This is a genomic window from Pseudomonas entomophila (genome assembly GCF_018417595.1).
GTDB lineage: Bacteria > Pseudomonadota > Gammaproteobacteria > Pseudomonadales > Pseudomonadaceae > Aquipseudomonas > Aquipseudomonas entomophila_C.
On record NZ_CP070982.1, the window covers coordinates 880,515 to 993,406 of the forward strand.

Here is a 112,892-nt window from a genome sequence, read left to right on the forward strand (position 1 = left end):
GCGTTGCAGCGCCTGCCAGCTGTCCTGGTAGTCGTTGAGCAGCGGCAGCAGGTTGTCCATGGAGTCGTCGATCGCCTCCATGAATGGCGTGCCGAACGGCAGGTCGGCCGGCAGCAACTGGCGACGGCGCAGGGCGTCCTCGAGGGTGCGTTGCTTGGCTTCGAGGTCGGCGATCTGCCGGCCCACCAGCTGCAGCTTGGCCGACAGTTGCTGGACGCGTTCGGTGAAGGCGTCGCTGGAGCGCTTGAGCTCGTCCTGGGCGGCTTCCAACTGGCCCAGTTGCTCCATCTTCTCCGGCTCTTCGGCAGCCAGGGTCTCGGTGCGGCGGAAGTCTTCCAGGGCCTTCTGCGCATCCAGCACCTGCTGGTACAGGGCCTCGGTCTGCGCCTTGCTGGCTGCGCGGTCGAGGGCCACGGCCTGCTGGGTCTTGAGCTGCTTGAGCTCTTTTTCCAGGCGCTCCTTCTGGTCGCGCAGGGCGGCGCGGTCGGCCAGGGCCTGCAGCGCGGGCGGGTCGATGTGCGAGATGTCGATGGACAGGCCCGGCACTTCGAAGCGTTCGCCCTTGAAACGGTCGAGCACGTTTTCGAGGGTCTTCACCCACACGTCGCTTTCGTCCAGCTCGATGCCGCGCTCACCCAGCGGCAGGCTGAACAGCGCGCCGTTGAACAGGCGCATCAGGCGGTCGACGTCCTGCTGCGAGAACTCCTCGCGCAGGCGGGCGTAGCTGTTGTTGTCGGCGTGGTCGAGCTGCTGCTTGACCGCCTTGACGCGTTTTTCCAGGTCGCGCACGCGCTCGTCGAGGTCCTCGGCGGAGAACTGCCGCGACTGGGCCAGGGCGCCGGCCAGTTCGTCGTGGGCGTCCTTGGCGGCCAGCAGTTGCTGCTCCAGCACCTTGACGTCGGTGACCAGGGCGAAGCGGTGCTTGAGCACCGACAGCTCACCCAGCCAGCGCTGGATGCCGGTGATCTCGCGCTCCAGGCGCATCAGCTCCTGGGTGCCGCCGCGCTGGTCGTTCTGCAGGCGGTCCTGCTCGCCACGGTAGTGCTCGGCCTGGATGGTCAGCTCTTCCTTGCGCGCCATGGCGTATTCCTGCCAGGTGCCCAGCAGGTTGTCGAGCAAGGGCGAGATGCGGTGCAGCTTGCCGCGCAGGATGTCGCGCTGGGCCACGCCGCCGGCCAGGGCTTCGACCAGGGGGCCGGCGGCCACCAGGGCGTTGTAGTCGCCTTCCATGCGACGCACGTCGCGGAAGGCCTCTTCACAGGCGGCGATGTAGTCGACGCTGCCCGAGCGCAGGCTGTGCTCGAAGGCGTCGAGGAACAGCTGCTTGAGCTTGGCGGCGGTGATTTCGCGCATGTGCAGTAGGTTGATGAACAGGGCGCGGAAGGTCTTCAGGCTTTGCTCGCTGGTCGAGCGCAGCGGGATCAGGGTGAGGTCCAGCGGCACCGAGGTGTGGCCGCCGACCAGCAGCCGGCGCAGTTCGTCCGGCTTGAGCTCGTAGGCCTTCAGGCCGTTGCGCTCGAGGTTGGTGAACAGCTCTTTCTGGCGCAGGCAGGTGTCGTCTTTCTGGTAGTGGGCCAGGTCCAGCTCGCCCTGGTAGGCGAAGAACTGGTGGCCGAAGCCGCCACCCGGGCCGCGGCCGACCACGCCGATCACGTGCGGGCCGTGGGGCAGGTTCAGTTCGCAGAGGATGTAGCTGGTGTCGGTGGCGAAGTAGAAGCGGCGCGACTGCTCCAGGCTGTACTTGCCGAAGCTCATGTCGGACATGCGCGCCAGGATCGGGAACTGCAGCGCGTTGATCGACGCCGATTTACCCAGGTTGTTGGCGCCATAGACCGACAGCGGGTGTTCCAGGGGGAACAGGCCGAGGCTGTAGCCGGCGGTGTTGAGCAGTGCGAAGCGGCGGATGCCGTAGCGTTCCTGGCTCATGCGTCAATCTCCTGTTGCTCTTCGCGGATCGCCCGGGCCAGGGCGTCCTCCTCGCTCTCATCACCATCGAACGGGGTGAGGTCGAGCGGGTCGTCGGTGCGGTTGAGTTCTTCGGGCGTTTCTTCGACCACCAGCACGGGCACCGGCAGCGGCAGGTCGCTGTGCAGGGTGGCGGCCAGGTCGCGGTCCTGCTGGACCGCCAGGCACACGTCGAGGAAACGGTGCATCGGCGGCATGAAGCGGTAGATGCCGCCTTCCTCGAAGGCGAAGCCCAGCTGGGTCATGCGGCGCATGATCTTTTCTTCGAGCTCGTCGACCGTCTGCACTTCTGCCTGCAGGAACAGGTCGCGGTACTTGTCCAGCAGCGACGGTAGTTCGTCACGGCCGATGCTGCCGCCGTCGAGCACGGCCATCGGGTCGCGGCCCTGGTCGGCCAGGTGCTCGACCAGGATGAAGGTGAACAGCGACAGGCGCTGGGCGGTCTTGTTGACCTGCGCGGCGGCTTGTTCAGGGACGAAGTAGTAGAAACCACGGGTGTCGCAGACCAACTCGAAACCGAGGGCCTTGAACAGGGTGCGGTACTGGTCCTGGAAGTTCGACAGCTGGGCGTACAGCTCCGGGTCGCGGCGGCTGATGTGGAAGCCCTTGAACAGCTCGCGGAAGATCGGCGCGAGCTGGGACAGTTCGGAGAGATCAAGATGCATGGGTGGGGCTCGCGGTGGATTCGGTCGTGGTCGCCGGCTTGTTGTCGCGGCTGGAAGTCAGGGCGAAGGAGCGCAGGCTGACCAGGTGTTCGCGGGTGAGGTATTGCTGGCGGTCGAGGCGTTCGCGGCTGAAGCGCTTCTCGCGCGACAGGCGCGAGAACCAGTACAGCAGTTCGTCGGTGGCGCCTTCGGGCTCCTGCTCCAGCAGCCAGACCATCAGGTCCGGCAGCGGCAGGGCGTCTTCGCAACGCTCGAGCATCTCTTTGACCGTGCGCGGGGCGCGGGGCAGCGGGCCCTTTTGCGTCTTGTGCGCCTTGGGGAAGCGCGCAGGCTTGGGCTCGAAGCGGGCCAGGGCGTAGACGTAGGCCTCGACCTGGCTGGCACTGCCGAGGAAGGTGCTCTGCGGGCGGGTGAACAGCGGCATGGCCGCCTGCGGCACGGCGTCGATGCCCTTCTTGCGGATCACCGACAAGGCCAGCGCCGCGCCACGGGTCACGGCGTTGTGCCGGCGCGCCTCTTCACGCAGCGGCAGCAGCAGTTCGCGGGCATGGCGCAAGGTAAGCTGGGCGCTGGTCTGCATCTCGAGGATGCGCGCGTGGGTACGCAGCAGCATGTCGTCGTCGACCAGGTGGCCCAGGCGCGCCTGCTCGCCCAGCAGGCGCAGCAGCACGGTCTCGACCTTGCGCACGCCCTGCTCGAAGGCGCCGTCGGCGTTGACCAGCTGGATCATGGGTTCGACGTATTCGTCCCAGGTCGCCAGTACTTCGGCGTAGCGCTGGCGCAGGGGGATCTGGCGGTTGCTGGTCTTGGCCCGTTCGGCCACGGCCACCAACGCCTGTTCGTCGTTGTCGAGCTTCTTCAATACATCGCGCACGCGCATGTCGAGCAGGCGCAACTGGCGCGCCAGGTCGTCGCTGTCGCGGTTGTCGAAGGCGTCCTGGATATGCCCGGCCAGGCGTTCCAGGTGGCGTAGATACGCCTCGATCTCCAGGCACAGGCCCAGCCGGTGCTCGCGGCGCAGGTAGGCGAGGAAGTCGTGGATCTGCGCGTTGAGCTCGAAGCGGTTCGGGCTCTTGGCCACCGGGACCAGGATGTCCAGGCGGATCCACACGTCGAGCAGCTGGGTGATGTCCTGCGGGGTGCTTTCCACCTGCTGGCGGGCCAGCTGCTGGCGCAGCTCGACCAGGCTCAGGGTGCCCTGGTCGAAGCGCTCGCACAGCGGCTCGATCAGGGCCCAGTGTTCGGCTAGGGCGCGCAGGACGCGCTTGGGTTCGATCATTGGCGGGTCGACTCGTTGCCAAATAAAAGGGGCGATTGTACTGCATCCGGGGGGGAGGAATTCACCCCTTGGTCTGCAATAGGGGATCACCCGATATTCAGTGGGGGTTTTACCGGCCCTTTCGCGGGCAAGCCCGCTCCCACAGGGGCCGCATCGAGCCTGTGGGGGCGGGTTTGCCCGCGAAACGGCCGGTGCGGCCAGTAAAAATCCGTAGGCCTGTTGCGCCACGATGCCGCCAACGGCGTTAGAATGCCCGATTGATTTTTCCCGGATACCCGCGCCTTGCTCATCGAGTCCCGCCGCCGCGCCTACCTTTCCGCCATGCAAGTGGTGCACTGGCTGCCGCGCGCCGAACTGCCGTTCGCCGCCCCGTCGCGGCCCGAACTGCTGTTGCCGGTAGCAGCGGTCGAGGATGTCGAGTTCGATGTGCGCCCAGCGGCGCCTGCGCCGGCTTCAAGGGAAGCGCCTGCGGCACCCCAGGCCCGTGCGGAGCGGCCGAAGATCGAGATTCCGCGCCCAGGCAGCGCGCCCAAACCGGTCGTCAAGCCGGTCGAAACCGAGCAGGCGGCCCCGGCGCCGCGTCCAGCCCCCGTTCCGCCGCCACGCTTCGCCCTGCAACTGCTGCGTGCCGGCAGTTGCCTGCTGCTGGTGGAGCTCGCCACCGGCCAGCCCTTCCAGAGCCGCGACCCATCCTACCTGCTGCTCAAGGACATGTTGCGCGCAGCCGGCTTGCCGGACGCCCCGCAGATCATCGGCGAGCCGGTGCGCTGGCCGTTCCTGGTGCGCGGCAACATGGACCAGGGCCCTGACGCTGCCCGGGACTTCGTCCAGGGCTTCATTGCCGCGCGCCTGGAAGAGGCGCCGTGCAGCTGCCTGTGGCTGGTCGGCCTGCCGGCCGTGCGCTTTGCCGGGCAGGCGGATGCCGAGGCCTACTACCAAGAACTCAAGGTCGACCTGCTCGGCGACGCCTGGGCCTTGCCCGGCCTTGAACTGTTGATGGACGAGCCGCAGCGCAAGGCGGACGTCTGGAAAGCCATGCGCCAGCTGATGGCGCGCTGGAAGAGCGTTGAATGAGTGAATCGATCAGTTTCCGCCCGGCGACCGAGGCGGATCTGGATGCCCTGCTGAAGATCGAATATGCCGCGTTCAGCCACCCCTGGACCCGTGGCATCTTCCAGGATGCGCTGAAGTCGTACGAAGTGTGGCTGATGTTCGACGGTCAGCAGCAGGTGGGGCATGGGGTGATCAACGTGATCATCGACGAGGCGCACCTGCTCAATATCACCGTCAAGCCGGAGAACCAGGGTTGCGGGCTGGGCCTGCGGCTGCTTGAGCACCTGATGGCGCGGGCCTACCAGCTCAATGGGCGTGAGTGCTTCCTCGAAGTGCGTGCCAGCAACCAGTCGGCCTATCGCTTGTACGAGCGTTACGGGTTCAACGAGGTTGGGCGGCGCCGGGACTACTACCCGGTGGCGGGCGGGCGTGAGGACGCGCTGGTGATGGCCTGCACGCTGCTGGAAGACTGACCGAGCCTGAATTCATGCAGATTCTGTGGGGGCGGGTTTGGCGCTGAGAAGGCCGGGCTTGCCGGCGAATGGGCCGCATGGCGGCCCCTCGCACTGGCAACCTCAGATCTCCGGATGTTCCACTTCCAGCGGCTTGCGCAGATCGCGCAGGCTGCGCGTCACCGGCCCGGTATTGCACTTGGCCGCTGCCTGCTCAGGCGTCATATCGCGAATGGTCCGATAGAACAGTTCACAGGTCTGCTTCTTTTGGGTTACCTGCCACTTGGTGGTACAGGCATCCAGCGTCAGCTTGGCATCCGCCTGCGGATTGCGCCCCATGCCCGCCTGCCAGCAAGCGACGGAGAGGTCCTGGCCCATCATCTTCAGGCCGGCCGCGTCGGCCTTGTCCTGGTCGCCGTCGTAGCCTTTCGGGTCGGCGGCGTACCAGATGGCGCTCGGGTGGTTGGCACCAAGCACCGGCACCTTGGCGCTGCCGGCCTCGGGGCTGATGCTGGCCAGCCCCAGCACGTTCACCTTCGGCCCATACTGCTGCTGGATCCAGCTGCGCACGGGGGCGCCGAAGGCAACCATCGGCAAGGCGGCCTTGCCATCGTGAGTAAGGGCGACTTCCTTGACCATGCGCACCTGATAGTCGTTGAAGTAGCTGTAGACCCCTTCCAGGTCCTTGCCGGCAGTGGCCGGGGCGGCGATCGGGGCGATGTCGACAATGGTCTGGTAGGCCGGGGTCTGGGTGGCGTCGACGCCGTTGAAAGTCAGCAGTTCGGCCCAGCGGTCGGTGGTGTTGGACTTCAGGTAGTCCTGGTAGTGGGTCAGCGAGTAATCCGGCGGGAAGTGCAGCAGTTCGACGCTGCGACGATTCTCCAGCGCCATCCCCAGCGGCAGGAACAGGTACCAGCTGAAGTCCCAGCCGCCTTTCTGGTTGAGCTGGGTGGCGCCCTGGTAGGCCAGCTCGCCACTGTCGAGCAGCTTGCGCAGGGGCTCGGTATAGCCGGCGGGCACCTCCGTGATCTGGGCATGCAGCTTGTCGTTGTCGCGGTTCACGGTGACCTTGGCGTTGGCGTAGCCATCGCGGCGCACGCTCTGCGTAAGGTAGTGCTCGACGGTCTGCTCCAGCGTCCAGTCGCGGTAGCAGATCACGTTGCAGTTGTTGGGGTAGGCGAACAGGCGGGTGACGCGCTTGGCGTCGCCCAGGTCGATCTGCGCGTCGGCCAGGGCCAGGCCGCTGAAGGCGATGGCGGCCAGGCCCGATAGGGCAATCTTGTGCATGCTTAACTCCTTGTCAGTGGCCGCCAAGGTCGGCGGGCGCGCCCATGGTGGAGGAAGAGGAGGGGGGATGAAAAGCAGCAGATTGTGGCTAGTGGCTATTAGCCTGTTGGGCATGGGTGCCGTCCAGGCCGATGAGCGTGATGTGTGGATGTTCGCCCAATGGGCGGGGGACCATGAAAACCGCGCCTTTCGCAACATGCTGGTGGATGCGCGGCTGTATGGCGTGGTGCCGATCCACCAGTTGCTGCGTTCGGCCTCGGATTGGCGCCAGTGCCGTGCCTCGCCGTTTGCAGTGCCGCCAGCGAGTCACTGGCCGGCGGTGCGCTCGACGCTTTCACTGATCAAGACGCTGGATGATCAGGGCGTGCTGCGTCAGTTCGAAGTGGTTTCGGCCTATCGTGACCCACAGCTCAATGCTTGCGCGGGCGGCGCACCCAGCAGCGCGCACATGCGTGCCTTCGCCGTCGATTTGCTGCTGCCGCGCTGGGCCGATCCCAACCCGCTGTGCCGTTTCTGGCAGCAGCACGGCGAGGCCTGGAACATGGGGCTGGGTCGCTACCCGTCAGGGCGCATTCACATCGACACGGCCGGTTACCGCACGTGGGGCGGCGATGGCGGCGCCGGTTCGTCGTTCTGCGCCAAACCCAGGTGAGCCAGGCAGGCCTGGCATTCACCGCTCACCCACTGCGCGAAGCGCTGGCGCTTGCTGCCGTCATCCAGTGGCTGTGGGCTGAGCAGGTGGTAGCTGGAGCCGTCGCGCAGGAAGCCGAACGGTGCCTGTAGCTGAGCATTGTCCAGTTCGTCGCGCACCATCAGCGCCGAGGCGATGGCCAGCCCCAGGCCCGCGCCGGCGGCCTGGAGCGACAGGTAGAAATGTTCGAAATCGCTGCGTTCTCCTCGCTTCAGGCCCTGGCCGCTCAGGCGCAGCCAGGTCGCCCAGGCGTCGGGGCGGGTGGCGCTGTGGAGCAGGCGCTGGCCCTTGAGGCCTGGCTTTTTGACCGGGCCGATCCATTCATCACAGATCTTCAGGCTGTGCAGCTGGCGGTCCCAGTGGAAGTCATCGCGGCGCAGGGCCAGGTCCACGCCGGCGCGGGCGAAGTCCACCGGCCCTCCGGCCGCCACCAGGTGCAGGTGCAGGTCGGGGTGCGCGGCGTGGAAGCGCGGCAGGCGAGGGATCAGCCAGCGCATGGCGATGGTCGGCTCGCACGAGAGCACCAGCACGTTGTCATGGGTTGGCGGGTGCAGGCGCTGCACGGTCTGCTCAAGCTGTTCGAAAATGGCCCGGGTGGTGGCCTGTAGTTCGCGACCTGCGCGGGTCAGGAACAGGGCGCGGTTGCGCCGATCGAACAGTTCCACGCCGAGGCTTTCCTCGAGCAGGCGCACCTGGCGGCTGACGGCGCCGTGGGTGACGTGCAGGTGTTCGGCGGCGCGCACGAAGCTTTCGGTTTCGGCGGCGATGTCGAAGTAGCGCAGGGCGTTGAGTGGGGGCAGTTTCATGGGGGTGTCCTTTCTGGCCTCTTCGCCGGCAAGGCCGGCTCCTACGGGGTGGCGTGAGGTCCATATCCGTGAGGAAAACTAGCGTATTTGTCTCACTATAAATCGATTTTTACTGATTAAAAGTGCCTCGATAATCACGACTCAAGTGAATTTTCATCGCCTATCGAGGACGCTTTCGTGAATGAACTCATCGCCGTCGCCCTGTTCACCGTGCTGGCTGTCATCAGCCCGGGCGCCGACTTCGCCATGGTCACCCGCAGCAGTTACGCCCAGGGCCGCAAGGCCGGGCTGGCGGCCGCCATGGGGATCGCCCTGGGCGTGCAGGTGCATGTGCTGTACACCGTGCTCGGCATCGCCGTGGTCATCAGCCAGAGCCCGGCGCTGTTCCTGGCGATGAAGGTGGTGGGGGCGGGCTACCTGGTCTATCTGGGCTACAAATCGCTGACCAATACCACGCGCATCAGCCTCGACGGACAGGTGTCTGGCGGTCAGGCCAGTATGTTGGCCGCGTTGCGTACTGGTTTCATGACCAATGCCCTGAACCCCAAGACCATGCTCTTCGTGGTCAGCGCCTATACCCAGGTGGTGCAGCCGGGCAGCCCGCTGGCCGTGGATTTCGCCTATGGCGCGTTCATGTCATTTGCCCACTGGGCCTGGTTCAGCCTGGTGGCCGTGTTTTTCTCCAGTGCAGGGTTGCGCAAGGCGATGATCGAGCGGCAGGTGATCGTGGACCGCTTGATCGGGGTGGCGTTGATTGGCCTGGGATTGGCGGTGGCAGTGGCGGGGGTGAAGTAGCCGAAAGTGGCTGCTTTTTCGCGGGCAAAGAAAAAGGGCTTATCTTTCGATAAGCCCTTTTAGAAGGTGGTGGCTACACAGGGACTTGAACCCCGGACCCCAGCATTATGAATGCTATGCTCTAACCAACTGAGCTATGTAGCCAACTTGGCGCGCATTATTAGCTCGAAACACGATCCTGTCAACACTGATTTCAAAAAAATTTCCAACCTTTCAAACGCTTAGCCGGAAAGCCCGGTTCAGCGCACGATCAGCCAGTGGCCCAGCACGCTATACAGCCGCAGTTGCTGCCCGGCAGCCAGCGTGTCCAGGCTCTGGCCCGCGTGATCCAGGTCGAACTCACCGCTCACGCGACGATACGCGGCCTGTTCGTCCTGCCACCAGACGCGCATCCCTTGATAGCCGGCCAGGCGCTCCACCACGTCCCCCAGTGGCATGTTGCTGGCCAGCAGTCGGCCGTCGCGCCAGGCATCGGCGGGCTTGATGGCGATCTTTTCGATCGGGTTGATCCGCTGCTCGCTGAAGGTGACCCGCTCGCCGGCGCTGACCATGCGCTGGTCGCTGCCTTGCACGACAGTGGCCTTGCCGCTGAGCACTTGCAGTTCATCGTGGTTGCTGTGGCGGGCGATCTGCAGGCGGGTGCCGAACACTTGGATCCGCGTGTCGCCGACCTGCACCTCCATGGCTCGGCCATCGAGCATCACTTCCAGGTAGACCTGGCCCTGCACCAGCTGCAGCAGGCGGGTGCGCCCGCGCAGGTCGATATTCATCGCGCTGGCGCTGTCCAGGTGCAAGGTCGAGCCATCGGCCAGGCGCACGCTGCGGCGCTCGCCGACGTCGGTACTCAGTTCGCTGGCCAGGCGTTGCATCAATGGCCAGTAGAGCACCGCCAGCACACTCAGCAGCGCCAGGAACAAGCCCGCCAGCCACAGGCCAGCACGGCTGCGGCGAACTTCGACGACCCGCGGGCGGGGTGGCGTCGCCGGGGCCTGCAGCTGCTGCCAGTAGGCTTCCAGTTGCGCATAGGCGCGCGCGTTGAGCGGGTCCTGGCACCATTGGCCGAATGCCTGGCGCAGCACCTCGTCGCAGTTGGCCTGGCGCAGGCGGGAGAACCAGTCCAGTGCTTCCTGCTCGGGATCGGGCGTGGGGGGCAAGGCGGGCATCGGGGTCATGGGATCGGACTGCTCGCAAGGGCAGGGCAGTTTTGCCCAGCGTTTACGGGTAAGGAGGCGAAAGATGCTAATTATATTGAGAATTATTTACAAGTACGCACTAGATGGACGGCAGGGGGAAATAAAAAGGTAGCTTCGTATCTATTTGTTTCACGATAATCGGATCCCAACCTGCGGACGGAAATCCAGCCCATGGCCATCAGCAATACCCAGAGTTCCAGCGCGAGCAGCCCGGCAAGCCAGGCGAGCCCGCTGGTGATGCGCATCATCGGTTTCTGCGCCCTGGCGCACCTGATCAACGACCTGATCCAGTCGGTGCTGCCGGCGATCTACCCGATGCTCAAGGCCAACTATGGGCTGAGCTTCGCCCAGATCGGCCTGATCACGTTGACCTTCCAGGTCACGGCTTCGTTGTTGCAGCCGTGGGTCGGTTTCTTCACCGACAAGCGGCCGACGCCCAACCTGCTGCCCCTGGGCACCCTGTGCACCTTGGTGGGGATCGTGATGCTGGCCTTCGTCGGTAGCTTCCCGATGATCCTGCTGGCCTCGGCGTTGGTGGGCATCGGTTCGTCGACCTTCCACCCGGAGACCTCGCGCATCGCCCGCCTGGCCTCGGGCGGGCGTTTCGGCCTGGCCCAGTCGAGCTTCCAGGTCGGCGGCAACGCCGGTTCTGCGTTCGGCCCGCTGCTGGCGGCGGCCATCGTCATTCCCTTCGGGCAGACTCACGTGGCCTGGTTTGGGGTGGCCGGGTTGTTCTTCTTTGCCGTCACCCTGATGCTGCGCCGCTGGTACAAGGACCACCTCAACCAGTTCAAGGCGCGCAAGGCGGCGCAGGCCACCCATGGCATCTCGCGCCAGCGGGTGATGCTGGCGCTGGTGGTGCTTGGGTTGCTGGTGTTCTCCAAGTACTTCTACATGGCCAGTTTCACCAGCTACTTCACTTTCTACCTGATCGAGAAGTTCCAGCTGTCGGTGGCCAGTTCGCAGTTGCACCTGTTCCTGTTCCTCGGCGCGGTGGCGGCCGGCACCTTCTTCGGTGGGCCGATCGGTGACCGTATCGGGCGCAAGGCGGTGATCTGGTTCTCCATCCTCGGGGTGGCGCCGTTCACCCTGGCGCTGCCTTACGCCGACCTGTTCTGGACCACCGTGCTCAGCGTGGTGATCGGCTTCATCCTGGCCTCGGCGTTCTCGGCCATCGTGGTGTATGCCCAGGAGCTGGTGCCGGGCAACGTGGGGATGATCGCCGGGATCTTCTTCGGGCTGATGTTCGGCTTCGGCGGGATCGGCGCGGCGTTGCTGGGCTACCTGGCCGACCTGCGCGGGATCGAATATGTATATGGCGTGTGCTCGTTCCTGCCGTTGTTCGGGTTGCTGGCGGTGTTCCTGCCGTCCACCGGCAAGCGTTGATCGCCGGTCCGCCGATTGCTCCGATGCGATCTTTGCAGGAGCGGCTTCAGCCGCGATCACCCGCACAGCGGGTGCCAGGCACCGCGATACCCGCATCGCGGCTGAAGCCGCTCCTACGATGATCTCGGTAGGCGCCGGCTTGCCGGCGAACGATTGACGTGCCGTTCATCGATGGCCTAGAGTGCCGCCTCCTCTTTACCTGCGTAATCGATGCAAATGAACCGTAGTACTCATCCACGCCGCCAGCCTGTCGCCCCGACAGCGCGCCGCGCGTGGCCGAGCGACACGGTGCTCAAGCGTCGGCGCAGCGTGCTGTTCGCTTTCACTTTCTCGCCACACCTTGCCCTGAACTGATCCGCGCCCCTGCATCCAGCGCCTCCCCGGCGTGACTGCGGGCGCCTGCGTTCGAACATCTTTCAGCGGATTTTCCAGCCGGCCAGGGCCAGAGCCCCTGCGCGCCGGCTTGCAAGGAGTGGTACATGAACATGCGTTTGCTGGCGGGCCTGTTGTTCGCCGTGTCGGTGGTCGGTTTCAGCCTCGGGGCGAGCCTGCCGCTGGTGTCGTTGCGCCTGCACGAGGCGGGGGCGGGGACACTGGAGATCGGCATCATATCGGCGATCCCGGCGGCGGGCATGATGCTCTCGGCCTTCATGGTCGACGCCTGCTGCAAGCACCTGACCCGACGCGTCATCTATCTGCTGAGCTTCAGCCTGTGCACCCTGAGCATCGCCTTGCTCGAGTGGGCGTTCGATTCGATGCTGTGGCTGGCGCTGCTGCGCCTGGGGCTGGGGATAGGCATGGGTATCGCGATCATCCTCGGCGAGTCGTGGGTCAACGAACTGTGCCCGGACCATAACCGCGGCAAGATCATGGCCCTGTACGCCACCAGCTTCACCGGCTTCCAGGTACTCGGCCCGGCGTTGCTGGCGCTGCTCGGCGCCGACAGCCCGTGGCTGACTGCCGTGGTCACCGCGTGTTATGGGCTGGCCCTGATCTGCATCCTGTTCACCGTGCCCAACGACCATGTCGAACACGGCGATGAAGGCGAGAAGAGCTTCGGTTTGGCCGGTTTCTTCCGTGTCGCTCCTGCGCTGTGCGTGGCGGTGTTGTTCTTCTCGTTCTTCGATGCCGTGGTGCTGTCGCTGCTGCCGGTATACGCCACCAGCCATGGCTTTGCCGTGGGCATTGCCGCCTTGATGGTGACCGTGGTGTTTGCCGGCGACATGGTTTTCCAGCTGCCGCTGGGCTGGCTGGCCGACCGGGTCGAGCGCACCGGCCTGCACCTGGTATGCGGGCTGGTCGCGATGAGCATCGGTATCGCCCTGCCGTGGCTGCTGCAAATGACCTGGCTGTTGTGGCCGTTGCTGGTGGTGCTCGGGGCGGTGGCGGGGGGGATCTACACCCTGGCGCTGGTGCTGATCGGGCAGCGTTTCAAGGGGCAGGACCTGGTCACGGCCAATGCCAGTGTCGGGTTGCTCTGGGGCGTGGGCAGCCTGGTCGGGCCGCTGGTCAGCGGCGCGGCGATGGATGTGGCGCCCCATGGGTTGCCCATGGCGCTGGCGTTGATGGCGGGGTTGTTCGTGTGTTTTGCGCGGCAGGCGTATCGGCGGGCGGGCAAGTTGCAGGCGGTGGCGGACTGAGCGCTTTGTGTTGACTGAGCTGGTGCATTCGCCGGCAAAGCCGGCTCCTACGGGTACGGTGTTGGGCGCAAGAAGGGGCGTTTCATCGTAGAGCGGTTGGACTAGGATGGAGGTTCCACCGTTGTCGAGCCGTGCCGATGATCCTTGCCGACCTTTCGCCCCAGGCCTTTGATGCAGCCAGCGAGCACCTGGCTGGCCAGGACCCGGACTGGGCGCGCCATATCGCCGTTACCGGCCCTTGCCTGCACCAGGCCACGCCCGGTCGCGAGCCCTACGAGACGCTGGTGAGGGCGATCGCCTACCAGCAATTGCATGCACGGGCGGCGGAGGCGATCCTCGGGCGCTTGCTGGCGCTGTTTCCCGAAACCGCATTCCCGACGCCGGAACAGTTGCTGGCGGTCAGCCCCGAGATGATGCGGGCCTGCGGGTTTTCCGCGAGCAAGACCGCGACGCTCCATGGCATCGCCCAGGCGCATCTGGAGGGCGTTGTACCCAGTCGGGCAGAGGCCTTGCTGCTGCCGGACGATGCCCTGGTCGAACGCCTGGTGAGCCTGCGAGGGGTCGGGCGTTGGACGGTGGAAATGCTGCTGATCTACAGCCTGGAGCGTTCGGACATCCTGCCAGTGGATGATTTTGGCGTGCGCGAGGGTTATCGCCGGATGAAAGGGTTGGCAAAGGCACCGACACCGGCGCGGATGCGCGCACTGGGGCAAGCCTGGAGTCCGTATCGCACCGTGGCGGCCTGGTATCTGTGGCGGGCGTGATGGCGCTATCGCGGGGCCGGTGAAGACAGCGCAAGAATCGGGGTGTTTCATCTTCTGTGCCCTGCAAAGCTCATCGTATCGAACGAGAGGAGAGGCGCCATGAGGTCTGCCCCGACGAGCTACATCACGGATGCTGAACGCTGGCACGCCGTACAGTCCCGCGACACTGCCGCCACCGGCCATTTCGTCTATGCCGTGCGCACCACCGGGGTGTATTGCCAGCCAGCGTGCAAGTCGCGCCTGGCCAAGCGCGAGAATGTCGAGTTCTTCACCGATGCCGCCCAGGCCGAAGCCGCCGGCTACCGGGCTTGCAAGCGCTGTGCGGGCGGCACTCAGGCCGTACGCCGCAGCGACCTGGTGGCCCGCGCCTGCCGCCTGATCGAAGCCGGCGATCCCGCGCCCAGCCTTGACCAGCTGGGTGCGGCGCTGAACCTCAGCCCCTTCCATCTGCACCGTCTGTTCAAGGCCGAAACCGGCCTGACGCCCAAGGCCTACGCCTCGGCATTCCGCGCCCGGCGCCTGCGCGAGCGCCTGGACAATGCCCCCAGTGTCACCGAAGCCATCTACGATGCCGGCTACAACTCCAACAGCCGCTTCTACGAAAGTGCCGGTGAGCGCCTGGGCATGCGCCCGCGCGAGTACCGTGCGGGCGGAGAGGGCGCGACCATTCACTTTGCCTTGGGCCAGTGCTCGTTGGGCGCCATCCTGGTTGCCCAGAGCCAGCGAGGCATCTGCGCGATCCTGCTGGGCGACGAGCCCGAGCCATTGCTCGACGAGCTGCAGGACCAGTTCCCCAAGGCGCGATTGATCGGCGGCGATGCCGGGTTCGAGCGGCTGGTCGCCGAAGTGGTGGGCTTCGTCGAAGCCCCGGCGTTGGGCCTGGCACTGCCGCTGGACGTGCAGGGCACGGCTTTTCAGGAGCGTGTCTGGCAGGCGTTGCGCGAGGTGCCGGTGGGCACCCGGGTGAGCTACACCGACATCGCCGAGCGCATCGGCGCGCCCAAGGCGTTCAGGGCGGTGGCCCAGGCCTGCGCGGCCAACCACATCGCCGTGGCCATTCCCTGCCACCGGGTGGTGCGCCGCGACGGCGACCTCAGCGGCTACCGTTGGGGCGTTGAACGCAAACGGCAGTTGCTGGACCGAGAGACGGCACTCTCCTGAGCCTCTGGAACGCGTAGAATTCACGCCCTGTCGAGTTGTATAGAGGAATATTCGATGAGGCGTGTCAGCCTTGACCGATTTTATGCAGGGCTTCTGGCCTTGCTGTTGTGCGTGGCCGTGCCCGCCTGGGCCCAACCGGCCACGCCGGTGTCGCGCCTGGCCGTGGCCGAACAGCAGGTACTGGACGAGAACGCTGGCCTGGAGGAGTTGAGCGAACGGCTCGACCAGATCCGCCAGGGCGTCACCAGCAATGCCAACGACGACCTGCTCGCGCAGTTGCGCCAGTCGGCCCTGCAGGTGCAGCGCCAGGCCGATGTGCTGGTCACCCAGCACACCGCCGATGTGCAACGCCTGGACGACCAGCTCAACGTGCTCGGCCCGCAGATGCCGGAAGAGGCCCAGAGTCTGACCCGCCAGCGCAAGCAGCTCACCGACGAGAAAAACGGGGTACTCGCCGAGCAGAAGGACGCCACCACGCTGGCCCAGTCGGCCCGTGACCTGTCCACCCAGATCGTCAACCTGCGCCGCAGCCTGTTCAACTCGCAGATCACCAGCCGCGCCGCCAGCCCACTGAGCCCGGCGTTCTGGTCGAGCCTGATCCGCCCCACCGACGACGACGTGGCCCGCCTGCGCGACCTGCGCGGCGAGGCCTCGGACGCCATGGCCAGCGCCTTCAGCGCCGAGCACCGCTGGTGGTTCATCACCGCCCTGGTCGCCGCCGTGCTGGTCTGGACCCTGGTGCGCCGGGTACTCGAACGGTTGCTGGCCGATGCGATGATCCGCTGGCTGCCCGAAGGCCGGCTGCGCCGCAGCGCCCTGGCGCTGAGTGTCAGCCTGGCGACCCTGGGCACCATCTCCGGCTCGGTGTCGCTGCTGCGCTGGGGCCTGGAAAGCAGCGCCGACCTCGGCCCCGACCTCGCCAGCCTGACCAACCACATCCTCGCGTTGGTGGTGTTCAGTGCCTTCATTTCCGGCCTGGGCCGCGCCATGCTGATGCTGCAACGCCCGTCCTGGCGCCTGCCGCCGATCGCCGACGAAGTGGCCAGCGCCCTGGGCTGGTTCCCCAAGGTACTGGCCCTGGCGCTGATGGTGCTGCTCACCCAGGAGCGCATCAACAGTGTGATCGGCACCAGCCTGGCCCTGACCCTGGCCACCAACGGCGTGACCACGCTGGTGGTGTCGTTGCTGTTCGTCGTGGCCCTGCTGCGCTATCGCCGTGCCCATCGCCTGCATGACCTGGAGCGTCCGAAAGGGCTGGCCGGGCTGATCCCGTTCGTGATCGTGGTGTGGGTGGTGGCGATCCTGTTGACGCTGCTGGCCGGCTACCTGACGCTGGCGTACTTCCTCACCGGCAAGTTGCTGTGGATCAGCGTTGTGGTGACCTGCGCCTACCTGCTGGTCACGGTGTTCGGCGACCTGTGCGAAACGTTGCTGTCCCCTCGCCAACCGGGTGGCCTGGCACTGGCATCGGCCCTGGGCCTGCAGCAACGCCACCAGGCCCAGGCCAGCACGGTGCTGGCGGGTATCGGCCGCACGCTGCTGCTGTTCGCCGCCGCATTGCTGGTGTTCATGCCTTCGGGCACCAGCCCGGGCGAGCTGCTGCAGAGCCTGGCGGACTGGGACGGCACCGGCGGCAAGGTGCTGGGTAACCTGAACATCGTGCCCCAGGACATCTTCCTGGCGGTGGCGATCTTCCTCGGTGGCTGGTTCGCCATCCGCGTGGTCAAGCGCTGGCTGAGCGAGCGCCTGCTGCCGGAAACCGACATGGACGCCGGCATGCGCGCCTCGCTGGTGACCCTGGTGGGCTACCTCGGCTTCCTGTTCCTGGCCATGCTGGTGATGTCCACCCTGCACATCAACCTGACCAGCCTGACCTGGGTGGTCAGTGCGCTGTCGGTGGGTATCGGTTTCGGTCTGCAGCAGATCGTGCAGAACTTCATTTCCGGCCTGATCCTGCTCACCGAGCGCCCGGTGAAGGTGGGCGACTGGGTCAGCCTGGCCGGTGTCGAGGGTGATATTCGCCGGATCAACGTGCGCGCCACGGAAATCCAGATGTCCGACCGCTCGACGGTGATCGTGCCCAACTCGCAGTTCATCTCGCAGAACGTGCGCAACGTGACCATGGCCAACGCCCTCGGGGTGGTCAGTGTCACCCTGACGCTGCCGCTGGAGACCGACCCGGGGAAAGTGCGCGAGGTGCTGCTGGCGGCATACAAGGAGCACGAGTCGATCCTCGATGCGCCGGCCACGTCGGTGACCTTCAAGGACCTGACCAGCAGTGGCATGGTGATCGGGGTGAGCGGCTACGTGGCGTCGCCTCGGCAGGTGTCGAGCACGCGCAGCGACCTGCTGTTCACCATTCTCGGGCGCTTGCGCGACGAGGGCATTGCCCTGTCTTCGCCGCAGAGCATGGTGTTGGTGCAGGAGAACGGGCGGGCGGCCGACGAGTCCGCTTGATGCCCCGTGGGGCTGCTTTGCAGCCCATCGCGGGTAAACCCGCTCCCACAGGCTCAACTCTGCCCCTGTAGGAGCGGGTTTACCCGCGATGGGCGCCACGCGCCCCATTGGTACTCAATGCTGCTTGGCCCTTCGAATCCTCAGCAGGATCACCAGCAGCAACAGCCCTGCCACTGGTGCCATCCCTAGCAGGGCCTCCCGCGCCGTCAACCCCGCTCCCAGCACATTCAACCCGCCATACAGCAGCTTGAACAGGTTCAGCAGGTAATAGGTGATCGCAATGATCGACAAGCCTTCCACTGCCCGCTGGATCTTCACCTGGGCATCGGCCCGGGCATTGAGGCTGCGCAGGATCTCGGCGTTCTGCTCTTCCATCTCCACCTGCACCCGCGCCTGCAGCAGGTCGCCCAGGTTGGCGACGTTCTTCGCCAGCTGTTCCAGCCGTTGCTCGGTGGCCACGCAGTAGCGCAGCGTCGGCTTGAAGCGCCGCTCGATGAACACCCCCAGGCGCTGGCAGTCGGCGACATGGCTTTCGCGCAGCTCGCCCAGGCGCTCGAACACCAGCTGCGCATAGGCCTGGCTGGCGCCGAAGCGGTGGCGGGTCTGCACCGTGCGATCCACCACCTGGCGCGACAGGTGGGCGATGGCTTCGAGCAAGGCTTTGGAGTCGTTGGGCGCGACGCTGGTGCTGCGTTCGGAGAGGCTGACCAGGGTCTTGTCGAAACCGTCCAGCTCCTGGCCCAGGGCCTTGGCCGTGTCCAGGGTCAGCGAGGCCATCATGCGGTAGGTCTCGATCTCCAGCAGGCGGCGGATCATGCGGCCCTGGCGGTAGGCGTTGAGCCGGCGGTTGATGAACAGCAGGCGGTTGGTGCCGTCCTCGGTCAGACGGAAATCGCTCCACACCACCGCGTCGCCACCGCCGACGCTGGAGCCGCAGGGGTCCTTGAAACCGTAGCGGGCGAGGTCCAGATCCTGCTCGCCGCGTACCAGCACCTGCACGGCGTTGATCACCTGCGCCGCTTGCGGGGCGATGGCCTCGGCGAGCGCGGCGGGCAGGGGCTGCCAGTCGCTGTCATGGCTGGCGCAGGGCACCACCAGGGTCAGGGTGAAGAACTCGGCGTGACGCTCCCATTTGAACGGGTGGCCGTCGAGCCGGGTGATGCCCTGGGCGGCCAGGGTGTCGATGGCCTCGGGGCAGCAGCGTTGCAGCAGGGCCCGGCACTCGGTCTCGCCACCGAGCAGGGCGAGGTGGTGGACGTGGGCCGGGTCGTCGAAGTACAGCGACGGGCGGGCGTGCAGTTCGTTGTGCAGGGCGGTGCGAAGAGGGTGCATGGGGCTGGCCTGGTGTTGTGATTGTGGGGCTACCAGGAGGTGGGACTTCGCGGCGGGGAGGAAAAGTCACGGCCCATTCGCCGGCAAGGCCGGCTCCTACAATAAACGTGGCAACTGTAGGAGCTGGCCTTGCCGGTGAATGGGCCGGAACGGGCGAAGACAGGATTACGTCGTCAGCCCAGGCACCGCGTCACATGCTTTACCGACTGATACCCCGAAAGCCCCCAAGGTCCGAGCTCGCGGCCAATGCCGCTGCCTTTGGTGCCGCCCCACGAGGTCTCGACGAACACCGCCTGCACCGAGTTGATCCACACATGCCCGACCTCCAGCGCATCGGCCACGCGCTCGGCGCGTTCCAGGTCGGCGGAGCAGACGGTGGCCACCAGTCCGAAACGGCTGTCGTTGGCTTGGGTAATGGCCTCGGCTTCACTGTTGAAGCGCCGTGCGCACAGCACCGGCCCGAAGATCTCCTCGCCCCACAGGCGGCTGCTCTCGGGCACATCCACATACAGTGTCGGGCTGACGAACCAGCCGTCACGGTCCAGCGCCTTGCCGCCGGCCAGGCACTTCAGGCCCTCCTCGCGGGCGGTGGCGAAGTAGCCGGCCACCTTGAGCCACTGCGCCTGGCTGGTCAGCGGCCCCATGTCGACTTCTTCAGTGAGCGGGTTGCCCACGCGCAACGCCTCCAGCGCCGCCTGCAAGCGTGGCAGCAGCGCGCTGGCAATGCCGTCCTGCACCAGCAGCCGCGAGGTGGCCGAGCACATCTGCCCGGCGTTCCAGGTGATGCCGGCGACGATCCATTCCACGGCCTGGTCGACATCGCAATCGTCGAACACCACGATGGCCGACTTGCCGCCCAGCTCCAGCGTCACCGGCCGGCATTGAGCCGCCGCGGCGCGCATCACCTGGCTGCCGACGCCGTTGCTGCCGGTGAACGACAGCTTGTCCAGGCCGTTGTGGCCGCTCAGGGCGGCGCCGGTCTCGGCCTTGCCGTTGACGATGTTCAGCACGCCGGCGGGCAGGCCCAACTGCTCGGCGATCTGGCCGTAGGCCTGCTCGACCAGCGGGGTGACCTCGGAGGGTTTGAGCACCACGGTGCAACCTGCCGCGAGGGCCGGGGCGAGCTTCCAGGCGCTGGTCACCAGCGGGAAGTTCCACGGCACGATCAGGCCGACCACGCCCACCGGCTCCAGGCGGGTGCGGGCGGTAAAGCCTGGCACGGCCAGGGCTACGTCACGGTTTTTCGCCGGCAGCTGCTCGGCCAGGTCGGCGTAGTAGGCGAAGGTGGCGATGGCGTCGTCCAGGTCGATCTCGGCCTCGTGGCACGGTTTGCCGTTGTTGCGCATCTGCAGGGCGATCAGCTCGTCGCGGCGTTGGCCCAGCTGCTCGGCGAAGCCGCGCAGGTAGGTGGCACGCTCGGCGGCGCTGACCGTCTTCCAGGAGGCCAGGGCGCGGCGCGCAGCGGCCACGGCCTGGTCGACCTGGCTGGCGCTGGCGGCCATCAGTTCGGCGAACGGCTGGCCGTCGGACGGGTTGTGGACAACGAGGCAGTCGCTGCCCTGGCCTTCGACCCAGTGGCCGTCGATGTAGTGAGGTGTGGTCATGGTCGGATTCCAGTCAGGCCATTTCGGCGGTGGTCACGGGCTTTACGGGCGTGCTTTTGCAGCGCACCCAGCGCGGGCCTCGGGGGCCATACACGCCAGCGGGTTCGGGGAACAGGTTGAGCAGGATCAGGTACAGCACGGCGGCGATACCCAAGGTCACCGGCAGGCTCAGGTCGATGCCGCCGGCCAGCTCGCCCAGCGGGCCGACGAACTGCCCCGGCAGGTTGACGAAGCACAGGCCGACCGCCGCGCTGGGGATCCACGCGCCCATGCCGCGCCAGTTCCAGCCGTGGTCGAACCAGTAATGGCCGCCTTGCTGGCCACGGGTGAACACCTGCAGGTCGTCGGCATGGTAGAAGCCGCGGCGGGTGATCAGACCGAGGATCATGATCACCATCCAGGGGCTCGTGCAGGTGATGATCAGCACGGCGAAGGTCGACACGCTCTGCACCAGGTTGAAGGTGAAGCGGCCGACGAAGATGAAGCCGATGGCCAGCACGCCGATCAGCAGGGTGGCGGCGGCGCGGCTGAGCAGGCGCGGGAACACGCTGGACATGTCCAGGCCGGTGCCGTACAGCGCGGTGGTGCCGGTGGACATGCCGCCGATCACCGCGATCAGGCACACCGGCAGGAAGAACCAGCCCGGCGAGATCGCCAGCAGCCCGCCGACATAGTTGTTGGCGGCGATATAGTCCGGCGCCTGGCTGGCCACCAGGGTGGCGGTGCACAGGCCGAACAGGAACGGGATCAGCGTGGCCGCCTGGGCGAGGATCACCGCCAGCATGATGCGCGACTTGGGCGTTTCGCGCGGGATGTAGCGCGACCAGTCGCCGAGGAAGGCGCCGAACGACACCGGGTTGCTCATGGCCAGGATCGCCGCGCCGACGAACGCTGCCCAGAAACCGGCCTGGCCGAGGTTGACGCTGCCGGCGTAGCCCGCGTCGAAGGGCCCGGCGAAGGCGAAGATGCCCAGCAGGAACAGCAGGCTCGAAGCCCACACCGCGATCTTGTTGACCCACAGCATGAAGCGGAAACCGAAGATGCACACCACCAGCACCAGCACCGCGAACAGGCCATAAGCCAGGCCCAGGGTGAGGTCGGTTTCCGGCAGGCCGACCAGGCGCTTGGCGCCGCCGACCAGGGCATCGCCCGAGCTCCACACCGACAGCGAGAAGAACGCCACGGCGGTGAGCAACGACAGGAACGAACCGACGATACGCCCGTGCACGCCGAAGTGCGCGCCGGACGACACCGCATTGTTGGTGCCGTTGAGCGCGCCGAACAGGCCCATGGGCGCGAGGATCAGCGCACCGATGCCGACACCGAGCAGGATCGCCCAGACCCCGGCCTGGAACGACAGCCCGAACAGTACCGGGAAGCTGCCCAGCACAGCGGTGGCGAAGGTATTGGCGCCGCCGAAGATCAGGCGGAACAGGTCAAGCGGGGAGGCGTCGCGTTGATCATCGGGGATCTGTTCGACGCCATTGGTCTCGATACCGGTCGAGTGGCTCATGGTGAGGCTCCAGCGCGAATGTTGTCGGCCGTCGGGCGGCCTTGTTGTGGGTGCGATGGCAGTGCGGCAGGGCCGCTTGAAAAATGATCAGTTCGGCGAGACGACCGACAGGTGCTCGTGGCAGGCCAGCCAGCGTTCGCCGTGCAGGCGGAAGACGATGGTCTCGCGCTCGTTCAGGTCGAGTACTTCACCGGCGAGGTGCAGGCGCGTGGCCACGTCGTGCATGAAGATCGCCACGTCGCCTTGCAGGCTTACCTGCGCGTTGCTGGATTCACAGCCGAGCACGGCGAAGCCATCGGCCTGCCAGCTGGCCCAGAGGTCTTCATAGGCGCGACGCGACAGCAGCGGTTGCGGCACGGTGTGGAAGAGGAAGGTGGCGTCTTCGCTGAAGCAGGCGAAATAGCGGGCGGTGTCGTTGCTGGCGAAGGCGGCGACGAGGTCGGCGGCGGCCTGCCGTACCTGGAGTGTCTGGTCCACGGGAGTGGCCTCACGGTTTATTGTGATTGTTGGTGAAGCGATTCTGGTGGGGGCGGGCGAGGGGAAAAATCGCTGCGGGCAAATAATCAGTTCAGGAAATCCTGAACCAATGGCTGGCGAGAATCCTCTGTAGGAGCGGCTTCAGCCGCGATGCGGACACCACGGAGCCTGGCATCCGCTTCGCGGATGATCGCGGCTGAAGCCGCTCCTACAGCGGTCGTGCCAGCTCCATGGGGCACGTTTTGTTCCATGAAGGTCTACCGACTGACGGTCGGCCGTGCACGCCATGTTTGCCTACGCTGAAACTCCCAACCTTTGAAGCAAGGAGTTCAGCCATGGCTTTCCACTACAACCGCCTGGACAAGAACAACGCCGCGGTACTGCTGGTCGACCACCAGACCGGCCTGCTGTCGCTGGTGCGCGATATCGACCCCGACCGCTTCAAGAACAACGTGCTGGCGCTTTCCGACCTGGCCAGGTATTTCAAGCTGCCCACCATCCTCACCACCAGCTTCGAAACCGGCCCCAACGGCCCGCTAGTGCCCGAGCTCAAGGAACAATTCCCCGATGCGCCCTACATTGCCCGCCCCGGCAACATCAATGCCTGGGACAACGAAGACTTCGTCAAGGCGGTGAAGGCCACCGGCAAGAAGCAACTGATCATCGCCGGGGTGGTCACCGAGGTTTGCGTGGCCTTCCCGGCGCTGTCGGCGCTGGAGGAGGGCTTCGATGTGTTCGTCGTCACCGACGCCTCCGGCACCTTCAACGAGTTGACCCGCGACTCGGCCTGGCGGCGCATGGAGGCTGCGGGCGCGCAACTGATGACCTGGTTCGGCGTGGCCTGCGAGCTGCACCGCGACTGGCGCAATGACATCGAGGGGCTGGGCACGCTGTTCTCCAACCACATCCCTGACTATCGCAACCTGATGACCAGCTACAGCAAGTTGGCCAAGTAGCGGTTTCACTGGTGCGGTGAGCGATCACCGCGCCAGTTTCAATACGCCATTCGCAGGTGTCGCGGACCAGATCGCCAACCCCGCCGCCAGTGCGGTCAACAATGCCCCGGCCCAAGGCGTGGCTTCCAGTGCGGAGCCTGTGATCACCACGCCACCGATGGCCGAGCCCAATCCGACGCCCAGGTGCATGGCCGACATGTTCAGGCTCATGCCCGCCGGGAAGGTATCCTCGCCGCGCCTGGCCAGGTAGCTCTGCACCACTGGCGAGGTGGTCCAGCTCAGCCCGCCCCAGAGCATCATCGCCGGCAGGAACAGCCACGGCGTGCCTGCACTCAGCGGCAGCACCAGCAGGCTGGCGAGGTACAGCAAGGGCGCCAGCAGGATGGCCCTGGCCACACCCAGCCGATCGGCCATCCAGCCACCGACATAGCCGCCCGAGACACCGGCGATGCCGAATGCCGCGAACACCGCTGCCAGCCATTGTGGTGGTACTTGGGCGACCTGTTGGGCGTAGGGTGCAAGGTAGGCGAACACGGTGAAGTGCCCGGCGATCATCAGCAGCGACACCCCCTGCGCGGCCGTCAGGCGGCTGTCGCGCAGGTGGCGTATGTAGCTGGCCAGGGCGATGCGTTCGTTGCTCTGCAGCGTCGGCAGCCCGCGCCAGGCCATCAGCAGCACCGCCACCGTCAAGGCACTAAGGCCGACGAACACGCCGCGCCAGCCCAGGGCATCGCACAGCAGCATGCCGGCCGGCACACCCAGTATCAGCGAGCTGCAGATACCCATGAAGATCACCCCGATGGCGCGCCCGCGCAGGGCTTCGGGCGCCATGCGCGTGGCCATCAGTGTGCACGTCAGGCAGGTCAGTGCGCTGGTTGCGGCCATGCCGATACGGGCGATCAACAGCGCGGTGTAACCGGGCGCCCAGGCCGCGAGCAGGTTGCACAGGGCGAACAAAGCCAGCGTGGCGCACAGCAGGCCACGCAACGGCAAGCGTGTGGTGAGCAGGGGAGAGAAGGGCGCGGCGAGGGCGAAGCTCAGGGAGAAGACGGTGGTCAGCTGCCCGGCCACGCCGAGCGGAACGTCCAGCCCATCGGCCAGTGCCGGCAGGATGCCGACCGTGATGTTTTCCGCCATGCCCGTGACGAATGTCGCCAGGGCCAGCAGCCAGATACGCGGGCTCATGTGTTGCCTCCGATAAACGGGCCGGCCAAGGTCCGGACCCATTTGTCCCGACGGTTGACCGGCAGTGGTCAGGTCCATCGGGTTTCGAGGCAGTGCTTCGGTTATCCCGGTTCAAGCAGGGAAAATTGTAGACGGTTGCGCAAGGTGGGTGAAGCACGTCGACATAAAGACACGGCGCCGACCCTGTAGAAGCCGGCCCCCACAGGTGAACTACTTCAACTCGGTCTCGATGAACACGATCTCGTGGTCACTGGCATTGATCACATTGTGCTCGACCCCCGCCTTGCGAAAATAACTCTGCCCCGCTACCAGCGCCGCCTGCTTCTCACCTTCCGGGGTCTCCAGCAGCAAGGTGCCATCGGTCATCGGTACCACCACATAATCATGGCCATGCAGATGACGCCCGGTTTCGGCGCCAGGGGCGAAGCGCCATTCGGTGACGATCACTTCGTCGGTGTCCACCTGCACGGTGGGGATAGCCTGGGGGCGAGCGTGCTTCATGAGCGAGTCCTGTCTGCGCGAAAGTGTCTAGCCTGGACCGGGCCGTGGAGGGCGATAAATGCAAATCTGCTGGCAGTCAGTCAGCGAAAAGCTCACCTAAACCGCAGAAAAAAGAAAACCCCTTGAGCGCAAACGCTCAAGGGGTTTCTCTCATCGACGCCCGATGACTCAGACGTTGAAGCGGAAGTGCATCACGTCACCGTCCTTGACGATGTAGTCCTTGCCTTCCAGGCGCCATTTGCCGGCTTCCTTGGCACCGCCTTCACCCTTGAACTGGATGAAGTCGTCATAGGCCACCACTTCGGCGCGGATGAAGCCTTTCTCGAAGTCGGTGTGGATCACGCCAGCGGCTTGCGGCGCGGTGGCGCCGACACGGACGGTCCAGGCACGCACTTCCTGCACGCCAGCAGTGAAGTACGTCTGCAGGTTCAGCAGCTCGTAGCCGGCGCGGATCACGCGGTTCAGGCCGGGCTCTTCCAGGCCCAGGGCCTCGAGGAACATGTCCTTCTCTTCGCCTTCGTCCAGCTCGGCGATCTCGGCTTCGATCTTGTTGCACACCGGCACCACGACCGCGCCTTCTTCCTCGGCGATGGCCTTGACCACGTCCAGGTGCGGGTTGTTGTCGAAACCGTCTTCGGCAACGTTGGCGATGTACATCACCGGCTTGCTGGTCAGCAGGTGGAAGCCACGAATCACGGCCTTCTCGTCGTCAGCCATGTTTTTCATCAGGCTGCGTGCCGGCTTGCCTTCGGTGAAGTGCGGAATCAGTTTTTCCAGGATGGCCTTCTGTGCCAGGGCATCCTTGTCACCGCCCTTGGCGTTGCGCGCGACCTTCTGCAGTTGCTTCTCGCAGCTGTCGAGGTCGGCGAAGATCAGCTCGAGGTCGATGATCTCGATGTCGCGCTTGGGGTCGACGCTGTTGGAGACGTGGATCACGTTCTCGTCTTCGAAGCAGCGCACCACGTGGGCGATGGCGTCGGTTTCGCGGATGTTGGCGAGGAACTTGTTGCCCAGGCCTTCACCCTTCGAGGCACCGGCGACCAGGCCGGCGATGTCGACGAACTCCATGGTGGTGGGGAGGATGCGGTTCGGCTTGACGATCTCGGCCAGGGCGTTGAGGCGCGCGTCGGGCATCGGCACGATGCCGCTGTTCGGCTCGATGGTGCAGAAGGGGAAGTTCTCCGCCGCGATGCCAGACTTGGTCAGGGCGTTGAACAGGGTGGACTTGCCGACGTTGGGCAGGCCGACGATGCCGCAATTGAAACCCATGGGTATTCCCCTTTCTAAAGTGTCAGGCCTTCTGGCTGTGCAGTTCGCGCATCGCCTTGGCGAAGTCGCCGGCAAGCACGTCGGGCATCACGCCGAGGGCAAAATCGATGCTGGCGTCGAGCTTCTCCTGCTCGGCGCGCGGCGCGCGACCCAGGACGAAGTTGGAGACCAGTTTGGCGTCGCCCGGGTGGCCGATGCCAAGCCGCAGGCGGTGGAAGTCGTTCTGGTTGCCGAGCTGCGCGATGATGTCGCGCAGGCCGTTGTGCCCGCCATGGCCGCCGCCTCTCTTGAGCTTGGCGACGCCGGGGGGCAGGTCGAGTTCGTCGTGGGCCACCAGGATCGCTTCCGGCTTGATGCGGAAGAAATTGGCCAGAGCCGCCACGGACTGGCCGCTACGGTTCATGTAGGTGGTGGGGATCAGCAAACGAACATCGTTGCCTTGATGGCTGAACTTAGCCGTCAGGCCGAAATACTTCTTGTCAGCGGTCAGCGACACGCGCTGGGCACTGGCAAGGCGTTCAACGAAAAGAGCCCCTGCGTTATGCCGGGTCTGTTCGTATTCGGGGCCGGGGTTACCCAGGCCGACGATCAACTGGATGGCGGTCACGTCAGGGGCTCTTCCTTGGAGTTGGTGGGTTACGGTGCGCGCGGCACTGTAACCCGATCAACGCCGGCGTGCGAGTGGATTACTCGGCAGCGCCTTCAGCAGCTTCAGCGGCAACGCGCGGGGCGTGGACGTTGGCAACAGCTTTGTCATCACCGTGGGCCAGAGCGACGAACTCTACGCCTTTCGGAGCTTTCAGGTCCGACAGGTGGATGATGGTGCCGACTTCGGCCTTGGACAGGTCGACTTCGATGAACTCAGGCAGGTCCTTGGCTTCGCAGGACACTTCGATCTCGGAAACGACGTGCGAGATCTCGCCGCCTTTCTTGATCGGGGCTTCTTCGCCGACGAAGTGAACTGGAACCTTGGCGGTCAGCTTCTGGCCAGCAACGACGCGAACGAAGTCGGCGTGCATGATGAAGCCTTTGGCCGGGTGACGCTGCATGGCCTTGACCACGACGTTTTGTTTAGCGCCATCGACGTTCAGTTCGATCACGTGGCTGAAGGCAGCTTCGTTTTCGAACAGCTTGGCGATTTCCTTGGCCACGATGGTCAGGGATTGGGCTTCTTTATCGCCACCGTAGACAACGGCAGGGATGTTGGCGGAGTGACGCAGGCGGCGGCTCGCACCTTTCCCCAGGTCAGTACGCGCTTGGGCGTTCAGGATGAAGTCAGTCATTTTGTTTCTCCAAAATAGCCTCCCGCAAGGCGTTTGCGACCAGCGCCAGACGGGGATGGCAAAAAAGCCCCGCCCCAACAACCAGTGTTGGGGCGGGGCGCTTTTCGTCAGCGAGTGTTCCGCTTAGCGGAACATCGCGCTGATCGATTCTTCGTTGCTGATGCGGCGTACCGCTTCAGCGACAACCGGTGCGATATCCAGCTGGCGGATACGGTCACAGGCTTGAGCAGCGGCGGACAGCGGCACGGTGTTGGTCACCACCAGCTCGTCCAGTACCGACTTCTCGATGTTCTCGATCGCGCGGCCCGACAGGACAGGGTGCGTGCAGTAGGCGTAGACCTTGGCGGCACCGTGTTCTTTCAGGGCCTTGGCCGCGTGGCACAGGGTGCCGGCGGTGTCGACCATGTCGTCTACCAGGATGCAGGTGCGTCCTTCGACGTCGCCGATGATGTGCATCACCTCGGAGTGGTTAGCCTTCTCGCGGCGCTTGTCGATGATACCGAGATCGACACCCAGGGACTTGGCGACGGCACGAGCACGCACCACACCACCGATGTCCGGGGAAACGATCATCAGGTTCTCAAAACGCTGGTCTTCGATGTCGTCGACCAGTACGGGCGAGCCGTAGATGTTGTCGACGGGGATATCGAAGAAACCCTGGATCTGGTCAGCGTGCAGGTCGACGGTGAGTACACGGTCGATACCCACGACAGTGAGCATGTCAGCGACGACTTTGGCGCTGATGGCTACACGTGCCGAACGCGGACGGCGGTCCTGGCGGGCGTATCCGAAGTAGGGAATCACGGCGGTGATTCGCGACGCTGAGGAGCGGCGGAAGGCATCGGCCATCACTACCAGTTCCATCAGATTGTCGTTGGTTGGGGCACAGGTGGGCTGAATGATGAAGACGTCTTTACCGCGGACATTTTCGTTGATTTCAGCACTGATTTCGCCGTCGGAGAATTTACCGACAGAAACGTCACCCAGTGGAATATGCAGCTGACGTACGACACGCCGAGCCAGATCGGGGTTTGCATTCCCCGTGAAGACCATCATCTTGGACACGCGCAGTACCTGAAGGCTGAGGGTAACCTGGATGAGTATAAGAAATGGCAGGGGCGGCTGGATTCGAACCAACGCATGGCAGGATCAAAACCTGCTGCCTTACCGCTTGGCGACGCCCCTGTATCTGTTGCTGCGAATTCTTATGAACTCGACTTCTTGATCAGACTTTGCAGCTTGCGATGCAACATCGAAACATTGCTTCCTTTCGCCACAAACCCTGTTTGGGTCTCTGAAAGAAGGGCCAGAACTCTATCAGCTTCGGCTTTGCTTGGGAAGGCCCCAAACACACAACTTCCAGTGCCGGTCATTCGAGCTTCCGTGAATTTACCCAGTGAAATCAGCGCATTGCGAACTTCGGGGTAACGTTGCTCTACTACCGGTTGGCAGTCATTTCGACTGTTTCCCTCGGGAACGGGGCGCATCTTAAGGGGGAGAGAATCACGTGTCAACTCCGGATGCGAAAAAATTTCCGCTGTGCTGACAGACACTTGCGGCACCAGCACGACGTACCAGGGTTCGGCGGGGTCGACCGGGGTCAGTTGCTCGCCGACACCCTGGGCGAACGCGGCGTGGCCACGCACGAACACCGGCACGTCGGCACCGAGGGTGAGGCCCAGCGCGGCCAGGCGATCCGCGTCCCAGTCCAGTTGCCACAGGTGGGCGAGCGCCAGCAGCGTGGTCGCCGCGTCGGAGCTGCCACCACCGATGCCGCCGCCCATGGGCAGTACCTTGTGCAGCCAGATGTCAGCGCCGAGTTTGGTGCCGGACTGCTCCTGGAGCTTGCGTGCGGCGCGCACGATCAGGTTGCTGTCGTGGGGCACGTCGGCGATTTCGCTGTGGAGATGGATCACGCCATCCTCGCGAAGCGAGAAGCTCAGTTCATCGCCGTGGTCGAGAAACTGGAACACGGTTTCCAGCTCGTGATAGCCATCGGCGCGGCGGCCGGTGATATGCAGCCACAGGTTGAGCTTGGCCGGGGCCGGCAGGGTGAGCTTTTCCATCGCCTCAGTGCCCCAGCTGGCGTGGTTGCCAGTCCTTGACCACCAGGGTGACGTCGATGTTCTCGCCGTGCAGCTTCAGGCGCTCGGGCAGCCAGTAGCCGTTCTGCTCTATATAGCTGAGGTACTCGACCTGCCAGCCATCCTGTGTCAGGCGGGCCAGGCGGCTGTCGCCGTCGAGGGTGAGCTGGCTCTTGCTGTCCGGGGCGGGCAGGCCGCGCACCCACCAGACCAGGTGCGAGACCGGCAGGCGCCAGCCGAGCTGTTCTTCCAGCAAGGCCTCGGGGCTGTCGGCTTCGAAGCGGCCCTGGTTGGCCACCTCCAGCATCACCCCGCCGGGGCGGCCGGTCAGGCGTGCGGCGCCACGGCCGAGCGGGCCGGCCAGGCGGATGTCGTAGTAGTCCTGGCGCTGCAGCCAGAACAGCGTGCCGCTGCCCGAGTCGCGGGGCGCGCGGATGCCGACCTTGCCGTTGATCTGCCAGCCGTCGAGGCTGCTCAGCTGTTGCTTGTGCTGGCGCCACAGTTGCGGGTTGCCCTGGCCTTGCACGGCTTCCTTGCTGCCGAAGCCGGCGCAGCCGGCGAGCAGGGCGATGAGGGTGAAGGTGATGCAATGACGCAGGAACATGGCTTACAGGCTCTCGGATCCGGTCAGGCGCAGGAGGGTCTTGCGCAGGATGGGGCTGTCGGGTTGGGCCTCGAAGCCCTTGCCCCAGACCTGGCGGGCTTCGCGGCGCTTGCCGTTGGCCCACAGCACTTCGCCCAGGTGGGCGGCGACTTCATGGTCGGGGAAGCGTTCGAAGGCCTGGCGCAGTTGGCGTTCGGCTTCGTCGAGGTTGCCCATGCGGTAGGCGACCCAGCCCAGGCTGTCGAGCACCGCCGGGTCGTCCGGGGTCAGCTGGTGGGCCTTGTCGATCAGGGCTTTGGCCTCGGTGTAGCGGGTGGTGCGGTCGGCCAGGGTGTAGCCCAGGGCGTTGAGGGCCATGGCGTTTTCCGGCTCGCGGGCGATGATGGCGCGCAGGTCTTTTTCCATCTGCCCCAGGTCGTTGCGCTTCTCGGCGAGCATGGCGCGGGTGTAGAGCAGGTTGAGGTCGTCCGGGTAGCGCTTGATCGCCTGCTCCAGCACCTGCGCTGCCTGGGCCTCCTTGCCGTTGTTGCCCAGGCTTTCGGCTTCGATCAGGTACAGCTGGATCGCGTAGTCGGGCTGCGCCTCGCGAGCTTCGGCGAGCAGGCGCGAGGCCTCCGCGCTGCGGCCATTGGCGATGAGGATGTCGGCCTGGCGCAGTTGCGCCGGCAGGTAGTCCGGGCCCGCGCCGACCAGGGCGTACTCGCGCAGGGCGGCAGCCGGCTGGTGGCGTTCCTCGCGGATGCGACCGAGGTTCAGGTGGGCGGCATCGGGGTTGGCGTCGCGCTCGACCATTTCCTGCAGGTAGCCTTCGGCTTCATCCCACTGCTTGGTTTCCAGGCACACCAGGGCCAGGGAGTAGCGGATCTCGTCGTCTTCCGGGTATTGCTGCAGCAGGCTTTCGAATTCGGCCTTGGCATCGTTGATGCGGTCCTGCTCGACCAGGGTGCGCGCATACGTGAGGTGCAGGCGCTTGTCGTCAGGGTTGTCGCGGATCGCCCCGCGCAGCAGCGGCAGCGCTTCCGGGCCACGGTCCAGCCCTTGCAGCAGGCGGGCGCGCAACAGAATCGGGGCGATTTCGCCGTTCTGCGCCGGGTGGCTTTCCAGCAGTTCAAGGGCCTGTTCGGGCTTGTCGTCCTGGTTCAGCAGCAGTGCCTTGCCGAACACCAGCTGGCCGTTGTCGGGATACTTCACCAGCAGGCGGTCGAAGCTCTGCATCAGGCCGTCACGGGTGGCCTGGTCGGTTTCGGCGGCGGACAGCGCGAGGAAGTCGAAGTGGGTGTCGCCCTTGCCCTGCAGCACTTTCTCCATGTACGCCATGGAGTCGTCGTAGCGCCCGGCGCGGGCCAGCTGGATGGCTGCGGCGCGCTGGGCGTCGAGGTTCTGCGGGTCGTTGCGCGCCCAGATCAGCGCGCTGTCCAGGGCCGGCTCGTCGGCACCGAGGTATTCGGCGATGCGGTAGGCGCGCTCGGAGACGCCTGGGTCTTGAGTCTTCTGCGCCTGGTCGGCGTAGTTGGCCAGGGCGATGTCGAAGCGGTTGCGCTGGCCGGCCAGCTCGGCCACCAGCAGGCTGTACAGCGTGTCTTGGGTGAACGACCCATACACCACGGGCTTTTCCGCGCTCTTGCCGGCGTTGGCGGCGGGCGGTTGGTCGTCCGTCTTCTGCGGGGCCAGGCTCTGGCAGCCCTGGAGCAGGGCGAAGGCAAGCAGCAATGCGTAGGGTCTGTTCATAGAAGGCTTAAGAAGGGCTAACCGGCGGTCGGAGCATGATGACACAAGCGCGATGGCAAACCCACCTGCGAAGGTCGTGGTGTGAAGCGTGGCTTCGGTCATAGGGACAATGCCTGGCATGGGAGGTTCGCCGGCCAGTCGGACAGCACCATCGATACAACGCTATCGTGTCCACTGTTTTTGGGTTTTGACTTTTTGGTCAACTGCGCAAGAAGTTGCGCACTTAAATGTGGATAAGTGTGTGGGTAGTTTGATGCAGGCCTTGGTACTCGTCATGTACAGACGACTGCGCAACTTTTTGCCACCACTGCGCAAGAAGTTGCGCAACTTTTGAATGGTTCAAGTTGAAAAGAACACTCAAATGGATGTTCGTTATTTGTAACTATATGATTTTAATTGATAAATAAAAACTGGCACGCCATTTGTATTAACTAGTCGCCCCGAGGTGGCAAATTCCTGCCACCCGGCGACTATTTTCCAAGCAAGGAGAGCGACACATGGCAACTCCCGCCTACATGGCCGTCACCGGCGAAAAACAAGGTCTGATCACCGCTGGCGCCTTCACCGCCGACTCGGTGGGCAACACCTACCAGGAAGGCCACGAAGACCAGGTCATGGTCCAGGGCTTCGAGCACGAAGTGATCATCCCGCGTGACCCGCAGTCCGGCCAGCCGACCGGCCAGCGCGTGCACAAGCCGGTGAAGATCACCAAGGTCTTCGACAAGGCCTCGCCGCTGCTGCTGGCCGCCCTGACCTCGGGCGAGCGCATGACCAAGGTCGAGATCAAGTGGTACCGCACCTCGGCCCAGGGCACTCAAGAGCACTACTACACCACCGTCCTGGAAGACGCGATCATCGTCGACATCAAGGACTACATGCACAACTGCCAGGACCCGGCCAACGCCCACTTCACCCACCTGGAAGACGTGTACTTCACCTACCGCAAGATCACCTGGACCCACGAAGTGTCCGGTACTTCCGGTTCCGACGACTGGCGCGCGCCGGTCGCGGGCTAAGGCTCGGGGTCTCTGGGTGATCGACGCTAGCGTTGCATCGCCCATGAGATCGAGCGCCGCCCGCGCGGCGCATCGCGGATGAATCCGCTCCTACAGCGGTTGGTTGCCCGACACGGCACTGCCTGCCTGTAGGAGCGGATTTATCCGCGATGCGCCGCGTGAGCGGCGCTCGATCCCGAGGACGTTCCACCACCCAGTAAAGAGGAACAAGGATGTTTGCCGCCGCCGACCAGACCCATTTCAGCTTGCACATCGACGGCCTGGAGCACGACTTCCAGGTACTCGCCTTCGACGGCAGCGAAGCCATCAGCCAGGTGTACGCCATCGACCTGGAACTGGTCAGCGAGCACCCCTCGCGGGACCTGGAAAGCCTGCTGCACAAGCCCGCGTTCCTCCAGCTCGGTGACGACGGCCGCGGCCTGCACGGCCTGATCTATCGCGCCGCGCAAGGCGAGGCGGGCAAGCGCCTGACCCGTTACCAGGTCACCCTGCGCCCGCAACTGGCCTACCTGGCCCACCGCATCAACCAACGCATGTTCCAGCAGCTGAGCGTGCCGAAGATCATCGCCCAGGTACTGGAAGAGCACGGCATCCTCGCCAATGCCTACCAGTTCCAGCTGGGCGCCGTGTACCCGGAGCGTGAGTACTGCGTGCAGTACGACGAGTCCAACCTGCAGTTCGTCCAGCGCCTGTGCGAAGAAGAGGGCATCCACTACCACTTCCGTCACAGCGCCGAGGGCCACCAACTGGTGTTCGGCGACGACCAGACGGTGTTCCGCAAGCTGGCCCCGGTGGCCTACCAGCAGGACGCCGGGCTGGTGGCCGACACGCCGATGATCAAGCGCTTCGGCCTGCGCGTGGAAACCCGCACCAGCAGCGTCACCCGCCGCGACTACGACTTCAAGAAACCGCTGATCCAGCTCGAAGGCGAGTCAGTCAGCCACGCCGAGCCGGAGCTCGAAGACTACGACTACCCCGGGCGCTTCCTCGACCGCGCCCGCGGCAAGCACCTGGCCACCCGCGCCCTGGAGCGCCACCGCAGCGACTTCCGCCTGGCCGAAGGGCGCAGCGACCAGCCGTTGCTGGCCAGCGGGCACTTCCTGACCCTGAGCGCGCACCCCAACGCCGCCTGGAACGACCTCTGGCTGCTCACCGAGGTGCACCACCAGGGCCGCCAGCCCCAGGTGCTGGAAGAAGCCATCACCAGCGACGTCGACGCCAAGTACGACGGCTTCCAGCAGGGCTACCGCAATTTCTTCAGCGCCACCCCGTGGGACGCCACCTACCGCCCGCCGCTCGAACACCCCAAGCCGCGCATCCTCGGCACCCAGCGCGCGGTGGTCAGCGGCCCGGCCGGCGAGGAGATCTACTGCGACGAATACGGCCGTATCAAGGTGCAGTTCTTCTGGGACCGCGAAGGCCGCTCGGACGACAAGTCCAGCGTGTGGATGCGCGTGGCCTCCGGCTGGGCCGGGCAGGGCATCGCCAGCCTGCAGCTGCCCCGGGTCGGTATGGAAGTGCTGGTCAGCTTCCTCGAAGGCGACCCCGACCAGCCCCTGGTGACCGGCTGCCTGTACCACGGCGTGAACATGCCGCACTACAAGCTGCCCGACCTGAAAACCCTCGCTACGATCAAGAGCAAGGAATACAAGGGCAGCCGCAACAACGAACTGCGCATCGACGACACCACCAGCGAAATCAGCATCGCCCTGCGCAGCGACCACGGCGCCAGTGCGCTGAACCTCGGCTACCTGACGCACCCACGCCCGAGCGGCGGCGCCCCCCGTGGCGAAGGCTTCGAGCTGCGCACCGATCGCCACGGCGCCGTGCGCGCAGCCGGTGGCCTGCTGATCACCACCGAACCCCGCGCCAACGAAGCCAAGCACCACAAGGACCTGCCCGAAACCGCCGAACGCCTGGCCACCGCCAGCGAGCAGCAGGACAGCCTGGCGGAACTGGCCAAGCAGATGCAGGCCCAGGAGCCCGGCGACCAGGACGCCGTGGCCAAGCGCCTGCACGAACAGCACCAGGGCATCCTCGGCAGCGGCCCGGTCAACCAGAGCGCCAACGAGTTCCCCGAATTCGCCCAGCCGCACCTGGTGCTGTCGAGCCCGGCCGGCATCGCCCTGACCACCCCCGGCCCCAACCACATCACCACCGGCGAGCACCTGGCGCTGAGCAGCACCGGCCACACCAGCATGTCCGTCGGCAAGCGCCTGCTGGCCAGCGCCAGCCAGGGCATGCGCCTGTTCGTGCAGAGCCTGGGCTGGAAACTGGTGTCGGCCTCCGGCGACATCGACATCCGCGCCCTGAAGGACAACATCAACCTGCTGGCCAAGCTGGACATCACCGCCAACGCCGACCGCATCGTGCTCACCGCCAAGACCGAGCTGGTGATCCAGGGCGGCGGCAGCGCCACCACCTACAACGCCGGTGGCATCACCCACGTCACCAGCGCCAACTACACCGCCCACGCCGCGCAGTTCGCCCATATCGGCGCCGCCAGCAAGGCCGGCACCTTCCCCGAACCGCCGAAACCCGGCAAGGGCGACCTGGAGCTGCTGTACCAGTACGCCAACAGCAAGGGCGTGAAGACCGGCGACTACGACGTGATCGACGCCCTGGGCAAGTCGATCAAGGGCAAGCTCGACGGCAACGGTTTCAACCAGGCCAGCGGCGCCGCCGCCGGCCCGCTGTGGGTCGACTTCGGCCTGGACCCGGCCGACACCTGGGCCGAGGGCAGCCACTTCGGTGCTGGCGACTGGCCACCGAAGGCCAGCTTCGCCGACATCGCCCCCGGCCAGCAGGCCGTGGTCGGCGAGGTACTCAGCGGCGGCAAGGGCGCAGAGGGGGTGCTGGGCAAGGGCCTGGCACTGGCACAGCAAGGCATGGACAAGGGCAAGGGACTGATGCAGAACGCGATGGCACAAGGAAAATCGATGGCCCAGGGCCTGATGGGCCCCGGCGGCAACGGCCTGCTGGAACAGGGCAAGGCCCTGGCCGGCACGGGCCTGCAACTGGCGAAAAGCGGCCAGGCCGCGCTGCAGAAGGCGCAACAGGTCAAGGCCGCCGTCGGTGGCGACACCGGCGCCATGGCCCAGCTGGCCAGCAACGTGGTGCCCGGTGCGGCGCCCACGCTCAAGGCCGCCAGCGCGCTCAAGCAACTGCCGAGCCTGCCCAAGCTCAGCGCCCCGGTGAACCCGGCCAAGCTGAACCATGAGGTGCTGGCATGACCGACGCCAAGAAACGCGAAGCCCAGGTCGCCGTTGCTCCGCTGAACACCATCGACGCCAAGGACGTCGGCCGTGGCGCCGCCGCCTTCGACGCCTGGCTGCAATCGGTCAGCGGCGGCTACGTCACCCTCGAACGGATCAAGACCGTGGCCGGCGCGCTGCCGGTGGTGGGCAACATCATGGCCCTGGTCGACGCCCTGGGCGACGTGGTCACCCTGGTCAAGAGCAAGAACCGCCAACTGCTCGACTGGGTGAGCCTGGGCATCAACCTGATCGGCGTGCTGCCAGCGCCGCCAACCATGGCCGCGGCACGCATGAGCCTGCGCCCGACCCTGTTCCTGGTGCGCCAGGAGCTGCGCAACAGCGCCAAGATGCTGCTGGGCGATTCGCTGATCCAGGTGCTGATCGGTCACCTCAACGCGACCATCGCCGGGACCATCGACGATTTCGTGGCCAAGGCCCAACCGAAGATCGCCAGCATCCTGGCCGACGCTGGCGCGCTGGGCACCAAGATGACCAGCGAGATCGCCACCGGGCTGGAGAAAGTCACCCTCGGGCAACTGGACGCCAAGGGTGACCGCGACAAGGCGGGCAAGCAGATGTCCGCCGCCGCCGACAAGCTGATGAACGACCCCAAGGCGGCCTTCAGCAACTTCTTCGGTGCCGTGCACAGCGCTTACAAGGCCGCTGGCAAGGGGTTGGCCAACAGCGCGACGAGCAAGCTGCTGCCGGACGAGATCAAGAGCAAGGTGCTGGCCAACACCGGGCAACTGCGCGCCTTGGGGCCGGAGATGGCCCGGCAGTTGAACAAGCTGGCGGACCCGGCGACGCAGATGAGCATCGGCTGGATGCTGACGGTGCTGGGCGGGGCGGTGAAGGGCTTCCGTAAGCGCAACAAGAACGGGCAGCCGGGGGTGAGCAAGCCGGGGACGACCACACAAGTGGAGCGGGAGAAGGGCAAAGGCGAGTTGGCGGTCAGTGGTTCGCAGGCCAATGCCACCCAGACGCCGAGCCCGATCGAACCCAGTTGCCCGATCCCGAGGCCGACACCGAAGTCCACGACGGGGCGCAGCATCAGCTTTGCCCTGGGCTCGGAATTCATCATTCACACGGATTTCAGCCTGCCCGGTGCATTTCCAATTGATTGGCAACGGATCTACCACTCGCGCTTGGCCCAGTACGACAAGGGCTGTCTAGGCGCGCGTTGGATCACCGAATTCACCACGCGTATCGATGTGGTCGACAAGGGTTTGTTGTTTCATGACTTCGATGGTCGCAGCCATGAATTTGAACTGCCCAAGGTCGGCAAATCGTTGTTCAACGCCATCGAGGACTTGCTGCTGGTACGCAGCAGCGACGATGAGCTGGTGATCTGCCGTGGCTTCGTGCGCAAGGAGTATTACCTGCGCGTGGGCGACCGTTACTACCTGCGCAAGATCCTGCTGCAGAACGACGCGGGCTGCATGCTGCACTACGAGCATCACCACGAAGGGCGTCCGGTGCTGTCGGACATCATCACCTTCCAGGGCGATGTGAAGGACGTCCTGCGCCACCTGGGCACGCTAATCGATGAACAGGGCCATATCACCGGCCTGTGGGAAATGCGCGATGGCCAGCCACTGCGTCAGTTGTGCGCCTACCACTACGATGATCAGGGGGATCTGGTCGCCGCCCAGGATGAACAGGGTGCCGCCTGGCACTACCAGTACCAGAATCACTTGGTCACCCGTTACACCGACCGCACCGGCCGAGGTATGAACCTGCAGTGGGACGGCAGCGCTTTCGACGCCAAGGCCACTCGTGAATGGGCCGACGACGGCAGTTACGACACGCGCCTGGAATGGGACGAGAACATTCGGCTGACCTACGTCACCGACGCCCACGGCCAGGAGACCTGGTACTACTACGACATCCTTGGCCACCTGTACCGTGTGCGCTATCCGGATGAAAGCTCGGAGTGGATTTTCAGGGATGAGCGCAAGAACGTGGTACGCCACGTTCATACCGATGGCACTGAAGACCGCTACGACTATGACGAACAAGGCAGTGTCATTCGCCATATCCGCGCCGATCACAGCCAGGTCCATATTGCTTATGACGACCGTCGTCATCCGATCAAGATCCGCGACGCCGAAGGCGGCTTGTGGCTGCGGGACTACGACCAGAAGGGCAACCTCGTCGAGACCGTCGACCCATTGGGCAACAAGACTGAGTTCGCCTATACGCCCTCCGGTCTGGTCAAGGCGATCAAGGACGCCAACGGCAACGAGAAGAAGCTGGCGTACAACGCGGCGGATCAGTTGGTCGAATTCACTGACTGCTCGGGCAAGACCAGCCAGTGGGCGTACGACGACTTCGGTCAATTGGTGTTGTTCACCGATGCAGTCGGCAGCACGACCACCTATGAGTACAAGGCTGGTCAACTGACGAAAGTCACCCACCCGGACAACTCCGAAGAGCGCTTCGAGCGCGATGCTGAAGGTCGTCTGCTGGCTCACGTCGATGCACTAGACCGTTGCACTACTTGGGCCTACAACGCCGTGGGCCTGCTGGCCGAGCGGGTGGATGCCAACGAGCACACTCTACGTTATCGCTGGGACAAGCTGGGCCGCCTGATCGGCCTGGAAAACGAGAACGAGAGCAAGGCCAACTTCCTTTACGACCCGGTCGGGCGCTTGCTGCAAGAGCAAGGCTTCGATGGCTTGGTGACGCGTTACCAGTACGATCCTGAAACGGGCCGGCTGGCCAGCACCCAGGTCGGTCAGCGCCGTATCGACATCACCTTCGATCCGGTGGGCCGGCTCGCTTCTCGCGTGGCCAGCCTGGGGGACCAGCGCCAGGAAGAATCCTTCGCCTACGACGGCAACGGCAACCTGATCCAGGCGACCAACGCGGCCAGCAAGCTGCAATGGTTCCATGACGAGGCGGGCAACCTGACCCGCGAGCACCAGTACTACCTCGGCACCGAGGTGCCGATGGTCGCGGTGTGGCAGCATGAATACGACGCGCTGAACCTGCGCACGGCGACCATTCGCCCGGATGGCCACAAAGTCAGCACGCTCACCTACGGCAGCGGTCACGTGCTGGGCATAACCCTCGACCAGCATGAGTTGCTGGCTTACGAGCGCGATGACCTGCACCGTGAAGTGGTGCGGCATCAGGGCAACCAGTTGATGCAAACCCAGGCGTGGGATCCGGCGGGGCGGCTTCAGGAGCAACTGTTGGGCAGCCACGATGGCCAGTCGACCCTGCTCAAACGCCAGTATCAATACGATGCCGTCGGCCAGCTGACCGATATCCACGACACCCGCCGTGGCCACCTGGCCTATCAGTACGATCCCGTTGGCCGCTTGCTGCAAGCCACCAGCCGCCTTGGCGTGGAGACCTTTGCTTTCGACCCGGCCGGCAACCTGCTGGACGACAAGACCCAGGAACTCAATCGTCCGCTGGAAAGCGATCCGCGGCGTAACAAGCTGATGGACAACCTGCTGCGTGAATACGCCGGGACCCACTGCCAATACGACGAACGCGGCAACCTGATCCATCGCCTGCACAATGGCGAGCAGGCTCGCCTGAGCTGGGACCTGTTCGACCGCCTGACGTGTTTTGACGATGACAAGCTCACGGTGGTGTACAGCTACGATGCCTTGGGCCGCCGTCTGCACAAGCACTCCACCGCGCACCATCAGGATGATCCGCGGGCCGGCAGTGGCTGGAACCAGATGCAGCGGGCCAAGCGCCAGCGTGAACTGGGTTGCGGTTACACCTTGTATGGTTGGGATGGCGACAACCTGGCCTGGGAAAGCTCGCCGCCGCAGGACGAAGGTGAAACCGGGCGCACCGTGCATTACCTGTACGAGCCGGGCAGTTTCGTGCCTGTTGCCCAGGCTATACGCAAGAACCCGATCCGCTTGCTACGCCAGCCGGACTGGAGCGACCGGGAGTACGATTTCGATCAGGACCCGCTGTGGCAGCACGAGGTCAAACCGCAGCCAATCGACGCAATTGCCTGGTACCAGTGCGACCACCTCGGTACGCCGATGGAACTCACCGACCACCACGGTGACGTGGCGTGGACGGCGCAGTACAAGGCATGGGGTGAGGTCAAGGAGGCCCGCTCGGAATGGGCGAAGCAGAATGGCCTGAACAACCCTATCCGCTTCCAGGGGCAGTACCACGACCATGAGACCGGGCTGCATTACAACCGCTATCGGTACTATGATCCTAGGGCTGGGCGCTTTATCAGTCAGGATCCAATAAGCTACCTGGGTGGGGTCAACCTCTATCAGTATGTGCCGAGCCCGATTGATTGGGTGGATCCGTGGGGGCTGAAGCGGATCAAGAATGCGGTTGAAGGAGATCGTCGTCACCAGGAATTTAATGCTGAGATTAAAACGAAGCATCCGAATGCGACGATACAAAGTGAGTGTTACCTGCGAGATGCAAGCGGGAAGTCAGTCAAAGACCCTCGTACTGGAGAACGCCGTCGGGTAGACACGGCTGTGATTGAGAACGGACAGGCGAAAACCTACGAGGTTACGAGTATGACGGCTGATAAAACGGACCAAATTCTCAAAGAACGTCGAATATTAGCGACGGGTGGTACATTTGTTAAAGATCGCTCTACTGGGAAGCTAGTACCTGTGGTGGGCGTTTCAGAGGTGGTTAGGAGAGATTGAATGAGCGACTATCCGGTATGGGATATAGATGGTGTGCTTGAAGCATATATTGACATTCCAGAGTGGCATGCAAGTATTGGTAGAGCCCTTGAAAATCTATTTCTGTTCATGGAGAGTAATGGTCTGTTGACTTGTCGAGTAAGTGATGAAAATGGAAGAATAGTAAAGCGTGTGATTATGAGTAGCGAAATTACTGCGGAGGGCGATCTGCTATCAAGTGGCCGTAATAATGCAGTCGATAAGTGGTTGCGCTCAAAGGCAAGATTCAAAGACCCAGATGACTTAAGGTCTCTTGAGAAGGCCTTGGCGGATGTTCGCACTAAGAAGTACTAGTTGCGCTACTTTCTGAACTGGCTAACCAATAGGTGTTAAAGCCTAGGTTGGCTGGTTCGGACAAAGGGGCGCGGCTAAAAGAGGACGATTTTATTCCCCGCTCGAAAACCTGCTCGCATTGGGATCAAGGTGGACGTAAGACTAAGGTTGTTTCGGCTGAAAAGCTAACATTGACAAGATGGGGCTTCCAACGGAGGGAGCTGATGGGCAACTGTCGCTCATGGCGAGTCGCTGGAAAATTAATCGTGCAGGCGAAGTAGGGTGAAAAAGTTTAAGTAGGCAAATAAATCTGCCCCGTTTTCTTGGTCCGCTATATAGGATGTTGCCGCGATCATGGAGCGGGGAGACGTGCTGGATTTTATTTCTCTTGCGATGGCTGATGCCGTGTCGATCGTTTTTGGTACGTTGGATGGTACTCACTTCCCTGACGGACTTTCCGGAGATTTTGCTGTCAGTTGTGATGGCGAGAAAATTAGTGGGGACTTACAGGGCTATTTTTTGGAGAGAGCTGAAGAAAAGGGGATCTACTAAACCTCAGGTGGAAACTCCAAGATTGTGTGACGGCCATACAATTGGCTCTGCCCGCTATTGGCGCTAGGCTCGGTAGGCCTGCGCCGTGTCGGCTGAGTTTGATTGGTTGGAGCCTCGGGCTCGACATGCGGCTAATTTTGACGAGTGGAACTCAATAACGAGCGGTCATGAACAGTACAGCCCAGATCTTCGAGCACGGTGCCTGAACGCTGAACCTTCGCTATCACAAGCCCCCTAGACCGTCCTGCGGCGCCAGTGTGATGATGGCGACCGCCACGACTGACGACCTGCTGATCATCACCGAACTGTGCTCGAACGAAGCCAAGCACCACAAAGTCCTGCCCAAAACTACCTCTGACCGTCGCTAGCTACTAACAGGATTACCTAGGCTCTGTACGAAAAGAGATGTCGTTAACACCGCATGGAATAGTCGCGTTGGCATGACGCAATGCTGACTGCGTCCAGGCAGAGGCTGGGCACAGAGGATGTCACTGGCTTGACCGCCAGAAAGGAGGACGCGCAAGCGTGTCCCGTTGGCATCGAAAGGTAGACAAGGACACGAGATTCTGGCGATTGGCCAGCTTTTTCAGTTATCCTGCGCGCCCAAATTATTTCAAATTGTAAGGGACTACGATGAAACACCTGCGCCAGCTGTTGGCGGCAGTGTTGCTCTGCGCAACTATTTTGCCCGCCATTGCCGCCAGCACTCCCGCGTCTGCGCCAACCGCCAGCGAACAACCGCACCAGACCGCCGAACAGTGGCTGGCCACGCTCAAGCAACAGCACGGCAACATCACCCTGCCCGGCGGTATCGCCAGCCTCCAACTCAACAACGAGTTCTACTACCTGTCGCCGGGCGACACCGAGCGCCTGCTGACCGAAGGCTGGGGCAACCCACCGGGCTTCAAGACCCTTGGCATGATCATCCCGACCGCCGTCAATCCACTGGCGGACAACGGCTGGGGCGTGATCATCAGCTACAAGAACGACGGCCACATTTCCGACGATGACGCAGCCAAGATCGACTACGCCGACCTGCTCGAGCAGATGAAGGCCGATGACGAGGAAGACAACAAGGAGCGTCGCAAGCAAGGCTATGCCGGCCTGACACTGTTGGGCTGGGCCGAACCACCGAGCTACGATCAGGCTACCCACAAGATGTACTGGGCGCGAGAGTTGAAGGCCGAAGACGCCGACCAGACCACCCTGAACTACAGCATCCGCGTGCTGGGCCGCGAAGGCGTGCTGGAGCTCAATGCCGTGGCGGCGATGGCCGACCTGCAGACCATCAAGCAGGAAACGCCAAAGATTCTCGCCTTCACCAACTTCACCGACGGTAACCGCTACGCCGATTACGACGCCAAGACCGACAAGCTGGCGCCATACGGACTGGCCGCCCTGGTCGCCGGTGGCATCGCCGCCAAGGCGGGCCTGTTCGCCAAGATCGGTGTTGCCTTGCTGGCGTTCAAGAAGTTCATCATCCTGGGCTTGGTGGCCATCGCCGGCTTCTTCGGCAAGCTGTTCAAGCGCAAGCGATCCTGATTCAGGCCTGGCTCACCCTTGCTGGGTGAGCCACCTCCTTAAAACGAACGTGCCTGCTGAATGCTTCCAGGCATTAATGCCGTTCAGGGCACAATGTGGTGGGGCTATCATCCATGACCGTCCGCCATCGACCCAACGCAGCCCTCGGACCTTTCGATTTATAGTCAGCCTTGCTGCTTTCAGGACGAACCCTAGAGAAAATAACCTGGGTTTGCCGAACTTTGCGAAGCTTCGAGGTGTACGACGGGAGAGGTGCAGCGCCTATCAGATCGAGCGCCGCCCGCGCGGCGCTCGATCTTGAGCGCGCTGCAAGGCGGACGGCGAGCACCTAGTCGCCAGCACGCGGTCAAAAGTCCTGCACCCAAAGACCTCGAATGGGGGAAAAGGGGACAGATTCGAATGGCACTTACTTTGGACTGCCCCCGGTAGGAGCCGGCCAGACCCCGTGATAGCGCTTGACCATCACGACAATAGCGAACGGTGGTTGTTCAAAAACCTGCGAAGTAGGACAATTATCGGCTTCACGTCCCAACCAGCGATCTTGCATGGCCTTTCTTGCACTTGGTATCAACCATAAGACTGCCTCGGTAGACGTACGCGAGCGCGTGGCGTTTACCCCGGAGCAGCTGGTGGACGCCCTGCAGCAGCTGTGCCGACTGACCGCCAGCCGCGAGGCGGCGATCCTGTCGACCTGCAACCGCAGCGAGCTCTACATCGAGCAGGACCACCTGGCCGCCGACGCCGTGCTGCAGTGGCTGGCCGACTATCACCAGCTGAGCCTCGACGAGCTGCGCGCCAGCGCCTACATCCACGAAGAGCACGACGCGGTCCGGCACATGATGCGCGTGGCCTCGGGCCTCGACTCGCTGGTGCTCGGCGAGCCGCAGATCCTCGGCCAGATGAAGTCGGCCTACGCCGTGGCCCGCGAGGCCGGCACCGTCGGCCCGCTGCTGGGGCGCCTGTTCCAGGCCACCTTCAGCGCCGCCAAGCAGGTGCGCACCGACACCGCCATCGGCGAGAACCCGGTGTCGGTGGCGTTCGCCGCGGTGAGCCTGGCCAAGCAGATCTTCTCCGACCTGGGCCGCAGCCAGGCGCTGCTGATCGGCGCCGGCGAGACCATCACCCTGGTCGCCCGCCACCTGCACGAGCAGGGCGTGCGCCGTATCGTGGTCGCCAACCGCACGTTGGAGCGCGCGAGCATCCTGGCTGAGCAGTTCGGCGCCCATGCGGTGCTGCTGGCGGACATTCCGCAAGAGCTGGCCAACAGCGACATCGTCATCAGTTCCACCGCCAGCCAGCTGCCGATCCTCGGCAAGGGCGCGGTGGAAAGCGCGCTGAAGCAGCGCCGGCACAAGCCGATCTTCATGGTCGACATCGCCGTGCCACGGGATATCGAGCCGCAGGTCGGCGAGCTGGACGACGTCTACCTCTATACCGTCGACGACCTCCACGAAGTGGTGGCGGAAAACCTCAAGAGCCGCCAGGGCGCGGCCCAGGCCGCCGAAGAGCTGGTCTCGGCCGGCGCCGACGACTTCATGGTGCGCCTGCGCGAGCTGGCGGCGGTGGATGTGCTCAAGGCCTATCGCCAGCAAAGCGAGCGCCTGCGCGACGAAGAACTGCAAAAGGCCCTGCGCCTGCTGGGCAACGGCGGCAACCCCGAGGACGTGCTGATGCAGCTGGCCCGGGGCCTGACCAACAAACTCCTGCACGCCCCCAGCGTGCAACTGAAAAAGCTCTCTGCCGAAGGCCGCCTAGATGCGCTGGCCATGGCCCAGGAACTCTTCGCCCTTCACGAGGGCTCGACGGACAAAACCCCGCAATGAAAGCGTCGCTGCTGAACAAACTGGACACGCTCCAGGACCGTTTCGAGGAACTCACCGCGCTGCTGGGTGATGCCGAAGTCATTTCCGACCAGACGCGCTTTCGCGCCTACTCCCGCGAGTACGCCGAAGTCGAGCCGGTGATCGCCTGCTATGTAGGCTGGCGCAAGGTCCAGGACGACCTCGAGGGCGCCCAGGCGCTGCTCAAGGACGCCGACCCCGACCTGCGCGAGATGGCCGTGGAGGAAGTGCGCGAAGCCAAGGAGCAGCTGGTGGGCCTGGAGTCGCAGCTGCAGCGCATGCTGCTGCCCAAGGACCCCAACGACGGGCGCAACGTGTTCCTGGAAATCCGCGCCGGCACCGGCGGCGACGAGGCGGCGATCTTCTCCGGCGACCTGTTCCGCATGTACTCGCGCTATGCCGAGAAACGCGGCTGGCGCCTGGAGATCCTCTCTGAAAACGAGGGTGAGCACGGCGGCTACAAGGAGATCATCGCCCGGGTCGAGGGTGACAGCGTCTACGGCAAGCTGAAATTCGAGTCCGGCGCCCACCGCGTGCAGCGCGTGCCCGAGACCGAATCCCAGGGCCGTATCCACACCTCGGCGTGCACCGTGGCGGTACTGCCCGAGCCCGACGAGCAGGTGGCCATCGAGATCAACCCCGCCGACCTGCGGGTGGACACCTACCGCGCCTCCGGCGCCGGTGGCCAGCACGTCAACAAGACCGATTCGGCCATCCGCATCACCCACTTGCCCACCGGCATTGTGGTCGAGTGCCAGGAAGAACGTTCGCAGCACAAGAACCGCGCCCGGGCCATGTCCTGGCTGTCGGCCAAGCTCAACGACATGCAGACCAGCGCCGCGCAGAACGCCATCGCCAGCGAGCGCAAGCTGCTGGTGGGGTCGGGCGACCGCTCCGAGCGCATCCGCACCTACAACTATCCACAGGGCCGGGTCACCGACCACCGCATCAACCTGACGCTCTACTCGCTCGACGATATCCTCGCCGGTGGCGTGGACGCCGTGATCGAGCCGTTGCTGGCCGAATACCAGGCCGATCAACTGGCCGCCCTGGGGGACTGAATGACCATCATCGCCAGCCTGCTGCGCAACGCGCAGCTGCCGGATTCGCCGACCGAGCGGCTGGACGCCGAGCTGCTCCTGGCCGCCGCCCTGGGCAAGTCGCGCAGCTACCTGCACACCTGGCCCGAGCGCATCGTCAGCAGCGAGGCGGCCGAGCTGTTCGCCGGCTATCTCGAGCGCCGTCGTGCCGGTGAGCCGGTGGCCTACATCCTGGGCCAGCAGGGCTTCTGGAAGCTCGACCTGGAAGTGGCGCCGCATACGCTGATCCCGCGTCCGGACACCGAGCTGCTGGTGGAAACCGCGCTGGAGTTGGTGCCGGCCAAGCCGGCCCGTGTGCTGGACCTTGGCACCGGCACCGGGGCCATCGCCCTGGCGCTGGCCAGCGAGTGCCCGGCCTGGCAGGTGACCGCGGTGGACCGCATCGAAGAAGCCGTGGCCCTGGCTGAGCGCAACCGCCAGCGTCTTGGCCTGGGCAACGTCCAGGTGCGTGCCAGCCACTGGTACGACGCCCTCGAAGGCGAGCGCTTCGACCTGATTCTCAGCAACCCCCCTTACATTCGCTCCGCCGACCCACACCTGGTGGCCGGTGACGTGCGCTTCGAACCCAGCAGCGCCCTGGTGGCCGGTGAAGACGGGCTGGACGACCTGCGTGTGATCGTCGCCCAGGCGCCGCAATACCTGCTGCCGGGCGGCTGGTTGCTGCTCGAGCATGGTTACGACCAGGCGCCCGCAGTGCGCGAGCTGCTGACCACCGGCGGCTTCGTCGACGTGGCCAGCCGCGTCGACCTGGGCGGCCATGAGCGCATCAGCCTGGGGCGCCTGCCATGCTGAGCGACCAGGAGCTGCTGCGCTACAGCCGCCAGATCCTGCTGCCGCAGGTGGACATCGACGGCCAGCTGCGCCTGAAGCTCGGCAAGGCCCTGGTGATCGGCCTGGGCGGCCTGGGCTCGCCGGTGGCGCTGTACCTGGCCGCGGCCGGTGTCGGCGAGCTGCACCTGGCCGACTTCGACACGGTCGACCTGACCAACCTGCAGCGCCAGGTCATCCATGACAGCGACAGCGTCGGCATGAGCAAGGTCGACTCGGCGATCAAGCGCTTGCAAGCGATCAACCCAGAGATTGCGCTGGTCGCCCATCGCCAGGCGCTGGACGAGGATTCGTTGTCCGCCGCAGTGGCTGCCGTCGACGTGGTGCTGGACTGCTCCGACAACTTCGCCACCCGCGAGGCGGTCAACGCCGCCTGCGTGGCATCCGGCAAGCCCCTGGTCAGCGGCGCGGCGATCCGCCTCGAAGGCCAGCTGTCGGTGTTCGACACCCGTCGCGACAACAGCCCTTGCTACCACTGCCTGTACGGCCATGGCAGCGAGGCCGAGCTGACCTGCAGCGAAGCCGGCGTGCTTGGCCCGCTGGTTGGCCTGGTGGGCAGCCTGCAGGCGCTCGAAGCGCTGAAGCTGCTGGTGGGCTTCGGCGAGCCGTTGGTGGGGCGGCTGTTGCTGATCGACGCGCTGGGCACGCGCATGCGCGAGCTGCGGGTCAAGCGCGACCCGGCCTGCGCCGTGTGTGGCAACCGTCATGAGTGAGCGTTCGGCGCCGATCGGCGTAATGGATTCGGGCGTCGGCGGCCTTTCCGTGTTGGCCGAGATCCAGCGCCTGCTGCCCAACGAGACGTTGCTGTATGTGGCCGATAGTGGGCATGTGCCGTATGGCGAGAAGACGCCGGACTATATTCGCCAGCGCTTGCGGCACATCGCCAACTTCCTGCGCGAGCAGGGCGCCAAGGCCATGGTGCTGGCCTGCAACACGGCCACCGTGGCCACCGTCGCCGACCTGCGGGCGCTGTATCCGGACTGGCCGTTGGTGGGCATGGAGCCGGCGGTCAAGCCAGCGGCGGCGGCGACCCGTTCCGGGGTGGTAGGGGTGCTGGCCACCACGGGTACCTTGCAGAGCGCCAAGTTCGCCGCCTTGCTCGACCGTTTCGCCAGTGATGTGCGGGTGATCACCCAGCCGTGCCCCGGCCTGGTCGAGTGCATCGAGGCCGGCGATCTCACCAGTCCGGCGCTGCGCCAGCTGCTGGCGGGCTATGTGCAGCCTTTGTTGGCGCAGGGGTGCGACACCTTGATCCTCGGCTGCACCCACTACCCCTTCTTGCGCCCGATGCTTGCGGACATGGTCCCGGCGGATGTGGCGATCATCGATACCGGCGCCGCTGTGGCGCGGCAGTTGCAACGCTTGCTGGGCGAGCGTGGCCTGCTGGCCGAGGGGGCGGCGCGGGAAACCGCGTTCTGGACCAGCGCCGATCCGGACAGCCTGATAAAAATCCTGCCTATGCTGTGGAAGCAGTCCGATCGCGTGCAAAGCCTCCCGCTCTGAAAGCTTGCGTTGATGCCCTGGCCCGTGCGGCCCCTGTAGGCGCGGCTTCAGCCGCGATCAACCAGGCACCGCGTCGCTTGCATCGCGGCTGAAGCCGCTCCTACAGAGGGCTCCTCGCCGCCCACAGGTTAGCGTGGCAGCGGCCACAGATGGCTCACGCTCATGGCTTCGAGCACCAGTTCCGGTTGGCGTTGCTCCAGGCGGGCCACCAGTTCCAACGCCGCACTCTGTGCTGTCCATTCCTCCGGCACCACCTGGGCGAGGGTCGCGGATTGCGGTGCCACCACGGTCAGGTCGATACCCAGGGCTTTCAAGGGGGCGCGTTGGTCACGCAACCATTGCGGCAGGCTGTTGCGTCCATCCGGAGGCTGTCGGGGGTCGAACAGTTGCTGGGCCGAGTAACGGCTGAGGATTGCCATCACTTGGGGTTTGTCACCCTTGGCCAGCAATGGCCGGGCACCGGCAAGGGCATGCTCGGTGGCGCGCAGGTTGCTGCTGACGATCATCTCGAACAGCTCGGTGTCCGGCGTGTCGTCGGCGAGGTAGTCACTGACCCCGGCGTTGACGATCAAGCCGTCGAGCGTACCCCATTGGCGCTGTAGCTGCTGGCTGGCGGTTTCAGCCTGAGCCCAGTCCTGAATCTGGCCAGGCACGCGCAGCAGGAGATCGCCATGGCGCTGCGCAAGTGCGTCGAGTTCCTGGCTATCCCTGCCACTGGCGGCTACCCGGTGCCCCTGTTCGATCAATCGTTCCACCAGCGCCAGCCCGAGTCCTTGGCTGGCCCCTGTCACCCAGAAACTGCGGGTAATGCTCAAGATGTTTCCCTCTGGTTCTGCCAGGTGGACAGCCCTTTGAAGGCCTCCAGTGCACGCTGGCGACTGCGGTCGAGATCGACGATCGGAATTGTGTAGTTGTTTGAGCAATTATTAGTAGCAAATATATCAGCAGATTTCACGGGTCGATGAATCGTTTTATCGTCCATTTGCTGTAGTTCGGGCAGCCATCGGCGAATGAAGGTTCCCTTCGGATCGAAGCGTTGTGACTGGGTGGTCGGATTGAAGATCCGGAAATAGGGCACCGCGTCCGTTCCGGTGGAGGCGCTCCACTGCCAGCCGCCGTTGTTGGCGGCCAGGTCGCCGTCGATCAGGTGGCGCATGAAGTGGCGCTCGCCCTCGCGCCAGTCGATCAGCAGGTTCTTGCTGAGGAACATGGCGACGATCATGCGCAGGCGGTTGTGCATCCAGCCGGTCTCCAGCAACTGACGCATGGCGGCGTCGATGATCGGAAAGCCGGTACGCCCCTGTTTCCAGGCCTCCAGGTCGTCAGGCGCATTGCGCCAGGGCAGGGCCTCGGTGTGCAAACGGAATGCACGGTGCCGCGAGACGTGTGGATAACCTACCAGGATGTGTTTGTAGAACTCTCGCCACAGCAGTTCGTTCACCCAGGTCTGCACGCCGGCGTTGCCGCTGTCGAACTCGCCAAGGTTGCTGGCCAGTGCCGCGTGCAGGCACTGGCGCGGCGAGATGACGCCGGCCGCCAGGTAGGGCGAGAGCTGGCTGGTGCCTGCCTTGGCGGGCAGGTCGCGCAGTTGCGGGTAGTCTTCGACGGTTTCGTCGATAAAGCGCGAAAGCCGCCGCTGGGCTTCTTCTTCGCCGGCCGGCCAATGGTCGCGCAGGGACTGTGGGGGGACGGCGAAGCCATCGATCTGTTCCGGGATGGGATCGCTGGCGATGTCGAGAGGGGCCTGGCGTCCCGGTCGTTGTGCCCGCGCGGGCAGGCTGCGGTGCAGGTGTTCGAGGCAGACGCGCTTGAACTGGCTGAACACCTGGAAGTACTGGCCGCCACGGGTCAGCACGCTGCCCGGCTTGAACAGCAACTGGTCGAGATGCCTGTGGGTGGCGATTGCGGACTGCTCCAGCAGGGCGCGAGCCGCGCTGTCGCGCAGGGTTTCATTGACGCCGTACTCTTCGTTCCAGTGCACGGTGTCGACCTGGTGCTGGCGGCAGACTTCGAGCAGTACCTGGGGTACCTCGCGCCAGGTGTCGGTGGTGCGCACCAGCAGGGGTATGTTCAAGGCTGCCAGGGCCTGGCTCAGCAGGCGCAGATTGCGCAGCCAGAAGTCCACCTTGCAGGCGGCGTCGTCATGGCATTGCCATTGGCCAGGGCTGGCAATCCACAGCGCCACGGTCGGGCCGCCCTGGCTGGCGGCCGAGAGTGCGGTGTTGTCGTCGATGCGCAGGTCGCTGCGCAGCCAGATCAGTTGCATGGTCATTCGGGCCTGTGGTGGTCGATCAGGGTTGCTGAAGCAGGCGCAGGGCTGCCTGAGGGCTGTCGAACAGTTGCAGGTGGGGCAATGCCAGCGCCTGCAATTGCGTCTCGAACAGGCCGATGGTGCTGCCGCCTGCCAGTGTGTTCACACTGATTTCCCGCAAGGCTCGCGACAGCGCGGGCAATTCCGGGCGGCACCCAAGGTGCAGCAGCAAGGCGCGGGGTTGCAGCAGCTCCACGGCCTGGCGCAGTTGCCGAGGTTCGACCGGCCATTCGAGAATCTCCAACGGCTGGCCACTGCTGCTCAGCAGCCAGGCACAGAGCCAGAATTCGGCGTCGAAGGGGGTGTCGTCGGTGCGGGCCAGCAGCACGCAGGGGCCGGCCAGCGAGTGGCTGTCGTGGTAGACCCGCGCGCCCAGTTTGCTGCGCAGCCAGGTGTGAAAGAACACCTGCTCCAGGCGCGCGTCGAAATGCGCTTGCCAGCGCAGGGCGAGGGCGTCCAGCAGGGGCAGGAGCAGGCGTTCGCAGACGGTCACGGCGGGGTACAGCGCCATTGCCTGGTTCAGTAACTGGTCCAGCTGGCGCTGGGCGAGGCGGGAGATGGCGCCGATCATCTGTTCGATGCGCTCGCCCCATTCGCCCTGCACAGTGGTCGTGGGATCGGCGGCCTTGTCCAGCAGCTCGCGTACCTGGCTCACCGCCGCGCCTCGTTCGAGCCAGCGCAGCACGGCTTGCACCCGTTGCACCTGGTCCTGTGGATAAAGCCGATGCCCCTTGGGCGTGCGCTGGGGTTTGATCAGGCCGTAGCGACGCTCCCAGGCGCGCAGGGTGACCGGGTTGACGCCGGTCAGCCGCGCCACTTCGCCGATGGGCAGCAGGTCTTCAGATAGCATTGCGTAGTCCGAGGGTTTCCGGGTGGGGCTGCAGGTAGGCCTGCTGCATCAGGTAAGGGGTCGGGTGGTTGCGCAGGTGGTGCTTGAGCAGGGTCAGGGGCACCACCAGCGGCACCACGCCCTTCTGGTACTGGCCGATGACCTGCTGCAACTCGAGCTTGTCCGCTTGCTTGAGGTCATCGCGCAGGTAGCCGCTCAGGTGCTGCAATACGTTGCCGTGGGTGCCGCGGCTGGCGCAACGGCGCAGGGCCTGCATCAATTGGCTGAAGTAATGTGGGCCGAGCTGTTCGGGCGTATCGTCGCGGGTCATGCTACCCAGCAAGCGGCCCAGGCTGCGATAGGCCTGGGGGTTGTGGGCCATCAGCAGGTACTTGTAGCGCGCGTGGAAGCGGATCAGTGCGCCACGGCTCAGGCCCTCACGCAGCAGGGCCTGCCAGTCGGCGTAGGCGTAGACGCGAGTAATGAAGTTTTCCCGCAGCACCGGGTCGTGCAGGCGCCCTTCTTCTTCGACGGGCAGGTCGGGGCGCCGGGCACAGAACGCCGACGCAAAGGCACCGCGCCCGCCCAGGTGGGGAGGACGGCCATTGTCCTGGTACACCTTGACCCGCTCCAGGCCGCATGAAGGCGATTTTTGCATGAACACGTATCCGCAGATGTCATCGAGTTCGCCTGCCATCTGTTCGCCGTATGCACGCAGCGGCCCGGCAAGATCAGTGGTGTTGTCGCGGCTGCCGGTGACGGCGGGATGATCCGGGTCGCCCACCAGGCGAATGGGTTCGCGGGGCACACCGAGCCCGATGGCGACTTCCGGGCATACCGGCACCCACTCGAAATGCTCGTCGAGCAGGTCGCGACACAGCTCGGAACGCTTGTGCCCGGCGTTGTAGCGCACGTTCTGCCCGATCAGGCAGGCGCTGATGGCCAGGCGTGGTTTTTGGCTGGGAGCGGAAGGGTTCATTACGGACTCCGGAATAACCTGTACAGGAAGATCGTTTTGTACAGGTTTATTCCAGCACATTTGCAAACTTATACAAGTACTACTTTTTGTATAAGTTTGCCGTTCCCGCTAATCCAGGTGTTCCAGCAAGCGCCTTGCGGCTTCCTGGCCACTGAGCCAGGCACCTTCGACACGGCCGGACAGGCACCAGTCACCACAGGCGTAGAGGCCTTGGTCGGCATCGGCCAGGGCGCCCCATTCGTGGTTGCCGGCAGGGCGGGCATACAGCCAGCGGTGGGCGACGGCGAAGGAGGGAGGTGGTACCGCGCAGCCGACCAGTTCGGCGAACTCACCGTGCAGTTGCTCGATCACCTCTTCCTTCGACAGGTCGATATGCTGCTTGCTCCAGTTAGACGTGGCGTGCAGTACCCAGGTATCCAACTGTTCCTCACGGCCAGGCTTGCTGCGATTGCGTGCCAGCCAGTCGAGCGGGTTGTCCTGCACGAAGCAACCTTGCATCGGGGTTTCAAGTGGCGTTTCGAAGCCTAGCGCGATGGCCCAGGTCGGCTCCATCTGCACCCCGGCGGCCACCGCCGCGAGTTTGGGCGTGGCGGCCAGCAGGGGCGTGGCCTGGGGCGCCGGCACGGCGATCACCACGCGGCTGAACGGGCCATGGCTGCAGCCTTCGGTGTCCTGCAGATGCCAGTACTGCTTGCCGCGGAACACCTCGGCGATGCGGCAACCGAAGTTCACCGTGACGTCCTTGAGCAGGCCTCGGGTGATCGCGCTCATGCGCGGCACGCCGACCCAGCGGATCTGCTCGTCGGGGGAAGGGGTGAGTTCGCCATCGCGGTAGTTGTAGAGCTGGGGCTTCCATTGTGCGGCCCACCCCGCCGCGACCCACTGCTGCACCTGCTCGACGAAGCGCCGGTCACGGGCGGTGAAGTACTGGGCGCCCAGGTCGAGCGCGCCAACCTCGCTGCGCTTGCTGGCCATGCGCCCGCCGCTGCCATGGCCCTTGTCGAACAGGTGGACGGTCTGCCCGGCCTTTTGCAGGGCCTGGGCGGCAGACAGGCCGGCGATACCGGCACCAATGATGGCAATTGGAACAGTCATGATGGCCTCTTCGAACCGTGCTGTGTGCAGCCTACGCTGCTCGGCAAACCTGTACAATGCACAATGTTTGTATAAGGTTATTCCGCTCGATAGGACAGGTTCGCCTATGTTTATCCGAGAGCGTATGGTCAAAAAAGTGCCTTGATCTTAAAAATAGACCACGGCCGCCAACTGTGAGGACACAGCCATGCATATATTGCTGACCGGCGGTACTGGCCTGATCGGCCAGCACCTGTGCCAGCTCTGGCGCGGCCAGGGCCATCGCCTGACCGTGTGGAGCCGAAACCCCGAACAGGTACCGAAACGCTGTGGCACGGGTGTACGAGGTGTCGCCCGCCTGGACGATATCGCCCAGGACGATCCGGTGGATGCGGTGATCAACCTGGCAGGTGCCCCGATCGCCGATCGCCCCTGGACGGCGGCACGTAGAACCTTGCTGTGGGCCAGCCGCGTGACCCTCACCGAACAGTTGCTGGCCTGGCTGGAAAGCCGCGAGCAGCGCCCTGGCGTGCTGATCTCGGGCTCCGCAGTGGGCTGGTACGGCGATGGCGGCGAGCGTGAGCTGACCGAGGCCTCGCCACCTGTGAAGGAAGACTTCGCCAGCCAGCTGTGCATTGCCTGGGAAGAGACCGCTTCCCGCGCGCAGGCGCTCGGGATTCGCGTGGTGCTGGTGCGCACCGGGCTGGTGCTGGCCAGTGACGGCGGCTTTTTGTCGCGCCTGCGCCTGCCGTTCAAACTGGGGCTGGGCGGGCCGTTGGGCGATGGCCGGCAATGGATGCCCTGGGTCCATATAGAAGACCAGATCGCCCTGATTGATTTTCTCTTGCGGCACAACGAGGCGAGCGGTCCTTATAATGCCTGCGCGCCAGAGCCTGTGCGCAATCGCGAGTTCGCCAGGCGCCTGGGCCGTGCCCTGCACCGCCCGGCGTTCATGCCGATGCCGGCGTTGCTGCTCAAGGCCGGGCTGGGCGAACTGTCGACGCTGCTGCTCGGTGGCCAGCGCGCGCGCCCCGTGCGCCTGCTGGCGGCAGGCTTCACGTTCCGCTTCAACGATCTGCAATCGGCCCTGGACGACCTGTCCAGGCGCCTCTGACATAGGACGCTGCATGACCGATCACGCCCTGCTGCTGGTCAACCTGGGTTCGCCGGCCTCCACCTCGGTGGCTGATGTGCGCCGTTACCTCAACCAGTTCCTCATGGACCCGTACGTGATCGACCTGCCCTGGCCGGTGCGGCGGTTGCTGGTGTCGCTGATCCTGATCAAGCGCCCGGAACAGTCGGCCCATGCCTACGCCTCGATCTGGTGGGACGAAGGCTCGCCACTGGTGGTGCTGACCCGCCGTCTGCAAGCGGCGATGGTCGAGCACTGGCCCCATGGGCCGGTGGAAATCGCCATGCGCTACGGTGAGCCGGCCCTGCCGGACGTGCTCGAGCGCCTGGCGGCCCAGGGCGTACGCAAGGTGACGCTGGCGCCACTGTATCCACAGTTCGCCGACAGCACGGTGACCACGGTGGTGGAACTGGCGAAGCAGACCATCGCCGAGCGCAAACTGCCGCTGCAGACGCGCATCCTGCAACCGTTCTACGACCACCCCGATTACATCGAGGCGTTGGCCGCCAGCGCCCGGCCGTACCTGGCGCAAGACTACGATCACTTGCTGCTCAGTTTCCACGGCTTGCCTGAGCGCCATCTCAAGAAGCTCGACCCTACCGGCAACCACGACTTCCAGGCCGCCGATTGCTGCAAGGATGCCAGCGCCGAGATGCGTGCGGTGTGCTATCGCGGCCAGTGCCTGGCCACGGCCAAGGCGTTCGCGCAGAAGATGGGCATCCCCGACGGCAAGTGGTCGGTGTCGTTCCAGTCGCGGCTGGGGCGCGCCAAATGGATTGAGCCCTACACCGAGACGCGCCTGGACGAACTGGGCAAGGCAGGGGTGAAGAAGTTGCTGGTGATGTGCCCGGCGTTCGTCGCCGATTGCATCGAGACGCTGGAGGAGATCGGCGATCGGGGCAAGGAGCAGTTCATCGAGGCGGGCGGGAAAGAGCTGGTGCTGGTGCCGTGCCTGAATGATCACCCGGAGTGGGTGAGGGTGTTGGCGGGGATGTGCGAGAGGGCCTGAGAAACGCGCCTGGCTTGAATCGAGGGGCCGCAAGGCGGCCCCAGGATTTCAATGAAGGCTCAAGGCAGCTGATCATCCAGCTTCTTGTTCTTCCAGCCATCGTTGCCCGGCAGGATCAGGTTCAGGGCAATGGCGACGATGGCGCACAGGGCGATACCCTTCAGGCCCCAGTCGTCCGGGCCGTCGCCACTGCCGATCAGCACGCCGCCGATACCGAACACCAGGGTCACCGAGACGATCACCAGGTTGCGCGCTTCGGCCAGGTCGATCTTGTGGCGGATCATGGTGTTCATGCCCACCGCCGCGATCGAGCCGAACAGCAGGCAGAGAATGCCGCCCATCACCGGTACCGGAATGCTCTGCAGCAGCGCGCCGAACTTGCCGATGAAGGCCAGGGTGATGGCGAACACCGCCGCCCAGGTCATGATCTTCGGGTTGTAGTTCTTGGTCAGCATCACCGCGCCGGTCACTTCGGCGTAGGTGGTGTTGGGCGGGCCACCGAACAGGCCGGCCGCGGTGGTGGCCAGGCCATCACCCAGCAGGGTGCGGTGCAGGCCGGGTTTCTTCAGGTAGTCGCGGCCGGTCACGCTGCCGACCGCGATCACGCCGCCGATATGTTCGATCGCCGGAGCCAGGGCCACCGGAACGATGAACAGGATCGCCTGCCAGTTGAACTCCGGTGCGGTGAACTTGGGCAGTTCCAGCCACGGTGCGGCGGCGATCCTGGCGGTGTCGACCACGCCAAAGGCGAACGACAGGGCAAAGCCCACCAGCACGCCCGAAATGATCGGCACCAGGCGGAAGATGCCCTTGCCGAATACCGCCACAACCAGCGTGGTCAGCAGCGCCGGCATCGAGATCATCATCGCGGTCTTGTACGGCATCAGCACGCTGCCGTCTCCCGCCTTGCCCATGGCCATGTTGGCGGCGATCGGCGCCATGGCCAGGCCGATCGAGATGATCACCGGGCCGATCACGACAGGCGGCAGCATGCGGTCGATGAAACCGGTGCCCTTGATCTTCACCATCAGGCCCATGAAGGTGTAGACGAAGCCGGCGGCCATCACCCCGCCCATGGTCGCGGCCAGGCCGAACTGGCCCTTGGCGAGGATGATCGGGGTGATGAAGGCGAAGCTCGAAGCGAGGAACACCGGGACCTGGCGGCCGGTCACCAGCTGGAACAGCAAGGTGCCGAGGCCGGCGGTGAACAGCGCCACGTTGGGGTCGAGGCCGGTGATCAGCGGCATCAGCACCAGCGCGCCAAATGCCACGAAGAGCATCTGCGCGCCCGAGACGACCTGGCGCCAAAGCGGGTCGTTGAAGCCGTCCTGCATGATCAGGCGTCCTTCTGCTTGGTGCCGAAGATCTTGTCGCCGGCATCGCCCAGGCCGGGGACGATGTAGCCGTGCTCATTCAGGCGCTGGTCGATCGACGCGGTGTAGATCTGCACGTCCGGGTGGGCTTTTTCCACCACTTCGATGCCTTCGGGGGCGGCTACCAGCACCATGGCGCGGATTTCCTTGCAGCCGGCCTTTTTCAGCAGGTCGATGGTGGCGACCATCGAGCCGCCGGTGGCCAGCATCGGGTCGATGATCAGGGCCAGGCGCTGGTTGATGTCCGGCGCGAGCTTTTCCAGGTAGGTGTGGGCTTCCAGGGTTTCTTCGTTGCGGGCAACGCCCACGGCGCTGACCTTGGCGCCTGGGATCAGGCTGAGCACGCCGTCGAGCATGCCGATGCCGGCACGCAGGATCGGTACCACGGTGATCTTCTTGCCGGCGATTTTCTCGACCTGTACCTTGCCGCACCAGCCGTCGATCTCGTAGGTTTCGAGGGGCAGGTCCTGGGTGGCTTCGTAGGTCAGGAGGGCGCCGACTTCCTGGGCGAGTTCGCGAAAATTCTTGGTGCTGATATCGGCACGGCGCATCAGGCCGAGCTTATGGCGGATCAGCGGATGGCGGATCTCACGAGTAGGCATGGGGGGAGGGCTCCGGGAGGCGGGCAAAAAAACCGCGCTAGGTTAATCTATTCAGTCCCTGATGTCGTGCAGTCATTGTGCACGTTAGTCCATAAAGGCTTGATCTGGGACGAGCGGATGCGTACCTTTGCCCGCTTTTCCAAAACGCACCCCCTGGAGAGCGCCATGTCCGCCGATCTCGAGCATATCCGTCAAGTGATGCGCGAGGCTGATTGCCTGTACAACGAAGCCGAGGTCGAGGCCGCCATCGCCGAGGTCGGCAAACAGATCTGCAAGGACCTGCACGACAAGAACCCGGTGGTCTTCTGCGTGATGAACGGCGGCCTGATCTTCTCCGGCAAGCTGCTCACCCACCTGCAGTTCCCGCTGGAAGCCTCCTACCTGCACGCCACCCGCTACCGCAACACCACCAGTGGTGGCGAGCTGTTCTGGAAGGCCAAGCCGGAAGTGTCGTTCATCGACCGCGACGTGCTGATCGTCGACGACATCCTCGACGAAGGCCACACCCTCAGCGCCATCATCGAGTTCTGCAAGCACGCCGGCGCCCGCGCGGTGCACACTGCCGTGCTGATCGACAAGGACCACGATCGCAAGGCCAGCCCCGACCTCAAGGCCACCTACACCGGCTTGTCGTGCGTTGACCGCTACGTCTTCGGTTACGGCATGGACTACAAGGGTTATTGGCGTAACGCTAATGGCCTTTTCGCGGTCAAGGGGTTGTGATCATGCGCCAGCCGCGGTTCCTCGATCAGTCGTTGTTCACCGCGTTGGCGCTCAAGGCCACCGACAGCCCGCGTGGGCGTCAGCACCATAACTTCCATGAAATGGAAGAGCCATGCCACCGCATGGCTGTCGGGCTGCAGCCCAACACCTATATTCCGCCGCACCGTCACTTGGGCGATGACAAGGCCGAGGCACTTATCGTGCTCAAGGGGCGGTTGGGGCTGCTGATCTTCGACGAGCAAGGGGCGGTGACCGACAAGCGCGTCCTGCAGGCTGGCGGAGATTGCCTGGGGGTCGACCTGGCACCTGGCACTTATCATGGCCTGGTGGTACTGGAAGCGGACAGCGTCATGTTCGAATGCAAGGCTGGCCCGTATCGGCCGCTGGGCGAGGGCGAGCATGCCCACTGGGCGCCGCGTGAAGGCGAAGCGGGCGTTGCCGAATACCACGCCTGGATGCGCGCGCAGTTCGATTGAGCTTGCGACCCATCGCGGGGCAAGCCTGCTTCCTCATCGTGGGAGCGGGCTTGCCCCGCGGCAGGGGCCGTGCGTAGAGTGCCTGCTCATACCAAGGAGCCTCACATGCGTGCAATCGTCCCCCTCCTGCTGGCGGTGAGCCTCCCGCTCGCGGCCGCCCCGCTGCACAGCCAGTTCCTCCCCCCCGACGACCTTTCCCTGCGCCAGGAAGCACCGTCCAGTCAGCAGTTGCTGCAGGTCACCGACTACAGCGTGGTGGTAGGTACCCAGCGCCAGTCCGATCAGCAACCCATCCCGATCACGTCCTCCCTGCAGATGCGCCTCAAGGGCAAACCCTTGAGCAAAGGCTCGACCATCGGCCAGGTGCTGATCAATTTCGACGCAGAAGGTGGCAAGAGCCTGAAGAAGCCGGTTTATGACGACAACAGCCGCACTCTGACCCTCAACTACCCGATGGCGGACTACCGGGTGATCATGGACCTGCTGCGCAACGAAACCCTGTATGTGCAGTTCCTCACCTACGCCAACGGCCACATCTGGGCCGACTTGCACACCGGTACCGTACGTACGCGTTGAGGCTCGCAGGTTTCGGGGGGTAAACTGCCGGCCTTCGAATTACCGTGATGGTCCAGTTGGAGTCGGCGATGCGCAAAGACAAGAAACAAGTGATTGGTGACGAGATCAGCGACGAGTACATCAAGTCGTTCCTGCAGTTCGAGCCGGCCGATGGCCTGACCTCGCCATCGCATCACAAGCTGATCAAGGGCTATCGCGGCCTGCGTATCGATGATTTCGAGCGCTATGTGGGGTTCTTCGTCGCGGCCGGCTACGACCTGGATGGCAAGGACGAGCACGGCAAGACCTTCGTCGAGGTGATCGGCGACCAGCGCAATGCGCCGGAGTACATCGAGATCATCGACAACGCCCGCGGTTGATTGGTTGTCTGTACCGGCCCGCCGCCCCCCCCTGTGGGAGCGGGTTCACCCGCGAAGAGGCCAGTGCAGGCTGACAAAGATCCAGGTACAAAAAAAACGCCCCGAGGGGCGTTTTTTTCGTTTCAGCCGGTTCAGGCGTAATGCTGCTTGGCCGGGCTGCTGTCCACCAGCTCCAGCGCCACGTCGTTGTCGGCGCTGATCTTGTGGTACAGGGCGGCGTCGGTGGCCAGGACCTTCTCGCGAGCCGGGAAGATCTCCTTGAGCTTGGCGGCCCAGGCGCCCTTGGCCTGCTCGGGGAAGCAGCGCTCGATCAGCTCGAGCATGATCGACACGGTCACCGAGGCGCCAGGCGAAGCGCCGAGCAATGCGGCCAGGCTGCCGTCTTCGGCCGCCACCAGCTCGGTACCGAACTGCAGGATGCCGCCTTTCTTCGGGTCCTTCTTGATGATCTGCACGCGTTGGCCGGCCACTTCCAGGCGCCAGTCCTCGGCTTTCGCTTGCGGGTAGAAGCGGCGCAGCGATTCCAGGCGCTGTTCCATCGATTGCATCACTTCGCTGACCAGGTATTTGGTCAGGTCCATGTTGTCGCGGGCCACGGCCAGCATCGGGCCGATGTTGCCCATGCGCACCGACAGCGGCAGGTCCATGAGCGAGCCGTGCTTGAGGAACTTGGTGGTGAAGCCGGCGTAAGGGCCGAACAGCAGCGACGTGTTGCCATCGACCACGCGGGTATCCAAGTGCGGCACCGACATCGGTGGCGCGCCGACCGCAGCCTGGCTGTAGACCTTGGCCTGGTGCTGCTTGACGATTTCCGGGTTGTCGCAACGCAGCCACTGGCCGCTGACCGGGAAGCCACCGAAGCCCTTGCTCTCCGGGATGCCGGACAGTTGCAGCAGGGGCAGGGCGGCACCGCCGGCACCGAGGAAGACGAAGCGGGCGTCGACTTCACGGCTGCCGCCGCTGTTGACGTCCTTGATGCTCACGGTCCAGCCGCTGCCGTTGCGGCGCAGGCCGACGACTTTCTTGCTGTACTTGACCTGGGCATCCGGGCTGTTGCCCAGTTGCTTGAGCAACTTGTTGGTCAGGGCGCCGAAGTTGACGTCGGTGCCTTTCATCACGCGGGTGGCGGCGATGCGCTGGTCGGCCGGGCGGCCGGGCATCATCAGCGGCATCCACTCGTTCATCACGGCCTTGTCTTCGGTGTATTCCATGTCCGCGAAGGCGTGGTGCTGCTTGAGCAGCTCGAAGCGCTTCTTGAGGAAGGCAATACCCTTGTCACCCTCGACGTAGCTCAGGTGCGGCACCGGGTTGATGAAGGCGCGCGGCGAACCGAAGCCGCCCTTTTTGCTGAGGTACGCCCAGAACTGGCGCGACACCTCGAACTGGGTGTTGATGTGCACGGCCTTCTTGATGTCGATGCTGCCATCGGCGGCCTGCGGGGTATAGTTCAGCTCGCACAGGCCGGCATGGCCGGTACCGGCGTTGTTCCAGGGGTTGGAACTCTCCGCGGCCCCGGAGTCCATCGCCTCGACGACCTCCAGCTTGATCGACGGGTCGAGCTCCTTGAGCAGTACGGCCAGGGTGGCACTCATGATGCCCGCGCCTACCAGTACCACATCAACCGATTCGTTCTGCGCCATTTAACGCGTCTCCACAATCTACAGCACCTAATTGACAGCATAGGAACCCTGGGGTCGCCAGGATCGCCATGTCCGACTCTTCGCAGTTCTTGCAACTCCAGCGGACACCGCCAATCAGTCTTGGGTGTTCAGGTATTGAACGCCGTTTGCCACGGGTGCGGCAATTCGACTTATGGTCAAGGGGCCCGTCGTGCGTTATGGATCGGCCTCAGGCTCCTATCCTGCAGGAGCACTTGCGCCGTCTGCTCAGGGCTGTTTGTGAATCATCTGCCGCTTTTACACATGCCAGACTGTTCATTTGCTCGCCACACTCTCGTGAAGTTGTGAAAAACCGTTTTTTTCACGCTCTTTTGGAGTCGTGAACCTCAAAAGTGGACTGCGCGATGGCAACCCGCAGGTTCATGCGAAGCAGAAGGCCGGAAACAGCAGGCACGACAGCCAATGCAAGACCTGAGTGGAAGGCTCTCTGTGGGCGAAGCGTCGAGGGTGCCGGGGTCAATCGGCGAATGCGGGGCCCGATCAGGAGACGTCCTTATAATCGGGGGGAGATTATAACGAGGTCGCGGGCAGAAAGGTCATGCTTCTTGGGTTTTTATTGCAGCGTTTGTCAGGCAGACAGGGTGCGTTGCTGCCAACGACGCCTTGCAGGGGTGCAAAGGCGGGCGCTGGCCGGCAGCGGTTGGCCCAGCCAGCCCAGGTGCGCCTCGTTGACCTGAACCCAGCCGCTGCCCGTGGGTGGCAGGCTGCACTGCTTGAAACCCAGGCAGATGCCGTCGCTGTCGAGGCGGGCGTAGGTGGCGTGGCGCGGGCGTTGCAGGAGCAGGTTCCAGAACGCGTTCATGGCGGATGGTCCTGTGTGTTCGGGCTGACGCCAGCATAGCGCGCAGGTCATGAAACCATTGTGACAGGCGGGAAAGCCCGATGGCTGGCCTGTGGCGTGCTGGGTATACTGTGGGCCTTTGCCGCTTTTTCTGGAGAAACGCGCATGTTGCAACGTCTGTTGGTCGGTTTGTTCGCGGTAGCCAGCCTGAGCCTGGCCGGTTGTGCCCACAGCCCGCAACAACTCAGCCCGCAACCCAAGCTAACGCAACAGTTGGCCCCGGTCGGCCACGGCCAGCCGGTGGTGGTCAAGGTGGTCGACGGGCGTGCCTCGCAATCGCTGGGCACCCGGGGTGGCATGTACCCCGAGACCAGCACCATTACCGTCAATGGCAATGATGTCGTGCCCAAGCTGCAGGCCCAGGCCGAGGCGGCGGTGCGCCTGCTCGGCTTCACCCCGACCCCCAACGCCTACAACGCGCCGCAGCTGACCGTCACGCTGGCTGAACTGAAGTACCAGTCGCCCAAGGACAAGATGTACGTGACCGAGGCGACCATCGGCGCCACCTTCCGCGCCGACGTGTCGAACGCCAACCGCCGCTACAGCGGCCGTTACGGTGCCTCGCTGGACCAGCGCTTCGGCATGGCGCCGAACCAGGAAACCAACACCAAGCTGGTCAGCGACGTGCTCAGCGATGCCCTGACCCGCCTGTTCAAGGACCCGACCGTCGGTCAGGTGCTGGGCGAGTAAGGCTGTTGCAATGAAGAAAACCCGCCGCCTGTGATCAGGCGGCGGGTTTTTTGTTGCCTGTAGCGGACTATTCGCCGGCACGCCGGCTCCTGCGGGTGTGGCGTTAGCCTTGAGGCTGGCGCGAGCCCTGTGGGAGCGGGTTTACCCGCGAAGAGGTCCATGCAGGTCAGGCGGCCAGTACATTGAAATCCAGCAGGCTGATGCCGGTCTGTGCATCGACCTCTGGCAGGTCGTGGTGGGCATGGCCGCCCAGCGCGCAGTAGACCAGCCACTGGCGGTCCTGGACATTGATGGCGAAGCCGTCGATCAGCGCCTGCTGTTCGTCGCTCTGGGCCACGAGGTAGAGGCGGTCCTGGTTTTCGGCGTGCAGCATGACAAGCTCCGGTTCGGTTGAAGGCCGACAGGGTGGCCTGTCCTGATGACGAGCGTGTGACAGATGAAATTTACCGCAGTTGGTCGCAAAGTCGGGGCGGTACTCGTGGGCTTGGGTAGAATGCCGGGCTTTGCCGTCGTGATACCGAGGTCGCGCAATGTCGTTGCAAGTGCTCTGGGGCTTCCTGGCCGCCCATCCCGCCAAGCTGATCAACCTGCTGGCCCTGCTGGTCACCTGCCCGGGCGGCCTGTTGCTGCACAGTGCCCGGCGCCGGGCGAGCATGGCCCGCGAAAGCCTGGCGGTGGATGAAGGCGTGGTGGATGCGCTGGAGCAGCGGATACCGCGCTATTACTACATCCTGGGCTTCTGCTGCCTGGCGATGGCCTTGCTGCTGTCCTGGTTCAGTACCTGGGTCTGAACCGCTGACGCCTACCCTGTAGGAGCGGCTTCAGCCGCGATGCAGGCAACTCGGTGCCTGGCACCCGCTTCGCGGGTGATCGCGGCTAAAGCCGCTCCTACAGGTGCGCTGTCAGGCTGAAGCCGGCTGACGCTTCACCTGATACTGGTTACGCACCGGCGTCGCGTACTGCTGCACCAGATACGGTTGATGCTCCGCCGGGCAGGCATCCAGCCGGCGTTGCCACTCTTCCTTCGCCTTGGCCAGCTCATCGGCCGGGAACAGCGTCTCGGCGCCCGGCACTTCCAGCGCCGCGTCCTTCTCCGCCCACATTGCATAGGCCAGGTAGTGCACCGGGAACAACCGGTAGCCGCCGAGAATCTGCCGATCGATGGCCTGCGCCAGTTGCTTGGTGTCCTCGTGGTACTCGGTCACCGGGGGCGCGAAGTTGATGTGCACCCGCCCTTTGTAGCCGGTGATGCCCTGGGCGATGCTGTTGTCATCCTCGCCCGGTGCCTTCTTGTAGGTGCCGGTGGTCGCGCGGATGTACAGCTCGCGGGCCTTGGCTTGGTCGCAGGGGTCGTATTCGTAGCTGATCGACACCGGAATCAGGTTCAGGCTCTGGATCACCGCGCCGAACGGCTCGTCCTTGCGGCTCATGTGGAACATTTTGAGAATGGCCGAGTCGGTACGGTCGTCACCGTCCTTGGCGCGGCCCTCGGCCTGGGCGATCCAGATCGACGCGCCGTCATTGCGGATCGAGTGGTTGATGTAGGCCGACAGCAGCTGGTAGGCCGCCAGCTTCTCGCGGCGGCCGCTGATCGAGCGGTGCACGATGAAGCTCTTGTTCAGGCGCATCATGTCGCTGACGAACGGCTTCTGCAGCAGGTTGTCGCCGATGGCGATGCGCGGCGTGGGAAGGCCGGCGTGGTACACCGCGTAGTTGACGAAGGCCGGGTCCATGACGATGTCGCGGTGGTTGGCCAGGAACAGGTAGGCGGTGCCGGACTTGAGCTGTTCGACGCCGGTGTAGGTTACACCGTCGGTGGCGCGGTCGATGGTCCGGTCGACGTAGTACTCGACTTTATCCTGCAGCGTGGCGACGCATTGCACGCCCGCGAACTCCTGGCGCAGGCGCCGGGCGATCAGCGGTTTGAGCAGCCAGCCGAAGGCGCCCGCAGCGCGCGGGAAGCGGAAGTGGGTGAGGATATCGAGGAATGCCGGGTCGCTGAGCAGGCGCGCCAGAACGGTGGGCACTTCAGCGTCGTCGTACGGTCGGATGGCATCGAATTCGCCCATCATGCTCTCTTGTTGGAAACGGCTAGGGTAATAAGGTAGGGGTGGGGCCCGAAAAACGGCTCGGACACACGCAGGCCCTGTAAACAGACCGGCAATTATACGCACAAGTCACTCGGGAGGCCGCGATGCTGGAAACTGCGATCTACGATTGTCCCTATTGCGGTGAAGAAGTCGAGACGACCGTGGACTTGTCCGGCGGCGATCAGGAGTACATCGAGGACTGCCAGGTCTGCTGCAAGCCCATCCGTTTCGTGCTGCAGGTGCATGGCGAGGAATGGATGCTGGACGTTTATGGCGAGAACGACTGATGCAACGAATCTATGACCCGGAAAACCTGCTGGAGGCGCAGATGCTGGTGGGCATGCTGGCCAGCGAGGGTGTCGAAGTGCACCTGGTCGGGCGCGACCTGATGGGCGCCGTGGGCGAGCTGCCGATGCAGGGGCTGCTGGGCCTGGCGGTGCCCGATGAGCAAGCCGGTTACGCGCGGCAGTTGATCGATGCGTACAATGCTGCCCAGCCGCTTGTCGGCGAAGCGCCGGAGAGTTGTCCCGGTACCCTGATCTGCTAGGTTCTGAAATCGCCCATGTGTGGACGCTACGCCCTGTTTCGCTGGACCCAGGCCTTCGCCGGCCTGCCCGGTTTCCCTTCGAGCCAGCAGGCCCAATGGAACATCTCGCCCGGCGCCACGGTGCTGATCCAGCGCCAGCTCGATGGCCAGATGCAACTGGCCAGCGCCCGCTGGGGGCTTACCCCGGCCTGGTTGACCGACCTGTCGCGCACGCCGGCCCAGGCCCGCGCCGAAACCCTCGCCGAGCAACCCATGTTTCGTGACGCGCTGCGCCAGCGGCGCTGCCTGATGCCGGCCAACGGTTTCTACGAATGGCGCGGCACGGCGCGCAAACGCCCTTACTGGGTGACGCCGGGGGAGGGGGCTTCGCTGTTCTTCGCGGCGGTGTGGGAAGTCTATCCGGTGCAGGAGCAGGCGTGGCTGAGCTGTGCCGTGGTGACGCAAGCGGCGATGAACCAGCGTCGGCCGTTGATCCTGGATGAGGCCGAGCAGGCGATCTGGCTGGATCCGCAGACGCCGCTGGCGCGGCTGCACGAGTTGCTGGCCAAGCCGCCGACCGCCTTGCGCGAAAGGGCGTTGGCGTATTTCGTCAACGATCCGAAGCTCAATGGGCCGGAGTGCCTGACGCCGGCTTGAGCAGCGCACTGTAGGAGCGGCTTTAGCCGCGATACAAACGACGCGGTGCCTGGCACCGGCATTGCCGGTGCTCGCGGCTGAAGCCGCTCCTACAGGTTTGCTGCATTTCAGACCCTGAACTGATTGATCAGGCGCCGTTGCTGCTCTGCCAGCTTGGTCAGCTCGGCGCTCGCCTGGCTCGACTCGTCGGCGCCACCGGCCACCTCGCCGGCCACCTGGCCGATGTTGATCACGTTGCGGTTGATATCCTCGGCCACTGCACTTTGCTCTTCGGCGGCGCTGGCGATCTGGGTGTTCATGTCGTTGATCACCGACACGGCCTGGGTGATGCTCTCCAGCGATTCTGCGGCGCGGCTGGCCTGCTGCACGCTGACATCGGTCTTGCCCTGGCTTTCCTCCATCACCCGCACCACTTCCCGCGTGCCTTGCTGCAACTGCTGGATCATCTGCTGGATTTCTTCGGTGGCCTGCTGGGTTTTCTGCGCCAGGTTGCGCACCTCGTCGGCGACCACGGCGAAGCCACGGCCTTGCTCGCCGGCCCGGGCGGCCTCGATGGCTGCGTTGAGTGCCAGCAGGTTGGTCTGCTCGGCGATCGCGCGGATGGCCACCAGGATGGCGTTGATGTTCTCGCTGTCGCGGGCCAGGTCCTGGACCACGGTGACGGCGCGGCCGATTTCGGTGGCCAGGGCACTGATCGAGTGCGAGGTGCCGCGCACGATATCCAGGCCTTCGTTGGCGGCGCGGTCGGCGTCGCTGGCGGCCTGGGCCGCCTGGGTGGCGTTGCGCGCCACATCCTGGGCCGTGGCGGTCATTTCGTGCACGGCGGTGGCCACCTGGTCGATCTCGGCCATCTGCTTGTGCACGCCCTGGTTGGTACGGATGGCGATGTCGGCGGTATGCTCCGACGAGTCGCTGACCTTCTGCACCGAACTGACCACCTGGCTGATCATCGTCTGCAACTTGGCCAGGAAGGTGTTGAAGCCCTTGGCGATGGCGCCCAGCTCGTCGGCGCGGTCGCTTTGCAGGCGGCGGGTCAGGTCACCCTCGCCCTGGGCGATGTCGTCGAGCATGGCGACCATCTGCCTGAGCGGTCGGGCAATGCCGTGCGCCAGCAGCCAGATCACCAGCAGGCCCAGGGCGGCGATGCCCAGGCCGACCACGGTCATGCCGGCGATATCGGTGCGGCGTTGTTCGGCCAGGTCTTTCTGCAACTGGTTGACGTTGGCCATGACGGTACTGAGCGGCAGTTCCAGCAGCAGGGTCCAGCGGGCGTCGGTGCTGGCCACTTTGAACGGCAGGTACAGCTCGATGCGGTCCTTGGCGGTCTGGACCTTGTAGTGCAGGTCTTCGCCGACGAGGTTCTTGAGGGTGCTCGCTTCGTCGGCGTCCAGCACGTCGCTGGCCTTTTCGCCGAACTTGGCCGGGTCACGGGTGTAGGCCACCAGGCGACCGTTGCCCGACACCAGGGCCAGTTCGCCGGCGCCATTGTAGAGCTGGCGATCGGCGGCGTTGAGCAGGTCCTGGATGAAGTTCACCGACAGGTCGGCACCGGCCATGCCCTTGAACTGGCCGTCGACCATGATCGGCTCGACGAAGGACGCGAGCATGACCATCTTGTCGCCCACTTTATAAGGGGCCGGGTCGATCACGCAGGCTTTCTTCGACTCTTTCGGGCACAGGTAGTACTCGCTGGCGCGCACGCCGGTGGCCAGTACGGTGCGGTCGTCGACGTCGGCCAGCTTGTCCTGGCCAAGGCTGCCATCGCCGTTGCGGAACCACCAGGGCAGGAAGCGGCCGCTGGCGCTGTCGATGCCGACCATGCTGCTGCCGACATAGCGGGCATCGTCGTGGTCGAGGGCGTTCGGCTCCCAGCCCAGATAGGCGCCGAGCACGCTCGGGTTGGCCTCGACGGTGCGCTTGAGCTGGTTGATCAGGTGTTCGCGCTCGACCCGCATCAGTGGCCGGCCGTCGGCGCCTTGCATGCCGATCATTGCGTTGCCGGTGGCCAGGCCACGGGCGATCGACAGCGGTGCCTCCAGGCCGCGCTGGATCTCGCTGACCTGGGTGCGGGCCAGCGCCGACAGGCGCTGTTCGATCACGCTTTCGAACTGTTGCTGGGTGCGTTGCTGTACCAGCGCCTGGGTGCGTTCGCCGGAGTACACGGCATAGAGCACCAGGGCGGCGACAATGCTCAGCACGATGGCACCGGCCAGGGCGGCCACGGAAAACTGGATCGACTTGAACTTCATGGAAGGCTCCGCGCGCAAGGAGGTCGTGTCCCCGGGTTATCGGCGGGCTAATACAAAAGCATGAGGGGTGGAGAGAAATCTTACCTGCGGCTCTGGCAGGGCCAGACGACTAGGCCTAGGATACGCGGCACGTAAAAAGGGAGTGTTTCAAATGCGTAAGTCATTCGTTGTCAGTATGTTGAGCGCCAGCGTCCTGCTGGGCGGCTGCCAGGCGGTCAATACCACCAGCGGTGGCGCCGTAGGCGTCGAGCGCAAGCAGTACATGTTCAGCATGCTCTCGACCGATGAGGTCAACCAGATGTACGCCCAGTCCTATCAGCAGACCCTCGGTGAGGCGTCGAGCAAGGGCGTCCTGGATAAAAGCAGCGCCGACGCCAAGCGCGTGCAGGCCATCGCCGATCGTCTGATCGCCCAGGCGCCACAGTTCCGGCCGGATGCCGCGCAGTGGAAATGGGAAGTCAACGTCATCAAGAGCGACGAACTGAACGCCAACTGCGGCCCGGGCGGCAAGATCATCGTCTATACCGGCCTGATCGATCAGCTCAAGCTTACTGACGCCGAGATCGCCGCGGTCATGGGCCACGAGATTGCCCACGCCCTGCGCGAGCATGGCCGTGAAGCGATGTCCAAGGCCTATGGCGTGGAAATGGCCCGCCAGGGCGCCGGTGCGATCCTGGGCCTGGGCCAGGACAGCATGGCGCTGGCCGACACCGTGGTGAACTACGCCATGACCTTGCCCAACAGCCGCGCCAATGAAAACGAAGCCGACCTGATCGGCCTGGAACTGTCGGCCCGCGCCGGCTACGACCCGAACGCCGCGATCACCCTCTGGAACAAGATGAGCAAGGCGTCCGAAGGCGCGCCGCCTGAGTTCATGAGCACGCACCCGGCTTCCAGCAGCCGTATCGCTTCGCTGCAGGCAGCCATTCCGAAGGTGATGCCGCTGTATCAGGCTGCCAAGAAGTAAGTCGCCGGGCCCCTGTAGGAGCCGGCTTTACCGGCGAACACCGGCAAAGCCGGTGCCATGCACCGCGGTGTCTGGTTCGCCAGCAAGGCTGGCTCCTACAGGGTCTTCAGCCTATCCAGCCGCTGGTCTTCATCGCCGAATACACCGCGACGACGGCCAGCACGAAGAACGCCGCCGCCGCCAGGCGACGGATCAGCGTCAACGGCAGTTTCTCCGCGGCGAAATTGCCCGCCAGCACCACCGGCACGTTGGCAATCAGCATGCCCAGGGTGGTACCGATGATCACCATGATCAGGTGCGGGTACTGGGCCGCCAGCATCACCGTGGCGACCTGGGTCTTGTCGCCGATCTCGGCCAGGAAGAAGGCGATCAACGTGGTCAGGAACGGCCCGAAGCGTCGCGCGTTGCTGGTTTCGTCATCGTCCATCTTGTCTGGCACCAGGGTCCACAGCGCGGTGGCGGTGAAGCTCGCGGCGAGGATCCAGTGCAGCACGGATTCGGTGAAGAAGCTGCTGACCCAGGCACCCACGGCGCCCGCGGCGGCGTGGTTGGCCAGGGTGGCGGCGATGATGCCGGCGATGATCGGCCAGGGTTTGCGGAAGCGCGCCGCGAGGATGAGCGCGAGCAGCTGCGTCTTGTCGCCGATTTCGGCGAGGGCAACGATGGCGGTGGGGACGAGCAGAGATTCCAGCATCAGGATTCCTACGGGGGCGGGTCGACACGGCTATGACACGTACGACCTCCCCGCCCCGGGTAAGGTGTGCGTGTCATAGGTCTTGTCAAACCCTGGACCTGTCTGCGCAGATCGTGGGTCGCACGCGCCATGGCCTGTGGGCCAAGTGTGTTGACGCGTACCGGGCGAGCGGAGGGCTCGCGGGAGACTACTCCCCTAGGACGGAGCGGATTCTGCCTACGCCGGGCGGTTTCGGCAAGCCCTGTTTTTACCCGCGTGTCGCCCGGTAGATGCGAAAGCCCTGTGCTTCGGCGCGGATCTCGCAGTTGCCAAGGGCGCCTTCGATGAGCGGTTGGTAGCGCAGGAAACTGTTGGCTACCAAGCGAATTTCGCCACCTTTTCGCAGATGTTCGCCGGATTTTTTTAGCAGATTTTCCGAGGCTTGGTAATCGGTGTGCACCCCGGTGTGGAAGGGCGGATTGCTCAGGATCAGGTCCAGCTCACCCGGTGCGGCGTCGATACCGTCACCGCTGATCACTTGCCCTTCCAGACCATTGGCCGCCAGGGTCAGGCGGCTGGCGGCGACGGCAAAGGCATCGACATCCAGCAGGGTGACCTGGCTCTGTGGGTAGCGGCGCTTGATCGTCGCGCCCAGCACGCCGGCACCACAGCCGAAGTCGAGGACATGCCCACTGGGCAACCCGTCAAGGTGTTCCAGCAGCAGGGCGGTGCCCTTGTCCAGGCGACCGTGGCTGAATACACCCGGCAGGCTGACCACTTGCAACGGGCCGTCCTCGAGCGGCAGCTCGAAGCGCTCGGCCAGGCTTTCCAGCGGCTTGGCCTCGGGGGCGTGGTCGACGGTCACCTGCCACAGCTGGCAGTGGCGCGCGCTGTCGAGCTTGCGGGGCTTGCCGAACGCTTGCAGCTGTTTCGCCGCGCCCTCGATGCCGCCGCGTTTCTCACCGACCAGGTACAGCTCGCGCCCGGCCAGGCGCGCGGCCAGGGCATTGAGCAGGTAGGCGGCCAGTTCACGGGACTTGGGCAGGAACAGGATAGCGCTGTCGAAAGCCACTTCAGGCACGCTCACACCATGGTGGCAGCGGCCGCCGAAACGGCTTTCAAGCAGTGCCTGGTCGCCTGCGTGCCAAGTCCAGCCGTGGGCCTTGGGCAATTGGCCGAGCAGGCCATCGGCGGGGGCGCCGGCGATCAGCAACGGGCCCTGAAACAGCTCCGCCTGGCGGAGCACTACTTCACTGCGCGGGTCCATAAACGGCGCCTCCTGGAAAAAGTGGCGCAGTGTAGCAGAGCCTGCGCCGCCTCAGCCCACCACACGCCGCGGCTGCCCGGCAAAGAACGCCTGGGCGTTTTCGGCGAGTTGGCCGACGATGCGCTGGCGCGACTCTACCGCGCCCCAGGCGCTGTGCGGGGTCACGATCAGGCGGGGAATATCCGCTGCCAGCAAGGGGTTGCCATTGACCGGAGGCTCGACACTGAGCACATCGGTTGCCGCGCCGCCCAGGTGACCGTTGCGCAGGGCTTCGGCCAGGGCCTGTTCGTCGATCAGCCCGCCACGGGCGGTGTTGACCACCAGCGCGCCGGGCTTGAGCAGGGCCAGCTCACGGGCACCGATCATGTGTCGGGTGCGATCGTTGAGCGGGCAGTGCAGGGTCAGGGCGTCGACCTGAGGCAACAGTTCATCGAGTGGCAGCCGATCATCGCGTGCCGGGCGCCCAGGGATCTGCCCGCTGAGCACGCGCATGCCGAACGCCTCGGCCAGCCGCGCCACCGCGCCACCCAGCTCGCCATGGCCGAGCAGGCCAAGGGTCTTGCCTTCGAGTTCGACGATGGGGAAATCCAGCAGGCAGAACTGGCTGGCCTTGGCCCACTGGCCCTTGGCCACGGCCTGGTGGTAGTCGCACAGGCGCGTGGCCAGGGCCAGCAGCAGGGCCAGGGTGTGCTGGGCCACTGACGGCGTGCCGTAGCCCTGGCAGTTGCACACGGTGATGCCTTGGGCGCGGGCGGCGGCCAGGTCGACGTTGTTGGTGCCGGTGGCGGCGACCAGGATCAGCTTGAGCTGAGTGTTGGCGGCCAGGCTGGCGGCGTCGAGCACCACCTTGTTGCTGATCACCGCCACGGCGCCCCGCAGGCGTTCGGCCACTTGCTCGGGGCGGGTAGTGGCGAACAACTGAAGTTCATCGAACTGACCTTGCAGTGGGGAAAGGTCGAGGTCACCGAGGTCGAGGGATGGGTGGTCGAGAAACACGGCGCGACGTGGATTGGGCATGGGGTCTCCGATTTGGGAGTGGTTCGGTCGCCGCGGTGGGTTTGGTCGGCGGGACTCTGTAGGAGCGGGTTTACCCGCGAACACGGGCGAAGCCCGTGCCATGCACCGCGTTGCCTGATTCGCGGGTAAACCCGCGAATCAGGGGGGCGCGATCCAACCTGGGCAGTGTCTGGCCCACCGGTGCCGTTCGTCAACGCCGGCATCGCCGCTCATACCTTTGCGCGGCAAATCATTCCTTCGGCTGATTTGACCGGCGCGTCACCGATCTAGAGTGGATCCCAGAGCTGTCCGGCCCGCATCACAGAAAAGGGATACCCATGTTGCAGACGCGTATCATCAAGCCCGCCGAGGGCGCCTACGAATTTCCGCTGCTGATCAAGCGCCTGCTGATGTCCGGCAGCCGCTATGAAAAGACCCGCGAGATCGTCTACCGCGACCAGATCCGCCTCACCTATCCGCAACTGGGCGAGCGCATCGCTAGGCTGGCCAACGTACTGACCGCAGCTGGCGTCAAGGCCGGTGACACGGTGGCGGTGATGGACTGGGACAGCCACCGCTATCTCGAATGCATGTTCGCCATCCCGATGATCGGCGCGGTGGTGCACACCATCAACGTGCGCCTGTCGCCGGAGCAGATTCTCTACACCATGAACCACGCCGAAGACCGCTTCGTGCTGGTCAACAGTGATTTCATCGGCCTCTATCAAACCATCGCCGGGCAACTGACCACGGTGCAAGGGACCGTGTTGCTGACCGACGGGCCGGACAAGGCCGCCGACCTGCCGGGCCTGCGCGGTGAATACGAGCAACTGCTGGCAGCGGCCAGCCCGCACTACGACTTCCCCGACTTCGACGAGAACTCGGTGGCCACCACGTTCTACACCACCGGCACCACCGGCAACCCCAAGGGTGTGTATTTCACCCATCGCCAGCTGGTGCTGCACACTCTGGCCGAAACCTCCGTGCTCGGCAGCCTGGACAGCGTGCGGTTGCTGAGCAGCAACGACGTCTACATGCCGATCACTCCCATGTTCCACGTGCACGCCTGGGGCATTCCCTATGCGGCGACGATGATGGGGATCAAGCAGGTCTACCCCGGGCGCTACGAGCCAGACATGCTGATCAAGCTGTGGCGTGAAGAGAAGGTGACCTTCTCCCATTGCGTACCCACCATCCTGCAGATGCTGCTCAATTGCCCGTCGGCCGCCGGCCAGGACTTCGGCGGCTGGAAGATCATCATCGGCGGCAGCGCGCTCAACCGTGCGCTGTATGAAGCTGCGCTGGCCCGGGGTATCCAGCTCACCGCCGCCTACGGCATGTCCGAGACCTGCCCGCTGATCAGCGCCGCGCACCTGAACGACGAGCTGCAGGCCGGCAGCGAGGATGAGCGCACCAGCTACCGGATCAAGGCTGGTGTGCCGGTGCCGCTGGTCGAAGCTGCCATCGTCGATGGCAATGGCAACTTCCTGCCCGCTGATGGTGAAACCCAAGGCGAGCTGGTGTTGCGCGCACCCTGGCTGACCATGGGTTATTTCCGCGAGCCGGAGAAGAGCGAAGAGCTCTGGCAGGGTGGCTGGCTGCACACAGGCGATGTCGCCACCCTCGACGGCATGGGGTTCATCGATATCCGCGACCGTATCAAGGATGTGATCAAGACCGGTGGCGAATGGATCTCGTCGCTCGACCTCGAGGACCTGGTCAGCCGCCACCCTGCGGTGCGCGAGGTGGCGGTGGTCGGCGTGCCTGATCCGCAGTGGGGCGAGCGGCCGTTCGCACTGCTGGTGGTGCGCGAGGGGCAGAACATCGATGCACGCAGCCTGAAGGAACACCTCAAGCCTTTCGTCGAGCAGGGGCATATCAACAAGTGGGCGATTCCTAGCCAGATCGCCATTGTTACTGAAATTCCCAAGACCAGTGTCGGCAAGCTCGACAAGAAGCGCATCCGCGTGGACATCAGCCAATGGCAGGCCAGTAACAGCGCATTCCTCTCCACGCTGTAACCACCCTCGTGTGTCGCGTTCGCAAGATCGCGACCCGCACGCTAGAGAGGGTGGTGTCTTGTCAAACGGCAAAATTGAGCCATGCTTCACCACTGCCAGCGCACAGGCCGGTCTTTTGGGGCGGGCCAACAGCAGGGAGCGCAAATCACACTTTAGAGGGATCTAGCACCTGTGACCGCTGGCTATAGTCGGGCCAGGGGAATTTCAGGAATGGGGGAGGGCGCCGCGCATTGTCGTGGCGCCTCGGGCAGGAGCCGGCTTCACCAGGCGCTCGGCCGTTTCTGAAAGGACTCACTGCCATAACAAAAAAGTACATGGAGTAGCGTCGATGACATCTGCAAACCCGTTCTGGCGCCGGGCACGTCTGCCCTTGGCCGTCAGCCTCGCTTCCACGCTTGCAAGTCCTGCTTTCGCGGTCAGCTTCAACATCGGTGAAATCGAAGGCCAGTTCGACTCGTCGCTCTCCATCGGCGCCAGCTGGTCGACAGCCAATCCGAACAAGAACCTCATCGGGGTCAACAACGGCGGCAAGGGGTTGTCGCAGACCTCCGACGACGGCCATCTCAACTTCAAGAAGGGCGAGACCTTCTCGAAGATCTTCAAGGGTATCCACGACCTCGAGCTCAAGTACGGTGACACCGGCGTGTTCGTCCGTGGCAAGTACTGGTACGACTTCGAGCTCAAGGACGAACACCGCGAGTTCAAGGATATCAGCGACTCCAACCGCAAGGAGGGCGCCAAGTCCTCGGGTGCGGAGCTGCTCGACGCCTTCGTCTACCACAACTACTCCATCGCCGACCTGCCGGGCTCGGTGCGCCTGGGCAAGCAGGTGGTCAGCTGGGGTGAGAGCACCTTCATCGGGGGCGGCATCAACTCGATCAACCCGATCGACGTGTCCGCCTTCCGCCGCCCGGGCGCCGAGGTGAAGGAAGGCCTGATCCCGGTCAACATGTTCTACATCTCCCAGAGCCTCACCGACAACCTGTCGGCCGAAGCCTTCTACCAGCTCGAATGGGACCAGACCGTCGTCGACAACTGCGGTACCTTCTTCTCGCAACCGGACATCATCGCCGACGGTTGCAACAACAACCTGCGGGTGCTCAACAGCAGCCGCACGGTGCCGGTGGCCGCCCAGCAGTTCCTCGCCACCCGTGGCGTGAACATCAACGAGGAAGGCGTGATGGTCGGCCGCGGCCCGGACCGTGACGCCCGCGACAGCGGCCAGTTCGGCGTCGCCATGCGCTACATGTTCGAGCCGCTGGACACCGAGTTCGGTGCCTACTTCATGAACTACCACAGCCGCGCGCCGATCTTCAGCGCCACCGGTGCTCCGCAGTCGGTGTACGCCGGCCTGGCGGGCCTGCCGGCCCAGCTGAGGTCGCTGGCGCCGATTATCGTCGCGGGCAACTCGAAGTACTTCGTCGAGTACCCGGAAGACATCCGCCTCTACGGCCTGAGCTTCTCCACCACGCTACCCACCGGCACGGCCTGGAGCGGCGAGTTGAGCTACCGCCCCAATGCCCCGGTGCAGTTGAACACCACCGATATCCTGTTCGCCGGCGTGCGTCCGATCGGTGGCGCGCTGGCCAACGCCTCGCTGCTCAACGGCGTTCCCGGCCAGGACCTGCATGGTTATCGCCGCAAGGAGATCACCCAGTTCCAGACCACCCTGACGCACTTCTTCGACCAGGTGATGGGCGCCAGCCGCATGACCGTTGTCGGCGAGGTGGGTGTCACTCACGTCGGCGGCCTGGAAAACGCCCACGAAGTTCGCTACGGCCGCGACCCGGTCTATGGCCCTGGCCCGCTGCCCGCCACCGGCGGTGCCAACACCTGCCAGGCACTCAATGCCAGCACCATCGCCGGTGCCGGTGCTGGCGCCTCCACCGCCAACCTCAACCGCAAGTGCGAGAACGACGGCTACACCACCAGCACCTCCTGGGGCTACCGCGCCCGGGTGATCTGGGACTACAACGATGTCTTCGCCGGGGTCAACCTCAAGCCCAACGTGGCCTGGTCCCACGACGTCTCCGGCTACTCGCCGGGCCCTGGCGGCAACTTCGAGGAAGGCCGCAAGGCGGTCAGCCTGGGCCTGGACGCCGAGTACCAGAACACCTACACGGCCAGCCTGTCGTACACCAACTTCTTCGACGGCAAGTACACCACCGTGGATGACCGCGACTTCGTCGCCCTCAGCTTCGGCGTGAACTTCTAAGAACACTGATCCAGGACGACACAGAATGAAGATGACCACACGTCTGCTGCAAGCCGGTGTACTGGGCCTGTCCCTGCTGGCGACCAGCGTCATGGCTGCGGTTTCCGCCGATGAAGCAGCCAAGCTAGGCTCGACCCTTACGCCAATGGGGGCGGAGAAAGCCGGTAACGCCGATGGTTCGATCGGCCCTTGGGAGCCGTTGTCGAAGTCCGCCGGGACGGTCGATGCCAAGGGTTTCCTCTCCGACCCCTATGGCAGCGAGAAACCGCTGTTCACTATCACCAAGCAGAACGCTGCCCAGTACAAGGACAAGCTTTCGCCTGGCCAGATGGCGATGCTCGAACGCTACCCGGACACCTACAAGATACCGGTGTACAAGACCCACCGCGGCTCTACCGTGCCTGACGATGTCTTCGCCGCGATCAAGGAAAACGCAACCAAGACCACGCTGGTCGGGGGCGGCAACGGCCTGGAGAACTTCCGCACCGCCATTCCGTTCCCGATCCCCAAGGATGGTGTGGAAGTGATCTGGAACCACATCACCCGCTACCGCGGTGGCAGCGTGACGCGCCTGGTCACGCAGGCCACCCCGCAGCAGAACGGCTCGTACAGCCTGGTGTACTTCAGGGACCAGTTCGTCTTCCGCGACAAGATGAAGGATTACGACCCGAGCAACCCAGGCAACATCCTGTTCTATTTCATGCAGGAAGTGACCGCGCCAGCGCGCCTGGCTGGTACCGTGCTGCTGGTCCACGAAACCCTCGACCAGGTCAAGGAGCCGCGCAAGGCGTGGATCTACAACGCTGGCCAGCGCCGCGTGCGCCAGGCACCGCAAGTGTCGTACGACGGTCCGGGTACCGCCGCCGACGGCCTGCGTACGTCCGACAACCTGGACATGTTCAACGGCGCGCCTGATCGCTACGACTGGAAGCTCGAAGGCAAGAAGGAGATGTACATCGCCTCCAACGCCTACAAGCTCGATGACCCGAAGCTCAAGTACGCGGACATCATCAAGCCTGGCCACATCAACCAGGACCTGGCGCGTTACGAGCTGCGCCGTGTCTGGCACGTGGTCGCCACGCTCAAGCCTGGCCAGCGGCACATCTACGCCAAGCGTGACTTCTACATCGACGAGGACACCTGGCAAGCTGCGGTGATCGACCAGTACGACGGCCGCAACCAGCTGTGGCGCGTGTCTGAAGCCCATGCCCAGCCGTACTACAACGTGCAGGTGCCGTGGTACACCCTCGAGGCCATCTACGACCTGCAATCGGGCCGCTACCTGGCCCTGGGCATGAAGAACGAAGAGAAGAGCGCCTACGACTTCGGCTTCAGTGCCAGCAAGGCCGACTTCCAGCCAGCCGCCCTGCGTCAGTCGGGTGTACGTTGAGCTGATTGTCACCCACTCCGTGTGATCCCCCAGAACGCCCCGGCTTGCCGGGGCGTTTCTGTTTTGGCGTGGGCTGAATCCGGCAGGGATTTTCTACCCTGCATTGATGACGAGCTATCGACCCCGCTGATGTCGATCAGTCTTGTTTCGTTTTGTCGTAGTCTTTTTTGCTCGAAGCGCCCCCATCATCTTCAATTGCGTGGCGTTTGCCGCTAGTCTCGCAAAGATCCGTACCGCCGAAGCCTTACAATCAGAACGAGCCGGCCATGACAGACCTGTCCCGTACGCATGGAGTTGCCAGTCAGGCCTTGGGCCTGCTGGACGGGCGTTTCTTCCGGCCTCCGCTGCCGGAAGCGCACGTACCGAGAGCGCGCCTGTGCCAGCGGTTGCAGCCTGGGCTAACTGGCCGGTTGCTGTTGGTCAACGCACCGGCGGGCTTTGGCAAAAGCTCCCTCGCCATCGAGTTCTGCCAGGAATTACCCACTCATTGGCGCAGCCTTTGGCTCGGCCTGAGCCAACGCGACGCTGACCCCGGGCGTTTCCTTGAACGCTTGCTCGAAGGTCTCCAACAGTTCTGTCCAGCCTTGGGCGGACAGGCCCTCGGCTTGCTCAAGATGCGTCAGCGTCACCAGCCTTTCGCCTTCGAAGAGTGGCTCGATGGCCTGCTCGACGAGCTGGCGCTCTATCTGCAACCCGACACGCCCTTGCTGCTGGTGCTGGACGACTACCACCTCGCCCAGGGGCCGGTGCTCGATCGCTGCCTGCAATTCTTCCTCAATCACCTGCCACCCGGCCTGGTGCTGCTGGTCACCAGCCGCCAGCGCCCCGATTGGCACCTGGCTCGCCTGAGGCTGTCACGGCAACTGGTCGAGCTCAACGAGCAGGACTTGCGCCTCACTCCAGACGAGGCGCTGGCTGTGATCGGTCGCCAGCCCACCGGCTTGCGTGGCCAGGCCCTCGACAATCTTATCCAGCGCAGCGATGGCTGGGTCGCCGGCCTGCGTTTCTGGCAGCTGGCGGCCAGCGAGTCCGGTGACGACAACGCCTTGCCCCAGGCCCTGCATGGCGGCGAGGGGCTGATCCGTGACTACCTGCTGGAGGAGGTCATCGACATGCTGCCTGCGCCAGTGCAGGCATTCCTCTATGACACCGCTTGCCAGGAGCGCTTCTGTACTGAGCTGTGCGATGCCCTGCGCGAGCGCAATGACAGTTCAGATATCTTGCGCTATTTGCAGGCCCACCAAGTATTCCTGGTGCCGCTCGACGAACACGGGCGCTGGTTCCGCTATCACCATTTGTTCTCCGACCTGCTGCGTAGCCGTCAGGCGACCGAGCCGTTGGCGGCGCTGCACCTGCGTGCGTGTCGTTGGTTCGAAGGGCAGGGGCTGCTCGATGAGGCCGTGGAGCAGGCGTTGCGCGCGGGCCACCTGGATGTGGCCGCCGACCTGGTGCAAAGCCTGTCCGAGGAGCAACTGCTTGCTGAACAGAACGTCGGCATGCTGCTGCGCTGGAAAATGGACCTGCCCGACAGCCTGCTCATCAGCACGCCACGGCTGATCGTGCTGTACAGCTGGGCCTTGGGGCTTGCCTGCCAGTTGGACGCCGCCGAAGAGCTTGCGGGCTACCTCAGCCGTTTCCTGCCAGCACCATCGGCCACGGCCCAGAAGTCGATGCTGGCCCAATGGCTGGCGCTCAGTGGCGTCATCGCCCGTGGCCGCGGTGACCGTGAACGTACCCAGGCGTACTGCGGCGAGGCGTTGCAAAGCCTGCCCTGCAAGCGCTACGGCCAGCGCCTGGTTTGCCTGTCCACACTGTCCAACCTGGCCATCGCCGATGGCGACTTCTGGCGTGCGCGGGGGTGGAACCGTGAGGCGCTGGAACTGGCCCAGCGGGTCGGCAACCCCTTGTTCGAAGCGTTGGCCCACTACGATCGGGCTCGGGTGCTGCATGCCCGCGGCGAGGTGCTGAGGGCGCAGGATGAAGTGCGTCAGGGGCTGCTGCGGCTGCAGGGGTTGTCTGGGCAGCGCCTGTACGCCGTGCGCGCACGCCTCACACTGTACGAAGGTTACCTGCTGGCAGCGCGCCTCCAGCCTGTCCAGGGGCGCGCTCGCTTGCGTGCGGGCCTCAGCGAGGCACGTAGCTGCCGCGATATCAGCGTGTTGATCGGCCATTGCGTGATCGCCTCGCTCGATGGTCGTGAAGGTCGCTTCGCCGAGGCATTCGCGGAGTTGGCCGAAGCTGAGCGGCTGATGCATATCTGGGACGTGCCGCCGATCTTCTACCTGGCCATGATCACCCTGGTGAAATGTGAACTGTGGCTGGCCCAGGGGCGGACGGACCTGGCCGAATCCTGGTTGCTGCGTCTGGGGCAAACCTATGGCGGCGAGCAACCTGCGGCCGCCCCCGAGTTCCACCCGCTGCTGCCCTTGCACATCGAACTGCAGCAGGCATTGCTGGAGCGCGTGCTGGATCGCCCACGCCAGGCCGAGGCACGTCTGCGCACACTGGTCGAACGAGGCCAGGCCAGTGGCGGCATGACACTTGTGGTCAGTGCGTTGTGCCAGTTGATCGGCCTGTTGCTCGGTGAAGGCCGGGAGCCCGAGGCGGGCAGGTTGTTGCCCCAGGCACTTGAGGCGGCTCAAGGTGGTGCGTTGCAGGCATTCCAGCGGTTGCTTGAGGATCAGCCCGCCTGGTTGCGTGAACAACTGGCGGGCCAGCCCGTCAGCCCTGCCCAGGCTGACCTGCTGGCGCGTCTCCCTGAGGCGCAGGCGAATGACCTCGGCGCTACCGAGGCGCTCAGTGGTCGTGAGCTGGCCGTGCTGGAGCTGATTGCCCAGGGCTGCTCCAACCAGCAGATCAGTGAGCGCCTGTTCATCTCGCTGCACACGGTCAAGACCCACGCCAGCCATATCAACGGCAAGCTGGGTGTCGAGCGCCGCACCCAGGCCGTGGCCAGGGCCAAGTCCCTGGGGCTGTTGGCGTAACCCGGCCAGCGTCATTCCAGGGCTCATCTTTCCCGACCCGCTGCCGATACAGGATTCGGCGCCATGCATCGTCGCGCGCCTTCTCCCCATTTCTTCGCATACAGGTCGTGTTGATGCTGCAGTACGGGCAAAAAAGCTTTCTGATCGTCGACGATTTCACCGACTTTCGCACTTCGACCCGCTCCATGCTGCGGGAGCTGGGCGTGCGCGACGTGGATACCGCGGACAGCGGCGAGCAGGCGCTGCGCATGTGTGGGCAAAAGCGCTACGACTTCATTCTCCAGGACTTCCACCTGGGCGATGGCAAGAAGAATGGCCAGCAGGTGCTCGAGGACCTGATCCTCGACAAGCTCATCAGCCATGAGTGCGTGTTCATCATGGTCACGGCCGAGAGCAGCCAGTCCATCGTGCTCAGTGCCATCGAGCACGAACCCGACGCCTACCTGACCAAGCCTTTCAACCGGGTCGGCCTGGCCCAGCGATTGGAGAAGCTCACCCAGCGCAAGACGCTGCTCAAGCCGATCCTCCAGGCGCTCGACCGCTCCCGCCCGGCCGAAGTGCTCGCGGCTTGTGCAGAGCTGTGCAAGAAAGATCCGCGCTTCGCCCCGCTGTGCCTGCGCTATCGCGCCGACGCACTGCGTGACCTGAACCGTTTCGAGGAACTCGAGAAGTTCCTCAAGAGCATCCTGGCCAGCCGCCCACAGCCGTGGGTCTATGCCGCACTGGGCAACCTGTTGCACAAGCGCGGCCAGAACGCACAGGCCCAGGGGGTCTACGAGCAGGCGCTAAAAGCCTTCCCGATCATGCCCAACTTGTATGACGGCATGGCGGAGGTGCTGGTCGCCCAGGGTGAAACCCGGCGTGCCCAGCACATGCTGGAAGAGGCGGTGCGCCTGTCTCCGCTGGCCGTACGCCGCCAGGCCGCGCTGGGCAAGCTGGCGCTGGACAACGCCGACTTCGAGAGTGCGTCGAAGGCCTTCCGCCACGCCGTGAACCAAGGGCAGAGCTCACGCTACAAGGATGCCGAAAGCAACCTGGGCCTGGTCCAGGCCCTCATGAACAAGAACGCCGGTAATGGTCTCGATGCCCGTACCCGCGTCGAAATCAACACCGTGCTCAGCGAAGTGGCCAAGGAAAACGTCGAGGATCAGGGCCTGCAGGTGCGCGCACGCTTGATGAAGGCCGCCAGCCTGCAACAGGCCGGTGACGCGGAAACCGCGGCCAAGCTAACCGAGCAGGCCATGCAGCGCCTGGACAAGATGGAGCAGTTCTTTTCGGTCGAAGCGGCGCTGACGGTGGCCAAGCAGTTGCAGCAGCTTGGCCAGGATGCGGCGGGCACCTCGATTCTCAAGGGGTGCGTGGAGACCTACGGCGATGATCCCAAGGTCATGCAGAGCGTGGCCAAGCTTACTGATGACCCCACGGTGCTCGGTGCCGTGACCGAGGCGGTGGATCTGAACCGTCAAGGCGTGCGCAGCTACCAGGGTGGGCAGCTCAACGAGGCGCTGGGCATGTTCCGCAAGGCGCTGTCGCTGCAGCCGAAGAACATCAGTATCGCCTTGAACACCGCCCAGGCGCTGTTGCGCATCGGTGGCGAGACGCCGTCGCCCGCAGTCATGCAGGAGTGCCGCAACTGCCTGACCAGCGTGGCCGGTATCCCCGCCAGCGACAGCCGCTACGACCGCTACCGCAAATTGCACATCCGGGTGTTCGGCGCATGAATCAGGATAACCAGGGGCTGGACTTCTCCACGGTGATCGCCTCCACCGTGCATGATCTGAAGAACTCGCTCTCGGCGCTGACCCATGCCCACAGCCAATGGCTGGCGCGCCTGCCCGAAGAACTGCGCGGCGGTACCGAGCAAGGCGTGGTGGAGCACGAGCTCAGCCACTTGAACGGCATGTTGGTGCAGTTGCTGGGACTGTACAAGCTGGGCGTCAACCAGCTCCCCATCTGCCCGGACTACCACGAGCTCGACGATTTCATCGAAGCCCAGCTGGCGGCCCAGGAAGAGGTGATCAAGCACCGTGACATCCTCGCCACCTGGCGTATCGAGACCGAAAGCCCGCTGGGGTTCTTTGATCGCGAGCTGGTTGCTTCGGTCGTTGCCAATGTGCTCACCAATGCCATCCGTTATGCCGGTCATGCGCTGCTGATCAGCATCGAGGAGGAGGGCGAGCAACTGGTGATCAGCGTCAACGACGACGGCACCGGTTATCCACAGCGCATGCTCGAGCGCCAGCATGACTATGTGCAGGGTATCGATTCGCAGAGTGGCAGCACTGGGCTGGGGTTGTACTTTGCCGCGCGGATTGCCGCACTGCATGAGCGCAACGGCGTGCGCGGGCGGATTGAGATCGCCAATGGCGGGACGTTGGGCGGCGGGTTGTTCCGGTTGTATCTGCCCTGAGTGATCTCAAGCTGCCTTCATGTGAATGTATTGCTTGATGCGCTCAAATTAGATCTGTTTCCCGAAGCAGCGTAGGCGAATTCCCTTTTGAGCCAGGCGGGCTTTCTTTGAGGTTGGGCGAATGACAATGTAGATACTCCGTTTCTACATTTTACTTGCCATCGCCGAGAGGGTTTCTACTATGTATCTACCTTGGGAGATACTTATGCAGATCAAGATTCAGCAATGGGGCAACAGCGCAGCTATTCGTCTTCCTGCGGCGGTGCTCAAGCAAATGCGCTTAGGGGTGGGTTCAACCTTGAACCTGGATACGGCGGGTGAAACGCTGGTGCTCAAGCCGGTCAGATCGAAACCCCGGTACACACTCGAAGAGTTGATGGCGCAGTGTGACCTGGATGCTCCCGAACCCGCGGACATGGCCGATTGGAACACTATGCCTCCGGTAGGGCGTGAGGTGTGAAGCGGGTCAAGTTCGCCAGGGGCGATATTGTTTTGGTCAATCTCGATCCCACCGTTGGCAGAGAGCAGCAAGGCGCAGCACGGCCTGCGCTGGTGCTGACACCTGCCGCGTTCAATACCTCGGGGCTCGCAGTGATCGCACCGATCTCTCAAGGTGGCGATTTTGCACGGCATGCAGGTTTTGCAGTTACCCTTAGCGGCGCGGGTACGCAGACGCAAGGCGTAATGCTCTGCAACCAGATACGCACGGTGGACCTCGAAGCCAGAAACGCCAAGCGTGTCGAATCTGTTCCGGAAGTCGTGATTCTAGACGCGTTGGCGCGTGTTCAAACCCTCTTCGATTAATTGCCTGTAGTGTCCACTCATGGAAAATGCATCGGTAGCGCTCATCCGCGAAACCTTCCCCGTAGGCCCATTGCAGTGCAACTGCACCCTGATCGGCGACCCCGTCAGCAAGAAAGCCATCGTCGTCGACCCGGGCGGTGACGAGCAGAAAATTCTTGCCCGCCTGCAGCACCATGGCCTGACGCTGGTGAGCATCATCCACACCCACGCCCACTTCGATCATTTCCTCGCCTCCGGCAAGCTCAAGGCACTGACCGGCGCCACGTTGCACCTGCACAAGGCCGACCAGCCGCTGTGGGACAACCTGGAGATGCAATGCCAGATGTTCGGCATGCCCTACACCCCCGTACCGTCGCCTGACCGCTGGCTGAGCGACGACGAAGAGCTGGCCTGCGGCTGCGGCGTGGCGCTGCACACCCCTGGGCACACGCCGGGCTCGATGAGTTTCTGGTTCGCCGAGCACAAGCTGCTGATCGCCGGCGACACCCTGTTCCGTCGGGGCGTGGGCCGTACCGATTTGTGGGGGGGCGATCAGCGGGCTATCGTTCGTTCCATCAAGGAACGGCTGTACCGCCTGGATGAAGAGGCCATCGTGGTGACCGGCCATGGCCCGGACACCCGCCTCGGCGACGAGATGCGCGAGAACCCGTTCGTGCGCGCCTGAGGTTTCATGGAATTTTTCCGCTGCGCTGCAATCCAAGGCTGGCACAGATCCGTGAGTGATCCGCCGCACTTTTGAATTTCAGTAGGAGCTTGTCCATGTTCACCATGCGTCGTCTGATTATCGTCGCTACCGCCGCTGCCCTGATGTCTGGTTGTGCCAGCCCCAACCCGTATGACAACCAAGGCCAGTCGCAGGAATCCACAGGGATGAGCAAGACCGCCAAGTATGGTGGGCTGGGTGCGCTGGCCGGCGCCATCGCCGGTGCCGCCATCGACCACAACAACCGGGGCAAGGGCGCGCTGATCGGCGCCGCCGCGGTGGGCGCCGCCGCCGCCGGCTATGGCTACTACGCCGACAAGCAGGAAGCCGAGTTGCGCGCGAAGATGGCCAACACCGGCGTCGAAGTGCAGCGCCAGGGTGATCAGATCAAGCTGATCATGCCGGGCAACATCACCTTCGCCACTGACTCGGCGAACATCTCCCCAAGCTTCTACTCGCCGCTGAACAACCTCGCCAACTCGTTCAAGCAGTTCAACCAGAACACCATCGAAGTAGTCGGTTTCACCGACAGCACCGGCAGCCGCCAGCACAACATGGACCTGTCGCAGCGCCGCGCCCAGGCTGTCAGCAGCTACCTGACCTCGCAGGGTGTGGATGCTTCGCGGGTAACCGTGCGCGGCATGGGCCCGGACCAGCCGATCGCCAGCAACGCCGATGCCAATGGCCGTGCGCAGAACCGCCGGGTCGAGGTCAACCTGAAGCCGATCCCGGGCCAGCAGTATGACCAGCAGGGTACCGTTCAGCAGTACCCCTAAGTCGCCAAGACGCTGAGTCGGTGGGGCCGCTTCGCAGCCCATCGCGGGTACAGTACAAACCTCAAGGCTTGCGCTGTACCTGTAGGAGCGGGTTTACCCGCGATGGGGCGCATAGCGGCCCCATTTGCATTCAGCGCACGGTGCTGGCCTGGATGGCCGTCAGCGCGATGGTATGCACGATATCGTCCACCTGCGCCCCGCGCGGCAGGTCGTTGACCGGCTTGCGCAGCCCCTGCAGCATCGGCCCGAGGCTGACGCAGTCGGCGCTGCGTTGCACGGCCTTGTGGGTGGTATTGCCGGTGTTCAGGTCGGGGAACACGAACACCGTGGCGCGCCCGGCCACCGGGCTCGAAGGGGCCAGCTGACGGGCGATCTCGGGGTTGGCGGCGGCGTCGTACTGCAGCGGCCCGTCGATCAACAGATCGTGCTCGGCCTGCTGCGCCAGGCGCGTGGCTTCGCGTACCTTTTCCACCTCTTCGTCACTGGCCGCCGAATCGCTGGAGTAGCTGAGCATCGCCACCCGTGGCGCGATGCCGAACGATTCGGCCGACTCGGCGCTCTGCCGGGCGATTTCAGCCAGTTCGGCAGCGCTGGGGTGCGGGTTCATCACGCAATCGCCGTACACCAGCACCTGGTCAGGGAACAGCATGAAGAACACCGACGACACCAGGCTGGCGCCCGGAGCGGTCTTGATCAGTTGCAGGGCGGGGCGAATGGTGTTGGCGGTGGAGTGCACCAGGCCCGAGACCAGGCCATCGACCTCGCCCAGGGCGAGCATCATGGTGGCGATCACCACCGGGTCCTCGAGCTGTTGCTCGGCCATTGGCGCATTGAGGTTCCTGCTCTTGCGCAACTCGACCATGGGTTCGACGTAGCGGCCGCGAATCAGTTCCGGGTCCAGCACTTCCAGGTCAGGCGGCAGGCTGATGCCCTGGGCGCGCGCCACGGCTTCCACCGCCTCCGGCTTGGCCAGCAGCACGCAGCGGGCGATGCCGCGCGCCTGGCACAGCGCGGCGGCCTGGACCAGCAACGGCTCGGCGCCCTCGGGCAGGACGATGCGTTTGTTGGCCTGCTGGGCACGCTGGATCAACTGGTAGCGGAACACCGCTGGCGACAGGCGCAGCTCGCGTGGCGTGCCACAGCGCTGGTGCAACCAGGCGGCATCGAGATGGCTGGCGACGAAGTCGGTGATGAACTCGGCGCGCTCGCGGTCATCCACCGGGATTTCGCGGTTCAGCGAGTTGAGCTGGTTGGCGGTGTCGTAGGAGCCGGTGCTCACCGACAGGATCGGCAGGCCGGCCTGCAAGGCGCCGCGGCACAGGCCAAGGATGCGCGGATCGGGCTTGCTGTCGCTGGTCAGCAGCAGGCCCGCCAGGGGCACGCCGTTGATCGCCGCCAGGCTCACCGCGAGGATGATGTCGTCGCGATCGCCCGGGGTCACCACCAGCGTGCCGGAGGTCAGCAGCGGTACCGTGTTGGCCACGGTGCGCGCGCAGATGATGATCTTGTTCATGCGCCGCTGTTCGTAGTCACCGGCATTGAGCACCTGGGCACCGAGCAACTCGGCGACATCGCGGGTGCGCGGCGCATTGAGGTCGGCCTGGTAGGGGATGCACCCCAGCAGGCGGAAGTCGTTGCCGCGCAGCAGCGGCGAGTGCTCGCGCAAGCGGGTGGCGAAGTCGGCCATGCTTTCGTCGGTGCGCACCTTGTTGAGGATCACCCCCAGCACCTTCGGGTCGCGTGGGCCACCAAACAGCTGGGCCTGCAGCTCGACCCGGCCGGACAGCTCGCTCAGCACCTCGTTTTCCGGCGCAGATACCAGGATCACCTCGGCATCCAGGCTCTTGGCCAGGTGCAGGTTGACCCGCGCCGCGTAGCTGGCGTGCCGGGTCGGCACCATGCCCTCCACCACCACCACGTCCTTGCCGACACAGGCTTGCTGGTAGAGGCGGATGATCTCTTCGAGCAGTTCGTCCAGTTGCCCGTCACCGAGCATGCGCTCGACGTGGGCCAGGCTCAATGGCGTGGGTGGCTTGATACCGTGGGTGCGGGCGACCAGTTCGCTGGAGCGTTCCGGGCCGGTGTCACCGGGATGCGGCTGGGCGATCGGCTTGAAGAAGCCGACCTTGAGCCCGGCACGTTCCAGGGTACGGACCAGGCCCAGGCTGATGGAGGTCAGGCCGACACCAAAGTCGGTCGGCGCGATGAAAAATGTCTGCATGCGTGCTTCTCGAAATAAGCGGTGCAAGGAATTCAATGGCCAAGGGTAGCGCTAACGGCACCCTGGGCGCACCAGCCGCAGGCAAATGCCTGGCCGACCCGTTGCGCACGCTCGGCGGGGTCGAGCACCCAGGGGCGCGATTGCCAGGGGGGCTGGTGGCGCAGGTGCTGGGTGTGGCCGCAGGACAGATCGGCCACCCAGTGGCCTTCCTCGTCCTGGTGAAAGCCGAGGATCTGACTGACGGGCGCCTGTTCGTCCATGGCGCGTTCGCAATCGGACGATGCCTTGGTTACACTTCCCGGTTCTACATTCTTTTGCAAAAGGTCTTGCCCCATGCTGATCGCCGCCAACAAGGCTGTCTCCATCGACTATACCCTGACCAACGACGCTGGTGAGGTCATCGACAGCTCCGCCGGTGGTGCGCCGCTGGTCTACCTGCACGGTGCCGGAAACATCATCCCGGGCCTGGAAAAAGCCCTGGAAGGCAAGCAGGCCGGTGACGAACTGACCGTCGCCATCGAACCGGAAGACGCCTACGGCGAATACTCCGCCGAACTGGTCAGCACCCTGAGCAGCAGCCTGTTCGAAGGCGTCGACAAGCTGGAAGTCGGCATGCAGTTCCACGCCTCGGCGCCGGACGGCCAGATGCAGATCGTCACCATCCGCGACATCGACGGCGACGACGTGACCGTCGACGGCAACCACCCACTGGCTGGCCAGCGCCTGAACTTCAAGGTCAAGGTCGTTGACGTGCGTGACGCCAGCGAAGAAGAAATCGCGCACCGTCACATCCACGGCGAAGGTGGCCATCACCACTGATTTTCTGCGCTAAGCTCAGAGAGTCGCCAGGCGCTCGGGCAAGCCGGACTTGCCCTCCTCGGGAGGGTAGACGGTTTGACCGCGCGCCTTTTTAGTGGGCGGGATTCGCCCCCTGCGGCAAATGGGAACCTGAGAGGGGAATCAACATGAGTGCATTTCACGACCTGACGTTGCAGGCGCTGGATGGCAAGGAGCTGCCCCTTGCACCGTTCAAGGGCCAGGTGGTGCTGGTGGTCAATGTTGCGTCCAAGTGTGGCCTGACGCCGCAGTACGCTTCGCTGGAAAAGCTCCATCAGCAGTTCAAGGGCAAGGGGTTCAACGTGCTTGGCCTGCCGTGCAACCAGTTTGCCGGGCAGGAACCTGGGAGCGAAAAGGAGATCAACGACTTCTGCCGCCTCAACTATGGCGTGAGCTTCCCGATGGGCGCCAAGCTCGAGGTCAACGGCCCGCATCGTCACTCGCTGTATCGCTTGCTGGCGGGCGAAGGCGCCGAATTCCCGGGTGATATCACCTGGAATTTCGAGAAGTTCCTGGTGGGCAAGGATGGCCGTGTGCTGGCGCGTTTCGCGCCACGGACCGCGCCGGATGATCCGACCGTGCTGCAGGCGATCGAGAAGGCGCTGGCCTGAACAGCCCGAGGGGCCGCCGAGCGGCCCCTGCAATCTCTCGCGATACCCCGCAATCACTCAAATCAATGATGCTGTGCCCGCCATCAGGCTCCCCCTACTCTTTGGCGCATTTCCTCACCCGTCGGGAGCGCCGCATGTCCAGCAACCCTTTGTTCCAGCCCTTCACCCTTGGCTCCCTCGACTTGCCGACCCGCGTGGTCATGGCGCCGATGACCCGCACCTTCTCGCCGGGCGGTGTGCCCCATGATGGGGTGGTCGAGTACTACCGCCGCCGCGCCGCCGCCGGTGTTGGGTTGATCATCACCGAAGGCACCACGGTCGGCCACCTGGCCGCCAATGGCTACCCCAATGTGCCGCGCTTTCACGGCGAGGATGCCCTGGCTGGCTGGAAGAAGGTGGTCGACGCGGTGCACGCCGAAGGCGGGCGCATCGTGCCGCAGCTGTGGCATGTGGGCAGCGTGCGCCGCCTGGGCACCGAGCCGGACGGCAGCGTGCCGGGCTATGGCCCGAGTGGCAAGGAGAAGGATGGCAAGGTGGTGGTTCACGGCATGACCCGCGAGGATATCGCCGAGGTCATCGCGGCTTTTGCCCAGGCCGCCCGTGATGCCCAGGCCATCGGCATGGACGGCGTGGAGATCCACGGCGCCCATGGTTATCTGATCGACCAGTTCTTCTGGGAGGCCAGCAACCGTCGCGATGACGAATATGGTGGCGACCTGGCGGGTCGTTCACGTTTCGCCATCGAACTGATCCAGGCCGTGCGCGAAGCGGTCGGTCCGGACTTTCCGATCATCTTCCGCTTCTCGCAATGGAAACAGCAAGACTACAGCGCGCGTCTGGTGGAGACGCCCGAAGCCCTGGCGGCCTTCCTCAAGCCGCTGTCCGAGGCCGGTGTGGACATCTTCCACTGCTCCACCCGGCGCTTCTGGGAGCCGGAGTTCGCCGGCAGCGAGCTGAACCTGGCCGGCTGGACTCGCCAGCTCACTGGCAAGCCGACCATCACCGTGGGCAGCGTCGGGCTGGACGGCGAGTTCCTGCAGTTCATGGTCGACACCGACAAGGTGGCCAAGCCGGCCAGCCTGGAAGGGTTGCTGCGCAGGCTCGAGGACGAGGAGTTCGATCTGGTGGCTGTTGGCCGGGCCCTGCTGGTGGACGCGCAGTGGGCGCAGAAAGTGCGCGACGGGCGTGAAGCCGACGTGCTGCCCTTCAGCCGTGAGGCACTGACGACCCTGGCTTGATCGCCAGGGTGGCGGCAGGGACTCCGTTTCCTGCCATCGCGCCACGCAGGTACCCCTCGAACTGTTCGACGATCGCCGGCCAGCCCTGGCGGCTGGCGTGTTGCCGGGCATTGAGGCGCACCCGGCGCAGGGTCTCGCCTTCTTCGAGCAGCCAGCAGGCGGCATCGATGAAGGCGGCCTGATCGCCCGGCATGGCCAGGGCGCCGCTGTGGCCGTGGCGGATGTGCTGGGCGGCGGCGGCTTCGTCGTAGGCGACCACCGCCAGCCCCGAGGCCAGGGCTTCCAACACCACGTTGCCGAAGGTCTCGGTGAGGCTGGGGAACAGGAACAAGTCGCCGCTGGCATAATGTTCGGCTAGCGTCTCGCCACGCTGCGCACCACAGAACACCGCCTCCGGCAGTTGCTGTTCCAGGCTCGCACGCTGTGGTCCGTCGCCCACCACGATCAGGCGCAGGCGCTTTTGTGGATAACTTTTCTCCAAGGCTTCCAGGCAAGGGCGCAGCAGCGCCAGGTTCTTTTCCGGGGCCAGGCGCCCGACGTGCAGCACGGCGATGTCATCCGCGCCCAGGCCCCACTGGTCACGCAACGCCTGGTTACGTCGGGCCGGGTTGAACAGGCCGGCATCGACACCGCGGGCCATCAGGCCCAGCCGCTCGAAGCCGCGGCGTTCCAGTTCCAGCCGCTGGCTGGCGCTGGGGACCAGGGTGATGGCGGTGCGTCGGTGGAACCAGCGCAGGTAGTGGGTGAGCATCCGCGCCAACAGGCCCAGGCCATATTGCCCGGAGTACTGCGGGAAGTTGGTGTGGAAGCCGCTGACCACCATGATCCCCAGGCGTCGGGCGGCGCGCAGGGCGCTCAGGCCGAGCGGACCTTCGGTGGCGATGTACAGCACGTCCGGTCGCTGTCGGCGCCAACGGCGCAGTAGCCGGTGCATCGACACTTCGCCCCATTGCAGCCCGGGATAACCAGGCAACGGCCAGCCTCGGCACAGCAGCAGCGTTTCATCGGGCGTGAGCGTGGCGTCACTCGCCTGGCGTGGGCGCACGATCTCCACGTGGTGGCCTCGTTGTCGCAGCCCGTCGCCCAGGCGGCCAAGGGTATTGGCCACGCCGTTGATTTCGGGTGGAAAGGTTTCGCTGACCAGGGTGATGCGCAGGGATGGTGTGCTCATGAGAAAAAGTTTCCGTCGCCCCGGTTGCGCCGATGTGACGACTTCGTGACGGCCGTATGACGCCTGATTTCCGGCGATTCCAGGCCGATGAATAATTCCTTGCAACGTGCTCAAGAACTGCGTGGCCGCAGCCGATGCAGAGGCATTCGTCTACGGGAATTCGCTCCAGGAGAGCGGTCATGTTCAACAGCAAACTGAAGAAAGAACTCCAGCAACTGCGCGAAGAGCTGATGTCCATCGAGCAGGTCAAGAACAGCCTCGACAGCGAGATGCTGGTGCTCCAGCTCGACCCTCAGGGGCGCATCGAGTCGGTCAATGGCAATTTCGAGACCGAGATGCTCTACCGCGCCGAACAACTGATCGGGCGCAACATCGAGGATATCGTCCCGCCCCATGTGAAGAAGCTCGACTTCTACCAGCGCATGAAGCATGCGATCACCCGTGGCGAGCACCTCAACGGCGCCTTCCGTCTGCTGCGCGGCAATGGCGAGGAGGCCTGGCTGCGCTCGATCCTGCAACCGGTGAAGAACAGCGAAGGTCGGATCAAGTATTTCTCCCTGCATTCCAGCGACCTGACCCGCACCATCGAGACTTCCCGTGAGCACGAGAGCCTGATCAAGGCGCTGATGCGCTCCACCGCGGTGATCGAGTTCAACCTCGATGGCCAGGTGATCACCGCCAACGACCGCTTCCTGCAGACCATGGGCTACAACCTGGAGCAGGTACGCGGCAAGCACCACCGCATGTTCTGCGACCCGGAAGAGGCCAGCTCGGTCGGCTACCAGCAGTTCTGGGACAAGCTGCGCCGTGGCGAGTATGTCGCCGACCGCTTCAAGCGCATCGACGCCCATGGCCGAGTGGTGTGGCTGGAGGCCTCGTACAACCCGATCATCGACGCCCACGACGTGCTCTACAAGGTGGTCAAGTTCGCCACGGTGATCACCGATCAGGTCAACCAGGAGCTGGCCGTGGCCCAGGCGGCGGACATTGCCTACACCACCTCCCTGGAAACCGACAGCAGCGCACGCAAGGCCACCGACGTGGTGACCCAGACCGTCGAGGTGATGCGCGGCCTGGAGGGCTCCATGCAGGATGCCGCCGAGGGTATCCAGGCGTTGGACAAGCAGTCCAAGGTGATCGGCGCGATCATCAAGACCATCAGCGACATTGCCGGCCAGACCAACCTGCTGGCGCTCAACGCCGCCATCGAGGCGGCCCGGGCCGGCGAGCAGGGGCGTGGTTTCGCGGTGGTCGCCGACGAAGTGCGCCAGCTTGCCTCGCGCACCAGCAGCGCCACCGAGGAGATCGCCAAGGTGGTGCAGCAGAACGAGCAATTGGCCCAGGCGGCTGTTGACATCATCGACACCAGCAAGCGCCAGGCCGAGCAGGGCCTGGCCCTGGCCGCCGACACCGGCGGGGTGATCGTGGAGATCCAGGAAGGGGCGAAGAAGGTGGTGGACGCGGTGGGGCAGTTCTCCAGCCAGCTCAGTTCCTGACCTGAACCTGTAGGAGCCAGCAAGCTGGCTCCTACAGGGGGCGAGGGTCAGCCGCGTTCACGCACCCAGAACAGCGTGGCGCCCGCCACTGCCGCCGGCATCATCAGCACGTTCACGCCCGGGATCATCAACGCCAGGTAGGTGATCCCGCCGAAGCCCATCGACTGCCAGCGCTTCTGCCGCAGCCAGGCGAGCATGTCCTGCCAGCTCATCTTGTTGTTGTCCGCCGGGTAGTCGATGTACTGGATGGCCATCATCCAGACACCGAATACCAGCCACAGTGGCGCGGCGATCACGTTGACCACCGGGATGAACGACAGGATGAACAGGCCGATGGCCCGCGGCAGGAAGTAACCCAGCTTGCGCATTTCGCGGTTCAGGGTACGGGGCACCATGGCCACCAGCTCCGCCCAACTGAAGGGCGGGAAGGTGTCCTGACCGCGCACCACCACCTCGACCTTTTCCGCGAGAAACCCGTTGAACGGCGCGGCGATCACGTTGGCCAGCAGCGTGAAGGTGAAGAACACCATCAGCAGCACCAGGGCGACGAACAGCGGCCAGAGGATATAGGTGAGGAAGCTCAGCCAGTCGGGCAGGGTGGGCATCAGGCTGTCGACCCACAGGCTGAACTGGTGCCCGGCGAAGTAGATCAGGCCGCCAAACAGCAGCAGGTTGACCGCCAGGGGCAGCAGCACGAACAGCCGCAGGCTCGGGCTCAGGACCAGCTTCAGCCCCTCGCGCAGGTACTGGGGGCCGGAAAGGACGGGGGCTTGCATCGGAATGCTCCGCAGAAGGAAAACGCGCTGACCTTACCGAGTTTGGCGCGGCGACGAAAGGCACGCAGTGGCCGGGAAACGGCCTGTAACAAAGCGCCTGGGCATTGCCTATCGGTTTCTTCCCAGGATAGAGACTGCCTATGAGGTGGATTGTCGAAGGATATTTCCTTACTCTCTGCGGCCTCGCTACAGTGCGCTCAACTTTTTTGGTTTCAGGACCTGCGCGTTGTAGCCTTCCCCAAGTGCTGCGTGGGTCCCTTTTAATTCCAGCTGGCGCAGCCGGTACACAGGTACCGGCCCGGTGCGGCCGGCTCGACAGGAGTTCGACATGTCTGAAGTACGTCATTCGCGCGTCATCATTCTCGGTTCCGGCCCTGCCGGTTACAGCGCCGCGGTCTATGCCGCCCGCGCCAACCTCAAGCCGCTGCTGATCACCGGCATGCAGGCCGGCGGCCAGCTGACCACCACCACCGAGGTCGACAACTGGCCGGGCGACCCCCATGGCCTGACCGGCCCGGCACTGATGCAGCGCATGCAGGAACACGCCGAGCGTTTCGAGACCGAGATCGTCTTCGACCACATCAACGCCGTGGACCTGGCCAACAAACCGTTCACCCTGCGCGGTGACAGCGGTACCTACACCTGCGACGCGCTGATCGTCGCCACCGGCGCCAGCGCCCGCTACCTGGGCCTGCCGTCGGAAGAGACCTTCATGGGCAAGGGCGTGTCGGCCTGCGCCACCTGCGACGGCTTCTTCTACCGCAACAAGCCGGTCGCGGTCGTTGGTGGCGGCAACACCGCCGTGGAAGAGGCGCTGTACCTGGCCAACATCGCCAGCAAGGTTACCCTGGTACACCGTCGCGACACGTTCCGCGCCGAAAAGATCCTGATCGACAAGCTGCACGCCCGCGTGGCCGAAGGCAAGATCGAGCTCAAGCTCAACGCCACCCTGGACGAAGTGCTGGGTGACAACATGGGCGTGACTGGCGCGCGCCTGAAGAACAACGACGGCAGCTTCGACGAAATCAAGGTCGACGGCGTGTTCATCGCCATCGGCCACACCCCGAACACCTCGCTGTTCGAAGGTCAGCTGACCCTGAAGGACGGCTACCTGGTGGTTCACGGCGGCCGTGAAGGCAACGCTACCGCCACCAACGTCGAGGGCGTGTTCGCCGCCGGTGACGTGGCCGACCACGTTTACCGCCAGGCCATCACCTCGGCCGGCGCCGGCTGCATGGCCGCGCTGGACGTCGAGCGCTACCTGGACGGCCTGGCCAACGCCGCGCACTAAGCGTTGCGTTGGTTCGCCGGCAAGCCGGCGAACAGGACCTACAAAAAAACCGGCCTTATGGCCGGTTTTTTCATATCCGCGATTCGATCACAGGCTAAGGCGCATCGACAGGTCCACCGCCTTCACATCCTTGGTCATGGCACCGATCGAGATGTAGTCGACACCCGTTTCGGCGATCACCCGCAGGGTGGTTTCGTTCACGCCGCCGCTGGCCTCGAGCTTGGCCTTGCCGTCGTTGATGCGTACCGCCTCGCGCATCTCGTCCAGGGTCAGCTCGTCGAGCATGACGATATCGGCCCCTGCTGCCAGTGCCTGGCGCAGCTCGTCCAGGCTTTCCACCTCGATTTCCACCGGTTTGCCCGGCGCGATGCGGTGCGCCGCCGCCACGGCCTGGGCCACGCCACCGCTGGCGGCGATATGGTTTTCCTTGATCAGGAAGGCGTCGTACAGGCCGATGCGGTGGTTGTGGCAGCCGCCGCAGGTGACCGCGTACTTCTGTGCCAGGCGCAGGCCGGGCAGGGTCTTGCGGGTATCGAGCAGGCGTACCTGGGTGCCTTCCACCAGGTCGGCGAGGAAGCGCGCGCGGGTGGCCACGCCCGAGAGCATCTGCAGGAAGTTCAGCGCCGAGCGCTCGCCGCTGAGCAGCGAGCGCGCCGGGCCTTCGAGGTGGAACAACGCCTGGTTGGCGGTGGCCCGCTCGCCGTCCGCGACCTGCCAGTGCACCGCCACCCGCGGGTCGAGCTGGCGGAATACCGCATCCACCCAGGCGGTGCCGGCAATCACGCAGTCCTCGCGGGTGATGATGGTCGCCTTGGCCAGGCGCTCAGCCGGAATCAACTGGGCGGTGATGTCGCCGCTGCCGATGTCTTCCAGCAGCGCGCGGCGCACGTTGGCTTCGATTTCGGCGGTCAGGTCGGCGAGGCGTAGGTTCGGCATGGTCGGCTCCACAAGCTAGGTGCCGGCGATTATAGGGCAGGGGGGCAGCGTGTACAGCTGTCGCGCCAACGACCTTTGGTCAGGTTGTGCGAGCAATCGGGTGAATGCACTGTCAGTGAGGCGTGCAAATGGCGTGCTAGCAGCTGTCAGAATTTTCATCGATAATGGCGCCTTGTATTTGGCGTCATAGCTTTGACGACCCCTTCCAATCGAACGACGTTACATCCAGCAAGGAGTCCGGGATGCATAAAGAAGGCAAGGTGGTGCCCTTGGCGGCCGCCATCGACCGGGGCGCGCGCACGCCCTCGCCGAGCCTTCCCGTGTTGCTCCTGCAGGTGCGCGACAAGGCGGCCCTGCAGCTGCGCCAGGGCTTGCAGGCGTTGTTCGACAATGCCGACGACACCCTCTTCGAGATGGCCGACAAGGCCGCTGCCCGAGTCGACCAGAACCTTTACTTCGAAGCCATGCGCGACCTGCGGCTAAAGCGCAAGAGCATCGAGCGCGGGTTCCTCGACCTGTTCTACGACGCGTTTGCGAGCATTGGCCAGGCCGATCTGTTCGATACGTTGCTACCAGCGCCAGTGGCCCACGGCAAGGCCGAGCAGGAGCGTGCCATCGCTGTGCAGGCCATGGTCGACCGGGTGCTGTCGCGTGACGGTTTCTCTCTCCAGCAATTGAGCCTGCGCTTTGCTGCGCTGCTCGGTCGGGACCTGAATGAGCGGCACAACCCGCTCGGCCCTGCCAGCCTCTGCGACTATTTCCTGGCGGCCGGGCGCAACCTGGGCGTGGGGGCGAACGTCAAGATGGTCCTGCTCAAGCTCTTCGAGCGCTATGTGTTGCGTGACCTCGATCTGCTGTACAGCGAGGCGGGCCAGTTGCTGGCCAGTGCCGGGGTGCTGCCTGACCTGCAACCGGCGCCACGCCGCCGCGCCGAGGACCTGCGCGACATTGCCCGGCGCGTGCCAAACAACCCCGTGCAAGCTGGCGAGGCGGGGGCCGACACGGCTGGGCAGGCCTTCTTCGCGTCGGTGCAGGGCCTTCTGGCACCTTCGCGGGGATGCATCGCGCCGCGCCTGCAGGCCGTGGGCTCGGCGCAGCCGATCGGCACGAGCGACCTGCTGCGCCTGCTCACCCACCTGCAGCATTACGTGCCTGGCGCTGGCGAGCCGGACGACTTCAACCTCGGCCAGCAGTTGGAGCAATTGCTGCTGCGGGTCAGCGTGCGTAGCGGCACGCGCCGGCGTATCGCCACCGACGACGAGGACATGATCAACCTGGTGGGCCTGCTGTTCGGTTACATCGAGGTCGACGACAACCTGCCCGTCAGCCTGCGGGGGCTGATCGGTCGCCTGCACATTCCTCTGCTCAAGGTTGCCTTGATCGACAAGGCGTTGTTCTGCCGCGCCAGCCATCCGGCGCGGCGCCTGCTCAACGAAATCGCCACCACGGCCATCGGCTGGGAGAGCGACGCAGACGGCCTGCGTGACAGCCTGCACCTGCGGGTGGAGCGCATCGTCCAGCGGCTGCTCAATGATTTCTCCGAAGATTGCGGGCTGTTCAGCGAACTGCTCGACGAGTTCCTGGCCTTCAGCCAGGACGAGCGGCGACGCAACGAGTTGTTCGAGCAACGCACCCGCGATGCTGAGGAAGGTCGCGTCCGCACGCTGCTGGCCCGTCAGCGGGTACAGCATGAGCTGAACCTGCGCCTGCGGGGGCGAGTGTTGCCCGAGGGCGTGCTACGGATGCTGGTGCAGTCCTGGAGCCAGGTGCTGATGTTGGCCTGGCTCAAGCAGGGCGAGGCCTCGACGGCGTGGGCCGATGGGTTGGCGACCGTCGACAGCCTGCTCGTCAGCATTGTCCCGGCCCCTGAGCCGAGCCGCTTGCTTGAGCAGGTGCCAGGCCTGCTCAAGGCATTGCGTGAGGGGCTGGCGGGGGTGGCGCTGGACTCGGCGGCCACCCGTGAGTTCTTCCAGCAACTGGAACAGCTGCACCTGCAGGCGTGCGCGGGGAGGGAGGGGGAGACCCAGGGGGCGTCGGCCTTGGTCCGCGTCGAGGAGGATATCGTACTGGCCATCAGTGACGAGCCGGCCTGCGGGCCACGCCCTTGGTTCGATGAGCAGGAACCGGCGTTGCGCCAGGTGCAGCGTCTGCGTATCGGTACTTGGGTCGAGGTGCTGGACGATGACGAACCGCTGCGCTGCAAGCTGGTGGCACGTGTGGACATCAATGACCGCTTCGTCTTTGCCAACCGTACCGGGATGAAGGTACGTGAGTGGAACCGTGCCGGGCTGGCCGTGGCGTTGCGTCTGGGGGAGGTTCGCCTGCTCGATGACGGGTTGCTGTTCGAGCGGGCGCTGGAGGCGGTGCTCGAGGACTTGCGCCGGCAACAAGGGCGCTGACGCCAGTGATGCGCCTATAGGACCGTTCGCCGGCAAGCCGGCTCCTACAAGTGCGACGCCGATCCTGGGGCTGGCGCGGTCCCTGTGGGAGGGGGTTACCCGCGAAGAGGGCACCGCGGTGGCGATGCGATCCGATTCTTCGCGCCCCATTGCGGCTCTTACAATGATTCACATGCAATCGGCCGCGCCTGCGAGGCATACTGCGGTCCTGTACCCGGTGTTTTCAGGATCTGCTCCATGCAATTGGACCGTGCGACCGGTTGGTTCTCCGGCGTGACCCACTGCCCTTCGCCGAACTTCAACGCCCGCCCCGACGGCGAGGCCATCTCGCTGTTGGTCATCCACAACATCAGTCTGCCGCCGGCCTGCTTTGGTACCGGCAAGGTTCAGCAGTTCTTCCAGAACCGCCTGGACCCGGACGAGCATCCCTACTTCGCCACCATCAACCACCTCACGGTGTCCGCGCACCTGTTCGTCGAGCGCGACGGCCAGGCGACCCAGTTCGTCTCGCTGCTCGACCGTGCCTGGCATGCCGGCGTGTCGCGCTTCGAGGCGCGTGAGGGCTGCAACGACTTTTCCATCGGTATCGAGCTGGAGGGCACCGACGAGTTGCCCTACACCGATGCCCAGTACGCCACCCTGGAGCAGCTGACCCGCGAGATCCGCAGCGCCTGGCCGGTGATCGGGCCGCAGCGCATCTGCGGTCACAGCGACATCGCCCCGCAGCGCAAGACCGACCCGGGCCCGGCATTCGACTGGCCGCGCTACCGCGCCGCCCTGCAGCGTAACGAGGACAAGGCATGAGTTTCCTGGTGTTGGTGCTGGCGCTGTGGGTCGAGAAGTTCTCCGCCCTGCGCCACCGCGTGCAACGTGATGGTTTCTTCCTCGGCGAACTGGTGCGCCTGGAGCGCAGCGGCAAGGTCCACCCCTGGTGGACCCTGGCCATCCTGATCCTGGCGCCGGTGGTGGTGCTGGCCTTGCTGCTGCACGTGCTCGAGCCGGTCGCTTATGGCCTGCTGGCCTTGCCGGTGCACTTGCTGGTGCTGGTGTACAGCCTGGGGCGTGGCGATGTGAAAGCGGCGCTCGGGCCGTTCCGCGATGCCTGGCGCCGGGGTGACGACCAGGCTGCGCTGCATGTGGCCGAGCGCGACCTGGGCCTGGCCGCCGATGATGCCCAGGGCCTGATCAAGCGGGTCCAGGGGCATCTGCTGTGGCAGGCCTACCAGAGCTTCTTCGCGGTGATCTTCTGGTACTTCCTGCTTGGGCCGGGCGCGGCGCTGGCCTATCGCCTGCTCGCCCTGACCGCCGACCACAGCCGCCAGCCGGCGCTGCAGACCCTGGCCGGGCAATTGCGCCATGCCCTGGACTGGCTGCCGGTGCGGGTCATCGCGGTGAGTTTCGCCCTGGTCGGCAATTTCGTCGCGGTCACCCGGGTGATGCTGCACGAGCTGCTCGACTGGCATATCAGCGCCGGGCACCTGGTGGCCAAGGTCGGGCGGGTGGCCGACGACATTCCCGAGGAAGAAGACCGCCAGCGCGGGCTGGAGCGGCTGGACAGCCTGTGGGAACTGCTGCTGCGCTGCGCGGTACTCTGGTATGCCTGCTTTGCGCTGTGGACCGTGCTGGTCTGAGGCTTCGCGGCACCTGGTTCGCCTTGTAGGAGCGGCTTCAGCCGCGATCACCCGCGAAGCGGGTGCCATGCACCGCGATGACCCATCGCGGCTGAAGCCGCTCCTACAGGCGAACTTAACCATAAGTTACAAACCTTGATTCCAATCTGCGCTATACAAAGCCTTGGGCCATAGATGGCCTAGTGCTACCCCGCAGAACAACAAGAATTCAAGGAGGTGACCTGTGAAGCAGCTGCTCTATCCGGCCATCGCACTGATGAATCGCCTGAGCTTCGGCATGAAGTTCAGCTTGATCAGCGTCCTGTTTTTCCTGCCCATGCTCGCCACCAGCTTCTATCTGGTGCGCGATGCCTACAACCAGTTCCATGCCACCCACGTCGAGCTGCAAGGCCTCGGGCCGCTGGGCGACAGCCTGGCTCTGCGCGGCGACCTGGAAACCCTGGGTAATCTTCTGCAGATCAATGCCGTGCTCGGCCAGTCGGGCCAGGCCGGTGATGTAGAGACGCGCATCGCCACCTTGCAGGACAAGGTCCAGGCCCAGCTCGACGCGCTCAAGGGCAGCGATTCGGTGATCGAGGCCAAGCGCGGCGAGCTGGCCGATGCCTTTGCCCAGGCGCGTGGCGAGACGTCGTTGCAGAACAAGGTGGCGCTGTTCGACAAGCTTCTGGCCCAGGCCCAGGTACTGGGCAAGCTGGTCGCCAGCCAGGCAGGCCTGAGCCAGGATAGCCAGGCCTCGGTGCGCCAGATGGGCGAATTGGTCGGCAGCGCCACCGCGCAGGTCACCCAGGCGCTGGGCGAGGGCCGGGCGATGGGAGCGGTGGCCCTGGGGCGCGGCTTCATGGATTCCTCCGGCAGTGCTCGTTTCGAAGACCTGTTGCAGCGCCTGGAACGGTTGTCCGCCGACTATGCCATTCGCCTCGACGATGCCCTGGCCAGCGATGCCGGCGCCAAGGCCGCACTCGCCGCTGTTGCCCAGGCCAGCCAGGCCACGGTCAAGCAGGCGTCGACGCTGTTCGAGGACCAGGTGGTGGTGGCCGAAAGCCTGGACACACCGTGGGCCGGTTTCTACCAGCAGACCAGCGACCTGATGGCCCAGACCTACCGCCTCAACGACGCGGTGCTGACCCACCTGCATGGGCAACTCGAGGAGCGCCTTGGCGAGCATCGCCTGCGCATGATCGGTCTGGTGGTCGCGCTGGCCTCAGTGTTCGTGTTGATCATCTACCTCTACAGCGGTTTCTACGTTTCCACCCGCGAAACCCTCGGCAACCTGGGCAGCGCCATGGACAAGGTGGCAGCCGGCGACATGACGGTCAGCTTCCAGGCCCGCAGCCAGGACGAGCTTGGCGAGTTGGGGCGGGGTTTCAACGAAACCGTGCGGCGCATCCGCGGGCTGATCGAGCAGGTGGGCCACACCGTGACCACGGTCGAGGAGCAGGCCGGCCAGGTGCTGTCGGTGTCGGCCCGCAGCAACCTGGCGGTCAGCGGCCAGCGCGAGCAGATCGAGCAGGTGGCCACGGCGATGAACCAGATGAGCGCCACTTCACTGGAGGTCGCGCGCAGCGCGGCATTGGCCGCCGAGGGCGCGCAGCGGGTCAACCATGAAAGCGCCTCCGGCCGGGACCTGGTGGAGAGCCAGCAGGGCAGCATCGCCCGCCTGGCCGGCGAGATCGACCAGAGCGTGGCGGCGGTCAACCAGCTGGCGGGCGACAGCCAGGCGATCGGGCGGGTGCTGGAGGTGATCCGCAGCATCGCCGAGCAGACCAACCTGCTGGCCCTCAACGCCGCCATCGAGGCCGCCCGGGCCGGCGAGCAGGGCAGGGGCTTCGCCGTGGTCGCGGATGAAGTGCGCACCTTGGCCAGGCGTACCCAGGACTCCACCGAGGAGATCGCGCAGATGATCCAGCGTTTGCGTGATGGTGTCGGGGCGGCGGTCAAGGTGATGGGCAGCAGCCACCAGATGGCTGCAGGTACCGTCGATGAGGCGCGTCAGGTGCAGCAGGCGTTGGGCAATATTCTTGGCGCGGTGGGCGGGATCGTCGAGCAGAACCAGCAGATTGCCGCCGCCGTCGAGCAGCAGACGGCCGTGGCCCACGATATCGACCTGAACATCGTGGCGATCAACCGCGCGGCCCAGGACACCACCGAGGGCGCCTGCCAGACCGAGGACGCCAGCCGGGCGCTGTCGGCGCAGGTGGTGGAGCTCAAGCGTCTGATCGGGGCGTTCAGGGTGTAGCGCAACGCAGGCATCGAAGCTGTGGTAGCAACTGTCTTGTGGCCTATTCGCCGGCAAAGACGGTATCTACAGGTGCGGCGCAAGTCTTGAGACTGACCCGCTCCCACAGGAACTAGAGCCTCAGCGCAGCCTTGCTGGCGATGCCCAGGGGGCAACGGCTACCAGCCAAACACTTCGCAGGCATTGCGGCTACTGGCCTCGGCCAATGCTTCGACCTCGACCCCCATCACCTCCGCCAGCGCCTCGGCAATCTCCGGCAGATGTTCCGGGCTGTTGCGCTGCGCGGGGAACATCGCCGGCGCCATGTCCGGCGCATCGGTCTCCAGCACCACGCTCTCCAGTGGCAGGCGTGGCAGGGTCTTGCGCAGGCGCAGCGCCTGGGGCCAGGTGGCGGCGCCGCCGAGCCCCAGCTTGAAGCCGAGCCTGATGTATTCCCGCGCCTCCTCATAGCTGCCGGCAAAGGCATGGATGATCCCCGCCCGCGCCGGCTTGTAGCGCTTGAGCGTGGCGATCACCTGGGCATGGCTGCGGCGCACGTGCAGCAGCGAGGGCAGGGCGAAGTCGCAGGCCAGTTGCAGCTGGGCCTCGAACAGCGCCTGCTGGCGCGCCGGGTCCAGTTCCGGCAGGTAGAAGTCCAGGCCGAACTCGCCTACCGCGCAGAGGCGTGGATCACCGTGCAGGCGCTCCAGCCATTCGCGCAGTTGCACCAGGTGCTCGGGGCGATGCTGGTCGAGGTAGATCGGGTGCAGCCCCAGCGCGGCGTAGACACGCGGGTCGCGACAGGCCAGGTCCCACACGCGCTGAAAGTTTTCCTGGTACACCCCCAGCACCACCACCCGTTCCACGCCGCGGGCCGCCGCGTTGGCCAGCAACTGCGCGCGGTCGGCGTCGAAGTCGGGGAAGTCGAGGTGGGTGTGGGTGTCGATCAGGCGCATGGTCAGGCCAGGGCGATACGTTGCTTGAAGGTGCGGCCGATGGCGTGCACGCCGGGTTCGTAGCGCTTCTCCTCGATTGCAGCCAGCGCCAGCTCCAGCGCGGTGGCGGCGATCAGGCCGTGCTGCTGGGCCATGGCGTTGACCGGCAGCGGCAGGAAATCGAGCAACTGGTTGTCGCCGAAGGTGCCCAGCTGCAGCTGGCGCGAATCGGCCGGGCGCGCCTGGAGTGTGTCGAACACCCCTTGCAGCAGCACGTAGGAGGTGGTCACCAGCGCGTCCGGCAGGCCACCCAGCTCGTCGATCAGTTGCTGCATCAGGCGCTGGCCGCACTCACGGCTGAAGGCCTCGCCCTGGAAGCGCCGCACGTCACCGGCAAAACCTTGCAGGGCCTCGTCGAAGCCACCGGCGCGGGCCTGGCTGACCGACAGCTCTGGGCGTGCGCCGATCAAGGCGATGCTGCGCGGTTGGGTCTTGAGCAGGCTCTGGGCCAGCTGGCGGCTGGCGTCGCGGTCGTCGCTGATCACCGAGCAGAAGTGTGCCGGGTCCAGGCGCCGGTCGATGGCGATCACCGGCAGGCCTTTGGCTTGCAGCTCGCGGTAGCTGTCGTCCTCCGGTGGCAGGCAGCTGGCGACGAACAGCGCGTCGCAGCGGCGCGCGCGGAACAGTTGCTGCAACTGGCGCTCGCTGTCGGGCTGGTCGTCGCTGCTGGCGATCAGCAACTGGTAGCCACGGGCCCGGGCCCCTTGTTCCAGTTGCTTGGCGATGCGGGCGTAGCTGGGGTTCTCCAGATCCGGGAGAATGAAGCCCAGTGTGCGCGTGTGCCGGCTGCGCAGGCCGGCGGCCTGGGGGTTGGGGGTGAAGCCATGGGCCTCGACCACCGCGCGCACGCGCTCGACGGTGCTGTTGCTGATGCGCTGCTGTTCGGCCTTGCCATTGATGACGTAGCTGGCGGTGGTCACGGACACACCGGCCAGACGGGCGATATCGCTGAGTTTCACCGAATTTTCCTTGTTATTTCCGGGGCTGACTGCTTGCCTGACCGGGTAGTTTCACCCATCGGCAGGCCCGCGCGCAGACGACCATTGTCGCAATTGTCCGACAGGATGGGGCTTTTTCGTCGGAAGATTATCGAGTAACGTGGCCACTTGGTCAGATTAAACGATTCAGCACTGGAATTTTTTCTGCCGAGAAACCAGTTGTTTGCCCGCCATGCTGATCGTTCGAGCGGTATTTGGCCGCCAAATTCACAACAATACCTGGGTCGCCGACGTGGGCGCCGCAAAAGGAGAAGGTCATGCTCGAGCTTGCCGTGGAGCAGATTGCCATGGGTCAGAAGGCCGTCGACAAGGGCGAGGCGCTGGCGTTGCTGGCCGGGCGGTTGGTGGCCGATGGGCTGGTGGCCGAGGGGTATCTCGAAGGGCTGCGCGCCCGCGAGGCGCAGGGCTCGACCTTCCTCGGCCAGGGCATCGCCATCCCCCATGGCACGCCGCACACCCGTGACCAGGTATTCGCCACCGGCGTGCGCCTGATGCAGTTTCCCGAGGGCGTAGATTGGGGCGACGGCCAGATCGTCTACCTCGCCATCGCCATTGCCGCGCGCTCCGACGAGCACTTGCGCTTGCTGCAACTGTTGACCCGCGCCCTGGGCGAAACCGACCTGGCCGAGGCCCTGCGCCGGGCCAGTTCCGCCGAAGCGCTGCTCAAGCTGTTGCAAGGCGCCCCCCGCGAGCTGGCGCTGGACGCGCAACTGGTCGGCCTGGGCCTTGCGGCCGAGGATTTCGACGAGCTGGCCTGGCGCGGCGCCCGCCTGCTGCAACGCGCCGGGTGTGTCGACAGCGGTTTTGCCGCCGTGCTGCAACAAGCCGAACCACTGCCATTGGGCGAGGGCCTGTGGTGGCTGCACAGCGAGCGCCAAGTGTTGCAGCCTGGCCTGGCCTTCATCACCCCACAACAACCCCTGCGCTACCGCGACCAGCCGCTCAATGGCCTGTTCTGCCTGGCCAGCCTCGGCGCCGCTCACGAAGCGCTGCTCGAGCGCCTGTGCGAAGTGCTGATCGAAGGCCGTGGGCAGACGCTCTACCAGGCCACCAGCAGCCGCGCCGTGCTCGAAGTGCTCGGTGGCGAGGCGCCCGCCGACTGGCCCAGTGGCCGTGTGGTGCTGGCCAACCCTCATGGCCTGCATGCCCGTCCGGCCAAGGTGCTGGCGCAACTGGCCAAGGGCTTCGAGGGCGAAGTGCGGGTGCGCCTGCTCGACAGTGCCCAGCCCGCGGTATCGGTGAAGAGCCTGAGCAAGCTGCTCAGCCTGGGCGCGCGCCGTGGCCAGACACTGGAACTGATCGCCGAGCCGGCCATCGCCGCCGATGCCCTGCCGGTGCTGCTGGCGGCCATCGAGCAAGGCCTGGGCGAGGAGGTCGAGCCGCTGCCGGAGATCGTGCCGCCGACCGCCGAGCCAGCGGCCGAAGCCCTGCAGGCACCGATTCCAGGCAGCCACCTTCAAGGTGTCGCCGCCTCGCCGGGCATCGCCAGCGGCCCGGCCCACGTCTGTGTCGAGCGAGAGATCGACTATCCACTGCGCGGCGAATCCCCGGCCCAGGAACGACTGAAGCTGCGCCACGCCATCGAAGCGGTGCACGGCGACCTGCAGGCACTGGTGCAGCGCAGCGACAAGGCCATTGGCGAGATCTTCGTCACCCACCAGGAAATGCTCGCCGACCCGGCCCTGACCGACGAAGTCGAGTCGCGCCTGGCCCAGGGCGGGAGTGCCGCAGCCGCCTGGATGGCTGTGATCGAAGCCGCCGCACGCCAGCAGGAGGCGCTGCACGATGCCCTGCTGGCCGAACGCGCCGCCGACCTGCGCGATATCGGTCGCCGGGTGCTGGCGCAGCTGTGCGGCGTGCAGGACACCCCGGCGCCCGAACAACCCTACGTGCTGGTGATGGCCGAGGTCGGCCCGTCGGATGTGGCGCGCCTGGATCCGGCCCGGGTCGCCGGTATCGTCACCGCCCAGGGCGGCGCCACCGCCCACAGCGCTATCGTCGCCCGTGCCCTGGGCATCCCGGCTGTGGTGGGGGCAGGCGCGGCGGTGCTGTTGCTGGACAATGGCACACCGCTGCTGCTCGACGGCCAGCGTGGCCGAGTGGTGGTCGCACCGCCCACCGATGAACTGCAGCGTGCCCTGGCCGAGCGCGATGCCCGCGAACAGCGCCTGCAAGCCGCCTGGGCGAATCGCCATGAGCCTGCGGTCACCCGTGACGGCCACCGCGTGGAAGTGGTAGCCAACATCGGCGAAAGCAACGGTATCGACAAGGTGGTGGAGCAGGGCGCCGAAGGTGTCGGCCTGCTGCGCACCGAACTGATCTTCATGGCCCACCCCCAGGCGCCCGACGTGGCCACGCAAGAGGCCGAGTACCGCCGCGTGCTCGATGCTCTGGCCGGTCGTCCGCTGGTGGTGCGCACCCTCGATGTGGGCGGCGACAAGCCCTTGCCCTACTGGCCCATCGCGGCGGAGGACAACCCCTTCCTCGGCGTGCGCGGCGTGCGCCTGACCCTGCAACGGCCCCAGGTGATGGAGGACCAGTTGCGCGCCCTGTTGCGCGCCGCCGGCGACCGGCCGCTGCGGATCATGTTCCCCATGGTCGGCCAGGTTCACGAGTGGCGCGCGGCCAAGGCCATGGTCGAGCGCCTGCGCCGGGAGATCCCGGTCGGCGACCTGCAGGTCGGCATCATGGTCGAGGTGCCCTCGGCCGCCTTGCTGGCGCCGCAACTGGCCCGCGAAGTGGACTTCTTCAGCATCGGCACCAACGACCTCACCCAGTACACCCTGGCCATCGACCGCGGCCACCCGAGCCTGTCGGCCCAGGCCGACGGCCTGCACCCGGCGGTGCTCAACCTGATCGACATGACCGTGCGCGCCGCCCATGCCCAAGGCAAGTGGGTGGGCGTGTGCGGCGAGCTGGCGGCCGACCCGCAGGCGGTCGCCGTGCTGCTGGGCCTGGAGGTGGACGAGCTGAGCGTGTCCGCCCGCAGCATCCCTGAAGTCAAGGCCCTGGTACGCCAGGCCGACCATTCGACGGCCCGTGCCCTGGCGCGCGAGGCCCTGCGACAAGACAGCGCCGAAGCGGTCCGGGCGCTGGTGGAGCGTTATTGATAATGGCCAAGATCCTCACCCTCACCCTCAACCCCGCGCTGGACATCACCGTCAGCCTCGATCACTTGCGCCCCGGCCAGGTCAACCGCAGCCAGGCCCAGTACAGCCACGCTGCCGGCAAAGGCTTGAACGTCGCCCAGGTGCTGGCCGACCTGGGGCACGATGTCACCGTCGGCGGTTTTCTGGGCCGCGACAACCTGCAACCTTTCGAGGCGCTGATCGAGCGCCGCGGTTTCACCGATTGCTTCGTGCGCGTGCCGGGCGAGACCCGCAGCAATATCAAGCTGGTGGAAGCCGATGGCCGGGTCACCGACATCAACGGCCAGGGCCCGCAGGTGGACGAAGCGGCTCAGGCCGAATTGCTGCGCCGGCTTGCGCAGATCGCGCCCGGCCATGACGCGGTGGTGGTGGCCGGCAGCCTGCCGCGCGGCATCAGCCCGCAGTGGCTGCGCGCACTGCTGGATACCCTCAAGGCCCAAGGCCTGAAGGTGGCGCTGGACAGCAGCGGCGAAGCCCTGCGTGCCGGCTTGCAGGCGATGCCGTGGCTGGTGAAGCCGAACACCGAGGAACTGGGCGAGGTGCTGGGGCTGGCGGTGAACACCCTGGCCGAACAGCGCGCCGCCGCCCAGCAGTTGCTGGCCTCTGGCATCGAACATGTCGTGGTGTCCCAGGGCGAGCAGGGCGTGAACTGGTTCGCCAGTGGCCTGGCGCTGCACGCCCAACCCCCTCAGGTGAGCATTGCCAGCACCGTGGGCGCGGGCGACTCGCTGGTGGCCGGGATGGTCCATGGCCTGCTGCAACGCGAGCCCGCCGCAGACACCTTGCGCCGCGCCACGGCCATCGCCGCCCAGGCGGTGACCCAGGTTGGTTTCGGCATCAACGACCGTGACCAGCTGGCGCGGTTGCAAGCCGGTGTACAGCTGACAGAACAACAAGAAGAGGGCTGCTGATGAATATCGCCATTGTCACCGCCTGCCCCAACGGCCAGGTTTCCAGCGTGCTCAGCGCGCGCCTGCTGGCCGCCGCCGCCCAGCGCCGCGGCTGGAGCACCAGCGTCGAAGTGCAGGACGCCGACCACCCGGAACGCCGCCTGACCCCGGCGCAGATCGCCGAAGCCGACTGGGTGCTGGTGGTCAGCACCGGCCCGGTGGACCTGGCGCGCTTCGCCGGCAAGCGCCTGTACCAGAGCACCCCGGCCCAGGCCCTGGCGGACCGCGAAGGTTTCCTCGATGAGGCGGCGGTCAAGGCACAGGTTCAGGAAGTGACCCCGGCCGTGGCCAGCGCTGCGGTGAAGATCGTCGCGGTGACCGCCTGCCCCACGGGCGTGGCACACACCTTCATGGCCGCCGAGGCCCTGCAGCAGGCTGCCCAGGCGCTGGGCTACCAGCTCACCGTCGAAACCCAGGGCTCGGTCGGTGCGCGCAATCCCTTGTCTGGCGAAGCCATCGCCGAAGCCGACGTGGTGCTGCTGGCCGCCGATATCGAGGTGCCCACGGCCCGCTTCGCCGGCAAGCGCATCTACCGCTGCGGCACCGGCATCGCCCTCAAGCAGGCCCGCGCCACCCTGGACAATGCACTGAACCAGGCCAAGGTCGAGAGCAGCGCTGCCAGTGCCCCGCAAAAGGCCGATAAGACTGGCATCTACAAGCACCTGCTGACCGGGGTGTCGTTCATGCTGCCGATGGTGGTGGCCGGCGGCTTGCTGATCGCGCTGTCGTTCGTGTTCGGCATCGAGGCCTACAAAGAGGCCGGCACCTTGCCCGCCGCACTGATGCAGATCGGCGGCGAGGCGGCGTTCAAGCTGATGGTGCCGTTGCTGGCGGGTTATATCGCCTGGTCCATCGCCGACCGCCCGGGTTTGGCCCCGGGCATGATCGGCGGCCTGCTGGCCGGCACCCTGGGCGCGGGCTTCATCGGTGGCATCGTCGCCGGTTTTCTTGCCGGTTACAGTGCCAAGGCCATCGCCCGCTGGGTGTGCCTGCCATCGAGCCTGGAGGCGCTCAAGCCGATCCTGATCATCCCGCTGCTGGCCAGCCTGTTCACCGGCCTGGTGATGATCTACGTGGTCGGCCAGCCCGTGGCGGCGATGCTCGAAGGGCTCACGCACTTTCTCGACAGCATGGGCACCACCAACGCCATCCTGCTCGGGCTGTTGCTGGGCGGCATGATGTGCGTCGACCTTGGAGGCCCGATCAACAAGGCGGCCTATGCGTTTTCGGTGGGGTTGCTGGCCTCGTCCAGTTACGCGCCGATGGCAGCGACCATGGCCGCCGGCATGGTACCGCCGATCGGCCTGGGCATCGCCACCTTCCTGGCCCGGCGCAAGTTCGCCCAGAGCGAACGCGAGGCCGGCAAGGCGGCGCTGGCGCTGGGGTTGTGCTTCATCTCGGAGGGCGCGATCCCGTTTGCCGCCAAGGACCCGCTGCGGGTGATCCCGGCGAGCATCGCCGGCGGTGCGCTGACCGGCGCGCTGTCGATGTACTTCGGCTGCAAGCTGATGGCGCCCCATGGCGGGTTGTTCGTGCTGCTGATCCCCAACGCGATCAACCACGCGCTGCTGTACCTGCTGGCGATCCTGGCGGGGAGCCTGGTGACGGCGGTGGTGTATGCCGTGATCAAGAAGAGCGAGCAGGTGGAAATGGTCGTGGCGCCGGCGAAAGGGTAGGCCGGCAGGGCCCCGCGATGGGGCCATCAAGCGCAATGCTCAAGCCCCTGCCTTGCCCCGCAACGGCTTCAACAGGTCGCCCAACCCGTTGTGGTCGATCTCGTGCATCAACGCCAGCAACCCGCCCAGCTCGCCGGGCGGGAACCCCTTGCGGGCGAACCACGCCAGGTAGTCGCCCGGCAGGTCGGCGATCAAGCGGCCCTGGTACTTGCCGAAGGGCATGGTGCGGGTGACCAGCAGTTGCAGCGATTCGGGTTTCATCGGGCTCGGGCCTGGGCAGGGTTGGACCGCGAACCATACTGCAATCTGCACGACGACCCAAGCGGCGATCATGCAGAACGCCGCTTTTCATCGTTTGATGAGATATTTCAAGTTGTTGATTTTAAACAAATATTTTTATGTTTCATGGCTGGCATGAAGCCTGCTCCGGTACAGGTGACTTCCACCTGTCTAAGGAGTAGTTGCCATGAGCAATCCCAACAAAGACGTGATCGACGTACTCAACGACCTGATCGAATACAGCAAGGATGGCGAGAAAGGCTTCAAGGCATCCGCCGACGATGTGAAGAACCCCGAGCTCAAGGCGTTCTTCGTCCAGCGCGCCGGTGAGTGCGCCAATGCCGCAGGCGAGCTGCAGGGCGAAGTGCGTCGCCTGGGCGGTGATCCGGAAACCAGCACCAGCATCAGCGGTGACTTGCACCGTGGCTGGGTCAACCTCAAGGCGATGGTCACCGGCAAGGATGAAACCGCCGTGCTCAATGAAGTGGAGCGGGGCGAGGACCATGCCCTCAAAGCCTACAAGGAAGCTCGCGAAAAGTTGGTCAAGCTGGGGCGTAGCGTCAGCGATCCGACCTACGTGCTGGTAGAGAAGCAACTGCAGGGCGTGCAGCGCAATCATGACCAGGTGAGGGCGCTGCGTAACGCGGCGCGCGCTGGGTCTTGAACTTCGGGGCCGCTTTGCGGCCCATCGCGGCTGAAGCCGCTCCTACAGGTGGTCCGCCGTTTCTGTAGGAGCGGCTTCAGCCGCGATGGGCTGCAAGGCAGCCCCAAGCTCACATTGCCTGGTCTTGGGGGCCCTCGACCCGATTCCGACCATTGGCCTTGGCCCGGTACAACGCCTCGTCCGCATCACCTAGAAGCGCCGCCAGATCCTGCTGGGTGCCCGGGATGTGCAAGCCGATGCCCACGCTGACAGTCACCGCACGCACATCGTCACCGAACGGCGGCATCGCCTCGACGCTGCCCCGGATACGCTCGGCCAACAGCTGGGCGCCGGCAAGATCCGTCTCCGGCAGCACCACCTGGAATTCCTCCCCGCCATAGCGCGCGGCCAGGTCGGCCGGGCGTCTTATGCACAGCTCGATGGTCTTGGCCACCTCGCGCAACACGTGGTCGCCCCCTGCGTGGCCATGGCGCTGGTTGAACGCCTTGAAATGGTCCACATCCACCATCAGCACCGCCAGCGGCCGGCGATTGCGCTGGGCGCGGGCCCATTCCTGACGCAGCACCTGGTCCAGGCGACGGCGGTTGGCCAGGCCCGTGAGGCTGTCGGTGGCGGCCAGGGTCGCCAGGCCCTGCTCGGCTTCATGGCGACGGCGCAGCTCGCGGCCCAGCAGCAGGGTGAGCCAGAGAATGCCCATGCACAGCACGCCGGTGGCCACGCTGACCACGATCGCCGTGCGCCGCCACGATTGGAACACCTCGTCCGAGGAATGCACCACCAGCACGATCAGCGGCAGGTCGGCAACCCGGGCGAAGGTGTAGATGCGCTGGACGTCATGGGTGCTGGAGCGGGCCGTGAAGCTGCCGCTGCGCTCGCTGAGGATGCGTTTGAAGTTGGGGCGTTCGCTGAAGCTGGCGCCGATCAGCGGATCCTGCGGGCGGGTCGGTTGGCGCGCCAGCAACTGCCCGTCGGTGTTGAGCAGGTTGATGCTGCTGTCCACGCCGATGTCCAGGCGTTCGAACAGTTGGTTGAAGTACGACAGCCGCAAGGCGCCGGCGGCCAGGCCGAGGAATTCGCCGTTGCTGCCGGTGATTCGCCGGCTGAAGCTGATGCACCAGTCCAGGTTGCCCAGGCGCGCCTTGAACGGCGGGCTGATCAACAGGCCCATGCCGGGGTGGTCGCGGTGGGTCTGGAAGGGCACGGTGTCGGCGAAGTTGGCCTGGCGCGGGATGACGCTGGTGG

The 112,892-nt window shown here is 64.8% G+C and carries 99 protein-coding genes, 2 tRNA genes, 4 pseudogenes and 1 riboswitch (2 of these 106 cut by a window edge); of the genes and pseudogenes, 57 read left to right on the top strand and 48 right to left on the bottom strand.

The window, feature by feature from the left end; translation table 11 throughout:
- The 3 genes in view from mksF to mksB are tightly spaced (each overlapping or abutting the next) and all read right to left on the bottom strand, a layout consistent with a single transcriptional unit that may run on beyond the window.
- Positions 1 to 1,926, bottom strand: the 5' portion of a protein-coding gene (mksF, locus tag JYG34_RS03870; RefSeq protein WP_213659549.1) for an Mks condensin complex protein MksF. The gene continues 906 nt to the left of window position 1, outside the view; only the first 1,926 of its 2,832 coding nucleotides appear in the window; its start codon is at positions 1,924 to 1,926; the stop codon falls past the left edge of the window.
- Entirely contained in the window at positions 1,923 to 2,630 is a 708-nt protein-coding gene (gene mksE / locus JYG34_RS03875) for an Mks condensin complex protein MksE (protein ID WP_213659550.1), read from the bottom strand. The genes mksF and mksE overlap by 4 nt, the downstream gene beginning before the upstream one ends.
- Positions 2,620 to 3,909, bottom strand: a complete 1,290-nt coding sequence (gene mksB / locus JYG34_RS03880) for an Mks condensin complex protein MksB (RefSeq protein WP_011532175.1) — start codon at positions 3,907 to 3,909, stop codon at positions 2,620 to 2,622. Before mksB ends, mksE begins: the two co-directional genes overlap by 11 nt.
- A 282-nt stretch (positions 3,910 to 4,191) precedes the next feature.
- On the opposite strand from mksB, the gene JYG34_RS03885 reads away from it, so the two are divergent.
- Together JYG34_RS03885 and rimI are read left to right on the top strand one after the other, a co-directional pair.
- Positions 4,192 to 4,983, top strand: coding sequence for an energy transducer TonB (locus tag JYG34_RS03885; protein ID WP_213659551.1), 792 nt, complete (start codon positions 4,192 to 4,194; stop codon positions 4,981 to 4,983).
- Positions 4,980 to 5,435 carry a ribosomal protein S18-alanine N-acetyltransferase gene (rimI, locus tag JYG34_RS03890; RefSeq protein WP_011532177.1) on the top strand — a complete coding sequence of 152 codons (456 nt, stop codon included), beginning with the start codon at positions 4,980 to 4,982 and terminating at the stop codon, positions 5,433 to 5,435. The genes JYG34_RS03885 and rimI overlap by 4 nt, the downstream gene beginning before the upstream one ends.
- A gap of 102 nt (positions 5,436 to 5,537) precedes the next feature.
- On the opposite strand, the gene JYG34_RS03895 is transcribed toward rimI, so the two are convergent.
- A complete protein-coding gene (locus JYG34_RS03895) occupies positions 5,538 to 6,701 on the bottom strand; it encodes a hypothetical protein (RefSeq protein WP_213659552.1) in 1,164 nt (387 codons plus the stop codon).
- 67 nt (positions 6,702 to 6,768) lie between these two features.
- On the opposite strand from JYG34_RS03895, the gene JYG34_RS03900 reads away from it, so the two are divergent.
- Positions 6,769 to 7,353 carry a D-Ala-D-Ala carboxypeptidase family metallohydrolase gene (locus tag JYG34_RS03900; protein ID WP_213659553.1) on the top strand — a complete coding sequence of 195 codons (585 nt, stop codon included), beginning with the start codon at positions 6,769 to 6,771 and terminating at the stop codon, positions 7,351 to 7,353.
- Here the strand turns inward: JYG34_RS03900 and JYG34_RS03905 are convergent.
- Complete coding sequence (locus JYG34_RS03905; RefSeq protein ID WP_213659554.1) at positions 7,293 to 8,198, bottom strand: LysR family transcriptional regulator; 906 nt, start codon at positions 8,196 to 8,198, stop codon at positions 7,293 to 7,295. The genes JYG34_RS03900 and JYG34_RS03905 overlap by 61 nt on opposite strands.
- Positions 8,199 to 8,375: 177 nt before the next feature.
- Here JYG34_RS03905 and JYG34_RS03910 point away from each other — a divergent pair, with 177 nt between their 5' ends.
- Entirely contained in the window at positions 8,376 to 8,993 is a 618-nt protein-coding gene (locus JYG34_RS03910; protein ID WP_213659555.1) for a LysE family translocator, read from the top strand.
- Between the two features lie 67 nt (positions 8,994 to 9,060).
- On the opposite strand, the gene JYG34_RS03915 is transcribed toward JYG34_RS03910, so the two are convergent.
- Positions 9,061 to 9,137 (bottom strand) — tRNA-Met (locus tag JYG34_RS03915).
- A 95-nt stretch (positions 9,138 to 9,232) separates the two neighbouring features.
- Complete coding sequence (locus JYG34_RS03920) at positions 9,233 to 10,165, bottom strand: FecR family protein (RefSeq protein ID WP_213659556.1); 933 nt, start codon at positions 10,163 to 10,165, stop codon at positions 9,233 to 9,235.
- 192 nt (positions 10,166 to 10,357) lie between these two features.
- Between JYG34_RS03920 and JYG34_RS03925 the strand changes: the two genes are divergently transcribed.
- The 5 genes from JYG34_RS03925 to JYG34_RS03945 all read left to right on the top strand — a co-directional run bounded on the left by JYG34_RS03925 (position 10,358) and on the right by JYG34_RS03945 (position 17,594).
- A complete protein-coding gene (locus tag JYG34_RS03925; RefSeq protein ID WP_213659557.1) occupies positions 10,358 to 11,572 on the top strand; it encodes an MFS transporter in 1,215 nt (404 codons plus the stop codon).
- 479 nt (positions 11,573 to 12,051) lie between these two features.
- Positions 12,052 to 13,212, top strand: a complete 1,161-nt coding sequence (locus JYG34_RS03930; RefSeq protein ID WP_213659558.1) for an MFS transporter — start codon at positions 12,052 to 12,054, stop codon at positions 13,210 to 13,212.
- 137 nt (positions 13,213 to 13,349) lie between these two features.
- Positions 13,350 to 13,976 (top strand): DNA-3-methyladenine glycosylase family protein, encoded by a 627-nt coding sequence (locus JYG34_RS03935; RefSeq protein ID WP_213659559.1) that lies wholly within the window; start codon positions 13,350 to 13,352, stop codon positions 13,974 to 13,976.
- Between the two features lie 99 nt (positions 13,977 to 14,075).
- The gene (gene ada, locus JYG34_RS03940) at positions 14,076 to 15,137 is read left to right on the top strand and encodes a bifunctional DNA-binding transcriptional regulator/O6-methylguanine-DNA methyltransferase Ada (RefSeq protein ID WP_213659560.1); all 1,062 of its coding nucleotides are present in this window, start codon (positions 14,076 to 14,078) and stop codon (positions 15,135 to 15,137) included.
- A 54-nt stretch (positions 15,138 to 15,191) separates the two neighbouring features.
- Positions 15,192 to 17,594 carry a DUF3772 domain-containing protein gene (locus JYG34_RS03945; RefSeq protein ID WP_213659561.1) on the top strand — a complete coding sequence of 801 codons (2,403 nt, stop codon included), beginning with the start codon at positions 15,192 to 15,194 and terminating at the stop codon, positions 17,592 to 17,594.
- Positions 17,595 to 17,708: 114 nt separating this feature from the next.
- On the opposite strand, the gene JYG34_RS03950 is transcribed toward JYG34_RS03945, so the two are convergent.
- From JYG34_RS03950 to JYG34_RS03965, 4 genes are all read right to left on the bottom strand, one after another.
- Positions 17,709 to 18,926: a DUF3422 domain-containing protein gene (locus JYG34_RS03950; RefSeq protein WP_213659562.1), complete on the bottom strand. Its 1,218-nt coding sequence runs from the start codon at positions 18,924 to 18,926 to the stop codon at positions 17,709 to 17,711.
- Positions 18,927 to 19,099: 173 nt separating this feature from the next.
- Positions 19,100 to 20,530 carry an aldehyde dehydrogenase family protein gene (locus JYG34_RS03955; protein ID WP_213659563.1) on the bottom strand — a complete coding sequence of 477 codons (1,431 nt, stop codon included), beginning with the start codon at positions 20,528 to 20,530 and terminating at the stop codon, positions 19,100 to 19,102.
- A gap of 13 nt (positions 20,531 to 20,543) precedes the next feature.
- Entirely contained in the window at positions 20,544 to 22,043 is a 1,500-nt protein-coding gene (locus tag JYG34_RS03960) for a purine-cytosine permease family protein (RefSeq protein WP_213659564.1), read from the bottom strand.
- Between the two features lie 87 nt (positions 22,044 to 22,130).
- Positions 22,131 to 22,520 (bottom strand): YybH family protein, encoded by a 390-nt coding sequence (locus tag JYG34_RS03965; protein ID WP_213659565.1) that lies wholly within the window; start codon positions 22,518 to 22,520, stop codon positions 22,131 to 22,133.
- Between the two features lie 335 nt (positions 22,521 to 22,855).
- Here JYG34_RS03965 and ycaC point away from each other — a divergent pair, with 335 nt between their 5' ends.
- Positions 22,856 to 23,476: an isochorismate family cysteine hydrolase YcaC gene (gene ycaC, locus JYG34_RS03970; protein ID WP_028691153.1), complete on the top strand. Its 621-nt coding sequence runs from the start codon at positions 22,856 to 22,858 to the stop codon at positions 23,474 to 23,476.
- Positions 23,477 to 23,500: 24 nt separating this feature from the next.
- Here ycaC and JYG34_RS03975 read toward each other — a convergent pair whose 3' ends face one another.
- The 10 genes from JYG34_RS03975 to JYG34_RS04020 all read right to left on the bottom strand — a co-directional run bounded on the left by JYG34_RS03975 (position 23,501) and on the right by JYG34_RS04020 (position 32,130).
- Positions 23,501 to 24,661, bottom strand: a complete 1,161-nt coding sequence (locus JYG34_RS03975) for an MFS transporter (protein WP_213659566.1) — start codon at positions 24,659 to 24,661, stop codon at positions 23,501 to 23,503.
- A 210-nt stretch (positions 24,662 to 24,871) separates the two neighbouring features.
- A complete protein-coding gene (locus JYG34_RS03980) occupies positions 24,872 to 25,162 on the bottom strand; it encodes a cupin domain-containing protein (RefSeq protein WP_096048703.1) in 291 nt (96 codons plus the stop codon).
- A gap of 168 nt (positions 25,163 to 25,330) precedes the next feature.
- Positions 25,331 to 26,431, bottom strand: a complete 1,101-nt coding sequence (gene ychF, locus JYG34_RS03985; RefSeq protein ID WP_213659567.1) for a redox-regulated ATPase YchF — start codon at positions 26,429 to 26,431, stop codon at positions 25,331 to 25,333.
- Between the two features lie 22 nt (positions 26,432 to 26,453).
- Complete coding sequence (gene pth / locus JYG34_RS03990) at positions 26,454 to 27,038, bottom strand: aminoacyl-tRNA hydrolase (RefSeq protein ID WP_213659568.1); 585 nt, start codon at positions 27,036 to 27,038, stop codon at positions 26,454 to 26,456.
- Positions 27,039 to 27,117: 79 nt separating this feature from the next.
- The gene (locus JYG34_RS03995) at positions 27,118 to 27,714 is read right to left on the bottom strand and encodes a 50S ribosomal protein L25/general stress protein Ctc (RefSeq protein WP_011532196.1); all 597 of its coding nucleotides are present in this window, start codon (positions 27,712 to 27,714) and stop codon (positions 27,118 to 27,120) included.
- Between the two features lie 123 nt (positions 27,715 to 27,837).
- On the bottom strand, positions 27,838 to 28,779 hold the full coding sequence (locus tag JYG34_RS04000) for a ribose-phosphate pyrophosphokinase (protein ID WP_016391678.1): 942 nt from the start codon (positions 28,777 to 28,779) through the stop codon (positions 27,838 to 27,840).
- Positions 28,780 to 28,824: 45 nt separating this feature from the next.
- Positions 28,825 to 28,899, bottom strand: a tRNA-Gln gene (locus JYG34_RS04005).
- 20 nt (positions 28,900 to 28,919) lie between these two features.
- Entirely contained in the window at positions 28,920 to 29,780 is an 861-nt protein-coding gene (gene ispE / locus JYG34_RS04010; protein WP_213659569.1) for a 4-(cytidine 5'-diphospho)-2-C-methyl-D-erythritol kinase, read from the bottom strand.
- Between the two features lie 4 nt (positions 29,781 to 29,784).
- Complete coding sequence (gene lolB, locus JYG34_RS04015; protein ID WP_213659570.1) at positions 29,785 to 30,402, bottom strand: lipoprotein insertase outer membrane protein LolB; 618 nt, start codon at positions 30,400 to 30,402, stop codon at positions 29,785 to 29,787.
- A 3-nt stretch (positions 30,403 to 30,405) separates the two neighbouring features.
- Positions 30,406 to 32,130, bottom strand: coding sequence for a tetratricopeptide repeat protein (locus JYG34_RS04020; protein ID WP_213659571.1), 1,725 nt, complete (start codon positions 32,128 to 32,130; stop codon positions 30,406 to 30,408).
- A gap of 497 nt (positions 32,131 to 32,627) precedes the next feature.
- Here JYG34_RS04020 and JYG34_RS04025 point away from each other — a divergent pair, with 497 nt between their 5' ends.
- The 11 genes from JYG34_RS04025 to murI all read left to right on the top strand — a co-directional run bounded on the left by JYG34_RS04025 (position 32,628) and on the right by murI (position 48,736).
- Entirely contained in the window at positions 32,628 to 33,146 is a 519-nt protein-coding gene (locus JYG34_RS04025) for an Hcp family type VI secretion system effector (RefSeq protein ID WP_011531920.1), read from the top strand.
- Positions 33,147 to 33,358: 212 nt separating this feature from the next.
- The gene (locus tag JYG34_RS04030; RefSeq protein WP_213659572.1) at positions 33,359 to 36,379 is read left to right on the top strand and encodes a type VI secretion system tip protein VgrG; all 3,021 of its coding nucleotides are present in this window, start codon (positions 33,359 to 33,361) and stop codon (positions 36,377 to 36,379) included.
- Positions 36,376 to 41,058 carry an RHS repeat-associated core domain-containing protein gene (locus JYG34_RS04035; RefSeq protein ID WP_249746216.1) on the top strand — a complete coding sequence of 1,561 codons (4,683 nt, stop codon included), beginning with the start codon at positions 36,376 to 36,378 and terminating at the stop codon, positions 41,056 to 41,058. Before JYG34_RS04030 ends, JYG34_RS04035 begins: the two co-directional genes overlap by 4 nt.
- Positions 41,059 to 41,391, top strand: a complete 333-nt coding sequence (locus tag JYG34_RS04040; protein WP_213659573.1) for a hypothetical protein — start codon at positions 41,059 to 41,061, stop codon at positions 41,389 to 41,391.
- A gap of 348 nt (positions 41,392 to 41,739) precedes the next feature.
- Positions 41,740 to 41,922, top strand: coding sequence for a hypothetical protein (locus JYG34_RS04045; protein ID WP_213659574.1), 183 nt, complete (start codon positions 41,740 to 41,742; stop codon positions 41,920 to 41,922).
- Between the two features lie 633 nt (positions 41,923 to 42,555).
- Entirely contained in the window at positions 42,556 to 43,464 is a 909-nt protein-coding gene (locus tag JYG34_RS04050) for a DUF2167 domain-containing protein (RefSeq protein ID WP_213659575.1), read from the top strand.
- A 545-nt stretch (positions 43,465 to 44,009) separates the two neighbouring features.
- Positions 44,010 to 45,287, top strand: a complete 1,278-nt coding sequence (gene hemA, locus JYG34_RS04055) for a glutamyl-tRNA reductase (protein WP_213659576.1) — start codon at positions 44,010 to 44,012, stop codon at positions 45,285 to 45,287.
- Complete coding sequence (gene prfA / locus JYG34_RS04060; RefSeq protein ID WP_011532211.1) at positions 45,284 to 46,366, top strand: peptide chain release factor 1; 1,083 nt, start codon at positions 45,284 to 45,286, stop codon at positions 46,364 to 46,366. The genes hemA and prfA overlap by 4 nt, the downstream gene beginning before the upstream one ends.
- A complete protein-coding gene (gene prmC, locus JYG34_RS04065) occupies positions 46,367 to 47,197 on the top strand; it encodes a peptide chain release factor N(5)-glutamine methyltransferase (protein ID WP_213659577.1) in 831 nt (276 codons plus the stop codon).
- Positions 47,191 to 47,946, top strand: coding sequence for a molybdopterin-synthase adenylyltransferase MoeB (locus JYG34_RS04070; RefSeq protein ID WP_213659578.1), 756 nt, complete (start codon positions 47,191 to 47,193; stop codon positions 47,944 to 47,946). Before prmC ends, JYG34_RS04070 begins: the two co-directional genes overlap by 7 nt.
- A complete protein-coding gene (murI, locus tag JYG34_RS04075) occupies positions 47,939 to 48,736 on the top strand; it encodes a glutamate racemase (protein WP_213659579.1) in 798 nt (265 codons plus the stop codon). The genes JYG34_RS04070 and murI overlap by 8 nt, the downstream gene beginning before the upstream one ends.
- Positions 48,737 to 48,864: 128 nt before the next feature.
- Here murI and JYG34_RS04080 read toward each other — a convergent pair whose 3' ends face one another.
- The 5 genes from JYG34_RS04080 to JYG34_RS04100 form a co-directional block, all read right to left on the bottom strand.
- Positions 48,865 to 49,551, bottom strand: a complete 687-nt coding sequence (locus tag JYG34_RS04080) for an SDR family oxidoreductase (protein ID WP_213659580.1) — start codon at positions 49,549 to 49,551, stop codon at positions 48,865 to 48,867.
- Positions 49,548 to 51,002, bottom strand: a complete 1,455-nt coding sequence (gene phrB, locus JYG34_RS04085; RefSeq protein WP_213659581.1) for a deoxyribodipyrimidine photo-lyase — start codon at positions 51,000 to 51,002, stop codon at positions 49,548 to 49,550. The genes JYG34_RS04080 and phrB overlap by 4 nt, the downstream gene beginning before the upstream one ends.
- A 25-nt stretch (positions 51,003 to 51,027) precedes the next feature.
- Positions 51,028 to 51,897, bottom strand: coding sequence for a MerR family transcriptional regulator (locus JYG34_RS04090; RefSeq protein WP_213659582.1), 870 nt, complete (start codon positions 51,895 to 51,897; stop codon positions 51,028 to 51,030).
- Positions 51,887 to 52,855, bottom strand: a complete 969-nt coding sequence (locus tag JYG34_RS04095) for a YbgA family protein (protein ID WP_213659583.1) — start codon at positions 52,853 to 52,855, stop codon at positions 51,887 to 51,889. Before JYG34_RS04095 ends, JYG34_RS04090 begins: the two co-directional genes overlap by 11 nt.
- Positions 52,856 to 52,963: 108 nt before the next feature.
- Positions 52,964 to 53,950 carry an NAD(P)/FAD-dependent oxidoreductase gene (locus JYG34_RS04100; protein WP_213659584.1) on the bottom strand — a complete coding sequence of 329 codons (987 nt, stop codon included), beginning with the start codon at positions 53,948 to 53,950 and terminating at the stop codon, positions 52,964 to 52,966.
- A 187-nt stretch (positions 53,951 to 54,137) separates the two neighbouring features.
- On the opposite strand from JYG34_RS04100, the gene JYG34_RS04105 reads away from it, so the two are divergent.
- Both JYG34_RS04105 and hemH read left to right on the top strand, forming a co-directional pair.
- Positions 54,138 to 55,043, top strand: a complete 906-nt coding sequence (locus JYG34_RS04105; RefSeq protein ID WP_213659585.1) for a TIGR01777 family oxidoreductase — start codon at positions 54,138 to 54,140, stop codon at positions 55,041 to 55,043.
- A 13-nt stretch (positions 55,044 to 55,056) separates the two neighbouring features.
- A complete protein-coding gene (gene hemH, locus JYG34_RS04110) occupies positions 55,057 to 56,070 on the top strand; it encodes a ferrochelatase (RefSeq protein WP_213659586.1) in 1,014 nt (337 codons plus the stop codon).
- A gap of 59 nt (positions 56,071 to 56,129) precedes the next feature.
- Here hemH and JYG34_RS04115 read toward each other — a convergent pair whose 3' ends face one another.
- Both JYG34_RS04115 and upp read right to left on the bottom strand, forming a co-directional pair.
- On the bottom strand, positions 56,130 to 57,404 hold the full coding sequence (locus JYG34_RS04115) for a uracil-xanthine permease family protein (protein ID WP_213659587.1): 1,275 nt from the start codon (positions 57,402 to 57,404) through the stop codon (positions 56,130 to 56,132).
- Between the two features lie 2 nt (positions 57,405 to 57,406).
- Entirely contained in the window at positions 57,407 to 58,045 is a 639-nt protein-coding gene (upp, locus tag JYG34_RS04120) for a uracil phosphoribosyltransferase (RefSeq protein WP_011532223.1), read from the bottom strand.
- A 165-nt stretch (positions 58,046 to 58,210) separates the two neighbouring features.
- On the opposite strand from upp, the gene JYG34_RS04125 reads away from it, so the two are divergent.
- The 4 genes from JYG34_RS04125 (at position 58,211) to JYG34_RS04140 (ending at position 60,179) form a co-directional block, all read left to right on the top strand.
- The gene (locus JYG34_RS04125; protein ID WP_213659588.1) at positions 58,211 to 58,768 is read left to right on the top strand and encodes a hypoxanthine-guanine phosphoribosyltransferase; all 558 of its coding nucleotides are present in this window, start codon (positions 58,211 to 58,213) and stop codon (positions 58,766 to 58,768) included.
- Between the two features lie 2 nt (positions 58,769 to 58,770).
- On the top strand, positions 58,771 to 59,244 hold the full coding sequence (locus tag JYG34_RS04130) for a WbuC family cupin fold metalloprotein (protein ID WP_213659589.1): 474 nt from the start codon (positions 58,771 to 58,773) through the stop codon (positions 59,242 to 59,244).
- A 105-nt stretch (positions 59,245 to 59,349) separates the two neighbouring features.
- Entirely contained in the window at positions 59,350 to 59,820 is a 471-nt protein-coding gene (locus JYG34_RS04135) for a hypothetical protein (RefSeq protein WP_213659590.1), read from the top strand.
- 68 nt (positions 59,821 to 59,888) lie between these two features.
- The gene (locus tag JYG34_RS04140; protein WP_213661109.1) at positions 59,889 to 60,179 is read left to right on the top strand and encodes a PA4642 family protein; all 291 of its coding nucleotides are present in this window, start codon (positions 59,889 to 59,891) and stop codon (positions 60,177 to 60,179) included.
- 131 nt (positions 60,180 to 60,310) lie between these two features.
- On the opposite strand, the gene mqo is transcribed toward JYG34_RS04140, so the two are convergent.
- Together mqo and JYG34_RS04150 are read right to left on the bottom strand one after the other, a co-directional pair.
- Entirely contained in the window at positions 60,311 to 61,819 is a 1,509-nt protein-coding gene (gene mqo, locus JYG34_RS04145; protein WP_213659591.1) for a malate dehydrogenase (quinone), read from the bottom strand.
- A gap of 607 nt (positions 61,820 to 62,426) precedes the next feature.
- Complete coding sequence (locus tag JYG34_RS04150; protein ID WP_213659592.1) at positions 62,427 to 62,660, bottom strand: hypothetical protein; 234 nt, start codon at positions 62,658 to 62,660, stop codon at positions 62,427 to 62,429.
- Between the two features lie 144 nt (positions 62,661 to 62,804).
- On the opposite strand from JYG34_RS04150, the gene JYG34_RS04155 reads away from it, so the two are divergent.
- Entirely contained in the window at positions 62,805 to 63,389 is a 585-nt protein-coding gene (locus JYG34_RS04155; protein WP_011532230.1) for a YajG family lipoprotein, read from the top strand.
- A gap of 166 nt (positions 63,390 to 63,555) precedes the next feature.
- On the opposite strand, the gene JYG34_RS04160 is transcribed toward JYG34_RS04155, so the two are convergent.
- The gene (locus JYG34_RS04160; RefSeq protein ID WP_213659593.1) at positions 63,556 to 63,762 is read right to left on the bottom strand and encodes a hypothetical protein; all 207 of its coding nucleotides are present in this window, start codon (positions 63,760 to 63,762) and stop codon (positions 63,556 to 63,558) included.
- Positions 63,763 to 63,919: 157 nt separating this feature from the next.
- Between JYG34_RS04160 and JYG34_RS04165 the strand changes: the two genes are divergently transcribed.
- Positions 63,920 to 64,180: a hypothetical protein gene (locus JYG34_RS04165; RefSeq protein ID WP_213659594.1), complete on the top strand. Its 261-nt coding sequence runs from the start codon at positions 63,920 to 63,922 to the stop codon at positions 64,178 to 64,180.
- 111 nt (positions 64,181 to 64,291) lie between these two features.
- On the opposite strand, the gene JYG34_RS04170 is transcribed toward JYG34_RS04165, so the two are convergent.
- Complete coding sequence (locus tag JYG34_RS04170; RefSeq protein ID WP_213659595.1) at positions 64,292 to 65,458, bottom strand: 1-acyl-sn-glycerol-3-phosphate acyltransferase; 1,167 nt, start codon at positions 65,456 to 65,458, stop codon at positions 64,292 to 64,294.
- Between the two features lie 125 nt (positions 65,459 to 65,583).
- On the opposite strand from JYG34_RS04170, the gene JYG34_RS04175 reads away from it, so the two are divergent.
- From JYG34_RS04175 to JYG34_RS04185, 3 genes are read left to right on the top strand one after another with little or no spacing between them, the layout of a single operon-like run.
- Positions 65,584 to 65,766, top strand: coding sequence for a CPXCG motif-containing cysteine-rich protein (locus JYG34_RS04175; RefSeq protein WP_010225771.1), 183 nt, complete (start codon positions 65,584 to 65,586; stop codon positions 65,764 to 65,766).
- Positions 65,766 to 66,026 (top strand): putative signal transducing protein, encoded by a 261-nt coding sequence (locus JYG34_RS04180; protein ID WP_213659596.1) that lies wholly within the window; start codon positions 65,766 to 65,768, stop codon positions 66,024 to 66,026. Before JYG34_RS04175 ends, JYG34_RS04180 begins: the two co-directional genes overlap by 1 nt.
- Positions 66,027 to 66,041: 15 nt before the next feature.
- Positions 66,042 to 66,662 carry an SOS response-associated peptidase gene (locus JYG34_RS04185; RefSeq protein WP_213659597.1) on the top strand — a complete coding sequence of 207 codons (621 nt, stop codon included), beginning with the start codon at positions 66,042 to 66,044 and terminating at the stop codon, positions 66,660 to 66,662.
- Between the two features lie 107 nt (positions 66,663 to 66,769).
- On the opposite strand, the gene JYG34_RS26560 is transcribed toward JYG34_RS04185, so the two are convergent.
- The 3 genes and pseudogenes from JYG34_RS26560 to JYG34_RS26570 form a co-directional block, all read right to left on the bottom strand.
- Positions 66,770 to 67,612: a methyl-accepting chemotaxis protein gene (locus JYG34_RS26560; protein WP_430624221.1), complete on the bottom strand. Its 843-nt coding sequence runs from the start codon at positions 67,610 to 67,612 to the stop codon at positions 66,770 to 66,772.
- Positions 67,613 to 67,627: 15 nt separating this feature from the next.
- A pseudogene (locus JYG34_RS26565) lies at positions 67,628 to 67,891 on the bottom strand (HAMP domain-containing protein); the annotation flags it as partial.
- Between the two features lie 167 nt (positions 67,892 to 68,058).
- A pseudogene (locus JYG34_RS26570) lies at positions 68,059 to 68,911 on the bottom strand (cache domain-containing protein); the annotation flags it as partial.
- A gap of 151 nt (positions 68,912 to 69,062) precedes the next feature.
- Between JYG34_RS26570 and JYG34_RS04195 the strand changes: the two are divergent.
- A complete protein-coding gene (locus JYG34_RS04195; RefSeq protein ID WP_213659599.1) occupies positions 69,063 to 69,878 on the top strand; it encodes a M48 family metallopeptidase in 816 nt (271 codons plus the stop codon).
- A 106-nt stretch (positions 69,879 to 69,984) separates the two neighbouring features.
- Here the strand turns inward: JYG34_RS04195 and JYG34_RS04200 are convergent, their stop codons facing one another.
- The 3 genes from JYG34_RS04200 to JYG34_RS04210 form a co-directional block, all read right to left on the bottom strand.
- On the bottom strand, positions 69,985 to 70,569 hold the full coding sequence (locus JYG34_RS04200; RefSeq protein ID WP_213661110.1) for a TMEM165/GDT1 family protein: 585 nt from the start codon (positions 70,567 to 70,569) through the stop codon (positions 69,985 to 69,987).
- Positions 70,570 to 70,659: 90 nt separating this feature from the next.
- Positions 70,660 to 70,781: riboswitch (yybP-ykoY riboswitch) on the bottom strand.
- Positions 70,782 to 70,819: 38 nt separating this feature from the next.
- A complete protein-coding gene (locus JYG34_RS04205; protein ID WP_213659600.1) occupies positions 70,820 to 71,818 on the bottom strand; it encodes a class I SAM-dependent methyltransferase in 999 nt (332 codons plus the stop codon).
- Positions 71,819 to 71,869: 51 nt separating this feature from the next.
- Positions 71,870 to 72,835, bottom strand: a complete 966-nt coding sequence (locus tag JYG34_RS04210) for a 2-hydroxyacid dehydrogenase (RefSeq protein WP_213659601.1) — start codon at positions 72,833 to 72,835, stop codon at positions 71,870 to 71,872.
- A 317-nt stretch (positions 72,836 to 73,152) separates the two neighbouring features.
- On the opposite strand from JYG34_RS04210, the gene JYG34_RS04215 reads away from it, so the two are divergent.
- The 10 genes from JYG34_RS04215 to JYG34_RS04260 all read left to right on the top strand — a co-directional run bounded on the left by JYG34_RS04215 (position 73,153) and on the right by JYG34_RS04260 (position 86,117).
- Positions 73,153 to 74,835 (top strand): fatty acid--CoA ligase, encoded by a 1,683-nt coding sequence (locus JYG34_RS04215; RefSeq protein WP_213659602.1) that lies wholly within the window; start codon positions 73,153 to 73,155, stop codon positions 74,833 to 74,835.
- Between the two features lie 328 nt (positions 74,836 to 75,163).
- The gene (locus JYG34_RS04220) at positions 75,164 to 77,050 is read left to right on the top strand and encodes a DUF1302 domain-containing protein (RefSeq protein WP_213659603.1); all 1,887 of its coding nucleotides are present in this window, start codon (positions 75,164 to 75,166) and stop codon (positions 77,048 to 77,050) included.
- Between the two features lie 25 nt (positions 77,051 to 77,075).
- Positions 77,076 to 78,440, top strand: a complete 1,365-nt coding sequence (locus JYG34_RS04225; RefSeq protein ID WP_213659604.1) for a DUF1329 domain-containing protein — start codon at positions 77,076 to 77,078, stop codon at positions 78,438 to 78,440.
- A 266-nt stretch (positions 78,441 to 78,706) separates the two neighbouring features.
- Positions 78,707 to 81,424, top strand: a complete 2,718-nt coding sequence (locus JYG34_RS04230; RefSeq protein ID WP_213659605.1) for a LuxR C-terminal-related transcriptional regulator — start codon at positions 78,707 to 78,709, stop codon at positions 81,422 to 81,424.
- A gap of 113 nt (positions 81,425 to 81,537) precedes the next feature.
- Positions 81,538 to 83,145, top strand: a complete 1,608-nt coding sequence (locus JYG34_RS04235; RefSeq protein WP_213661111.1) for a response regulator — start codon at positions 81,538 to 81,540, stop codon at positions 83,143 to 83,145.
- Complete coding sequence (locus tag JYG34_RS04240) at positions 83,142 to 83,834, top strand: sensor histidine kinase (RefSeq protein ID WP_011532246.1); 693 nt, start codon at positions 83,142 to 83,144, stop codon at positions 83,832 to 83,834. Before JYG34_RS04235 ends, JYG34_RS04240 begins: the two co-directional genes overlap by 4 nt.
- Positions 83,835 to 84,015: 181 nt before the next feature.
- A complete protein-coding gene (locus JYG34_RS04245) occupies positions 84,016 to 84,294 on the top strand; it encodes an AbrB/MazE/SpoVT family DNA-binding domain-containing protein (RefSeq protein ID WP_213659606.1) in 279 nt (92 codons plus the stop codon).
- On the top strand, positions 84,291 to 84,638 hold the full coding sequence (locus tag JYG34_RS04250; RefSeq protein WP_213659607.1) for a type II toxin-antitoxin system ChpB family toxin: 348 nt from the start codon (positions 84,291 to 84,293) through the stop codon (positions 84,636 to 84,638). Before JYG34_RS04245 ends, JYG34_RS04250 begins: the two co-directional genes overlap by 4 nt.
- 19 nt (positions 84,639 to 84,657) lie before the next feature.
- A complete protein-coding gene (locus tag JYG34_RS04255) occupies positions 84,658 to 85,302 on the top strand; it encodes an MBL fold metallo-hydrolase (protein WP_213659608.1) in 645 nt (214 codons plus the stop codon).
- A 95-nt stretch (positions 85,303 to 85,397) separates the two neighbouring features.
- Complete coding sequence (locus JYG34_RS04260; RefSeq protein ID WP_213659609.1) at positions 85,398 to 86,117, top strand: OmpA family protein; 720 nt, start codon at positions 85,398 to 85,400, stop codon at positions 86,115 to 86,117.
- A gap of 130 nt (positions 86,118 to 86,247) precedes the next feature.
- On the opposite strand, the gene pta is transcribed toward JYG34_RS04260, so the two are convergent.
- The gene (gene pta / locus JYG34_RS04265) at positions 86,248 to 88,338 is read right to left on the bottom strand and encodes a phosphate acetyltransferase (RefSeq protein WP_213659610.1); all 2,091 of its coding nucleotides are present in this window, start codon (positions 88,336 to 88,338) and stop codon (positions 86,248 to 86,250) included.
- A 32-nt stretch (positions 88,339 to 88,370) separates the two neighbouring features.
- Positions 88,371 to 88,673, bottom strand: coding sequence for a DUF3565 domain-containing protein (locus JYG34_RS04270; RefSeq protein WP_213659611.1), 303 nt, complete (start codon positions 88,671 to 88,673; stop codon positions 88,371 to 88,373).
- On the opposite strand from JYG34_RS04270, the gene JYG34_RS04275 reads away from it, so the two are divergent.
- From JYG34_RS04275 to JYG34_RS04285, 3 genes are all read left to right on the top strand, one after another.
- Complete coding sequence (locus JYG34_RS04275) at positions 88,672 to 89,157, top strand: FKBP-type peptidyl-prolyl cis-trans isomerase (protein WP_213659612.1); 486 nt, start codon at positions 88,672 to 88,674, stop codon at positions 89,155 to 89,157. The two genes, JYG34_RS04270 and JYG34_RS04275, sit on opposite strands and share 2 nt — an antisense overlap.
- A gap of 146 nt (positions 89,158 to 89,303) precedes the next feature.
- Positions 89,304 to 89,786 carry a glutathione peroxidase gene (locus JYG34_RS04280; protein WP_011532251.1) on the top strand — a complete coding sequence of 161 codons (483 nt, stop codon included), beginning with the start codon at positions 89,304 to 89,306 and terminating at the stop codon, positions 89,784 to 89,786.
- 134 nt (positions 89,787 to 89,920) lie between these two features.
- Positions 89,921 to 91,024 carry an NADH:flavin oxidoreductase gene (locus JYG34_RS04285; RefSeq protein ID WP_213659613.1) on the top strand — a complete coding sequence of 368 codons (1,104 nt, stop codon included), beginning with the start codon at positions 89,921 to 89,923 and terminating at the stop codon, positions 91,022 to 91,024.
- Here the strand turns inward: JYG34_RS04285 and JYG34_RS04290 are convergent.
- Positions 90,993 to 92,195: a glycosyltransferase family 4 protein gene (locus tag JYG34_RS04290; protein ID WP_213659614.1), complete on the bottom strand. Its 1,203-nt coding sequence runs from the start codon at positions 92,193 to 92,195 to the stop codon at positions 90,993 to 90,995. The genes JYG34_RS04285 and JYG34_RS04290 overlap by 32 nt on opposite strands.
- Positions 92,196 to 92,464: 269 nt before the next feature.
- Here JYG34_RS04290 and JYG34_RS26575 point away from each other — a divergent pair.
- Both JYG34_RS26575 and JYG34_RS26580 read left to right on the top strand, forming a co-directional pair.
- Positions 92,465 to 93,097, top strand: a pseudogene (locus JYG34_RS26575) (PAS domain-containing protein); the annotation flags it as partial.
- A gap of 171 nt (positions 93,098 to 93,268) precedes the next feature.
- Positions 93,269 to 93,691: pseudogene (locus JYG34_RS26580) on the top strand (methyl-accepting chemotaxis protein); the annotation flags it as partial.
- Between the two features lie 47 nt (positions 93,692 to 93,738).
- Here the strand turns inward: JYG34_RS26580 and cysZ are convergent.
- A complete protein-coding gene (gene cysZ / locus JYG34_RS04300; RefSeq protein ID WP_213659616.1) occupies positions 93,739 to 94,467 on the bottom strand; it encodes a sulfate transporter CysZ in 729 nt (242 codons plus the stop codon).
- A 328-nt stretch (positions 94,468 to 94,795) separates the two neighbouring features.
- Between cysZ and trxB the strand changes: the two genes are divergently transcribed.
- Positions 94,796 to 95,758, top strand: coding sequence for a thioredoxin-disulfide reductase (trxB, locus tag JYG34_RS04305; RefSeq protein ID WP_028689829.1), 963 nt, complete (start codon positions 94,796 to 94,798; stop codon positions 95,756 to 95,758).
- Between the two features lie 87 nt (positions 95,759 to 95,845).
- Here the strand turns inward: trxB and nadC are convergent, their stop codons facing one another.
- Positions 95,846 to 96,694, bottom strand: coding sequence for a carboxylating nicotinate-nucleotide diphosphorylase (gene nadC, locus JYG34_RS04310; protein WP_213659617.1), 849 nt, complete (start codon positions 96,692 to 96,694; stop codon positions 95,846 to 95,848).
- Between the two features lie 242 nt (positions 96,695 to 96,936).
- Here nadC and JYG34_RS04315 point away from each other — a divergent pair, with 242 nt between their 5' ends.
- The 4 genes from JYG34_RS04315 (at position 96,937) to JYG34_RS04330 (ending at position 102,960) form a co-directional block, all read left to right on the top strand.
- Complete coding sequence (locus JYG34_RS04315; RefSeq protein ID WP_213659618.1) at positions 96,937 to 99,093, top strand: DUF1631 domain-containing protein; 2,157 nt, start codon at positions 96,937 to 96,939, stop codon at positions 99,091 to 99,093.
- A gap of 237 nt (positions 99,094 to 99,330) precedes the next feature.
- On the top strand, positions 99,331 to 99,897 hold the full coding sequence (gene ampD / locus JYG34_RS04320) for a 1,6-anhydro-N-acetylmuramyl-L-alanine amidase AmpD (RefSeq protein ID WP_213659619.1): 567 nt from the start codon (positions 99,331 to 99,333) through the stop codon (positions 99,895 to 99,897).
- Positions 99,894 to 100,724, top strand: a complete 831-nt coding sequence (ampE, locus tag JYG34_RS04325; protein ID WP_213659620.1) for a regulatory signaling modulator protein AmpE — start codon at positions 99,894 to 99,896, stop codon at positions 100,722 to 100,724. Before ampD ends, ampE begins: the two co-directional genes overlap by 4 nt.
- Before the next feature lie 223 nt (positions 100,725 to 100,947).
- Entirely contained in the window at positions 100,948 to 102,960 is a 2,013-nt protein-coding gene (locus JYG34_RS04330; RefSeq protein WP_213659621.1) for a methyl-accepting chemotaxis protein, read from the top strand.
- A gap of 158 nt (positions 102,961 to 103,118) precedes the next feature.
- Here JYG34_RS04330 and JYG34_RS04335 read toward each other — a convergent pair whose 3' ends face one another.
- The 3 genes from JYG34_RS04335 to JYG34_RS04345 all read right to left on the bottom strand — a co-directional run bounded on the left by JYG34_RS04335 (position 103,119) and on the right by JYG34_RS04345 (position 105,191).
- On the bottom strand, positions 103,119 to 103,895 hold the full coding sequence (locus JYG34_RS04335; protein ID WP_213659622.1) for a TatD family hydrolase: 777 nt from the start codon (positions 103,893 to 103,895) through the stop codon (positions 103,119 to 103,121).
- 2 nt (positions 103,896 to 103,897) lie between these two features.
- Positions 103,898 to 104,893 (bottom strand): catabolite repressor/activator, encoded by a 996-nt coding sequence (gene cra, locus JYG34_RS04340; RefSeq protein ID WP_213659623.1) that lies wholly within the window; start codon positions 104,891 to 104,893, stop codon positions 103,898 to 103,900.
- 151 nt (positions 104,894 to 105,044) lie between these two features.
- Positions 105,045 to 105,191 (bottom strand): hypothetical protein, encoded by a 147-nt coding sequence (locus JYG34_RS04345; RefSeq protein ID WP_213659624.1) that lies wholly within the window; start codon positions 105,189 to 105,191, stop codon positions 105,045 to 105,047.
- Here JYG34_RS04345 and ptsP point away from each other — a divergent pair.
- From ptsP to JYG34_RS04360, 3 genes are read left to right on the top strand one after another with little or no spacing between them, the layout of a single operon-like run.
- The gene (gene ptsP / locus JYG34_RS04350; RefSeq protein ID WP_213659625.1) at positions 105,190 to 108,042 is read left to right on the top strand and encodes a phosphoenolpyruvate--protein phosphotransferase; all 2,853 of its coding nucleotides are present in this window, start codon (positions 105,190 to 105,192) and stop codon (positions 108,040 to 108,042) included. The two genes, JYG34_RS04345 and ptsP, sit on opposite strands and share 2 nt — an antisense overlap.
- A 2-nt stretch (positions 108,043 to 108,044) precedes the next feature.
- Complete coding sequence (gene pfkB / locus JYG34_RS04355) at positions 108,045 to 108,992, top strand: 1-phosphofructokinase (RefSeq protein WP_213659626.1); 948 nt, start codon at positions 108,045 to 108,047, stop codon at positions 108,990 to 108,992.
- Complete coding sequence (locus JYG34_RS04360; RefSeq protein WP_213659627.1) at positions 108,992 to 110,707, top strand: PTS fructose-like transporter subunit IIB; 1,716 nt, start codon at positions 108,992 to 108,994, stop codon at positions 110,705 to 110,707. The genes pfkB and JYG34_RS04360 overlap by 1 nt, the downstream gene beginning before the upstream one ends.
- Before the next feature lie 39 nt (positions 110,708 to 110,746).
- Here the strand turns inward: JYG34_RS04360 and JYG34_RS04365 are convergent, their stop codons facing one another.
- A complete protein-coding gene (locus tag JYG34_RS04365) occupies positions 110,747 to 110,968 on the bottom strand; it encodes a DUF3820 family protein (protein WP_213659628.1) in 222 nt (73 codons plus the stop codon).
- Positions 110,969 to 111,173: 205 nt separating this feature from the next.
- Here JYG34_RS04365 and JYG34_RS04370 point away from each other — a divergent pair, with 205 nt between their 5' ends.
- A complete protein-coding gene (locus tag JYG34_RS04370; protein ID WP_213659629.1) occupies positions 111,174 to 111,650 on the top strand; it encodes a ferritin-like domain-containing protein in 477 nt (158 codons plus the stop codon).
- A 109-nt stretch (positions 111,651 to 111,759) separates the two neighbouring features.
- Here the strand turns inward: JYG34_RS04370 and JYG34_RS04375 are convergent, their stop codons facing one another.
- Positions 111,760 to 112,892: the 3' portion of a sensor domain-containing diguanylate cyclase gene (locus JYG34_RS04375; RefSeq protein ID WP_213661112.1), read on the bottom strand. It continues 373 nt past the right edge of the window; 1,133 of the gene's 1,506 nt are visible here — the last part of the coding sequence; its start codon lies off the right edge, out of view; it ends in the stop codon at positions 111,760 to 111,762.

Bases quoted from the DNA above. Each gene is read 5' to 3' on its own strand.
- mksE (WP_213659550.1), bottom strand. From the start codon at position 2,630: ATGCATCTTGATCTCTCCGAACTGTCCCAGCTCGCGCCGATCTTCCGC.
- mksB (WP_011532175.1), bottom strand. From the start codon at position 3,909: ATGATCGAACCCAAGCGCGTCCTGCGCGCCCTAGCCGAACACTGGGCC.
- rimI (WP_011532177.1), top strand. From the start codon at position 4,980: ATGAGTGAATCGATCAGTTTCCGCCCGGCGACCGAGGCGGATCTGGAT.
- JYG34_RS03895 (WP_213659552.1), bottom strand. From the start codon at position 6,701: ATGCACAAGATTGCCCTATCGGGCCTGGCCGCCATCGCCTTCAGCGGC.
- JYG34_RS03900 (WP_213659553.1), top strand. From the start codon at position 6,769: ATGAAAAGCAGCAGATTGTGGCTAGTGGCTATTAGCCTGTTGGGCATG.
- JYG34_RS03905 (WP_213659554.1), bottom strand. From the start codon at position 8,198: ATGAAACTGCCCCCACTCAACGCCCTGCGCTACTTCGACATCGCCGCC.
- JYG34_RS03920 (WP_213659556.1), bottom strand. From the start codon at position 10,165: ATGACCCCGATGCCCGCCTTGCCCCCCACGCCCGATCCCGAGCAGGAA.
- JYG34_RS03925 (WP_213659557.1), top strand. From the start codon at position 10,358: ATGGCCATCAGCAATACCCAGAGTTCCAGCGCGAGCAGCCCGGCAAGC.
- JYG34_RS03930 (WP_213659558.1), top strand. From the start codon at position 12,052: ATGAACATGCGTTTGCTGGCGGGCCTGTTGTTCGCCGTGTCGGTGGTC.
- JYG34_RS03935 (WP_213659559.1), top strand. From the start codon at position 13,350: ATGATCCTTGCCGACCTTTCGCCCCAGGCCTTTGATGCAGCCAGCGAG.
- ada (WP_213659560.1), top strand. From the start codon at position 14,076: ATGAGGTCTGCCCCGACGAGCTACATCACGGATGCTGAACGCTGGCAC.
- JYG34_RS03945 (WP_213659561.1), top strand. From the start codon at position 15,192: ATGAGGCGTGTCAGCCTTGACCGATTTTATGCAGGGCTTCTGGCCTTG.
- JYG34_RS03950 (WP_213659562.1), bottom strand. From the start codon at position 18,926: ATGCACCCTCTTCGCACCGCCCTGCACAACGAACTGCACGCCCGCCCG.
- JYG34_RS03955 (WP_213659563.1), bottom strand. From the start codon at position 20,530: ATGACCACACCTCACTACATCGACGGCCACTGGGTCGAAGGCCAGGGC.
- JYG34_RS03960 (WP_213659564.1), bottom strand. From the start codon at position 22,043: ATGAGCCACTCGACCGGTATCGAGACCAATGGCGTCGAACAGATCCCC.
- ycaC (WP_028691153.1), top strand. From the start codon at position 22,856: ATGGCTTTCCACTACAACCGCCTGGACAAGAACAACGCCGCGGTACTG.
- JYG34_RS03975 (WP_213659566.1), bottom strand. From the start codon at position 24,661: ATGAGCCCGCGTATCTGGCTGCTGGCCCTGGCGACATTCGTCACGGGC.
- JYG34_RS03980 (WP_096048703.1), bottom strand. From the start codon at position 25,162: ATGAAGCACGCTCGCCCCCAGGCTATCCCCACCGTGCAGGTGGACACC.
- ychF (WP_213659567.1), bottom strand. From the start codon at position 26,431: ATGGGTTTCAATTGCGGCATCGTCGGCCTGCCCAACGTCGGCAAGTCC.
- JYG34_RS03995 (WP_011532196.1), bottom strand. From the start codon at position 27,714: ATGACTGACTTCATCCTGAACGCCCAAGCGCGTACTGACCTGGGGAAA.
- ispE (WP_213659569.1), bottom strand. From the start codon at position 29,780: ATGGAAAAGCTCACCCTGCCGGCCCCGGCCAAGCTCAACCTGTGGCTG.
- lolB (WP_213659570.1), bottom strand. From the start codon at position 30,402: ATGTTCCTGCGTCATTGCATCACCTTCACCCTCATCGCCCTGCTCGCC.
- JYG34_RS04020 (WP_213659571.1), bottom strand. From the start codon at position 32,130: ATGAACAGACCCTACGCATTGCTGCTTGCCTTCGCCCTGCTCCAGGGC.
- JYG34_RS04025 (WP_011531920.1), top strand. From the start codon at position 32,628: ATGGCAACTCCCGCCTACATGGCCGTCACCGGCGAAAAACAAGGTCTG.
- JYG34_RS04030 (WP_213659572.1), top strand. From the start codon at position 33,359: ATGTTTGCCGCCGCCGACCAGACCCATTTCAGCTTGCACATCGACGGC.
- JYG34_RS04035 (WP_249746216.1), top strand. From the start codon at position 36,376: ATGACCGACGCCAAGAAACGCGAAGCCCAGGTCGCCGTTGCTCCGCTG.
- JYG34_RS04040 (WP_213659573.1), top strand. From the start codon at position 41,059: ATGAGCGACTATCCGGTATGGGATATAGATGGTGTGCTTGAAGCATAT.
- JYG34_RS04050 (WP_213659575.1), top strand. From the start codon at position 42,556: ATGAAACACCTGCGCCAGCTGTTGGCGGCAGTGTTGCTCTGCGCAACT.
- hemA (WP_213659576.1), top strand. From the start codon at position 44,010: ATGGCCTTTCTTGCACTTGGTATCAACCATAAGACTGCCTCGGTAGAC.
- prfA (WP_011532211.1), top strand. From the start codon at position 45,284: ATGAAAGCGTCGCTGCTGAACAAACTGGACACGCTCCAGGACCGTTTC.
- prmC (WP_213659577.1), top strand. From the start codon at position 46,367: ATGACCATCATCGCCAGCCTGCTGCGCAACGCGCAGCTGCCGGATTCG.
- JYG34_RS04070 (WP_213659578.1), top strand. From the start codon at position 47,191: ATGCTGAGCGACCAGGAGCTGCTGCGCTACAGCCGCCAGATCCTGCTG.
- murI (WP_213659579.1), top strand. From the start codon at position 47,939: ATGAGTGAGCGTTCGGCGCCGATCGGCGTAATGGATTCGGGCGTCGGC.
- phrB (WP_213659581.1), bottom strand. From the start codon at position 51,002: ATGCAACTGATCTGGCTGCGCAGCGACCTGCGCATCGACGACAACACC.
- JYG34_RS04090 (WP_213659582.1), bottom strand. From the start codon at position 51,897: ATGCTATCTGAAGACCTGCTGCCCATCGGCGAAGTGGCGCGGCTGACC.
- JYG34_RS04095 (WP_213659583.1), bottom strand. From the start codon at position 52,855: ATGAACCCTTCCGCTCCCAGCCAAAAACCACGCCTGGCCATCAGCGCC.
- JYG34_RS04100 (WP_213659584.1), bottom strand. From the start codon at position 53,950: ATGACTGTTCCAATTGCCATCATTGGTGCCGGTATCGCCGGCCTGTCT.
- JYG34_RS04105 (WP_213659585.1), top strand. From the start codon at position 54,138: ATGCATATATTGCTGACCGGCGGTACTGGCCTGATCGGCCAGCACCTG.
- hemH (WP_213659586.1), top strand. From the start codon at position 55,057: ATGACCGATCACGCCCTGCTGCTGGTCAACCTGGGTTCGCCGGCCTCC.
- JYG34_RS04115 (WP_213659587.1), bottom strand. From the start codon at position 57,404: ATGCAGGACGGCTTCAACGACCCGCTTTGGCGCCAGGTCGTCTCGGGC.
- upp (WP_011532223.1), bottom strand. From the start codon at position 58,045: ATGCCTACTCGTGAGATCCGCCATCCGCTGATCCGCCATAAGCTCGGC.
- JYG34_RS04125 (WP_213659588.1), top strand. From the start codon at position 58,211: ATGTCCGCCGATCTCGAGCATATCCGTCAAGTGATGCGCGAGGCTGAT.
- JYG34_RS04130 (WP_213659589.1), top strand. From the start codon at position 58,771: ATGCGCCAGCCGCGGTTCCTCGATCAGTCGTTGTTCACCGCGTTGGCG.
- JYG34_RS04135 (WP_213659590.1), top strand. From the start codon at position 59,350: ATGCGTGCAATCGTCCCCCTCCTGCTGGCGGTGAGCCTCCCGCTCGCG.
- JYG34_RS04140 (WP_213661109.1), top strand. From the start codon at position 59,889: ATGCGCAAAGACAAGAAACAAGTGATTGGTGACGAGATCAGCGACGAG.
- mqo (WP_213659591.1), bottom strand. From the start codon at position 61,819: ATGGCGCAGAACGAATCGGTTGATGTGGTACTGGTAGGCGCGGGCATC.
- JYG34_RS04150 (WP_213659592.1), bottom strand. From the start codon at position 62,660: ATGAACGCGTTCTGGAACCTGCTCCTGCAACGCCCGCGCCACGCCACC.
- JYG34_RS04155 (WP_011532230.1), top strand. From the start codon at position 62,805: ATGTTGCAACGTCTGTTGGTCGGTTTGTTCGCGGTAGCCAGCCTGAGC.
- JYG34_RS04160 (WP_213659593.1), bottom strand. From the start codon at position 63,762: ATGCTGCACGCCGAAAACCAGGACCGCCTCTACCTCGTGGCCCAGAGC.
- JYG34_RS04165 (WP_213659594.1), top strand. From the start codon at position 63,920: ATGTCGTTGCAAGTGCTCTGGGGCTTCCTGGCCGCCCATCCCGCCAAG.
- JYG34_RS04170 (WP_213659595.1), bottom strand. From the start codon at position 65,458: ATGGGCGAATTCGATGCCATCCGACCGTACGACGACGCTGAAGTGCCC.
- JYG34_RS04175 (WP_010225771.1), top strand. From the start codon at position 65,584: ATGCTGGAAACTGCGATCTACGATTGTCCCTATTGCGGTGAAGAAGTC.
- JYG34_RS04180 (WP_213659596.1), top strand. From the start codon at position 65,766: ATGCAACGAATCTATGACCCGGAAAACCTGCTGGAGGCGCAGATGCTG.
- JYG34_RS04185 (WP_213659597.1), top strand. From the start codon at position 66,042: ATGTGTGGACGCTACGCCCTGTTTCGCTGGACCCAGGCCTTCGCCGGC.
- JYG34_RS26560 (WP_430624221.1), bottom strand. From the start codon at position 67,612: ATGATCAGCCAGGTGGTCAGTTCGGTGCAGAAGGTCAGCGACTCGTCG.
- JYG34_RS04195 (WP_213659599.1), top strand. From the start codon at position 69,063: ATGCGTAAGTCATTCGTTGTCAGTATGTTGAGCGCCAGCGTCCTGCTG.
- JYG34_RS04205 (WP_213659600.1), bottom strand. From the start codon at position 71,818: ATGGACCCGCGCAGTGAAGTAGTGCTCCGCCAGGCGGAGCTGTTTCAG.
- JYG34_RS04210 (WP_213659601.1), bottom strand. From the start codon at position 72,835: ATGCCCAATCCACGTCGCGCCGTGTTTCTCGACCACCCATCCCTCGAC.
- JYG34_RS04215 (WP_213659602.1), top strand. From the start codon at position 73,153: ATGTTGCAGACGCGTATCATCAAGCCCGCCGAGGGCGCCTACGAATTT.
- JYG34_RS04220 (WP_213659603.1), top strand. From the start codon at position 75,164: ATGACATCTGCAAACCCGTTCTGGCGCCGGGCACGTCTGCCCTTGGCC.
- JYG34_RS04225 (WP_213659604.1), top strand. From the start codon at position 77,076: ATGAAGATGACCACACGTCTGCTGCAAGCCGGTGTACTGGGCCTGTCC.
- JYG34_RS04230 (WP_213659605.1), top strand. From the start codon at position 78,707: ATGACAGACCTGTCCCGTACGCATGGAGTTGCCAGTCAGGCCTTGGGC.
- JYG34_RS04235 (WP_213661111.1), top strand. From the start codon at position 81,538: ATGCTGCAGTACGGGCAAAAAAGCTTTCTGATCGTCGACGATTTCACC.
- JYG34_RS04240 (WP_011532246.1), top strand. From the start codon at position 83,142: ATGAATCAGGATAACCAGGGGCTGGACTTCTCCACGGTGATCGCCTCC.
- JYG34_RS04245 (WP_213659606.1), top strand. From the start codon at position 84,016: ATGTATCTACCTTGGGAGATACTTATGCAGATCAAGATTCAGCAATGG.
- JYG34_RS04255 (WP_213659608.1), top strand. From the start codon at position 84,658: ATGGAAAATGCATCGGTAGCGCTCATCCGCGAAACCTTCCCCGTAGGC.
- JYG34_RS04260 (WP_213659609.1), top strand. From the start codon at position 85,398: ATGTTCACCATGCGTCGTCTGATTATCGTCGCTACCGCCGCTGCCCTG.
- pta (WP_213659610.1), bottom strand. From the start codon at position 88,338: ATGCAGACATTTTTCATCGCGCCGACCGACTTTGGTGTCGGCCTGACC.
- JYG34_RS04275 (WP_213659612.1), top strand. From the start codon at position 88,672: ATGCTGATCGCCGCCAACAAGGCTGTCTCCATCGACTATACCCTGACC.
- JYG34_RS04270 (WP_213659611.1), bottom strand. From the start codon at position 88,673: ATGGGGCAAGACCTTTTGCAAAAGAATGTAGAACCGGGAAGTGTAACC.
- JYG34_RS04280 (WP_011532251.1), top strand. From the start codon at position 89,304: ATGAGTGCATTTCACGACCTGACGTTGCAGGCGCTGGATGGCAAGGAG.
- JYG34_RS04285 (WP_213659613.1), top strand. From the start codon at position 89,921: ATGTCCAGCAACCCTTTGTTCCAGCCCTTCACCCTTGGCTCCCTCGAC.
- JYG34_RS04290 (WP_213659614.1), bottom strand. From the start codon at position 92,195: ATGAGCACACCATCCCTGCGCATCACCCTGGTCAGCGAAACCTTTCCA.
- cysZ (WP_213659616.1), bottom strand. From the start codon at position 94,467: ATGCAAGCCCCCGTCCTTTCCGGCCCCCAGTACCTGCGCGAGGGGCTG.
- trxB (WP_028689829.1), top strand. From the start codon at position 94,796: ATGTCTGAAGTACGTCATTCGCGCGTCATCATTCTCGGTTCCGGCCCT.
- nadC (WP_213659617.1), bottom strand. From the start codon at position 96,694: ATGCCGAACCTACGCCTCGCCGACCTGACCGCCGAAATCGAAGCCAAC.
- JYG34_RS04315 (WP_213659618.1), top strand. From the start codon at position 96,937: ATGCATAAAGAAGGCAAGGTGGTGCCCTTGGCGGCCGCCATCGACCGG.
- ampD (WP_213659619.1), top strand. From the start codon at position 99,331: ATGCAATTGGACCGTGCGACCGGTTGGTTCTCCGGCGTGACCCACTGC.
- ampE (WP_213659620.1), top strand. From the start codon at position 99,894: ATGAGTTTCCTGGTGTTGGTGCTGGCGCTGTGGGTCGAGAAGTTCTCC.
- JYG34_RS04335 (WP_213659622.1), bottom strand. From the start codon at position 103,895: ATGCGCCTGATCGACACCCACACCCACCTCGACTTCCCCGACTTCGAC.
- ptsP (WP_213659625.1), top strand. From the start codon at position 105,190: ATGCTCGAGCTTGCCGTGGAGCAGATTGCCATGGGTCAGAAGGCCGTC.
- JYG34_RS04345 (WP_213659624.1), bottom strand. From the start codon at position 105,191: ATGACCTTCTCCTTTTGCGGCGCCCACGTCGGCGACCCAGGTATTGTT.
- pfkB (WP_213659626.1), top strand. From the start codon at position 108,045: ATGGCCAAGATCCTCACCCTCACCCTCAACCCCGCGCTGGACATCACC.
- JYG34_RS04360 (WP_213659627.1), top strand. From the start codon at position 108,992: ATGAATATCGCCATTGTCACCGCCTGCCCCAACGGCCAGGTTTCCAGC.
- JYG34_RS04365 (WP_213659628.1), bottom strand. From the start codon at position 110,968: ATGAAACCCGAATCGCTGCAACTGCTGGTCACCCGCACCATGCCCTTC.
- JYG34_RS04370 (WP_213659629.1), top strand. From the start codon at position 111,174: ATGAGCAATCCCAACAAAGACGTGATCGACGTACTCAACGACCTGATC.